At 65.5% G+C, this 115035-nt stretch carries 106 protein-coding genes and 2 tRNA genes (1 of these 108 only partly in view); 59 read left to right on the forward strand and 49 right to left on the reverse strand.

All coding sequences use genetic code 11. The features are described 5' to 3' along the window. Positions 1-26: 26 nt before the first annotated feature. Positions 27-395: a hypothetical protein gene (locus D3I60_RS17610; RefSeq protein ID WP_262778029.1), complete on the reverse strand. Its 369-nt coding sequence runs from the start codon at positions 393-395 to the stop codon at positions 27-29. Between the two features lie 266 nt (positions 396-661). On the opposite strand from D3I60_RS17610, the gene D3I60_RS17615 reads away from it, so the two are divergent. Next, on the forward strand, positions 662-1219 hold the full coding sequence (locus D3I60_RS17615; RefSeq protein WP_262778031.1) for a recombinase family protein: 558 nt from the start codon (positions 662-664) through the stop codon (positions 1217-1219). Between the two features lie 478 nt (positions 1220-1697). Here the strand turns inward: D3I60_RS17615 and D3I60_RS17620 are convergent, their stop codons facing one another. Beyond that, on the reverse strand, positions 1698-2261 hold the full coding sequence (locus D3I60_RS17620) for a hypothetical protein (protein ID WP_262778032.1): 564 nt from the start codon (positions 2259-2261) through the stop codon (positions 1698-1700). A gap of 352 nt (positions 2262-2613) precedes the next feature. On the opposite strand from D3I60_RS17620, the gene D3I60_RS17625 reads away from it, so the two are divergent. From D3I60_RS17625 to D3I60_RS17640, 4 genes are all read left to right on the forward strand, one after another. Continuing rightward, positions 2614-3096 carry a CarD family transcriptional regulator gene (locus D3I60_RS17625; protein WP_025779034.1) on the forward strand — a complete coding sequence of 161 codons (483 nt, stop codon included), beginning with the start codon at positions 2614-2616 and terminating at the stop codon, positions 3094-3096. A gap of 14 nt (positions 3097-3110) precedes the next feature. Next, on the forward strand, positions 3111-4091 hold the full coding sequence (locus D3I60_RS17630) for an IspD/TarI family cytidylyltransferase (protein WP_262778493.1): 981 nt from the start codon (positions 3111-3113) through the stop codon (positions 4089-4091). Further along, entirely contained in the window at positions 4088-4573 is a 486-nt protein-coding gene (ispF, locus tag D3I60_RS17635) for a 2-C-methyl-D-erythritol 2,4-cyclodiphosphate synthase (RefSeq protein ID WP_262778036.1), read from the forward strand. The genes D3I60_RS17630 and ispF overlap by 4 nt, the downstream gene beginning before the upstream one ends. Positions 4574-4657: 84 nt before the next feature. Continuing rightward, positions 4658-5857 (forward strand): hypothetical protein, encoded by a 1200-nt coding sequence (locus D3I60_RS17640; protein WP_262778037.1) that lies wholly within the window; start codon positions 4658-4660, stop codon positions 5855-5857. 147 nt (positions 5858-6004) lie between these two features. Here the strand turns inward: D3I60_RS17640 and D3I60_RS17645 are convergent, their stop codons facing one another. From D3I60_RS17645 to D3I60_RS17665, 5 genes are all read right to left on the reverse strand, one after another. Continuing rightward, positions 6005-7324 carry an amino acid permease gene (locus D3I60_RS17645; RefSeq protein ID WP_276584737.1) on the reverse strand — a complete coding sequence of 440 codons (1320 nt, stop codon included), beginning with the start codon at positions 7322-7324 and terminating at the stop codon, positions 6005-6007. Positions 7325-7588: 264 nt separating this feature from the next. Beyond that, the gene (locus D3I60_RS17650) at positions 7589-8260 is read right to left on the reverse strand and encodes an MBL fold metallo-hydrolase (RefSeq protein WP_262778040.1); all 672 of its coding nucleotides are present in this window, start codon (positions 8258-8260) and stop codon (positions 7589-7591) included. Beyond that, entirely contained in the window at positions 8260-9351 is a 1092-nt protein-coding gene (locus D3I60_RS17655) for an S-(hydroxymethyl)mycothiol dehydrogenase (RefSeq protein WP_262778042.1), read from the reverse strand. Before D3I60_RS17655 ends, D3I60_RS17650 begins: the two co-directional genes overlap by 1 nt. 312 nt (positions 9352-9663) lie before the next feature. Continuing rightward, a complete protein-coding gene (locus D3I60_RS17660; RefSeq protein ID WP_152346846.1) occupies positions 9664-9777 on the reverse strand; it encodes a methionine/alanine import family NSS transporter small subunit in 114 nt (37 codons plus the stop codon). Position 9778: 1 nt separating this feature from the next. Continuing rightward, on the reverse strand, positions 9779-11338 hold the full coding sequence (locus D3I60_RS17665; protein ID WP_262778044.1) for a sodium-dependent transporter: 1560 nt from the start codon (positions 11336-11338) through the stop codon (positions 9779-9781). 247 nt (positions 11339-11585) lie between these two features. Here D3I60_RS17665 and cysS point away from each other — a divergent pair, with 247 nt between their 5' ends. After that, on the forward strand, positions 11586-13037 hold the full coding sequence (gene cysS, locus D3I60_RS17670; RefSeq protein ID WP_262778046.1) for a cysteine--tRNA ligase: 1452 nt from the start codon (positions 11586-11588) through the stop codon (positions 13035-13037). A 66-nt stretch (positions 13038-13103) separates the two neighbouring features. Next, entirely contained in the window at positions 13104-14042 is a 939-nt protein-coding gene (gene rlmB, locus D3I60_RS17675; protein WP_262778047.1) for a 23S rRNA (guanosine(2251)-2'-O)-methyltransferase RlmB, read from the forward strand. Positions 14043-14110: 68 nt separating this feature from the next. On the opposite strand, the gene D3I60_RS17680 is transcribed toward rlmB, so the two are convergent. Next, the gene (locus tag D3I60_RS17680; RefSeq protein WP_262778049.1) at positions 14111-15610 is read right to left on the reverse strand and encodes an amino acid permease; all 1500 of its coding nucleotides are present in this window, start codon (positions 15608-15610) and stop codon (positions 14111-14113) included. A gap of 20 nt (positions 15611-15630) precedes the next feature. On the opposite strand from D3I60_RS17680, the gene D3I60_RS17685 reads away from it, so the two are divergent. Next, a complete protein-coding gene (locus D3I60_RS17685) occupies positions 15631-15801 on the forward strand; it encodes a hypothetical protein (protein ID WP_262778051.1) in 171 nt (56 codons plus the stop codon). Here D3I60_RS17685 and D3I60_RS17690 read toward each other — a convergent pair. The 3 genes from D3I60_RS17690 to D3I60_RS17700 all read right to left on the reverse strand — a co-directional run bounded on the left by D3I60_RS17690 (position 15785) and on the right by D3I60_RS17700 (position 18887). Further along, entirely contained in the window at positions 15785-16648 is an 864-nt protein-coding gene (locus D3I60_RS17690) for an SDR family NAD(P)-dependent oxidoreductase (RefSeq protein ID WP_262778052.1), read from the reverse strand. The two genes, D3I60_RS17685 and D3I60_RS17690, sit on opposite strands and share 17 nt — an antisense overlap. 199 nt (positions 16649-16847) lie before the next feature. After that, on the reverse strand, positions 16848-18035 hold the full coding sequence (locus D3I60_RS17695) for a DUF4032 domain-containing protein (RefSeq protein WP_262778053.1): 1188 nt from the start codon (positions 18033-18035) through the stop codon (positions 16848-16850). 144 nt (positions 18036-18179) lie between these two features. Next, the gene (locus D3I60_RS17700) at positions 18180-18887 is read right to left on the reverse strand and encodes an ABC transporter ATP-binding protein (protein WP_262778055.1); all 708 of its coding nucleotides are present in this window, start codon (positions 18885-18887) and stop codon (positions 18180-18182) included. Positions 18888-19114: 227 nt separating this feature from the next. Between D3I60_RS17700 and D3I60_RS17705 the strand changes: the two genes are divergently transcribed. Beyond that, complete coding sequence (locus tag D3I60_RS17705) at positions 19115-20188, forward strand: LacI family DNA-binding transcriptional regulator (protein ID WP_262778057.1); 1074 nt, start codon at positions 19115-19117, stop codon at positions 20186-20188. Then, positions 20185-21270, forward strand: a complete 1086-nt coding sequence (locus D3I60_RS17710; protein WP_262778059.1) for a LacI family DNA-binding transcriptional regulator — start codon at positions 20185-20187, stop codon at positions 21268-21270. The genes D3I60_RS17705 and D3I60_RS17710 overlap by 4 nt, the downstream gene beginning before the upstream one ends. 44 nt (positions 21271-21314) lie before the next feature. Here D3I60_RS17710 and D3I60_RS17715 read toward each other — a convergent pair whose 3' ends face one another. Further along, positions 21315-22271 carry a trehalose-phosphatase gene (locus D3I60_RS17715; RefSeq protein WP_262778060.1) on the reverse strand — a complete coding sequence of 319 codons (957 nt, stop codon included), beginning with the start codon at positions 22269-22271 and terminating at the stop codon, positions 21315-21317. A 10-nt stretch (positions 22272-22281) separates the two neighbouring features. Then, positions 22282-23871, reverse strand: coding sequence for an alpha,alpha-trehalose-phosphate synthase (UDP-forming) (locus D3I60_RS17720; RefSeq protein ID WP_262778062.1), 1590 nt, complete (start codon positions 23869-23871; stop codon positions 22282-22284). 65 nt (positions 23872-23936) lie between these two features. On the opposite strand from D3I60_RS17720, the gene D3I60_RS17725 reads away from it, so the two are divergent. From D3I60_RS17725 to D3I60_RS17735, 3 genes are all read left to right on the forward strand, one after another. Then, positions 23937-25937, forward strand: coding sequence for a serine/threonine-protein kinase (locus D3I60_RS17725; RefSeq protein ID WP_262778495.1), 2001 nt, complete (start codon positions 23937-23939; stop codon positions 25935-25937). Positions 25938-26140: 203 nt separating this feature from the next. Further along, positions 26141-27001 carry a DsbA family protein gene (locus D3I60_RS17730; RefSeq protein ID WP_262778064.1) on the forward strand — a complete coding sequence of 287 codons (861 nt, stop codon included), beginning with the start codon at positions 26141-26143 and terminating at the stop codon, positions 26999-27001. Positions 27002-27269: 268 nt separating this feature from the next. Further along, positions 27270-27345 (forward strand) — tRNA-Thr (locus D3I60_RS17735). 165 nt (positions 27346-27510) lie between these two features. On the opposite strand, the gene D3I60_RS17740 is transcribed toward D3I60_RS17735, so the two are convergent. Then, complete coding sequence (locus tag D3I60_RS17740) at positions 27511-27720, reverse strand: hypothetical protein (protein ID WP_262778066.1); 210 nt, start codon at positions 27718-27720, stop codon at positions 27511-27513. On the opposite strand from D3I60_RS17740, the gene D3I60_RS17745 reads away from it, so the two are divergent. Then, positions 27698-27991, forward strand: coding sequence for a hypothetical protein (locus D3I60_RS17745; protein ID WP_262778068.1), 294 nt, complete (start codon positions 27698-27700; stop codon positions 27989-27991). The two genes, D3I60_RS17740 and D3I60_RS17745, sit on opposite strands and share 23 nt — an antisense overlap. A 25-nt stretch (positions 27992-28016) precedes the next feature. Here the strand turns inward: D3I60_RS17745 and D3I60_RS17750 are convergent, their stop codons facing one another. Beyond that, positions 28017-29342 carry an MFS transporter gene (locus tag D3I60_RS17750; protein WP_262778070.1) on the reverse strand — a complete coding sequence of 442 codons (1326 nt, stop codon included), beginning with the start codon at positions 29340-29342 and terminating at the stop codon, positions 28017-28019. 162 nt (positions 29343-29504) lie between these two features. Here D3I60_RS17750 and D3I60_RS17755 point away from each other — a divergent pair, with 162 nt between their 5' ends. Then, positions 29505-30707, forward strand: coding sequence for a low temperature requirement protein A (locus D3I60_RS17755; RefSeq protein WP_262778071.1), 1203 nt, complete (start codon positions 29505-29507; stop codon positions 30705-30707). 93 nt (positions 30708-30800) lie between these two features. On the opposite strand, the gene D3I60_RS17760 is transcribed toward D3I60_RS17755, so the two are convergent. Both D3I60_RS17760 and D3I60_RS17765 read right to left on the reverse strand, forming a co-directional pair. After that, positions 30801-31112 (reverse strand): hypothetical protein, encoded by a 312-nt coding sequence (locus D3I60_RS17760; RefSeq protein ID WP_262778073.1) that lies wholly within the window; start codon positions 31110-31112, stop codon positions 30801-30803. Further along, the gene (locus D3I60_RS17765; RefSeq protein ID WP_262778075.1) at positions 31109-31750 is read right to left on the reverse strand and encodes an ArsR/SmtB family transcription factor; all 642 of its coding nucleotides are present in this window, start codon (positions 31748-31750) and stop codon (positions 31109-31111) included. The genes D3I60_RS17760 and D3I60_RS17765 overlap by 4 nt, the downstream gene beginning before the upstream one ends. Positions 31751-31970: 220 nt before the next feature. On the opposite strand from D3I60_RS17765, the gene D3I60_RS17770 reads away from it, so the two are divergent. Genes D3I60_RS17770 through D3I60_RS17780 form a run of 3 tightly spaced genes read left to right on the forward strand, consistent with a single transcriptional unit; the run spans position 31971 to position 34374 of the window. Further along, positions 31971-33095, forward strand: coding sequence for a M4 family metallopeptidase (locus D3I60_RS17770; protein WP_262778077.1), 1125 nt, complete (start codon positions 31971-31973; stop codon positions 33093-33095). Further along, positions 33092-33436: a protealysin inhibitor emfourin gene (locus tag D3I60_RS17775; protein WP_262778078.1), complete on the forward strand. Its 345-nt coding sequence runs from the start codon at positions 33092-33094 to the stop codon at positions 33434-33436. The genes D3I60_RS17770 and D3I60_RS17775 overlap by 4 nt, the downstream gene beginning before the upstream one ends. Positions 33437-33453: 17 nt before the next feature. Beyond that, entirely contained in the window at positions 33454-34374 is a 921-nt protein-coding gene (locus D3I60_RS17780; RefSeq protein ID WP_262778079.1) for a tryptophan 2,3-dioxygenase, read from the forward strand. Positions 34375-34522: 148 nt separating this feature from the next. Here D3I60_RS17780 and D3I60_RS17785 read toward each other — a convergent pair whose 3' ends face one another. After that, on the reverse strand, positions 34523-35287 hold the full coding sequence (locus D3I60_RS17785) for an alpha/beta hydrolase (RefSeq protein ID WP_262778081.1): 765 nt from the start codon (positions 35285-35287) through the stop codon (positions 34523-34525). Then, complete coding sequence (locus D3I60_RS17790) at positions 35284-36222, reverse strand: SGNH/GDSL hydrolase family protein (RefSeq protein WP_262778082.1); 939 nt, start codon at positions 36220-36222, stop codon at positions 35284-35286. Before D3I60_RS17790 ends, D3I60_RS17785 begins: the two co-directional genes overlap by 4 nt. A 282-nt stretch (positions 36223-36504) precedes the next feature. Here D3I60_RS17790 and D3I60_RS17795 point away from each other — a divergent pair, with 282 nt between their 5' ends. Together D3I60_RS17795 and D3I60_RS17800 are read left to right on the forward strand one after the other, a co-directional pair. Beyond that, positions 36505-37785 (forward strand): amidohydrolase, encoded by a 1281-nt coding sequence (locus D3I60_RS17795; protein ID WP_262778084.1) that lies wholly within the window; start codon positions 36505-36507, stop codon positions 37783-37785. Beyond that, entirely contained in the window at positions 37782-39689 is a 1908-nt protein-coding gene (locus D3I60_RS17800) for a threonine/serine ThrE exporter family protein (RefSeq protein WP_262778085.1), read from the forward strand. The genes D3I60_RS17795 and D3I60_RS17800 overlap by 4 nt, the downstream gene beginning before the upstream one ends. A 75-nt stretch (positions 39690-39764) precedes the next feature. Here D3I60_RS17800 and D3I60_RS17805 read toward each other — a convergent pair whose 3' ends face one another. Continuing rightward, positions 39765-40466, reverse strand: a complete 702-nt coding sequence (locus tag D3I60_RS17805; RefSeq protein WP_262778087.1) for a uracil-DNA glycosylase — start codon at positions 40464-40466, stop codon at positions 39765-39767. 467 nt (positions 40467-40933) lie between these two features. Between D3I60_RS17805 and D3I60_RS17810 the strand changes: the two genes are divergently transcribed. From D3I60_RS17810 to D3I60_RS17835, 6 genes are all read left to right on the forward strand, one after another. Continuing rightward, positions 40934-42400 carry an aldehyde dehydrogenase family protein gene (locus tag D3I60_RS17810; protein WP_262778089.1) on the forward strand — a complete coding sequence of 489 codons (1467 nt, stop codon included), beginning with the start codon at positions 40934-40936 and terminating at the stop codon, positions 42398-42400. 296 nt (positions 42401-42696) lie between these two features. Continuing rightward, a complete protein-coding gene (locus D3I60_RS17815) occupies positions 42697-42963 on the forward strand; it encodes a DUF3263 domain-containing protein (protein WP_025780444.1) in 267 nt (88 codons plus the stop codon). Between the two features lie 2 nt (positions 42964-42965). Continuing rightward, positions 42966-43529 (forward strand): LytR C-terminal domain-containing protein, encoded by a 564-nt coding sequence (locus D3I60_RS17820; protein ID WP_262778092.1) that lies wholly within the window; start codon positions 42966-42968, stop codon positions 43527-43529. Between the two features lie 449 nt (positions 43530-43978). Continuing rightward, on the forward strand, positions 43979-44182 hold the full coding sequence (locus D3I60_RS17825; protein ID WP_025780447.1) for a cold-shock protein: 204 nt from the start codon (positions 43979-43981) through the stop codon (positions 44180-44182). A 740-nt stretch (positions 44183-44922) separates the two neighbouring features. Then, the gene (groL, locus tag D3I60_RS17830) at positions 44923-46566 is read left to right on the forward strand and encodes a chaperonin GroEL (protein WP_062862400.1); all 1644 of its coding nucleotides are present in this window, start codon (positions 44923-44925) and stop codon (positions 46564-46566) included. Positions 46567-46768: 202 nt separating this feature from the next. Beyond that, positions 46769-47158, forward strand: coding sequence for a DUF4440 domain-containing protein (locus tag D3I60_RS17835; protein ID WP_262778095.1), 390 nt, complete (start codon positions 46769-46771; stop codon positions 47156-47158). Positions 47159-47245: 87 nt separating this feature from the next. Here D3I60_RS17835 and D3I60_RS17840 read toward each other — a convergent pair whose 3' ends face one another. Further along, positions 47246-48007, reverse strand: a complete 762-nt coding sequence (locus D3I60_RS17840; protein ID WP_262778097.1) for a DUF1707 SHOCT-like domain-containing protein — start codon at positions 48005-48007, stop codon at positions 47246-47248. 76 nt (positions 48008-48083) lie between these two features. Between D3I60_RS17840 and D3I60_RS17845 the strand changes: the two genes are divergently transcribed. The 3 genes from D3I60_RS17845 to D3I60_RS17855 all read left to right on the forward strand — a co-directional run bounded on the left by D3I60_RS17845 (position 48084) and on the right by D3I60_RS17855 (position 50030). Beyond that, positions 48084-48833: a sulfite exporter TauE/SafE family protein gene (locus tag D3I60_RS17845; RefSeq protein WP_262778099.1), complete on the forward strand. Its 750-nt coding sequence runs from the start codon at positions 48084-48086 to the stop codon at positions 48831-48833. A 157-nt stretch (positions 48834-48990) separates the two neighbouring features. Continuing rightward, positions 48991-49812, forward strand: a complete 822-nt coding sequence (locus D3I60_RS17850; protein ID WP_262778100.1) for a hypothetical protein — start codon at positions 48991-48993, stop codon at positions 49810-49812. Next, positions 49812-50030: an RNA-binding S4 domain-containing protein gene (locus tag D3I60_RS17855; protein WP_025780455.1), complete on the forward strand. Its 219-nt coding sequence runs from the start codon at positions 49812-49814 to the stop codon at positions 50028-50030. Before D3I60_RS17850 ends, D3I60_RS17855 begins: the two co-directional genes overlap by 1 nt. An 89-nt stretch (positions 50031-50119) precedes the next feature. Here D3I60_RS17855 and pspAB read toward each other — a convergent pair whose 3' ends face one another. The 10 genes from pspAB to D3I60_RS17905 form a co-directional block, all read right to left on the reverse strand. Then, entirely contained in the window at positions 50120-50719 is a 600-nt protein-coding gene (gene pspAB, locus D3I60_RS17860) for a PspA-associated protein PspAB (protein ID WP_262778103.1), read from the reverse strand. A 47-nt stretch (positions 50720-50766) separates the two neighbouring features. Beyond that, positions 50767-51678, reverse strand: a complete 912-nt coding sequence (htpX, locus tag D3I60_RS17865) for a zinc metalloprotease HtpX (protein WP_101543644.1) — start codon at positions 51676-51678, stop codon at positions 50767-50769. A gap of 79 nt (positions 51679-51757) precedes the next feature. After that, on the reverse strand, positions 51758-52042 hold the full coding sequence (gene pspAA, locus D3I60_RS17870) for a PspA-associated protein PspAA (protein ID WP_262778105.1): 285 nt from the start codon (positions 52040-52042) through the stop codon (positions 51758-51760). Then, entirely contained in the window at positions 52039-52788 is a 750-nt protein-coding gene (locus tag D3I60_RS17875) for a PspA/IM30 family protein (RefSeq protein ID WP_262778106.1), read from the reverse strand. Before D3I60_RS17875 ends, pspAA begins: the two co-directional genes overlap by 4 nt. Before the next feature lie 339 nt (positions 52789-53127). Next, the gene (locus D3I60_RS17880; RefSeq protein ID WP_035321190.1) at positions 53128-53415 is read right to left on the reverse strand and encodes a WXG100 family type VII secretion target; all 288 of its coding nucleotides are present in this window, start codon (positions 53413-53415) and stop codon (positions 53128-53130) included. A gap of 228 nt (positions 53416-53643) precedes the next feature. Continuing rightward, positions 53644-55722: a S1C family serine protease gene (locus D3I60_RS17885; RefSeq protein WP_262778109.1), complete on the reverse strand. Its 2079-nt coding sequence runs from the start codon at positions 55720-55722 to the stop codon at positions 53644-53646. Next, the gene (locus D3I60_RS17890; protein WP_262778111.1) at positions 55719-57794 is read right to left on the reverse strand and encodes a HAMP domain-containing sensor histidine kinase; all 2076 of its coding nucleotides are present in this window, start codon (positions 57792-57794) and stop codon (positions 55719-55721) included. Before D3I60_RS17890 ends, D3I60_RS17885 begins: the two co-directional genes overlap by 4 nt. Positions 57795-57824: 30 nt before the next feature. Beyond that, positions 57825-58583: a response regulator transcription factor gene (locus tag D3I60_RS17895; RefSeq protein ID WP_039208507.1), complete on the reverse strand. Its 759-nt coding sequence runs from the start codon at positions 58581-58583 to the stop codon at positions 57825-57827. 173 nt (positions 58584-58756) lie between these two features. Beyond that, positions 58757-59479, reverse strand: coding sequence for a hypothetical protein (locus D3I60_RS17900; RefSeq protein WP_262778112.1), 723 nt, complete (start codon positions 59477-59479; stop codon positions 58757-58759). Positions 59480-59493: 14 nt separating this feature from the next. Beyond that, positions 59494-60105 carry a CGNR zinc finger domain-containing protein gene (locus D3I60_RS17905; protein WP_262778114.1) on the reverse strand — a complete coding sequence of 204 codons (612 nt, stop codon included), beginning with the start codon at positions 60103-60105 and terminating at the stop codon, positions 59494-59496. A gap of 296 nt (positions 60106-60401) precedes the next feature. Here D3I60_RS17905 and D3I60_RS17910 point away from each other — a divergent pair, with 296 nt between their 5' ends. After that, on the forward strand, positions 60402-61364 hold the full coding sequence (locus D3I60_RS17910; RefSeq protein ID WP_262778116.1) for an EamA family transporter: 963 nt from the start codon (positions 60402-60404) through the stop codon (positions 61362-61364). 74 nt (positions 61365-61438) lie between these two features. Here the strand turns inward: D3I60_RS17910 and D3I60_RS17915 are convergent, their stop codons facing one another. Further along, positions 61439-63073, reverse strand: a complete 1635-nt coding sequence (locus D3I60_RS17915; protein WP_262778118.1) for a DNA repair helicase XPB — start codon at positions 63071-63073, stop codon at positions 61439-61441. Between the two features lie 136 nt (positions 63074-63209). Continuing rightward, complete coding sequence (locus D3I60_RS17920) at positions 63210-65330, reverse strand: helicase-associated domain-containing protein (RefSeq protein ID WP_262778119.1); 2121 nt, start codon at positions 65328-65330, stop codon at positions 63210-63212. A 79-nt stretch (positions 65331-65409) separates the two neighbouring features. On the opposite strand from D3I60_RS17920, the gene D3I60_RS17925 reads away from it, so the two are divergent. The 5 genes from D3I60_RS17925 (at position 65410) to D3I60_RS17945 (ending at position 69313) form a co-directional block, all read left to right on the forward strand. Next, on the forward strand, positions 65410-65640 hold the full coding sequence (locus D3I60_RS17925; protein WP_101543627.1) for a hypothetical protein: 231 nt from the start codon (positions 65410-65412) through the stop codon (positions 65638-65640). Between the two features lie 406 nt (positions 65641-66046). Next, positions 66047-66427: a cold-shock protein gene (locus D3I60_RS17930; protein WP_262778121.1), complete on the forward strand. Its 381-nt coding sequence runs from the start codon at positions 66047-66049 to the stop codon at positions 66425-66427. Continuing rightward, positions 66427-67386: a DUF3027 domain-containing protein gene (locus D3I60_RS17935; RefSeq protein ID WP_262778123.1), complete on the forward strand. Its 960-nt coding sequence runs from the start codon at positions 66427-66429 to the stop codon at positions 67384-67386. Before D3I60_RS17930 ends, D3I60_RS17935 begins: the two co-directional genes overlap by 1 nt. An 8-nt stretch (positions 67387-67394) precedes the next feature. After that, a complete protein-coding gene (locus D3I60_RS17940) occupies positions 67395-68672 on the forward strand; it encodes an MFS transporter (protein ID WP_172170337.1) in 1278 nt (425 codons plus the stop codon). A 143-nt stretch (positions 68673-68815) separates the two neighbouring features. Continuing rightward, positions 68816-69313, forward strand: a complete 498-nt coding sequence (locus tag D3I60_RS17945; protein WP_262778127.1) for a DUF456 domain-containing protein — start codon at positions 68816-68818, stop codon at positions 69311-69313. Between the two features lie 273 nt (positions 69314-69586). Here D3I60_RS17945 and serC read toward each other — a convergent pair whose 3' ends face one another. Beyond that, on the reverse strand, positions 69587-70768 hold the full coding sequence (gene serC / locus D3I60_RS17950) for a phosphoserine transaminase (RefSeq protein ID WP_262778128.1): 1182 nt from the start codon (positions 70766-70768) through the stop codon (positions 69587-69589). A 146-nt stretch (positions 70769-70914) separates the two neighbouring features. Here serC and pdxH point away from each other — a divergent pair, with 146 nt between their 5' ends. The 6 genes from pdxH to D3I60_RS17980 all read left to right on the forward strand — a co-directional run bounded on the left by pdxH (position 70915) and on the right by D3I60_RS17980 (position 77538). Then, positions 70915-71586 (forward strand): pyridoxamine 5'-phosphate oxidase, encoded by a 672-nt coding sequence (gene pdxH, locus D3I60_RS17955; RefSeq protein ID WP_262778130.1) that lies wholly within the window; start codon positions 70915-70917, stop codon positions 71584-71586. A 124-nt stretch (positions 71587-71710) separates the two neighbouring features. Beyond that, positions 71711-73183 (forward strand): aldehyde dehydrogenase family protein, encoded by a 1473-nt coding sequence (locus D3I60_RS17960; protein ID WP_262778132.1) that lies wholly within the window; start codon positions 71711-71713, stop codon positions 73181-73183. Between the two features lie 263 nt (positions 73184-73446). After that, positions 73447-74133, forward strand: coding sequence for a metal-dependent transcriptional regulator (locus D3I60_RS17965; protein ID WP_139908932.1), 687 nt, complete (start codon positions 73447-73449; stop codon positions 74131-74133). Positions 74134-74592: 459 nt separating this feature from the next. Next, positions 74593-75411: a C40 family peptidase gene (locus D3I60_RS17970; RefSeq protein WP_262778135.1), complete on the forward strand. Its 819-nt coding sequence runs from the start codon at positions 74593-74595 to the stop codon at positions 75409-75411. A 416-nt stretch (positions 75412-75827) separates the two neighbouring features. Next, the gene (locus D3I60_RS17975) at positions 75828-76328 is read left to right on the forward strand and encodes an HNH endonuclease (RefSeq protein WP_025780345.1); all 501 of its coding nucleotides are present in this window, start codon (positions 75828-75830) and stop codon (positions 76326-76328) included. 145 nt (positions 76329-76473) lie between these two features. Further along, positions 76474-77538, forward strand: coding sequence for a universal stress protein (locus tag D3I60_RS17980; protein WP_262778139.1), 1065 nt, complete (start codon positions 76474-76476; stop codon positions 77536-77538). 152 nt (positions 77539-77690) lie between these two features. Here D3I60_RS17980 and D3I60_RS17985 read toward each other — a convergent pair. Then, positions 77691-77766, reverse strand: a tRNA-Arg gene (locus D3I60_RS17985). A 107-nt stretch (positions 77767-77873) separates the two neighbouring features. Between D3I60_RS17985 and D3I60_RS17990 the strand changes: the two genes are divergently transcribed. Continuing rightward, positions 77874-82829 (forward strand): DUF4011 domain-containing protein, encoded by a 4956-nt coding sequence (locus D3I60_RS17990; RefSeq protein WP_262778141.1) that lies wholly within the window; start codon positions 77874-77876, stop codon positions 82827-82829. Beyond that, positions 82822-83142: a hypothetical protein gene (locus tag D3I60_RS17995; RefSeq protein ID WP_262778143.1), complete on the forward strand. Its 321-nt coding sequence runs from the start codon at positions 82822-82824 to the stop codon at positions 83140-83142. The genes D3I60_RS17990 and D3I60_RS17995 overlap by 8 nt, the downstream gene beginning before the upstream one ends. A gap of 159 nt (positions 83143-83301) precedes the next feature. Here D3I60_RS17995 and mscL read toward each other — a convergent pair whose 3' ends face one another. From mscL to D3I60_RS18015, 4 genes are all read right to left on the reverse strand, one after another. After that, entirely contained in the window at positions 83302-83763 is a 462-nt protein-coding gene (mscL, locus tag D3I60_RS18000) for a large conductance mechanosensitive channel protein MscL (RefSeq protein ID WP_262778146.1), read from the reverse strand. A gap of 250 nt (positions 83764-84013) precedes the next feature. After that, entirely contained in the window at positions 84014-84643 is a 630-nt protein-coding gene (locus tag D3I60_RS18005; protein ID WP_262778148.1) for an SAF domain-containing protein, read from the reverse strand. Positions 84644-84848: 205 nt separating this feature from the next. Continuing rightward, complete coding sequence (locus D3I60_RS18010; protein ID WP_262778150.1) at positions 84849-85166, reverse strand: FmdB family zinc ribbon protein; 318 nt, start codon at positions 85164-85166, stop codon at positions 84849-84851. Positions 85167-85289: 123 nt separating this feature from the next. Beyond that, on the reverse strand, positions 85290-86015 hold the full coding sequence (locus D3I60_RS18015) for a 5-formyltetrahydrofolate cyclo-ligase (RefSeq protein ID WP_262778151.1): 726 nt from the start codon (positions 86013-86015) through the stop codon (positions 85290-85292). A gap of 45 nt (positions 86016-86060) precedes the next feature. On the opposite strand from D3I60_RS18015, the gene galU reads away from it, so the two are divergent. From galU to D3I60_RS18030, 3 genes are all read left to right on the forward strand, one after another. Further along, the gene (gene galU, locus D3I60_RS18020) at positions 86061-86963 is read left to right on the forward strand and encodes a UTP--glucose-1-phosphate uridylyltransferase GalU (protein WP_262778153.1); all 903 of its coding nucleotides are present in this window, start codon (positions 86061-86063) and stop codon (positions 86961-86963) included. A gap of 83 nt (positions 86964-87046) precedes the next feature. Next, positions 87047-87643 carry a GNAT family N-acetyltransferase gene (locus D3I60_RS18025; protein ID WP_262778155.1) on the forward strand — a complete coding sequence of 199 codons (597 nt, stop codon included), beginning with the start codon at positions 87047-87049 and terminating at the stop codon, positions 87641-87643. A 116-nt stretch (positions 87644-87759) separates the two neighbouring features. Further along, positions 87760-89928: a hypothetical protein gene (locus D3I60_RS18030; protein ID WP_262778157.1), complete on the forward strand. Its 2169-nt coding sequence runs from the start codon at positions 87760-87762 to the stop codon at positions 89926-89928. 206 nt (positions 89929-90134) lie between these two features. Here D3I60_RS18030 and D3I60_RS18035 read toward each other — a convergent pair whose 3' ends face one another. Next, entirely contained in the window at positions 90135-90644 is a 510-nt protein-coding gene (locus D3I60_RS18035; protein WP_262778158.1) for a putative immunity protein, read from the reverse strand. Positions 90645-90687: 43 nt separating this feature from the next. Beyond that, positions 90688-91485 carry an IclR family transcriptional regulator domain-containing protein gene (locus tag D3I60_RS18040; RefSeq protein ID WP_262778160.1) on the reverse strand — a complete coding sequence of 266 codons (798 nt, stop codon included), beginning with the start codon at positions 91483-91485 and terminating at the stop codon, positions 90688-90690. A gap of 156 nt (positions 91486-91641) precedes the next feature. Between D3I60_RS18040 and shiA the strand changes: the two genes are divergently transcribed. Further along, entirely contained in the window at positions 91642-93006 is a 1365-nt protein-coding gene (gene shiA / locus D3I60_RS18045) for a shikimate transporter (RefSeq protein ID WP_262778162.1), read from the forward strand. Next, positions 93006-94073, forward strand: coding sequence for a zinc-dependent alcohol dehydrogenase (locus tag D3I60_RS18050; RefSeq protein ID WP_262778164.1), 1068 nt, complete (start codon positions 93006-93008; stop codon positions 94071-94073). The genes shiA and D3I60_RS18050 overlap by 1 nt, the downstream gene beginning before the upstream one ends. 72 nt (positions 94074-94145) lie before the next feature. On the opposite strand, the gene D3I60_RS18055 is transcribed toward D3I60_RS18050, so the two are convergent. Both D3I60_RS18055 and D3I60_RS18060 read right to left on the reverse strand, forming a co-directional pair. Beyond that, the gene (locus D3I60_RS18055) at positions 94146-95603 is read right to left on the reverse strand and encodes an NAD-dependent succinate-semialdehyde dehydrogenase (protein ID WP_262778166.1); all 1458 of its coding nucleotides are present in this window, start codon (positions 95601-95603) and stop codon (positions 94146-94148) included. Between the two features lie 142 nt (positions 95604-95745). After that, the gene (locus tag D3I60_RS18060; protein ID WP_262778168.1) at positions 95746-96492 is read right to left on the reverse strand and encodes a MerR family transcriptional regulator; all 747 of its coding nucleotides are present in this window, start codon (positions 96490-96492) and stop codon (positions 95746-95748) included. A 108-nt stretch (positions 96493-96600) separates the two neighbouring features. On the opposite strand from D3I60_RS18060, the gene D3I60_RS18065 reads away from it, so the two are divergent. Further along, the gene (locus D3I60_RS18065; protein ID WP_262778170.1) at positions 96601-97173 is read left to right on the forward strand and encodes a DUF2306 domain-containing protein; all 573 of its coding nucleotides are present in this window, start codon (positions 96601-96603) and stop codon (positions 97171-97173) included. 63 nt (positions 97174-97236) lie between these two features. Here the strand turns inward: D3I60_RS18065 and D3I60_RS18070 are convergent, their stop codons facing one another. Further along, positions 97237-97563, reverse strand: coding sequence for a GNAT family N-acetyltransferase (locus tag D3I60_RS18070; RefSeq protein WP_262778172.1), 327 nt, complete (start codon positions 97561-97563; stop codon positions 97237-97239). Between the two features lie 164 nt (positions 97564-97727). Between D3I60_RS18070 and D3I60_RS18075 the strand changes: the two genes are divergently transcribed. After that, a complete protein-coding gene (locus tag D3I60_RS18075) occupies positions 97728-98315 on the forward strand; it encodes a GNAT family N-acetyltransferase (RefSeq protein ID WP_262778174.1) in 588 nt (195 codons plus the stop codon). Between the two features lie 145 nt (positions 98316-98460). On the opposite strand, the gene D3I60_RS18080 is transcribed toward D3I60_RS18075, so the two are convergent. Continuing rightward, a complete protein-coding gene (locus D3I60_RS18080; RefSeq protein WP_262778176.1) occupies positions 98461-99834 on the reverse strand; it encodes an SLC13 family permease in 1374 nt (457 codons plus the stop codon). Between the two features lie 209 nt (positions 99835-100043). Continuing rightward, positions 100044-101180 carry a YeiH family protein gene (locus tag D3I60_RS18085; RefSeq protein WP_262778177.1) on the reverse strand — a complete coding sequence of 379 codons (1137 nt, stop codon included), beginning with the start codon at positions 101178-101180 and terminating at the stop codon, positions 100044-100046. Between the two features lie 86 nt (positions 101181-101266). Here D3I60_RS18085 and D3I60_RS18090 point away from each other — a divergent pair, with 86 nt between their 5' ends. The 5 genes from D3I60_RS18090 (at position 101267) to D3I60_RS18110 (ending at position 107071) form a co-directional block, all read left to right on the forward strand. Beyond that, positions 101267-102184: a LysR family transcriptional regulator gene (locus tag D3I60_RS18090; protein WP_262778178.1), complete on the forward strand. Its 918-nt coding sequence runs from the start codon at positions 101267-101269 to the stop codon at positions 102182-102184. Positions 102185-102377: 193 nt separating this feature from the next. After that, positions 102378-103637 carry a trans-sulfuration enzyme family protein gene (locus D3I60_RS18095; protein ID WP_262778180.1) on the forward strand — a complete coding sequence of 420 codons (1260 nt, stop codon included), beginning with the start codon at positions 102378-102380 and terminating at the stop codon, positions 103635-103637. Next, entirely contained in the window at positions 103637-104209 is a 573-nt protein-coding gene (locus tag D3I60_RS18100; RefSeq protein ID WP_262778181.1) for a GNAT family N-acetyltransferase, read from the forward strand. Before D3I60_RS18095 ends, D3I60_RS18100 begins: the two co-directional genes overlap by 1 nt. A gap of 231 nt (positions 104210-104440) precedes the next feature. Continuing rightward, positions 104441-105202, forward strand: coding sequence for an enoyl-CoA hydratase (locus D3I60_RS18105; RefSeq protein ID WP_262778182.1), 762 nt, complete (start codon positions 104441-104443; stop codon positions 105200-105202). Between the two features lie 237 nt (positions 105203-105439). Beyond that, positions 105440-107071, forward strand: coding sequence for a long-chain-fatty-acid--CoA ligase (locus D3I60_RS18110; RefSeq protein ID WP_262778184.1), 1632 nt, complete (start codon positions 105440-105442; stop codon positions 107069-107071). 49 nt (positions 107072-107120) lie between these two features. Here the strand turns inward: D3I60_RS18110 and chrA are convergent, their stop codons facing one another. Both chrA and D3I60_RS18120 read right to left on the reverse strand, forming a co-directional pair. Then, positions 107121-108455 carry a chromate efflux transporter gene (gene chrA / locus D3I60_RS18115; protein ID WP_262778186.1) on the reverse strand — a complete coding sequence of 445 codons (1335 nt, stop codon included), beginning with the start codon at positions 108453-108455 and terminating at the stop codon, positions 107121-107123. Between the two features lie 127 nt (positions 108456-108582). Next, positions 108583-109446, reverse strand: coding sequence for a hypothetical protein (locus D3I60_RS18120; RefSeq protein ID WP_262778188.1), 864 nt, complete (start codon positions 109444-109446; stop codon positions 108583-108585). A gap of 164 nt (positions 109447-109610) precedes the next feature. On the opposite strand from D3I60_RS18120, the gene D3I60_RS18125 reads away from it, so the two are divergent. Next, complete coding sequence (locus D3I60_RS18125) at positions 109611-110531, forward strand: 3-hydroxyacyl-CoA dehydrogenase NAD-binding domain-containing protein (protein ID WP_262778190.1); 921 nt, start codon at positions 109611-109613, stop codon at positions 110529-110531. A gap of 89 nt (positions 110532-110620) precedes the next feature. On the opposite strand, the gene D3I60_RS18130 is transcribed toward D3I60_RS18125, so the two are convergent. Further along, complete coding sequence (locus D3I60_RS18130; RefSeq protein ID WP_262778191.1) at positions 110621-110974, reverse strand: nuclear transport factor 2 family protein; 354 nt, start codon at positions 110972-110974, stop codon at positions 110621-110623. Positions 110975-111148: 174 nt separating this feature from the next. Here D3I60_RS18130 and aztD point away from each other — a divergent pair, with 174 nt between their 5' ends. The 3 genes from aztD to D3I60_RS18145 form a co-directional block, all read left to right on the forward strand. Then, positions 111149-112414, forward strand: coding sequence for a zinc metallochaperone AztD (gene aztD / locus D3I60_RS18135; protein WP_262778192.1), 1266 nt, complete (start codon positions 111149-111151; stop codon positions 112412-112414). Positions 112415-112566: 152 nt separating this feature from the next. Then, a complete protein-coding gene (locus D3I60_RS18140) occupies positions 112567-113946 on the forward strand; it encodes an NAD-dependent succinate-semialdehyde dehydrogenase (protein WP_262778194.1) in 1380 nt (459 codons plus the stop codon). Between the two features lie 150 nt (positions 113947-114096). Next, positions 114097-115035, forward strand: partial view of a short-chain fatty acid transporter gene (locus D3I60_RS18145; RefSeq protein ID WP_262778196.1) — the 5' portion only. It continues 441 nt past the right edge of the window; only the first 939 of its 1380 coding nucleotides appear in the window; its start codon is at positions 114097-114099; the stop codon falls past the right edge of the window.

Raw genomic sequence — 115035 nt, forward strand, 5'->3', positions numbered from 1 at the left:
CACCTGCACGCGCCTCTATGCGGCGCTCACGGCGCGATGCTGTCCCACGTGTCCCACCGACCCAACCACAAGGCAAGCGCCTCGCCGTAGGTCTCGGCGTCCAACAGCCTCGACGGCTCCACCAATGCCAGTCGGCTTAGCTGATCGAGCAGGCATTCGACAACGGTCTGATCCATATCTACGGTGCGCAGCTCACCGCCGAGCAAGACGCGCGTGTCCGGGTCCAGCCCGGCCAGCACCTCGACGGCATGGCCTAGCGTCGTCCCACCGTCGCCTATGATCGCCAGCTGCTCAACACCCTCAGGTGTGAGTAGCAAGCCTGCTGGCATAGAACACCCGCATTCCTCGGCGTGATGTTCGGTAAAGACGAAGAACCCATCGTCATCCACAGTCATTCACCTCTCGGTCATTCGGGCACCCGCGTGCCCGATGACTCGGAGCTTGCCACACTAGTGCCATCCTGTACACAAGTCACTAGTACTGGTCCGTCAAACTAAGGTGTACTCAAGATGGACACCTCGCCGGAATCGTCAGCCCAGTAATCACCCGTCCAACTAAGGTCGATAATCGCCGATTTGACAATGTCCATCCAAGGCCTAAGATGTTAGCTATACAGGATCACCGGCAGGGCGATCCGCCTAGACCATCGGAGTGAGAAACCATGACTGTATACGGGTATGCAAGAGTCAGCAGCCAGGACCAGAACCTCGACCGCCAGCGCGAAGCACTGGCAGACGTGGACATCCTCAGAGAAGAGAAGATGTCAGGCCGAAGCGTCGAGAACCGGCCCGTGTGGCAGAACCTCCTTGAGTTCGTCCAGGCCGGAGATACGATCCGGGTGAAGTCACCCGACAGGCTCGCCCGTAACACGGTCGACCTGCTGAGCATTGCGCAAGACCTATCCGACAAAGGTGTCTCACTTGAATTCGTGGACAGTCCCGAGATGAACGTCAGCACAGCACAAGGCGAGTTCATGCTAACCATCATGGCGGCATTCGCCCAATTCGAACGCGACATCTCCAAGGCCCGTCAACGCGAGGGGATCGCCGCCGCCAAAGAACGCGGCGTGTACTCCAAGCCCAGACCTAAGGCCAGGGCACTTACTGAGCAGCAGATCGCAGAAGCTCAGGAGCGGCGTGATGCAGGCGAGTCCGTCGCCGACCTCGCCAAAGCATACGGAGTTTCGCGACAGACGATGTACAACGTCACTCATAGCTGAGCGGACAGGCGGGGACCGAGGTGTCCCCGTCCCCGAGGCACCGGCTGCGCCGTTGCCGTGTGCACCACGAACAGCCCCGGCCACAGCGCCGGGGCTTTCGTTGTACCCGAGGCCGTGAGGACGGCCCGAACCGATAATTACAATTCGGTTGCGATACTGATTTGACAAGTCGTGGTATGGGGATTGCCGAGTGTGGTATAAGCCGACCGGCTATCAAATGTCTCCGGCGTAGGACACCTGCGCCGCCCGCCGCGTCGGTACGCGGCCACGGCGAACAGCCCCGGCAGGGCCTCGAGAACTTCCGCGCCAGCCCTTGACGTGACAGCGGGGGATCACATGGGGGATCGCGCCGGAACCCCCGGTGCGGCATAGATGCAGGTCAGAGGCGGTGCAAGGCAAGAAAAAACCGCTCACATGATGTGAGCGGCTCCTTCTGTGCTCCCGCGCGGGACTGGTCCCGGTGCTTGAGGAAGACGGATCAGCCGTTGGCCGTTGCGGTTCCTTCCGCGGAACCTGCATCCTCGGTCGGCATGTCCGACGGGGACTCGGACGGTGATTCCGACGGCACGTACTCGTTGTAGTACGGCAGGGTGTCGGTGAGGAGCTGGGTTTCGATGACCTTCTCTTCGCTGCCGTTCTTGACTGTGACGTTGACGAGGTCGCCGGGCTTCGCCTTGAGGCTGTCGACGGTGACGACATCCTTGGACGAGGTCTCGGGGCTCTTCGGGTCCTGGACGAAGGTGTCGCCGGCCTTGATCGATTCGCTCACCGTGGTGCCGGCGACCTCGATGGACACTTTGGCGGTGGAGTCACCCTTGTTGATGAGGGTGAAGAACAGCTGAGCCGGACCGGAGCTCTCCTGATCCGTGATGAGCATGAGCCCGCGGACCTCGATGTCGCCGACGGCTCCCGAGGCTCCATCGCCGCCGTTGTAGTGGTATTCGGCAGTCTGATGGGGAGACAGCAGGCTTGCACATCCGCTGACGGGGATAACGAGAGCGAGTGCGGCAACGGCGAGAGCCGCGCATTTGTGCCGTTTCATTATGCTCCTTGAAGTGGCAATACAAGATCAGTCTGTATACTACCCGGTTTTTGACCTGCTGTAGAACCGGGAGGTCGGAGCGGTCGAGGTTCTGCGACGCTCGGGCGCGTCGCGGTTGAAGTTTCGGTGAAGAGGCAGCGAAGTTCGGCCTGCATCGCGGTCGGTCGAGGTTCACTGCCGAGCTTCTCGGCAACGCGCCCTCTCTCGATGTACACGCTGGCAGAGGCGGCTGCCGGGCCGATCACGGCGAGTGGCAGGAGCGGAGCCTAGCATGAAGATTCGCTGCCCTGAACGATTTCTGTGGCGAGCCTCATGGTAAACTGGTATTCCGCGAAAGGGGTTTGAAGAGAATATGAGTTTCCAGGTCGGCGACACTGTTGTCTATCCACATCACGGTGCAGCGACAATCCAAGAAATCAAGAAACGTGCCATCAAAGGTGAGGAGAAGCTGTATCTCAAGCTCCAGGTCGCCCATGGCGATCTCGTGATCGAAGTTCCGGCAGAGAATTGCGATCTGGTCGGTGTGCGAGATGTCGTCGGTGAAGAAGGCGTTGAGAAGGTCTTCAACGTCCTGCGTGCCGAATTCGTCGAAGAGCCCGCGAACTGGTCCCGTCGGTACAAGGCCAATGTCGAGAAGCTGCAGTCCGGTGACGTGATCAAGGTAGCCGAGGTCGTCCGTGACCTCTGGCGCCGCGAGCAGGACCGCGGCCTGTCGACCGGCGAGAAGCGCATGCTCTCGAAGGCTCGCCAGATCCTCGTCTCCGAACTCGCACTGGCCGAGAAGAAGGAAGAGTCCGAAGCAGAAGCTCTGCTGGACGAAGTGCTCGCATCCTGAGCACCTGTGTCATCATCCCGGCCGCAGGGTCGGGATCCCGTCTGGGTTGCAATGAGCCGAAGGCTTTCGTCCGTGTGAACGGACGGACCCTTCTGGCCCGCAGCCTCGAGACGATCATCTCCTCGGGAGTCGCCTCCGCAATCGTGGTGGCCGCTCCCGAGGATTTTCTTTTGCAGGCGAAAGAAGAAATCGCCGAAGCGGCCACGCGGATGAACTGCGAAATTTCAATTACAGCCGTAGCAGGTGGCAGTAATCGCAATTCTTCGGTGCAAACAGCCTTGAAACTTAAGCAGGATGCGGAGTACGTTCTCGTTCATGATGCGGCGCGGTGTCTGACCCCGCCCGATGTGTTCACCCGAGTGGTCGCCGCGCTGCAATCCGGCGCCGAGGCGGTCGTTCCGGTTCTGCCGATGATCGATACCGTGCGGAGGGTCGTTCCGCACGGGGCCGTCGGTGCGGAACCGAGCGCAGGTGCAGGCACGGGCGCGGAGGGCGCTTCCGACGGAATTGTCGGGTCGATCCACGGTGTTTCTGGCGCTGAGATCACCGCGGATCGACCAGAAAATCCAGATTCAGCTGTGGCTGGGGGCTCTGGCGAGCGTGCAGTGGTGCGGGGCGACCTCGACCGGGCCGAGTTGCGACGGGTCCAGACGCCTCAAGGATTCCGTACCGAGGTGCTCCGGCGGGCCCACCACGAGTTCGCAGCCGACGGGGCTGGCTTGGCCGACGGCACTGTCGCGACCGAGAACGCTTGCCCAACCGATGGTGCGGGCTCGACGCCCTGGGCCGACCGGCTGGGCAGAGCGCTGCCGACGGACGACGCGGGGCTGGTCGAACGCCTCGGCGTCCACGTTGTCGCCGTCGACGGTGATGAGGAGGCGCTGAAGATCACTTATCCGCTCGACCTCGTCCTTGCGGAACAGCTCGCCCGAATGCGTGACCGAGCTGAAGTCCACGGAGCAGATGCGTTGGATTCGGCGAAGGAGCCACGATGAATCAGGTCATTCCCCGTATCGGTACCGGTGTCGATGTCCATGCTTTCGCCGTCGATCCCGCGCGCGAGTTGTGGATTGCGGGACTGCTGTGGCCGGGCGAACGAGGGCTCGAAGGACACTCGGACTCCGATGTGGCCGCCCATGCCTGCTGCGACGCGCTGTTCTCCGCCGCGGGGCTCGGCGACCTCGGTGAGCACTTCGGGGTCGATCGTCCGGAATTCGCCGGTGTTTCGGGTTCGGTGCTGCTCGCCGAGGCGGCTCGCATCGTGCGCGCGGCGGGTTTCGAGATCGGAAACATCTCCGTCCAGGTGATCGGCAATCGACCGAAGATCGGCACGCGCCGTGCTGAGGCCCAACAGGTGCTGTCGGCTGCTGCCGGCGCACCTGTGTCGGTCTCGGGCACCACCTCTGACGGACTCGGACTGACCGGGCGAGGCGAAGGAATCGCCGCCATCGCCACCGCGCTGATTCATCCGACCTGATTCAACAGCTCTGAACCACAAGTATCGAGTCAAACGCACTTCTCTGTTCGGACCGAGTCAGGTGCGCCGAGGAAGGAACAAGCAGTGAGAGTCCTCTTCCAAGGAGCCGGCGCCATCGGCATCGCCGGGGCCGCGCTCTTCACCCATGCCCATGAGGTCGCCGTCGTCTCCCGCACGGCTGGTCCCAATGGGCGGACGGCCTTTCCGCGGCGAGTGAGCACCTTCGACCCGACGTATTCGGGCCGGGTGGGAGTTGGACACGGCGGATGCAGGGAAGGAAGCGGGCGAGACGGAGGCAACAACGGGGGAGAAACCGAGGGAGAAAACGGGGGCGAAACCGGGCGAGAAACCGAGGGAGCTGAAGGCAGACAAGCGAGCGCGGGCAATGGTTGGTCGGTGACTAGCGTGGCCGCGACTCGACGGGTGACGATCACAGACTGGGCTGCTGCTGCCGCTGATGGCAGATGGGACCTCATCGTGCTCACGACTCGGCCGGATGATCTCGACGCAGAGGTGGTCTCGGCGATTCGGGACATCTCGCCCGCGTTCATTGCGACGACAAGCCAGGTCGAGGGAGACCTCGAGCGAGCACAAGCAGTTTTCCCCGGCACTCAAGCGGTCATATTCGGACCCGCGTTCCTGTCCGAGCGACTGGACCCAGGCGCGCCGGCTGAGGTTGTGCGTGCTGAGGGTAACCGTGCCAGGGAGACCGACAGAGGTATGAGTACAGAGGGTACCCGGGCCGAGGAGGCCGACGGAGGTGTGCTCACAACCGGCGGTCTCGACGGAGTGGTCGTCAGAAAGGCCGAACCCGGGCATGAAGTGACGTTCTGGGCACCTGCAGGTGCGCCCCGGTTCTTCGTCGCAGGCCCGTCGACCGCGGTGCGTGCGCTTGTCGGCAGGCTGGGGCGACTCGTACTGCCGGTGCCGATGAAGGCCGTGCTTCTGCCGCCGACGGTGTTCATTCCCTTCGTCGCCGAACTCAGCGTCCGCAACGGCAGCTGGGTCGCACTGAAATCACACCTTGACCGCCCTGCGAAGGCTGCGAGCGAGGCCGTGCGGACCCGCCTCGGGGTGCGGGTTCCCGTGTTCGGTTCCGCCGCGCACGTCGTGCTGGAAGCAGTCGAGAGGATCGTGCCGATCGACGTGACGAACTATGCGGGCAGGCACTTCGCCCGGCACGTGGGCCAGACGCGGGACATGCTCGCCGGCTGGGCGGAATCGGCAGATTCAGCCCACGCCCTGCGGGAACTCGTTGCGGCATTGGACGCACTTGTCGATTGAGGCTCGACGAGCTCAGATGCCTGCATCGGACGAAGGCTGCGACCGAACAACCGGCCGCGAGGGAGATCGCCGCAGTCCGGCGGCGGGGGACTGCCGCGGTCCGGGCACGGATGCCGACAGCCGCCTCGGTGGCGGTGAACGGCGGGCTCAGACCTTCGCGTTCGGGTGACGCTTCGTGACGATGAGGCCGATGAGGTAGAGCGCGACGACGAAGATGAGTGTGCCGACGATCTGGAAGCGCACGGATTCGACGGTCAGGCCGAGTCCGATGATCACAGCGATTCCGGCCAGGGTGACATACGACAGCCAGGGGTAGCCCCACATGCGCAGCGGCAGGGACTGGCCGGCCGCCTCGGCGCGACGACGCAGAACGATCTGCGATACGAGGGTGGCGACCCAGGTGACGATGAGCGTGGAACCGACGATGTTGAGCAGGACCCCGAGGACCTCGGCGGCCCAGAAATAGTTGAGTGCGACGGCGACGAAGCCGAACGCCGAGGTGGCCAGCACCGCAGCCACTGGCACACCGCGGCGATTGGTGCGGCCGAGCCCGCGCGGCAACATGGACCGCTGCGACATCGAGAAAGACATCCGGGACGCACCATAGATGTTCGCGTTCATCGACGACAGCAGCGCGATGACGATGACCGCGGCCAGCAGAGAAGCGATGAACGGCAGACCTGCGGTCTCGAGGACGGCTACGAACGGGGACTCGGCCAGGCGCTCGTCCGTCCACGGCAGGACGAGGACGATGATCGCCACGGACCCGATGTAGAGGAACAGGATGCGCCACACGATCGTCTTGATCGCCTGGGAGACGCTGCGTTCGGGGTTCGCAGTCTCGGCCGCGGCGACTGCCACGATCTCGATGCCGCCGAAGGCGAAGGCGACGACGAGCAGACCGGCGGCGATGCCGGAGATGCCGGTGGGCATGAATCCGTCAGCGAAGATCTGCGCGGGAGGTTCCGCCGGTGTCCACCCGAACAGGTAGGCGACGCCGAGGACGACGAAGAGGACGACGAAGGCGACCTTGATGAGCGAGAACCAGAACTCGAACTCACCGAAGCTGCCCGAAGTGGTGAGGTTGATGGCCGTGAAGACGAGCATGATCGCCAAGGCGATGACCCACTGGGGGACAGCCGGAATATAGGAGGCCGCGATCTGTGCGGCGGCAGTGGCCTCAGCGGCGACGACGAGGCACAGCTGGACCCACCACAGAGCACCGACGGCGAAGGCCGCGGCCGGGCCCATGGCCTTGCCCGCATAGTGCGAGAACGCACCCGGATTCGGATCGGCGGCGACGAGTTCGCCGAGAGCCCGCATGACGAAGATGACGATGAGACCCGCGACGACATAGGAGATGAGCACGGCGGGACCGGCCGCCTGCACTCCGGCACCGGAGCCGACGAAGAGACCGGCGCCGATCGCCGAGCCGAGGCTCATCATCACCAAGTGGCGGGGCTTCATCCCCACCTTGAGGCCATTGGACGTGGCGGCAGAAGAGCCGGCGGCCGAGGCAGACGCTGACTCGGCGGGCTGTGAAGACTGTGATTCAGGCACCCGACGAGTCTATCCGCCAGGGGCGGAATGCGCAGACGCGGGTCGCGGACCCCTGTGGGTCGCGACCCGCGTCTGCGAGTTGCGCTGGTCGGTCAGAGCCTGACCGTAGGCAGGTCGGCTATGCGATCTGCGTCTTCGCCGGCGAGCGGTCTGAGCCTGGCCTGCGGCGGCTCAGTGGCCGCGTTTGATCCAGTCCTCGAGGGCCGGGCTCTCCGCGCCGATCGACGTGGAATCGCCGTGCCCGGTGAGCACGACGGTTGCCTCGGGCAGTGGGAAGAGCACGTCGCGGATCGATTCGATGATCGTCTCGAAGCTCGAATAGGACCGTCCCGTGGCTCCGGGGCCGCCGTTGAACAGTGTGTCTCCGGAGAACAGCACCGGACCGACAGCCCGTCCCGCACCGGCCGATGCCGGAGCCGGCAGGCCGGTCTCGACGAAGAAGCACGTCGAACCGGGGGAATGGCCGGGAGTGTGCAGGGCCTTGAGTTCGATTCCGCCGACGGTCCAGGTGTCGCCGTGGGCGATCTGACCGTCGGGACGGTAGTTCTCAAAGGTCATATCCCACAGCACATAGTCATCGGGATTGAGGTACACGGTGGGGTTGCCCACTCGCTGTGCGAAGTCGCGGACGACGCGCACATGATCGTCGTGACCGTGCGTGAGCAGGATGGCCTTGACGTCTCTGGATCCGACCGCCTCGGCGATCGCATCGACATCATGGGCCGGGTCGATGACGATGACCTCGGAATCATCGCCGATGATCCACACGTTGTTGTCGACGTCGTGCGTCTCTCCATCCAGGGAGAACGTGCCTGACGTGACGAGATGTTCAATAGCAGTCATTACAGTTCCACCACCGATCGCAGGACTTCGCCCTTGGCCATCTTCTCGAATGCTGATTCGACATCGCCGATGCCGATGCGTTCGGACACGAACTTCTCGAGCGGGAAGCGCCCCTGCTGATAGAGGTCGACGAGCATCGGGAAATCGCGGTCGGGCAGGCAGTCGCCGTACCAGGAGGACTTGAGCTTGCCGCCGCGGCCGAATACGTCGAGCAGCGGAACCGTGAGCTCCATCTCCGGGGTCGGCACACCGACGAGGACGACGGTGCCGGCGAGGTCACGACCGTAGAAGGCCTGCCTCCATGTAGCGGGGAGTCCGACGGCGTCGATGACGACATCGGCACCGAAGCCTCCAGTGCGCTCCTGGATCGCTGCGACGACCTCGTCCTCGCTCATGCCCTTCGTCGACACCGTGTGCGTGGCACCGAAGTCGCTGGCCCAGGACAGCTTCTTCTCATCGATGTCGAGAGCGATGATCGTGTTCGCCCCGGCCAGAGCCGAACCGGCGATCGCCGCGCAGCCGACACCGCCGGCACCGATCACGGCCACGGACTTGCCGCGGGTGACCTCACCGGTGTTGATGGCGGCGCCGATTCCGGCCATCATTCCGCAGCCGAGCAGACCCACGACTGCCGGGTCAGCCTCGGGGACCTTCGTGCACTGGCCAGCGGCGACGAGCGTCTTCTCGGCGAACGATCCGATGCCCAGAGCGGCCTCGAGCTCGGTGCCGTCGGGCAGCGTCATCTTCTGCGAAGCATTGTGGGTGTCGAAGCAGTACCAGGGCTCGCCGCGCTTGCAAGCACGGCAGTCGCCGCAGATGGCGCGCCAGTTGAGGATGACGAAATCCCCGACCTCGACCTCGGTGACCCCGTCACCGACCTCGGAGACGACACCGGCGGACTCGTGGCCGAGCAGGAACGGGTAGTCGTCGCTGATTCCGCCTTCGCGGTAATGGAAGTCCGTGTGGCAGACGCCGCACGACTTCACATCGACGATGACCTCGCCCGGACCCGGGTCCGGGATGACGATGTCGGTGAGTTCGACTGGGGCTCCCTTGCTGCGGGAGATGACGCCCTTGACTGTCTGTGGCATTGCGTCTCCTAAATGTCTTCGGCGACGGGGTCCGACTGGTGGGAGCACCCGACGTGGACTGAGCGCACCCCCAAACGGGGTGCTCACAGCCCCCACCCTAGCCAAGCACGCTGGGCTCGACCAGTGGCGGAACCGGTGGTGAGACGATGCGCTCTACATGGGCGGGACGAAGGCGTCACGACGAAGGCGGCCCGATGCGTGGGATGCATCGGACCGCCTCGGCGAGGGTGAGCCGATCCACGTCGCCTAGGCGGCGCTGCGGATTCGACTCGACCGGACGCGATCAGGGGGGTGGGGTTCACCCCGGCATGATCAGTCGGCGACGTCCTCGTCGGGGTGCTTGCGCAGGTGCAGCATGGCTGCGATCAGGCCGCCCCAGACGGTGACCATTGCGATGACCATCATGACGATTGCTGAAGTGCCCATGTCAGGCTCCCTTGTTCTCGGTGCGGAGGTTCTCTTCTGCGACGGAATCGGCGATCGCCGCTTCCATCTCATCAATGGTCTCTTTGGGCCATCTGATGAGGGTGAGGATGATCGAGCCGACGACGAGCAGCCCGATCATGCCCCAGCCGTAGATGCCGGTGATGAGCGGCGGGTAGCCCTCGTAGCCGTCGGAGACGAATGTGATGATCTGCGTGATGAGCATGTAGACGAGCACCACGCCGGTGATCGAGATGAGCGTCATCCAGATCGGACCGAGCCTGAAGCTCGAGACCGCGTTGAGGTGACGACTGAAGACTGGAAGCTTCCGCAAGGCCCACCCGACGACGACGATCGACAGGATCGCCGAACCGACGATGCCGACGTTGTTCGCGAACGCATCCATCGTGTCCAGTGCATACAGGCCGGTGATGGTGGGCATGAGCAGAATGGAGACGACGGCCATGGCGCCGACGATCCATGCTGTTGAGGCCCTGTTGCCGACACGGAACTTGTCGCGCAGCGCCTGGATGGGCACCTGGATGATCGAGATCAGCGAAGTGAGTCCCGCGAAGACGAGGCAGGCGAAGAAGACGAATCCGAAGATCCCGCCGCCTGGCATCTCGGAGATCAGCGTCGGGAAGCCGACGAAGGCCAGGCCGATGCCCGAGGAGGCCACATCGGCGACCTCGACGCCCTGTGCCGTGGCCATGAAGCCCAGTGCAGCGAAGATGCCGATACCGGCGAGGATCTCGAATGCGGAGTTCGAGAAGCCGACGACGAGGCCCGAACCGGTGAGGTTCGTCTTCTTCTTCAGGTACGAGGCGTAGGTGATCATGATGCCGAACGCGATCGACAGTGAGAAGAAGATCTGCCCGTAGGCCGCGATCCATACGGCCGGATCGGTCAGCGCTTTGAAGTCCGGAGTGAAGAGCGCATTGAGTCCCTCGGCGGCACCGGGCAGGAACAGCGACCGGACGACGAGAGCGAGGAAGAGGATGATGAGCAGCGGGATGAAGATCTTCGAGAAGTTCGCGATGCCGTTCTGCACACCCATCAGAAGGATGGCGAGGACGACGACCCAGACGATGATGATCGGGATGAGCACGCCGGGTACGAACTCGAGCGATATTCCCGGGTCACCCATCTTGAGGTATTCGCCGAAGAAGAAGCCTTCCGAATCGTCACCCCAGGCCTCGGTGAGTGAGAAGAACATATAGGAGCCGGCCCAGGCGATGATCGCGGCGTAGTAGATGCCGATGACGATCGCGACACCGGTGGCGAACCAGCCGATGGGCTCGGCGCCCTTGTGTGCCATTCTGTGGGCCAGCGGTGCCGATCCGCGCGAACGGTGCCCCATCGCGTAGTAGAAGAACAGCAGCGGGATGCCTGCCGTCAGCAGTGCGACGAGGTAGGGGATGATGAACGCGCCGCCGCCGTTTTCATAGGTGACATAGGGGAAGCGCCAGATGTTGCCGAGGCCGACCGCCGAACCGATGGCCGCGAAGATGAACGCGCCGCGGGAGACGAAGACCTCCCTCTGGGGTGATGACTTGGGTGACATGATGTCCTTTCTTGACCGGTCGCGGATCGTCGCGACCGAGTGTGGCCACCGAAGTTTCGTCTGTGAGAGCGGTGGCCCGGTATGAAGTCCGAATGGCGAGAAGGACTCTCGAGTCGAGCTTCATTGCTTGATCCCATTTTACTGGGAATTCACTGTGCGATGTGCCGCGCATCACGTGAGCCGCATAACAGTCTAGTATCGAATTCTCAGAAACAGCGAACGCTCCCCGGCCCGGTAGACTTGGGGCGTGACTATTTCGCTCTATAACACCGCCAGCCGCACGACCGAAGAACTGCGCCCCGTCAACGACGGTCAGGTCGGTATCTATGTCTGTGGTGCCACGGTGCAGGGCGAACCCCATATCGGCCACCTGCGGTCGGCCTCGGTGTTCGACACTCTGCGCCGGTGGCTGCTCTACAGCGGCTACCGGGTGACCATGATCCGCAACGTCACCGACATCGACGACAAGATCCTGTCGAAGTCAGTCGAGGAGGGACGGGAATGGTTCGCTCACGCGTATAAGTACGAACGCGCCTTCACCGCCGCCTACGATGCGCTCGATGTGCTGCCGCCGAGCAGCGAACCGCGCGCGACGGGGCACATCACCGAGATGATCGAACTCATCTCCCGCCTCATCGAGGCCGGGCATGCCTACCCCGCGCTCGACGGCAGCGCCGATGTCTACTTCGACGCCGCCTCGTGGAGCGAATACGGGGCATTGACGAACCAGAAGCTCGAGGACATGGAGCTGTCCGAGGGCGCCGAGCTGCGCGGGAAGAGGGACGCCCGGGACTTCGCGTTGTGGAAGGCACACAAGGACATCGAGCCGGCCACCGCCTCATGGCCCTCGCCGTGGGGACGGGGCAGGCCGGGCTGGCATATCGAATGCTCGGCCATGTCGACGAAGTACCTCGGGCCGAACTTCGACATCCACGGCGGCGGACTCGATCTGCGCTTCCCGCACCACGAGAACGAGCTGGCGCAGTCCCGTGCCGCCGGGGATCGGTTTGCGAACATCTGGATGCATTCCGGCCTGCTCAACGTGGGCGGGGACAAGATGTCGAAGTCCCTGGGCAACTCGGTCTTCGCCTCCGACCTGTTCGACACGTTCAGCCCGCTGGCGGTGCGCTACTTCCTCACCGGAGCCGGCTACCGGTCGATCCTCGACTTCTCGAACGAAGCGATGGAACGCTCGGCGGCCTCACTCGAACGACTCCAGAACTTCCTCCAGCGCGCTCGTCAGACACTCGGAGCGGACGCACCGGCACTGCCGGACGTCAGCGACGCCTACGCCGGACGCAGCGTCGACGTCCCCGCCGAGTTCGCCGCCGCCCTCGACGACGACCTCGGCGTGCCGCGTGCGCTGTCCGTGGTCTTCGCCTCCGTGAGTGAAGGGGCGAAGCTCCTCGACTCCGGTGCTGATAGGGCGGGGCTGGCGCGGATCGTCGCCGAGGTGGAGCTCATGCTCGACATCCTCGGTGTCAATCCCAGCGCTGCGGTCTGGGCCGGATCGGCGGCCGACGCCAAGGCGGAATCTGCGCTCGACTCCCTCGTGGCCGCCATGGCCGAGCGTCGGGCCGAGGCGAAGGCGGAGAAGGACTTCGCCACCGCGGATGCCCTGCGGGACGAACTGGCCGCGGCCGGCGTCGTCATCGAGGATACGGCCGACGGATACCGCTACCACCTCGGCGAGGGCTGAGGGCGACGATTTTCGGCCACGGCCACGGGCACGAGCTCGCGGCTCCAACGTATTTGAAGGAATCAGATGGCTTCCAATCCCCGCTCCGGCGGTTCGAAGAAGGGCCCGACCAAGGGGTCGGGCGGTAAGAACAAGCGCGGCCTGCGCGGCAAGGGACCGACGCCGAAGGCCGAGGACCGCGTCTACCACAAGGCACACAAGGCCGCCCAGCAGCGCAAGACCTCGAACGCCTCGGCTCAGGCGAAGCGGAAGAAGAAGGAGCTCGGACCGAATATGGTCGCCGGGCGCAATTCGGTCCTCGAAGCTCTGCGCGAGGGCGTTCCGGCCACCGCGATGTACGTCTCCGGACGCATCGACTCCGACGATCGGGTCCGCGAATCCATCACTCTCGCGACTCAGCGCGGCATCTCGATGCTCGAAGCGAGCAAGCCCGACCTCGACCGGCTCACCGATGACGCGATCCACCAGGGCATCGCCCTGCAGGTCCCGCCCTACGACTACGCCGATCCCTCCGATCTGCTCGAATTCGCGGCCGACCGTGCCGAGACGCCGCTGCTCGTGGCCCTCGACGGGATCACGGATCCGCGCAACCTCGGTGCCATCGTCCGGTCGACGGCGGCCTTCGGCGGTCACGGAGTGATCATCCCCGAACGTCGCGCCGCCTCGATGACGGCCGCTGCGTGGAAGACCTCGGCCGGCGCCGCATCGCGAATCCGCGTGGCACAGGTGGTCAACCTGGCCAGGGCGATCGACGAGCTGAAGAAGCAGAACGTCTTCGTCGTCGGCCTTGACATGGACGGCGACGTCGAGCTGCCCGAGCTGACCTTCACCCGCGACCCGCTGTGCATCGTCGTCGGCTCCGAAGGCAAAGGGCTGTCGCGGCTCATCGCGGAGAAGTGCGACCAGATCGTGTCGATCCCGATCGCCGCGACCACAGAGTCCCTCAATGCGGGCATCGCCGCTGCCGTGTCCCTCTACGAGGTGGCCAGAGCCCGCCGCCCCTGACCCCTCTTACTACCTGACGGCGGCCCAGCAACCTCGCGCGAGGTTGCTGGGCCGCCGTCAGGTAGCAATTAGAGGGTGGTGCGGTAGGCGTGTTCGCTGAGGTGGCCGACGACCGAGTGGCGGCGGCTGTAGGTGAAGTAGACGATGGCGCCGACGGCCATCCACGCACCGAAGACGATCCAGGTCCGCCCGCCGAGGTTGACCATGAGGAACGCGCACGCCACGGCTCCCAGCGCGGGCACGACCGGCCCGAACGGAACCTTGAATGAGCGCTCGAGGTCCGGTCGCTTGAACCGCAGGTAGATGACGGCGATGTTGACCAGGCAGAACGCGAACAGGGTGCCGATGCTCGTGGCGTCGGCGAGTTCGCCGAGCGGAATGAACGCCGCCGTGATGGCTACGAGGCCGCCGACGATGAGCGTGCCGACCAACGGGGTACCGGTGTGCTGGGAGACGCGGCCGAAGATCTTCGGCACCATTCCGTCCCTGGCCATCGTCAGCAGGATCCGCGACTGACCGTAGAGCACGGTGATGACGACGGAGAAGATCGCGAGCACCGCGGCCACAGCGAAGAGCAGCACCGCGATATTCGACCCGGTGATCTCCTCGACGATCTGCACCAGCGGAGCGTGAGCGCCGTCGAACCACTGCCACTGCCGTGCCCCGATCGCTGTGACGGCGACGAGGACGTACATCGAGGTGACGATGAGCATCGAGAAGATGATCGCCCGCGGCAGATCCCGGCGCGGATTCTTCGCTTCCTCACCGGCCGTGGACGCGGCATCGAAGCCGATATAGGAGAAGAACACGCTGGACGCGGCCGCCGTGACACCGGCAGCTCCCATCGGCAGCATCGGCGCGAAGTTGCCGGCCTTGAACGCGGTGAACGCGACGATGGCGAAGAAGACGAGGATGCCGATCTTGACGAAGACGAGAATGGTGTTGACGACACCGGATTCGCGGGCACCACGCATGAGCAGCACGGTCGCCAACGCCACGACGACAAGGGCCGAGACGTTGATGATCCCGTCCGGATTATCCGCCAGGCCCGGCCCTGTGGTCAGGGACGCGGGCAGTTCGAGGCCGAAGACGCGCAGGGTCTCGTTGACGTAGTCGGCGGCGCCGACGGCAACCGCCGCGACCGAGACCGCGTATTCGAGGACGAGGCACCAGCCGCAGACCCAGGCGACGCCCTCACCCAGGGTGGCGTAGGAATACGAGTAGCTCGACCCGGACACCGGCACCATTCCGGCCATCTCGGCGTAGCTGACCGCTGACAGCAACGCGGTGATTCCGGCGAGAACGAAGGCAAGCCACACGGCGGGTCCGGCCACAGGCACGGCCTCGCCGAGGATGACGAGGATTCCCGTGCCCAAGGTGGCGCCGACGCTGATCATCGTCAGCTGGAAGACGCCGAAGGTCCGCCGCAGCCCACCCTGCTGCGCGGACTGCGCATCGGTGTGGGCCTCGGCGGTCATGGCGCTGATCGACTTGCGTCGCCCCAGCTGCCGCAGGACTCCTATGGGAGCGTGCGTCGGCGGGGTGGACGGTGTCTGCGAAACGGTCATCTGAATATTCTTGCATAGCAATGAATATTGTCTCGCCGAGCTTCCGCATGATCACGGGCGAGACCGCCGGACAGCGTCGCGGATCTCACACGGCGACGGCGGAGATCCGCCGCCACGGGCTGCGATGTCAGGGACGACGAGCCGCTGCAACCGACGGCCCGAAGGCCGCCGTGCTCACACGTCGGGGGTGAACCGGCCGTCCTGCGCCATCCACCCGCCGTCGACGAGCTGCGAGTGCCCGGTGACATAACTCGAGGCGTCCGAGGCGAGGAACAGAACGGGACCGGCGATCTCGTGCAGGCGGCCCCAGCGGCCCAGGGCGGTCTTGTCCGCATACGCGTCCCACCACTTCCCGTCGGCCTTGATCTGCTGTGTCAGGGGAGTGTCGAAGGGGCCGGGCAGGATCGCATTGACGCGCACGCCCTTGCCCCCGAGCTCGCTGGCCATCGTCTTCGTCAGCTGTACGACCCCGGCTTTAGCGGCCGCATAGATTCCCTGGCCGGGTTCGATGGCCAGCGCCCGGAATGAGGCGTAGGTGACGATCGACCCGCGACCGCGTTCACCCATCTCCCGGCCGAAACCGCGCATCAGCCGGTACGTGCCCTTGAGGTTGATGTCGATGACCCGATCGAATTCGTCATCGGTGGTGTCGACGAGGCGTTTGCGCACGTTCGCTCCCGGTGTGATGACGAGGATCTCGGCATCGGCCCAGGCGTCCACGAGTGCATCGACGGAGGCCGTGTCCGTGATGTCGACGGCCACCGCCGTGGCGGTCCCGGCGTCGGATCCGCCGTCGTCGGCTCCGTGGGCAGCGGATCCGGAACGGCGAGCGGCGATGAGGGCGGCGGTCTCCTCGGCGCCGGTGAGGTTGAGATCGGCGACGACGACGTGCGCCCCCGCATCGGCGAGCCCGATCGCGCTGGCCTGCCCCAGTCCGGAACCGGCCCCGACGACGACTGCTGTGCGGCCGCTCAAGTCGAACAGGGACGGGACCGACGGGTTGTTCTCGTTCGTGGGCATCGGCTCATTCGTCGACATCGGGAATCCTTCCGGACGGGGTTCGGTGCCGGAGCGACATCGGTGTCGACTCCGTGGACTTCAAAGGTATGCCCGCCGAGGCGGTCCCGCCGTTCCCGTTTCACCTTGTGGAACATCCGTCGAGGTGGGCGCGCGCCGAGGCGGTTCCCCGAGGTGGCTGCGGACGACCGGTGCGGTCAGGGCCGCCTCGGGGAGGGTGTCAGAACTTCTCGCTGTCGACGTAGCGGATCTCGTCGGGGAGGTTCGCCAGGTAGTCGACGATGAAGTAGGCGATGGCCTCCATTGTGGGGATGTCGCGTTGGCGGGCGCGCGCCATGGTGCGGCGGTGCTCGGCGAATTCGTAGAAGATCTGCCCGGGCTCGAGTTTGCGGGTGAGATTCTCCGGGATCGCCTGGATGAGGGGTTTGTACACCTCTTCGAGCCAGCGGCGGGCGGCCTGCGATTCGTCGAGTTCGTCGAATTCGGCGATCTCGGGAGCCGAGCGGAACGAATCGAGGTCGTTGAGCATCGCCCTGGCCTGGTTCTCGTTCGCGCCGATCCCGGTCAGGCGCAGCAGGCGCCTCGAATGATGATTGGGTTCGACGACTTTCGGGGACACGAGGAGGCTGAGGCCGTCGAGATCGGTCGTCACGGTCAGCTCGCCGAGGTCGAAGCCCAAATCGTTGAGGCGGCGGATGCGCTCGTCGATGCGCCAGCGTTCGTTGGCGCTGAATTCCTCGACCCGGGTCAGCTCCGCCCAGAGGGCGTCGTAGGATTCGCAGAGTCGCTCACCGGCCGCCAGCGGATCGGTCTCGGGAGCGACGAGACCGGCGGCCTGCAGGTCGAGGAAGTCTCCGGCGATATTCATCCGCGCGATCCGCAGGTCCATGTTCCGCTGCCCGTCGGAGAGCTGGTCGTGCAGCTCTCCGGTCTCGGCATCGACGACGTAGGCGGCGTAGGCATCGGCATCGCGACGGAAGAGCGTGTTCGACAGGGATACGTCGCCCCAGTAGAAGCCGACGAGGTGGAGGCGGACGAGCAGCACGGCCAGAGCGTCGACGAGGCGGCCGCCGGTGTCCTCGGCCAGGTCGCGTGAGAACAGGGCGCGGTAGGGCAGGGAGAACTCGAGATAGGCGGTGATGAGCGCGCCCTTGAGCGCCTCGCCCGATTCGGTCCGGCGGCGCCCCACGACGGCGCGGGGTTCGACGAGGGGGACGTCGAGGTTGCCGAGGGCACCGAGGATGTCGAACTCACGCAGGGCCTGCGCGTCGTCGGTCTCCTTGATCGCGAGCACTTCGTCACCGATCTCGACATAGCGCACGACGTGGCGGGAGATGCCGCGGGGCAGACCGCCGAGCAGCGTCTCCGGCCACTCGGCCAGGGGCAGGTGCCAGGGGAGTGCGGCCACGGCCGCATGATCGGCGTTGCGGACCGTGTGGATCTCCGGTGAGGGAGCGGCCGCGCCGACCGATGCGGCTGCGCTATTCGGCGTCGTCGCCGACGGTGAAGCCTGTTCTGACGGGTCCGGCGGGGGCAGGGTTCCCGGCACGGCTCAGGAGTCCGTGTCGGAGACCGAGGCCACCAGCGCCTCGGCGAGGTCGGGTGTCTCCACGCCGATGAGCCGTCCGCGATCGAGGAAGGCGATCCGATCGCCGAGGACCTTCGCATCCTCGAGATCGGAAGTGGCGTAGATCGTCGTCAGCCCGAATTCCTGCTGCAGCTGCTTGATGAGCGCTAGGGTCTCCGCCTGCTGCTCGGGGACGAGATTGACCACGGGCTCGTCCATGATGAGCACCTTGGGTCGGCGCACCACGGCACGCGCCAGGGCCACGGTCTGGCGCTGCAGTTGGGTGAGGTCGCCGGGAACCGAATCGAGGATGTCGCTCAGCCCGATCTTGTCCATCACGGATTCGACGCGTTCCTGAATCTCGTCGGCGGGCAGGCCGTCGACGCGCAGCGCAAAGCCGAGATTGTCGCGCACGCTCAGATGCGGGTAGAGCGCGTAGCTCTCCAGGGCCAGGGTGACATCGCGGTCGTTGACGGCGGCGTGGGTGATATCCGCGCCGTCGATGAGGATCGTGCCGGACTTCGGGGTCTCAAGTCCGTGCAGCATCCGCAGGATCGTCGACTTGCCCGACCCGCTGGGTCCGTAGAGGACGAGGAACTCTCCGTCATCGACGAAGAGATTGAACGGGTGGACGGATTCGGACGTCGTGTTCTCGTAGACATGACTGAGGCCATTCAACGACACCGTTGACATAAGTCCTCCTAAAACTTCTGAATAACTCCGTGAGCAGCTGGTCGTCGGTGACCCGGCAGGGATGCTCAGTCACTCTCATCCTAAGGGGTGGATGGTTGGGGCGCTCTGTGAATTCGACAAAGCGTAGAGTGATTCTCAGCACGATGGCTGTGCGCCGACGCATACCGCGGCGTACACCCTGCCGGATGCGCCGACGCATACCGCGGCGCGAAAGTAGACTGACTCGTATGAAGGTCACGTTGGACGAGGTCGCCGCCAAGGCCGGAGTCTCTCTGGCCACGGTCTCCCGGGTGCTCGGTCGCCGCGGTGCCGTCGCCGAGTCGACCCGGGCGAAGGTGCTGGAGGCGATGAGCGAGCTCGGCTATTCGCGCTCGACCCTGCTCCATGATGCGCCGAGGCGGCTCGTGGCAGTCAGCGCTCCCGGCAATCCCGAACATTGGCAGGTCCAGGTCTGCACTCGCGTGGCCAAGGCCCTGCAGGATCATGATCTCCTCGTCACTCGCCCGCTCGTCGAAACTGACCCGGAACCGCTGCAGACCGCAATCGACGCGGGCGCAGTGGCCCTGGTGACCACGACTATGACGAGTCTGAATACGGAGATCCCCTGTATCCGCGTCGCCGAACAGTCCGCCACCGAGGAGGCCGACAGGCCCGGGACGGGTGTGGCCGTGACAGCGGCGGCAGGGGCGCATGGGGCCGGGGCAGCGCCGACAGCGTCCGGTGTGACCGGGACCGGGCCCGGCAACGCCGATGTCATCGCCGCGCGCCTCGACCTCGGCGGTGGGATGACCACGGCCTTCGAACATCTGCGGGCGATCGGCCATCGGAGGATCGGGCTGATCTGCAACGACAGCGGTGAACTGGCCGTCCAACTCATCCGCCGCTTCCTCGCCGAACATCCGGCCAGAAACCTCGGGCTCAACCTCGAGGACTGGATCTCACGGGTGCCGAAGTCGTTCTCCGGCGGATCGCGTGCGGTGCTCGAACTCAAGGATGCGACCTGCACAGCGGTGATCGTCCAGTCCGCGCTGCAGCTGCACGGTGCCCTCCACGGACTGCGGAATCGGCATCTGCAGGTGCCGCGGGACATGTCGGTCGTCGGGTTCGGCGATTCCCCGACGATGAAGTTCACGGGCCCGCCGGCCACGGTGCTCGGCCTCGACGTCGAGGGGCTGTCGAATGCCCTCATCGATGCGACGCTGCAGACCCTGCGGATCTCGACGACGGGTCTGCCTTCGGTGCCTCCGGTGTTCCGTCCTCGACTCGTCGCCCGAACCTCGACGACGGCGGCTCGCCAATGAGCGAACACCTGCCCGAGCACCGGCACGTCCGTCTCGCCGAGATCGCCGGCACCGCCGGGGTTTCGAAAGCCACCGCCTCACGAGCTCTGCGTGATCCCGAATCGGTGTCGGTCGCCTCGCTGGCGAAGGTGCGGCAGGCCCTGGCGATCCTCGGCGCTGCCGGGCAGACCCTGTACGCCGAATCCGGCACACGGGAAGGATCCGTTGCTGGGTCCGGTACAGGATCCGCCTCGTCGCTCATCGCGCTCATCAAACCCGCGGTGTCAGCAGGCAACGTGGACCCGTATTCGCGGCTAGCGGAGATCCTGACGAACCGGATGTTCGGGCTCGGCATCGCCGTCGTCCACATCGAGGCCATCGCCGAACGCAATGAGGCCCTCCTCGAGACGATCCTCGGCAGCGAACACGGCGGGCCCACGATCTCCGGAGCCATCGTCGTCGGCGGCGGTGCCGCCGGTGTGCTTGCGGGGATGCTCGCCGAACGCGGGCTGCCGCTCATCCGCATTTCTAATGCCCGCCACGACGACGGGATCTCGCGCATCTACCTCGACGCGACCGGCGGAATCGAGACCGCCGTGGCCCACCTGGTCCACCTCGGTCACAAACGCATCGGGCTCGCCGTGCTGCGCGATTCGGCTGCCCCGGCCCGCATCGCCGGCTTCCGCAGATCAATGGCAGGGATCCTCCACATTCCCGCCACCCGAGATCAGGCCCCCGTCGTCGAGGCTGCCGGCGGAGCCATGGCCGGAGTCGCTGCCGCCGAGGAGCTGCTCGATCTGCGGTGCACCGCTGTCATCGCCTGCGCCCCGTCCCTGTCCTTCGGCATGCTCGAGGCCGCCCAGCGGCTGCGACTCGACGTTCCCAGGGACCTGTCCCTGCTCACGGTCGGCGACGTCCCCGACGCCGATGTCGTCCAACCGCCCCTGTCGCAGGTCGTCTACGATTGGGCGACCGTGGCGCAGTCGGCGATCGACGAGATCCGCGCGATGATCGCCGCCGGTGATGCGCGCGTGCATGTCGACTACACGGTCGACCCGGACCTCGTCCTCCGGGCCAGCGCCGTGCCCCCGCAGCGCCGCTGATCTCGGGCCTCGATCGCGATCATCCTCGCCGAGGCGGCTCGACCTCAGCCGTGGACGGTGCGGAGGAATTCCGTGCGTTCGGCAACGAGGCGGCCGAGCAGTTCGGCCACGGCCGCAGGATCGGCGATCCGCCATGAAGCGCGAGTCGGGGCGGACCCGACCTTGACGGTGAGACCAGCGTTCAGAGCGCGGGAGTCCGTGAGTTCGTCGAGGGCCGCGAAGGCATCCTCATCGGTGACGTCGTCGCCGAGGTAGCCCATTGCCGTCGGTTCGCCGGCACGGGCGAGCAGCCGGATGCCATCACCTTTCGTCGCCTGTTTGACGGCGAGTTCGGTGATGTCGTGGCCTTCGATGACACGGATGTCCGGGAACTCCTCGGTTACCTCGGTGGCGTGTTCATGGAGGGCCGCAGCGGCCTCGGGGGCGAGTCCGCGAGTGTGGACCGTCCGCGAATAGGGTTTGCGCTCGATGAGGAAATCAGAGGCGACGTCGCCGCCCGAGTCGTTCGCGCCAATCGTTGCGGCCGAACCCAACGTGGCCGCGGCCGAACCGGGGCGTTCATCAGCGCCCGGAAGAGTGTGTTCGAACGCGTCGAGGTGTGTGTCGATGGCGGCGAGCATCTCCGCCTCGGCCGAAGTGAGCTCGGGGGACCGGCCCACTGCGGCGTCGGGATCGCGATCAGCGTCGGTGCCGAGCTCGGCCTCCGCGCCGTGCGAACCGATCAGCCACGCTGAGTCCGGCGCCTCGGACAGGCGTCGCAGGGTGGCGATATCGCGTCCGGACACCAGCGCCACCCGAGTGCGCGGCACACCGGCAAGTGCCGCGATGGCCGAGGCCGATTCGGGGACCATCCGGGACGTCGACGGATCGTCCTGAAGAGGCGCGAGCACCCCATCGAAATCCAAGGCCAGCAGCAGCGAATCGGCGGTGGCGAGATCACGCAGGGCCACCTCGGCGGTGGCGGAGGGGGCAGGACCGAGCTCGGTCGGCTTCGATGTCACTGTTCTTCTCCTAGCGGGCGGTGGAGATATCGTCTGTCCACTCGGCATCATCGGGTCTGTCGGCGCGATCTGACGGGGCCGCCGGCACATCCGGCGGCGGTGCGGTCCGGTTCTTCTGCACCACGGGCCGTTCCGGGACGATGACCTCGGGATTGTCCTTGATGTGCTCGAGTTCGGCTAGGAAGTTCTTCGACCACCTGCTCACGGTATCCGTGGCGACCCTCTTGCGCATCTGCTTCATCCGACGTGTGCGAGTCCTCTCGTCCATCTGCACGGCTTCGAGGATGCCCGCCTTGAGGTCGGCGATGTCGTGGGGGTTGACCATCACCGCGCCCTTGAGCTGTTCGGCAGCCCCAGTGAATTCGGAGAGCACGAGGGCTCCGTCGTCTCGCCTTCGGCACGCCACATATTCCTTGGCAACGAGGTTCATTCCGTCCCGCAGAGCGGTCACAAGCATGACATCAGCGGCGAGGAAGAATGCTGTCATCTCGTCGCGCGGATAGGAATGGTGGAGGTAGCGCACGGGAATCGATCCGACATCGACCTGCTCACCGTTGATCCGCCCGACGGCCAGTTCGACGTCGTGGCGGATGATCTTGTACTGCTCGAGGCGTTCCCGCGATGGTGTCGCGATCTGAATGAGCACGACATCCTCGACATCGAGTCGGCCCTCGGCGAGCAGCTCCCCGAACGCCTTGAGCCGGTGGCGGATGCCCTTCGTATAGTCCATCCGATCGACGCCGAGCATGACCACCCGAGGATTGCCGACCTCCTCGCGGATCTGCTTCGCCCGCTCGAGGATCTTCGGATCGCGGGCGAGCTCCTCGAGATAAGGGGTGTCGATCGAGATCGGGAACGGCTCGGCACGGACGAGGTGGGCCGGGAGGAAGTCACCCGGCGGGACCGAGACGGTCGACCCCTTCGTCGCGTATCCCAGACGTCCGCGGACGGCACGGCGGAAGTTCGCTGCGTCCGCCGGCCGTTGGAACCCGATGAGATCGGCGCCGAGGAGCCCGCGGAGGATCTCGTCGCGCCACGGAAGCTGGGCGAAGAGCTCGTAGGGCGGGAAGGGAATGTGGTTGAAGAACCCGATCGCGAGGTCCGGGCGCAGGCGTCGGACCATCTGCGGAACCAACTGGAGCTGATAATCGTGGATCCACACGGTCGCGGACTCCGCAGCCACCTCGGCGACCTTGGCCGCGAAGCGCTCGTTGACCCGCACATACGCATCCCACCAGGTGCGGTGGTACTCGGGCGGGACGATGACATCGTGATAGAGCGGCCACAGTGTGGCGTTGGAAAACCCTTCGTAGTACCTGAGGACATCCTCACTTGTCAGAGTCACCGGGGTCAGGTGCATGCCGTCGATGGTGAAGGGTTCGAAGTCCTCGTCGGCGACGCCCGTCCACCCGATCCAGGCGCCCTCCTGGGCCTTCATCACGGGAGCCACTGCAGTGACCAAACCCCCAGGTGAGGTGCGCCATCCGTGGTTCTCGTCGGTCGGATCGCGGTCGACGGGAAGTCGGTTGGCCACGACAACGAAATCGCTGTCGCCGCAGGGGTTGTCGGTGCTCGGCTCTGCAGAGTCGACGGTGCTCATCTGCGCCTCCTCCTGTGTCGGTCCTTGGAACGAACTGTACCCGCTCGACTAGGCTTGGCCAGGTGATGGATCAGGAACTGGGAGGCTACCGCCTCATCGAGGAGCTCGGCTCGGGCGGCATGGGCGTCGTCTACCTCGGTGTCGACGGCGGAAACAACCCGGTCGCGGTCAAGGTCCTCCATCCGCACATCGCCAATGACGAGACCGCCAGGAAGCGTCTGGCCCGCGAAACCCGCACCCTGCGTCGGATCCGCCACCCTCGCATCGCCGAGGTCCTCGACGCCGAACTCGATTCCGCGCAGCCGTTCATCATCACCGAATTCGTCGACGGGCAGACCTTGTCCGATGACGTCCGCGACAACGGCCCCTTCGCCGAAGATGAGCTCGTCCACTTCGGCCACGCACTCCTCGACGCCCTCAACGCCGTCCACGACGCCGGCGTCATCCACCGCGACCTCAAGCCTGCGAACGTCATGATCATGGACGGTGAGCCGATGGTCATCGACTTCGGAATCGCCCAGGTCGCCGACGAAGTGCGCGTGACTGCCACGGGGCTGGTCATGGGCACCCCCGGCTACCTGTCGCCGGAGATCGCCGACGGCAGAGCCTCGAGCGAGAAGACCGACTGGTGGGGGTGGGCCGCGACCATGGCGTTCGCCGCCACCGGCCGCAACCCCTATGGCTCCGGACCTCTGGAAGCCGTGCTCGGTCGTGTGGCCATGGGCAAGTTCGACCTTGACGGGGCGCCGAAGAACTTCGCTCCGCTCATCTCCGCCTGCCTCGACCCGAAACCCGAACGGAGACCGTCGGGGCAGATGATCCTCGACGCTCTCGTCGACATCGAGTCCGGGCGGATGCCGCAGCTCGGTTCCGGTCCCAGCAGCGGGGCCGGCTCGGGTGGTCCGCAGCGGACATCGAGCGGCACTGCGGTCATGCCTGCCGTCGACGACAGTGGCAGCGGTCTCGGCGGTTCAGGTCACGGTGGTGCCGGAGCCGCTGGTGCAGCGCTCGGGGGTGCGGCTTTGGCTGCGGGCACGGGGTACCCGGGAGCCGGCCCTTCCGGCAGCGGGCAGCCGCAGTACCCCGGATCCAGCCGACCGACCAATCATGCAGGGTCCGGTCATGGTGTCGGGCCCAACCAGGGAGCGGGCTACGCTCCCGGGCAGATTCACGGGCAGCCGCCGCAGCAGGCGACTGCGCCGCCGATCAGCAACCCCAACGGCGGCATCCAAGCAGGCCCGGGCTCCCCGATGGCCGGTGCCGGCCTCGGTCGTTCCGGCTTCGTCCAACCCGGTCATGGGCAGAACCTCGTCGGACCGAACGGTCCCGGCGGACAGCATGGCCAGGTTGCCCAGGGACAGTGGGGCGACCAGTCCGGTCCCGGCGGCCAGCGCATGGGGCCCGGCGGCCAGCCGCTGCAGCAGGGCGGTCAGCAGATGCAGCCCGGCGGTCAGCCGTGGACGCCGATGGGGTACCGACGAGTGCAGTCGGGCGGCTGGGTCGTCTTCGGACTCGTCGCCTTGGCCGTCGCCGTGATGCCGCTCGGCCCGCTGGTCGTCAGCGTCGTCGCATTGATCTGGTCGGTGCTCGCCCGCACCGGCACACGTCTGGACCGGAAGGTCCAGCGGTACCGGTTCGACCGCGGAACGGATTCGGGCGGATTCTTCCGGGCGCTCGCCTCGGCGCCGGGAGCTGTGCTGGCCTCGATCCTGACCTCGGTGGCCTCGCTCATCCTGCCGGCGATCGCGGCCGCCGCCGCGCTCGTGCTCACCCGGCTCGACATCGCCGGGATCGTGCCCAGCGGGTCGTCCGAACAATGGTCGGTGTGGGCGGCCGGCGCCGCGGGTTCGCTGGTGCTGTGGGTCGGGCCGGGAGCCTCGAGCCTGCGCTTCGGCTCACGTCTGCTCGTCTCTGGAGCCACTCGAAATCAGCTCGGCCGCCTCATCGCCTTGGCGGTGATCGCCCTGCTGGTCATCCTCGCCGTCATGGTCATCCAGTCGGGGGCGGCCATGTCCTGGTGGCCGCTGACGATCAACCCCTTCGACTATCTGCCCGGACCGGTGTGAGCAGTCAGGTGAGTCTGCAGCAGCCGCCCGGAACTCGTCGCTGCTGTTCCGAAGTGGTTGAATATTGTAGTTGAACCTTGAATGTTTCTGGGAGTCGGGGCAGCACCTGTTTCGGTACAGTGGTGCCGTCGGGTCGCGGAAGCCGTCCCGCACCGTTCGGGCCTCAGGCCGCACCGATGTCAGACGATCCAACGTGAGGAACAATGGCGAAGAACAACTCCGCGGACGACAAGCGGAACCGCGCACGCGAGAACGCCCGTCAGATCGCGGCGAATCAGGCGAAGAAGGAGAAGACGGCGAAGACGATCCTGTACACCGGGATCGCAGTGGTCGTCGTCGCCGTGCTCGCTGTGGTCGGTGTGCTCGTGTTCCAGCAGAGCAAACCCGCTGTCAGCCCCTCGAACTATGTCTCCGAGGGAATCACCGTGGGCAAGGACAACACGCTAGTGCAGCCGCTGAAGATGCCGGAAGGTGAGGAATCGGATCTGCCGGCTCCGACCGAGGAGGGTGCGAAGAAGGGCGCCGCCACGGTCACCGTCTACCTCGACTTCCAGTGCCCCGGCTGCAAGGCCTTCGAGGAAGGCAACGCGAGCATGCTGCGCAAGCTCGCCAATGAGGGCTCGATCGTCGTCAACTACAAGCCGGTGTCGTTCCTCGACCGCATGTCCAGCGGAAACGAGTACTCGACCCGCGCGGCCAACTTCGCCGCCTGTGTCGTCGACAGCCAGCCGGACAAGGCCATCGACCTCTTCGACGCGCTCTACGCTCAGCAGCCCGAGGAAGGCGCCGACGGTCGCACCGACGAGGAGCTGCTCAAGGTGGCTGAAGAAGCAGGCGTCGACACCTCGAAGAAGCTCAAGGCCGATCCCGAGCAGACCGTGAAATCCTGCGTTACGGACCGCACCTTCGACAAGTTCGTCGAACAGTCGAGCCAGACCGCTCTGGACGACGGTGTCGAAGCCACCCCGTGGGTGCTCATCAACGGCAAGCACACCGACAAGACCAGCGACTCGCAGGCTCTGGCCACCGAGATCCTCAAGGCCACCGGAGAGTTCAAGGGCTGAGTCCGGTTCCTGTCCGAGGCTGGACCGGACATCGTCCGGGGCAGCGCTCGGCCCGGCAGTGCACGAGTGGAGGCCGGACCCCGCCGAGGTGGGGCCCGGCCTTCGTCGTCCCCGCAGGATGGGAGGTGCCTATCGGAAGGGGATTGCCTACGGTAAGGTCGGGGCCGCCTCGGCGACGGTGTCCTGCCGGACTCGTTCCCCGCGGTTTTGTGGCCGGGCCCGGCCATGGACTACTATCGTGTAGGCGCGCACGCTCGGTGCGCACCACGCCTCCTTAGCTCAGTTGGTAGAGCACCGCTCTTGTAAAGCGAAGGTCGTCAGTTCGAGTCTGACAGGGGGCTCCACTCGGGAAAGCCCCGCGCATCGCTGGAAACAGTGAGCGCGGGGCTTCTTCTGTGCGTGCTTGAGGACTGAATCCAGGTCACTATCGGACACTGGCCGCCGAGTCCAGGTCGCTATCGGACATTTCTACTGGCGAAAAGTATCCGATACTGACCTGAAGTCAGCCGCTAGGCCCTTGCGAGCTCGGATGCTGCGCCGTGGCGGTGAAGGGGCGACGGCTGGATCTGGCCGTCGCGGCGGAACTCGAGCATGAGGGAGCGCATGCTCAGCACGAAGCCGCCGAAGAGCAGCACGCAGCCGAAGAACGAGTACAGGTGGATGTCCTGCGTCAGTTGCAGGCCTTCGTCGCTGGTGATGAGTATGATCGCTCCCGCCACGGCGGTCCCGGCGAGAGGGGAACGCCGCTTCGAGCATGACGAGGGCACCGACGTCGAGGGCGAAGATCCGCCCGAGGGCGAGCACCATGAACAGTACCGCCACGCCGGGCGAAACGCCGAGCCCGGAGTCGTTCCGCCCGGTGCCTGCCCGGTAGAGATACTGGACGGTCACGGCGACGACGGCGCTCATGGCGAGGCCGACGGCGAGCGTGCGCGGCCAGCCGGTGGGCACCCCGACGACGCGACGGACCACGGCGGCGGCGAACCATGACTGGAGGAAGAGGAAGACGAGCGCATCAGTCCATGGACGGCGGGTCGAGCCGGCGCCTCCGCCTTCCGGGCAGACCCACCTGACGGGCCCAGATGAGGATCCACACCGCACCGAGGAAGGCGAGCAGTCCCGGGAAGAGCACCCCGAACCGCAGGGTGGTCACGGTGATGATGAGGGACAGCAGCGTCGGCCCGCCGAGCTTGCCGCCGTTGTTGAAGATCGCCCAGATGCCGAGGAACCGCGGCCTCCCGACCGCGGGAGAGAGGTCCGCGCCGATCGTCATATTCACGCCCGCGCCGAGGCCATTGCCGAAGGCCATGACCGCGGCGGCGATGACCATCCCGGCGAGGTCCGGCTTTGCCACCATGATGACGAACCCGGTGCCGAAGATGGACAGGCACGCGACGAGGGTTGCGACCCGACCGAGGTGATCCTTGATGTACGCGCCGAGGAACATGACGATGAGTTCGAGTCCGGCGCCGAAGGCGATGATGAGCGAGATCGAGGACTTGTGCAGACCGATCTCGACGCCCCACAGCTGAACGACGACCGGCTGGGCGGCGCGGGCCGCTGCCAGTGCGATGATCGTGACGCCGGTGAGGATGACCGATTTCCACCGCACGTCCAGCGGCGGCCGGCGATCCTTCTTCCCCCGCCGAGGAGGGGCGACGTCACCGTGTGCCGGACCGTTCGCAGCGTCGGGGGCGGCCGCCTCGGTGGGGGAGGGATCGTCCGCACTGGAGGTCGGGGCGGCCGCGGCGCGGTGGGGATGGTCCTCGAAGCCGGGGATCTGCGCGATCGGCAGGGTCATGATCGCGATAGCGGCGACGGCGGTGAGGCCGGAGAAGACGAACACGGACCAGATCGGGAAGATGAGCATGAGGCCGGCGCCGATCATCGGCCCGACGAGGTTGCCGACCCGCTGCGTGCCGCCGAGTGCGGTCATCGCCTTCGCGAGGTCGGCCGGCGGCATCACCTCGGCGACGACGGCCTGTCTGGCCAGGCTCCACACATCGGAGACCGGGCCGAAGACCATGAGCGCGACCGTGTAGACGAGCAGCGAGTACGGCGAATCCCAGATGAAGGCGGCGACGATGGAGCCGAGCACGATGATCGCCGCGCACGTGGCCACGAACATGGCCCGGAAATCGCCGAGACGGTCGATGAGGATCCCGGCCGGCACCGTGGCCGTGAGCGATACAGCCCCCATGATGCCGACGATGGCGGCGGCGAACGCCTGTGTCGATCCCAGCGAGAGCGCCCCGAGCACGAGGATCGGCATGATCGCACCCAGGCCGACGGCGAAGAGGGCGAACGGCACGAGCACCGGCCACAGGATGGGTTTGAGCACATGGCAAGTTTAGTTGAGGCGGGGGCGAAGCCATTCCCGGAGTCCGAGGTGAGAGCGGCAGTGCGGTATGTTGTGCACCAGTGGGGCCAGCGCGGCGGGGTGTAGGTGTCGGCCAGTCGGCCATAGAATGTGCGAGCACTCATTCCGACCGTTGAGGATCCCATGACCGCACAGCACTCAGCCGCACCACGGTTCCGCCTCAGTCCGATGCGTCCGCGCGATCCGGGTGAAGAGGGGCGGGCGGCCAGCACGCTCGAACTCTTCTTCGACCTCGTCTTCGTCATCGCCGTCTCGATCGCGTCCTCACACCTGCATGACACGATCACTGCGGGCCGCCTCGGCGATGGGGTGGTCAACTACCTGGTCGTGTTCTTCGGGATCTGGTGGGCGTGGATGAACTTCACGTGGTTCGCGACCTCCTTCGACACCGACGACTGGCTCTACCGAGTGCTCACGATCGTGCAGATGGGCGGGGTGCTCATCCTCGCCGCCGGCATCGGCCCCGTCTTCGAGAACGAGGACTACCGGCTGCTCATCGGCGGCTACGTGCTCATGCGCATCATCATGATCTCCCAATGGCTGCGGGCCTCCCGCGGTGCCGGGGCCGCACGGTGGACGACGATCATCTACGCGGCCGGTATCGGTCTGGCCCAGATCCTGTGGGTGATGTGGCTGGCCATCGACGACCCCATGATCCGGTCCGTGGGTCTCGTCGTGCTCATCCTCGCCGAGGTGGCTGTGCCGGTCATCGCCGAAGCCCGCGGCAAGACTCCGTGGCATCCGCACCACATCACCGAGCGCTATGGCTGCTTCACGATCATCGTCCTCGGCGAGAGCCTCCTGGCCTCGGCGAACACCGTCTTCGAAGCGTTGGGCGAGGTCGACGACATCGTCCCGCTGATCTCGCTGGGCGTCCTCAGCCTCATCGTCACCGCCGCGATGTGGTGGATCTATTTCTGGCCGCCGCATCACCGGGCGATCGACAGCCTCGGCGGATCGCTCAAATACGGCTACGGCCACTATTTCATCTTCGCCGCCGCCGGTGCATTCTCGGCCGGGGTCGGAGTGGAAGCCGATTCGCAGCTCGGTGCCAGCGCTCTGAATCCGGTGCTGGCGACGTTCACGGTCTCGGTGCCGATCGCGGTGTTCGTCCTCGGGGTGTGGGTGCTCGCCATCCGCGCTAACGCCGACGCCGTCGTCAACACTGTTGTGCCGGCCTGCGCGCTGCTCGTCCTCCTTGACCCGATCATCCCGGTCCCGACGTTCCTCACGACGTTTTTCATGGTCATCATCGTCATCACACTCGTCCTGTTCCCTCCATTGAACGACGGTGGCAAGACCGGCACCGAGGCGGCAGTGCGGTGAGCCTGCCCCGCTGAGGGGCGCGCGCGGGCCGGGGGAGGAGTTCGCGCGACCACGTGCAACAGAACGGGAGTGCCGGTCCGTTCCGCGTCCTCGTCAGAACGGCAGACCGTGATAGCGGTCGATGTGCCTCTGTTTGGCCTGGTCGACCCGACGCGACATCTCCGCGGAGTCGACCTGCACGTGCAGGGCCCGGACGCGGCGACGCTCGATGAGCCACAGCGCCAGGCGCAGAACCAGACCATCGAGGCCGGATGCCCTGGCCTTGGTGTCCTCGCCGCTGTCGACGACGAATTCCCTGGTCACGGTGATGGTGCGTTCGACGATGCGGTGCTGTTGAGATGCCCCGCCGTCGGCAGTGCCGATGCCGTCCAGAGGAGGGCGGATGGGTGCGGTGAGCGTGCTCATGATGGGGTTTCCTCTCCATCGGTCAGGGGGAAGGCGTTGAACTGGATCTGCACCGGGCGGGAGCCCGGATCATTGCGGCCGCGGTACTTGTTGATGAAGGCCATAGTGGTCCTTTCGAACTCGGCGGCGATCTCAGCGAGTTGTTCCTTCGTCAGGCGCAGACTGCTCGTCTCGCTGACCGAGGCTGCGATCCACGACTTCGACATCCGCTGGCCGTCATAGGCCGCGTCGATGAAGTCTTCGAAATTGCGATGCTGATTGCGCACGAACTCTCGGTTGACATAGGACGAAGCCGTCCGTGCCGACGGGTCGAGGTCACGCTCGGGGCCCGGCACCTTCATGGCCCCGGGAATCCTCTCCCACCACTTCTCCCGACCGCTCCGCTCGCCCTCGACCTCGACCTCGCGGATGAGCTGGTGCCGAGCGAGCTGACGCAGGTGATAGCTCGTCGCACCGGAGGACTCGCCGAGGCGCTTGGCCAGGCTCGTCGCGGTCTGCGGGCCCTGGGTCGACAGCGCGTCGTAGATCGCCATCCGCAGGGGATGGGCCAGGCCCTTGAGGGCCGAGGTGCTGATCTCGCGGACGCCGTCGGGGTGGGTGATCTCGTGAGTGGCGTCGTGTCCGGTGTCCTCGCTCATAATGCAAAGATACAATTGCAAAGACGTCTTTGCAATACTTTCTTTGGATTGTGTTCAGGTCATCGGCTGAGGCCTCGACGCGGCCAGGTCATCGGCTGAGGCCTCGGCGCGGCCAGGTCGATCGGGCTGAACGCCGGAGCCCGGCGCGGATGTGCCGGAGTCCGCCGCGAATGCGCCGGGTTCCCTATCGGTTCGTCGCTGAAAGTGGCACGCTGGAGTCATGGTCTCTCAGAGCGTCGTCCCATTTCACAGTGTCGTCCCGCCCTACCTTCTCGATGCGATCGCCGAGCGCGGCACCGAGCGATTCCCGAAGGCCGCGGCCGCCGCGGCAAGCTGCCGGATGTCCGACGAGAGCTGTCGGAACCTGCGCCTGGCCGGACTGCGCTATACCCCTCCGGCCGATCTCGGCAGAGAAGAATCCGCGCTCGCCCCACCCGCTCCGGCGGGCCTGCAGCGCCTCGTCCACGATGCGCAGAACACCGAGGTGCTGCCCGGCGAACTCGTCCGCTCCGAGGGCGAAGAGCCCGTTGACGATGAGCCGGTCAACGAGGCCTATGACGGGCTCGGTGCTTCGTATTCGCTGTTCTCCGAGGTGTTCGGGCGCGATTCGCTCGATGGCGCGGGAATGCCGCTCATGGCCAGCGTCCACTACGGCAAGGACTACGACAACGCCTTCTTCGATGGCCGTCTCATGGTCTTCGGCGACGGCGACGACGAAGTGTTCACCGGGTTCACCGGTTCGCTGTCGATCATCGGCCACGAGCTCTCCCACGGCGTCATCAGCCACACCGCCGACCTCGAGTACTTCGGCCAGCCGGGAGCGCTCAACGAGCACTGCGCCGATGTCTTCGGCGCCCTGACCCAACAGCACGACGCGGGACAGAATGCCGAGGACGCCGACTGGCTCATCGGTGCCGGAATCTTCACCCCCGAGGTGACCGGCCGTGCCCTGCGCTCCATGATCGAACCCGGCTCGGCTTATGACGACGACGTCCTCGGCAAGGACCCGCAGCCGGCGCATATTGACGACTTCGTCACCACCGATTCCGACAACGGCGGGGTCCACCTGAACTCCGGGATCCCGAACCGGGCGTTCGCGCTCGCGGCTATCGCCGTGGGCGGCCCGGCCTGGGAAAGCGTCGGACAGGTCTGGTACTCCGTCCTCACAGGGGCTGAGATCACGCAGCGCACCGATTTCGCGGAGTTCGCAGAACTCACCATCGCCGAGGCGGCCGACCAGTTCGGAGCCGGATCCGACGTTCACGATGCGATCGTGTCCGGGTGGGAAACCGTGGGCATCTCCCACGCAGGTTCGGCCCGCGGAAACCAGGGGAGCAGCTGGTGAATGAGGAGCCTGCCGGTGGTTTCGGGCATCTGCTTGTCGAACGCTCCGGCGGCATCGGCGGGATGCTGCTCGTCTGGGAGGTCGACATCGACGCAAGCACCCGACGCGATGACTTGGGCCCGCGCATCGCCGAACTTCCCTGGTCCGACAGCGGGCAGAGCGATGGTGTGACGCACAGTGACGATGCCCCGCAGGCGGCGGGAGCCGACCGTTTCGCCTACCTCATCGAGAGCCGGTACGGGCGAGTCCGCTTCGGCGAGTCTCAGATGCCGCCGGAGTGGAAGCAGCTCGTCGATGACGTCCGGGAAGTCGCCGAACCGCAGAGGCGACAACCCGGCTGACCCCTATGCTGGAGATCATGACCGACACCAACTATGACCCGGGCAGAGACGCTCGGACGACGGCCGAGAAGAACGAACGCGACCTTGAGGCCGGAGTCCACACCGACCTCAAGGAATCGATGACGTATGGGTCGTATCTCGACCTCGACCGTCTCCTCGGCGCCCAGCATCCAGTCAGCAGTCCCGAACACCACGATGAGCTGCTCTTCATCATCCAGCACCAGACCACGGAGCTGTGGTTCCGGCTCGTCATCCACGAACTCCTCGACGCCCGGCGACTCATCGCCGCCGATGAGCTGCAGACCGCGCTCAAGCGCATCGCTCGCGTCAAACACATCCAGAAGACCCTGACCGAGCAGTGGTCCGTGCTCGCTACGCTGACGCCGAGTGAGTACGTCGGCTTCCGCGACCAGCTCGGCCGTGCTTCCGGCTTCCAGTCCTGGCAGTATCGGGCCGTGGAGTTTCTGCTCGGCAACAAGAATCGGGCCATGCTCCCGGTCTTCGACGGAGAGCCCGCGGCGCGTGCGGCCCTGGAGCAGTACCTCGAGGAACCGAGCATCTACGACGAGTTCCTCGCCTGCCTGGCCCGGCGTGGTCTTCCGGTGCCGCAGCGGCTCCTCGACCGAGACAAATCGGTCGCCCACACCTTCGATGAGGAACTGTGCGATGTCTTCCGCATCATCTACGAGAACCCGCAGAAGTACTGGCAGGAATACGAGAGCTGCGAAGAGCTCGTCGACCTCGAGGAGAACTTCCAGCTCTGGCGCTACCGGCACATGCGAACGGTGCTGCGGATCATCGGCATGAAACGCGGTACAGGCGGTTCGAGCGGAGTCGGATTCCTGCAGAAGGCGCTCGATCTCACGTTCTTTCCAGAACTCTTCGACATCCGCACCGGAATCGAGAACGGTCCCGGAATCAGCTCCGAAGGGATCTGAGGTGCCCGTTCGAGGGCAGGTGGAGCCGGTGGGGTCGGCGGAGCCTTCGGGCTTCACCGGTGCGGCTCTTCTGCTGTGGAGTCGGCCCTCGGTCGAGCGGCAGGCTCTTCAGCTGAGCGGCAGGCTCTTCGGCTGAGCGGCAGGTTCCTCAGCCGAGGAGCAGGTTCCTCACCTGCGGGAAGAACGGGGAGTCGGGGTCGATGACATCGGCATGGTTCGCACCTGGCAGCTCGGTCCGGGCGGCGGGGAAGACACGGGAGAATTCGACGTTGACGGTGGCATCGGCATCCCCGTGGATCGAATGCACGTCGACGCGTGCCGGGATGAGGGCGGCCCGAGATCGCGGATCGTGGCGCAGGTAGGCTTCCAGATCGTCGTCTGGCCGTACGCCCATATAGTCGAGGACAGCTCCATCGCCGAGGCTGCCCTCGACTTCCCGCAGCAGATCGGTCACCGGTGCCAGAGGACGCAGACGGATCCGCGGTCCCTCGTCGGGCAGGTGCGAAGCCCAGGCGAGGACGAGGCAGCCACCGGCCGAATGGCCCGAGACGATGAGATTGTCCCGCGCTCGTTCGCTCACACCCCAGCGCGGCAGTTCGGCGCACACCGATTCGATGGCCGCGGTGACATCGTCGAGCAGGAGCGGCTGCCCGCCGAGGCGTCGATACTCGACGGAGGCGACGAGCACTCCCGACTCGGCCAGCTCCCGAGCCAACGGTCGGGCATGGGACAGATCGGTGCGGGGTCGGAAGTAGCCTCCGTGGACGAAGACTACAGTCGCCGAGGCGGTCGCCGGGTCACCATAGACCTCGACGAACTGCTCGGGGGAGTCCCCGTAGGCGTGTCGGAAGGACGGAGCCATGGTGGTCCCGGCGGCGGAGAGTTCGGGAATGCGCACGGACTCGACGTTCATCCTTCGGAACCCCGAGGTGCGTTCACCCCACCGGCTTCACCTGCGTGAGCTTCGCCCGAGCCGGTCCGGTCCGCAGCGCCCGTTTCGCCGGCGGCGCCTGTCTGACCGTTCTCCCTGGCACGGTCGACCTCGCGCGAGCGTTCGACGAGGTCGCGGACGCGGGTGAGCTCCGCCAGCTTCGGGTCCAAGGTGTCACCGGAGGACTGCCCGCGCAGACGGCGACCGACCCACGGGGCCAGGTACTCCCGGGCCCAGCGCGACTCCTCGCTCATCACCTCGCGGATCGCCCGCGTCGGACGGGCGGGAACGCCGAAGCCCTTGACCGGCAGGGAGCGGCCGCTCTCCAAGGTCGCCAGAGCCTGCTCGGCGACGAGATGGTGGCCCTTCGTCGACAGGTGGATGCGATCGTCGGCCCACATCTCCGCGGCGTAGAGCGAACGCAGCCCCCACAGGTCGACCATGTGGCAGCCGTGCCGCTGCGCGATCGACCACAGATGGGCGTTGTAGATTCCCACTCGAGGACGGACCGCGCGGATGAGCGGGGTGCTGAACTCGGTATCGAAGCCATTGCACATGAGCACCTCGATGCCGGCCTCACGCATGGCGATGACAGCTCGTTCGAACTTCGCGGCCAGGGCATCGATATCGGCCTTCGGGCGCAGGCAGTCATTGCCTCCGGCGCACAGGCTCACGAGGTCCGGCTTCATCTCGATCACCTGCGGTACTTGGTCGTCGACGATGCGGTCGAGCAGCCGACCTCGGATGGCCAGATTGGCATAGGACAGGTCCGGGCTGCCCACCGACGACTCGGTGAGCATGAGCGCGAGCCGGTCCGTCCAGCCGCGGTACCGATCCTCGACCCGTGGGTCGAGATCCATCAGACCCTCACTGAACGAGTCTCCGATTGCGACGTATGAGGTGATCGGCTCAAGCATCAGGGATCCTTCTCTCTTCGTGCGATTCATCCAGACTATACGCCGGACCCGACGCGGACCCATCCGCCCCCAGAACTACCTGACGACGGCTCAGCAACCTCGCGCGAGGTTGCTGAGCCGCCGTCAGGTAGCAATTGGGAGGGAAGAGGGCGGGAACTCGCCCCGGCCGCGGCCGTGAGCCAACGCGGCGAACGGCCCCGAGGTCACCGAGTGGAATCATCGAGTGGCGTAGACTCGACACCGCAGCCAGACGTCGTCGCCGACCCCCTCGCTAGGAGCAGAATGTATCGGTCAGTCCCGGTCCCCGCAGCCACAGATTTCGTCATCACGAACGCGCGGATCGTGCCCGTGGCCGATGCGTCCGGGAACCGTGCCGAGCCGATCGAATCCGGCACACTGACGGTCAGAGACGGCCGCATCACCGAGGTGGCCCCCGGTTCCGTCGACACCTCATCCCTCCCAGCGGACACCGAGGTCATCGATGCCGGTGGACGCTGGGTCCTGCCCGGTTTCATCGAAGCCCACGGCCACCTCGGCGTGCATGAGGACGGTGAAGGCTGGTCCGGTGACGATACGAACGAGATGACCGATCCCAACGGTGCGGGCCTGCGCGCGCTCGACAGCATCGACCCCACCGATCTCGGATTCAAGGATGCCCTGCGTGGGGGTGTCACCTCGGCGCTCATCAAACCCGGTTCCGGCAATCCCATCGGCGGTCGCACCGCCTTCCTGAAAACCTGGGGTCGAATCGTCGACGAGATGCTCGTGACACAGGAACTGTCCGTGAAGTCCGCACTCGGCGAGAACCCGAAACGTGTCTACGGGGAGAAGAAGGTCACCCCATCGACGAGGATGGGCACCGTCAAGATCATCCGCGACGCCTTCGTCGAAGCGCGGAACTACCAGGCCAAACGTGCGCAAGCCGAAGCCGACGGCACCCCGTTTGACCGCGACCTGGTCAAGGAGACCCTGGCCGACGTCCTCGACGGGAAACTCGCATGGGACCAGCACTGCCACCGCGCCGACGATATCGCCACCGCCATCCGCCTGTCCGAGGAATTCGGCTACCGCCTCGTCATCAACCACGGGACCGAAGGCCATAAGATCGCCGACTTCATCGCCGCCAAGGGCATCGACGTCATCCTCGGCCCCCTGATGACCTCCCGGTCGAAGGTCGAACTGCGCGACCGCACCCTGGCCACCGCGGCCTCCCTCGCCGAGGCAGGAGTGCGCATCGCGCTGACCACCGACCATCCGGTCATCCCGATCAACTTCCTCGTCCATGAAGCCTCCCTGGCCGTGAAGGAAGGACTCGACCCGGTCGTCGCGATCGAAGCGCTGACGATCAACCCGGCCGCGATCTTCGGCCTCGACGACCGCCTCGGTTCCTTGGCCGTGGGCCGCGATGCCGATATCGTCATCTGGTCCGGCGATCCGCTCGATCTGAACTCCCGCGCCGAGACCGTCTTCGTCTCCGGCCGTCGCGTCTTCGACTATGACGCCGCATCAGGAACCGCGCACATCGCCGACCCGCTCGGCCCGACACTCATCAGCGAGCCGTGAGCGACAGAGAACTCGAAGACGCCACCACCTCCGAGGTTCGGGTCGAGGATCCGGCCGAGCCGGGCCCTGTCCGCGGTTCGTCCCCGGCACCGGTAGAAGGCGGCAACCCGGAGGCCGGCTCCCAGGCCCTGCGCGAACTGCTCGAGCGCACCCGCCTGCAGCGCTTGGCCGAACTGCGGGAATCCTCACCGGGGCCCCAGCCCGAAGACATCGCGAAGGCCGCGGCAGCGAAGGCAGCGAAACCCGGACGCAGCGGCGGTCGGTCGAAGCCTCGCACCGACCACCTCGGTGCGTCTCAGCGCATCGCGCAGAAGGTCGCCCGGCGCACCGTCGGCAAACTCGTCTCCGGTACGACGGAGAATACGCAGCCGGTGCCGATCGTCACCGCGCTCAAAGGCACTCCGTACCAGGCGCCGGTGCAGGCGACCGAGCCGAGCGAGGACGAGGCGAGGATGGTCCTCGACCTCGCCGCCGATATCGCGGCGATGATGATGCGTGCCGGTGCCGGCACCAGTGACGTCGAAGTCTCCGTCATCGCCGCGTGCACCGCCTGCGGTCTGGCCACCGTCGAGGTCGACCTGACCTCGAACACCCTCGTCGTCCACTATTCGACCTCCGACGGTCGTCTGATGACGGTGATGCGGGTCAACCGCAGCGAATCCACGCACTTCGCGAAGCTCGCCTCCGTACACAAACTCGTCAGCGATCTCGTCGACGGGCGCTTGGAGTTCCAGGAGGCACGCAGCCGTCTCGACGCGATACGCACGCAGCGGCGGCCGTTTCCCGAATGGTTCGTCATCGGCGCCTGGGGCTTCATGGTCGGTGCCCTCGTCCTGCTGCTCGGGGGCGGACCGGTTGCGATTCCCCTGGGCATCACGATGGCGATCGTCGTGTTCCAGTTCGGCAAGCTGCTCGGACGCACCCACCTGCCGTCGTTCTTCATCACGGCTCTGCAGGCGGCCTCGGCGACGCTCATCGCCACCATCGCCGGTGACATCGGCATCATCGCCTCACCGCAGTACCTCGTGGCTGCCGGAATCGTTCTGCTGCTGCCGACACAGTCGCTGTATTCGGCGGTTCAGGATGCGCTGACGAATTTCCCGCTGACCGCTGCCGGGCGGGTGGTCGGGGTGTTCATGACACTGGCCGGCATTGTGTCCGGAATCGCCTTGGGCATCGTGTGCGGGCAGGCGATCGGACTCAGTCATATTGAAGTGCTCGTCCCGAAGACGAGTCCGCATGTGGTCACAGCGATCCTGTCGATGGTTGCGGCGGCCGTGGTGTCGATGGCCGGTGCCGTGGCGATGTCGGCCAGGCGCCGGTTCATCCTGCCGGCTGCGCTGGTCGGACTGGCTTCGCACATCACGATGATGACGCTGACCCTGCTGCACGTCGACAATGTGCTCGCCAGCCTGTTGGCAGCCACGGTCACGGGATTCCTGTCGCGGCCCTTGGCGCTGCGGCTGGGCGCGCCGGCCATCGTGCTCATGATTCCCGGCATCTACACCCTGCTCCAGGGTCTGTCGATCTTCACCGCCGTCTATCAGATCGCCTCGGACTCGGAGAACGTGGCCTTCGCTGTGGGACTGTCCTCATTGTTCACAGCGATCCTTGCGAACGCGGCGCTCGCTGTCGGCGCTGTGCTCGGCAGCTATCTGGCGCTGCCGTTGAAGAACCTCAAGAGTCAGAGCTCGGCTGAGGAGAAGGTCGAAGAGGTGCGCAGCGGCGAGACCTCGACCTCTGTCATCGACTCGGTGCAGACCGGCGGTGCGAAGACCCAGTCGAGCGGGTCTGCAGGTTCGAAGACCCAGTCAGGCGAGGCCGGGGGAGAGAAGGCTCAGCCGAGTGGCGGCGGAGAAGCGGACGCCTCAGACGAGACCGAAACCGGTCCGATACAGATCTGATCCGGATTCAGATCGGACGCGGGCCCAGCTCTGATTCGGGCTCACCTTTGATCCGGGCTAAGCTCTGATTCGGGCTCAGACCTGATCCGGCAGTGCCCAATCGATCGGGTCGATGCCCTTCTGGGCGAGCAATTCATTCGTGCGCGAGAACGGTCGGGAACCGAAGAATCCCCGCCGTGCTGACAGAGGTGAGGGATGCGCGGATTCGATGATGGCCACCTCGGCGGTTCCTGATGTCAGCAAGGGAGCGAGGTTCCGGGCGTCGCGGCCCCAGAGGATCGCGACAAGCGGCTGATCGCGTTCGGTCAGCGCGGTGATCGCCCGTTCCGTGATCTCCTCCCAGCCTTTGCCGCGGTGGGATGCGGGTTCGCCGGGGGAGACGGTGAGGGCGCGGTTGAGCAGCATGACTCCCTGGCGTGACCAGGCGCGCAGGTCCCCGTGCGCGGCCGGCGGAATCCCGAGGTCGGACTCGAGCTCCTTATAGATGTTGCCCAGCGACCGCGGCAGGGGGCGGACATCGGGGTCGACTGCGAATGACAGGCCGATGGCGTGGCCGGGCGTGGGATAGGGGTCCTGGCCGACGATGAGGACCTTCACCGCAGACAGAGGCTCGGCGAAGGCGCGGAAGACGAAGTCCCCGGAGGGCAGGTACGCGCGGCCGGCGGCGTTCTCTTCACGGAGGAAGTCGCCCATCGAGTGGATGCGCTCCTCGACTCCGGCCAGGGCGTTCGCCCAATCGGGGGACATGATCTCGGTCAGCGGAGGCGTCGACGTCATGGGCACGAGTGTAGCGATGACCAGCTGCCGTAGTCGTCTAGGGACGGTGGTGTCAGCTGCCAAGTAATGGGCGGAGCAGAAACGGCGGTGCTGTCGCCAGCGGAGGGGATGCGGGGGCGGGAAGCCACCACGGACATGATTGTTGGATCGATCCACAGTGGTTTGGGCGATATCACCGTGGATCGACCCAATAATCCGCCATCCACCGCGCAGACGAGGGAAGGACGAGCGTTGCGAACCTCGGCACCACCTCGGCGACGGAGGACGATAACGTCGGCACCACTTCGAGGGAGATGTGAGCGATGTGAATCCGGGCACCGCCTCGGCGAGGGTGGGAATCGACCTGCGTGCATGTGCACGGAGCGCAGATCGGGTGTGCGCGATCGCCTATCGAACCGGTGTATTGCCGTTCAGCGCCACGCGTTATGCTCGGCCTAAGGAGTTCATCGTTGAACGAAAGGACCGAAATGTCGGAATTCCCAGAGGCTAAGAACTGGAAGATGCTCATCGGCGGAGAATGGGTCGATGCCGCTGACGGCGACACCACCGATGTCATCACCCCGATCGACCGCAACGTCGTCATCGCCAAGGTGCCCAATGGCAAAAAGGCCGATGCCGACCGCGCCGTCCAGGCCGCACGGAAGGCCTTCCCGGAATGGGCGGCCCTGCCGTTCAAGGAACGCCAGAAGAAGCTTCTGGCCTGCGCCGATGCGCTCGAAGCCGCTTCGGAAGAGCTCGCTCAGCTGACCGCGATCGACACCGGAAACGCGATCCGCACCCAGGCCCGCCCGGAGACGATCACGCTGGCCGACCTGTTCCGCTACATGGGCGGCGTCGCCGGTGAGGTCAAGGGCAACACCCTGCCCGCCGGAGACAAGCAGCTCCAGTACACCAAGCGCGTGCCCCTGGGTGTCGTCGCCGGCATCCTGCCGTGGAACTCGCCGCTGATGATCGCCGCCTTCAAGACCCCAGCTGCGATCGCCGCCGGCAACACGATCGTCCTCAAATGCGCCGAGGATGCACCGCTGACCATCCTCAAGATGGCCGAGATCATCGCCGACATCCTGCCAGCCGGTGTGCTCAACGTCGTCACCGGCAAGGGCTCGGTCATCGGTGAGGCCCTCAACGTCCACCCCGACGTCGACAAGGTCTCGTTCACCGGATCGACGAGCGTCGGCCGCCACGTCGCCGAGGTGGCCGGTGGCCGTCTCGCGCATTCGTCGATGGAGCTCGGCGGCAAGTCCCCGAACATCATCTTCCCGGACTCGAACGACGACGACACCCTCGAGCAGGTGCTGCTGTCGACCCGCTTCGCCCGCCAGGGCCAGTCGTGCACCATGGGGTCGCGTCTGTTCCTCCACGAGGATATCTACGACGATTTCCTGTCCAAGCTCGTCGATGCGGTGTCGAAGATGAAGGTCGGCGACCCCCGCGATGAGTCCACCGACATCGGCTGCATCATCAACCAGAAGCAGTACGACCAGGTCGCCAGCTACATCGAGCTCGGCAAGTCGATGGACGGTGTGGAGATCGCCTACGACGGCTCGGATTCTCTTGAAGTCGGCGAACCCGGCTTCTACCACGCGCCCGTGATCTTCTCGAAGGCGAAGAACGACTGGCAGACCAGCCGTGAAGAGATCTTCGGCCCCGTCCTCTCGGTCATCCCGTGGAAGGACATCGACGAGGTCATCGACATGGCCAACGACTCCGACTTCGGACTCGCGGCCTTCGTATTCACCAAGGACGTCGACGCGGCCCTGACCATGGCCAACCGGATCGAATCCGGCTGGGTCCAGGTCAACCAGGGCGGCGGCCAGCTGGCCGGTCAGTCGTACGGCGGCATGAAGACCTCCGGCTTCGGTCGGGAGGCATCGTTGGAAGGCATGCTCGAAGGATTCACCCAGATCAAGCAGGTCAACATCCGCATCCGCTGATCCGATCCCGCCGAGGCGGGTCTGCCCGCGCGGTCGAATGTGGGGTCGATCCGATCCTCGTGATCGGGTCACCCGGTTCGCCGAGGCGGCCCCGCCTCGGCGAAGGTCGTTCCCTTCACCCCGTCGACACGGTCGCCGATCTGGTGCCGTGCGGCGGGGTGATGCGGTTGGCTGGGGACTGACCTGGGCCGTTCGGGGACCGACCTCACATCCGCGGCGGCGCGCCGGAAATTTCGGTACCGGCATTCGGGCGATAATATAGAAGCACAGACATCTCTCGAAGGAGCACAACCTCTATGCCGCCGAACGACGACACCTCAGAACTGAGCGAGCTCGAGGTGGCCGTTTTGGAGTTCGAGCGGCGGTGGTGGAAATACGGAGGCGCCAAGGACCACGCGATCCGTGAGCGCTTCGACATGTCAGCCACCAGCTACTTCCAGATCCTCAACTCGCTTCTCGACAACCCTGCAGCTCTGGCCAGCGACCCCATGCTGGTCAAGCGCCTTCGCCGAATCCGCAGCACGCGGCAGAGCGAACGCGCCCAAGCCCGCGTCTCGAGGTAGACATGACCGACGAATTCGACGAGATCGAGCCCGGCCGGCGCAGCGGTGCCCATCGACAGGAGTCCGCGGCGTCGTCGAACATCGGTGCCATCTCGCTGGTCATCATCCTCGCCCTGGTCGCCGTCCTGCTGGTCGTGGCCGCCATCAACATCATCTTCTCATCGATGGGCAACCCCGAATCGAAGATCGCCGATCCTCCGGCCTCCGAATCGGCGTCGGCCGAACCCTCACCGAGTGAGAGCGAAGTCAGCGTCGCAGACGATTCGATCACCGTCGACGTGCTCAACGGCTCCGGCGTCTCGGGTGCAGCGAAGAAGTTCTCCGAGGCGGTCGAAGAGAAGGGCTGGAAGCTCGGGCAGGTCGGCAACTACTCGACGAACCTCTCTGATTCGACCGTGTACTACAACGGCGAAGAGAACGCGTCTCAGGCCAAGCTCGTCGCCAAGTCGCTGGGAGTCTCCGCCACCGAGGCCTCGTCTGACTTCGAAGCCGACATCACCGTCGTCATCTGTTCGGACATCGCCGATCGCGGACCCGAGCCCAGCGAAGGCGGGGACTCGGAGTGATCCGAAGCGATTCGGCGGCGTGGCAGCGCGACTGAGTCGGCGGGATCGGTTGGGCCTCGGCCGCCTCGGCGATGAGGGCATGAGGCAGCGGGGTTCCTCCGTTGCGGTCGGGTCATGGGACGGTGGGCCGCCTCGGCGAATTTCTGACCGAACGGTCTGATTCCATTCGCCGCGATCCCGGCTGTGAACAGGCCAGAAACCCTTAGGTAACGAATCTATAACAGTGTTGAACCGATCTGGGTGGGATGCGCGCCTGCGGTAGAGTTGCAACAGCTAGGCAAGCACAGCACCTTGTGTTCTATTCGTGCTTCACCGAGGTTATTCTCTAGAGGTCAATGAGAGAAGTCGCGGGGTCAGTTGAGTTTTACTAGCTTCCGTATCTCGGGTGGGGTCATCTGATCGCGGCTGCGATGCGGGATTTCAATGGCACTGCACTGTATGGAGAAGTAATGGCACAAGGTACCGTCAAGTGGTTCAACGCTGAAAAGGGCTATGGATTCATCACCCTCGAAGGCGACAACCAGGACGTGTTCGTTCACTGGAGCGCAATCCAGATGGACGGCTACCGCTCTCTCGAAGAGGGCCAGCAGGTTCAGTTCGAAGTTGGAGAAGGACAAAAGGGTCCTCAGGCGGAGTCCGTCACCCTCCTCTGAGACTGGCTGCTGTCAGCACAGTTTTCTGATCCGCTGCGGCGGGGCGTCGGAACGGCTTTCGGCCGACCGGCACCAAGCGCACGGGGGAAGCGCCGAGCAGGCAACTGCTCGGCGCTTTTCAGTGTCTGCGGGCGGTAGGCTGCCCTCGAGCGGAAAGCCCTCAGAGGGAGTGTCTGCCGAGGGGTGTGCTCGCGCGGGAGTGCTCTCCGGAGCGTGGCCACTTGATGCCTGCGACTTGCTGGTCATGGATCAATCGACGTGATTGACCACCTTGTTCCGTAATGCTCACTTTCCTCGGTGTGTTTTTCAGAGAAGACAGTACCGAATGCCGAAAGTGCGGACGGGGAGGCCGCTGGAGTCGACCTGCGGGTCGCGGGCGGAGTCTGCTCGCAGGCTTGGGGCGCGAGTCGAGGGCCGGGTCTGAGGCCCGCACCACCCCGGGCCCGCCACCTGCGTCAACCGTTTCGCGCTGGGCCGAACTGCCCTCTGCGCCTCCATCGCGCGCCGACAACTCGCGGATCTGAACTGTCCTCGCCCATCTTGGCGGGTGACAAATATTTGCACTCGCATGGGGAGAGTGCTAAATCTAGTACTGGTGAAAACCGATGGGTTCCCATCAGTCGTCTCGAGAGCGTGGTCCATATGTGGAATGGAACATACGGACACACTCTCTGCCGTCGCGGGCGTTGATGACTGCTCTGGATTCCCACTCCACTCCATCAGGGAGGATCTAAGCCACCATGGCAAAGATGATTGCATTCGACGAAGAAGCTCGTCGAGGACTCGAAGCTGGCCTCAACCAGCTTGCGGACGCGGTCAAGGTGACCCTTGGGCCACGCGGTCGCAATGTCGTGCTCGAAAAGCAGTGGGGCGCACCGACCATCACCAACGATGGCGTCTCCATTGCCAAGGAGATCGAACTCGAGGACCCCTACGAGAAGATCGGCGCCGAGCTCGTCAAGGAAGTCGCCAAGAAGACTGACGACGTCGCAGGCGACGGAACCACCACCGCTACCGTGCTCGCACAGGCTCTCGTCCGCGAAGGCCTGCGCAACGTGGCAGCTGGTGCTGATCCGCTCAGCCTCAAGCGCGGCATCGAGAAGGCCGTTGAGGCCGTCACGAACGTCCTGCTGAACAACGCCATCGACATCGAGACCAAGGAACAGATCGCCGCCACCGCTGGCATCTCCGCCGGAGATCCTGCAATCGGTGAACTGATCGCGGAGGCCATCGACAAGGTCGGCAAGGAAGGCGTCGTCACCGTCGAGGAGTCCAACACCTTCGGACTCGAGCTCGAACTGACCGAGGGTATGCGCTTCGACAAGGGCTACATCTCCGGTTACTTCGTCACCGACACCGATCGCCAGGAAGCTGTCCTTGAGGATCCCTACATCCTCATCGTCAACTCCAAGATCTCGAACGTGAAGGACCTGCTGCCCGTCCTCGAGAAGGTCCAGCAGTCCAACAAGCCGCTGTTCATCATCGCTGAAGACGTCGAGGGCGAAGCCCTGGCCGTCCTGGTGCTGAACAAGCTCAAGGGCACCTTCAAGTCCGTGGCCGTCAAGGCTCCGGGCTTCGGCGACCGTCGCAAGGCTCAGCTCGCCGACATCGCCATCCTCACCGGTGGCCAGGTCGTGTCCGAGGAAGTCGGGCTCAAGCTCGACAGCGTGACCACCGATCTGCTGGGCACCGCCCGCAAGGTCGTCATCACCAAGGACGAGACCACCATCGTCGAGGGCGCCGGAGACGCCGAGGAGATCGCCGGACGGGTCGCTCAGATCCGCGCCGAGATCGAGAACTCGGACTCCGACTACGACCGTGAGAAGCTGCAGGAACGCCTGGCCAAGCTGGCCGGCGGTGTTGCAGTCATCAAGGCCGGAGCCGCCACCGAGGTTGAGCTCAAGGAAACCAAGCACCGCATCGAAGATGCCGTGCGCAACGCCAAGGCGGCTGTGGAAGAGGGAATCGTCGCCGGTGGCGGCGTCTCGCTCATCCAGGCTGGCAAGACCGCATTCGCCGACCTCGCACTCGAGGGAGACGAGGCCACCGGTGCCAACATCGTCAAGGTTGCCATCGAAGCCCCGCTGAAGCAGATCGCCACGAACGCCGGCCTCGAAGCCGGTGTGGTTGCCGACAAGGTCGCCAACCTCGAAGCCGGATTCGGTCTCAACGCCGCCACCGGTGAGTACGAGGACCTGCTGGCCGCCGGCATCAACGACCCGGTCAAGGTGACCCGCTCTGCTCTGCAGAACGCCGCCTCGATCGCCGGTCTGTTCCTCACCACCGAGTCGGTCGTCGCCGACAAGCCCGAAAAGGCCGCCGCAGGTGCAGACGCAGCTGCCGGTATGGACGGAATGGGTGGAATGGGCGGCATGGGCTTCTGATAGCCACCGCTTGTTCGATCGGCCGTGCCGGTGCCCGCAAGGGTGCCGGCACGGCCGTTTTCGTGCCCGGACTCTTGGGTCCCGGCCCGACGGTCAGATCGTTCACGCGGAAGTGTCCGCTCGTCGTGCGTCGGCGACCATCATCGCCGAGGCGGCCCGCCGACCCGTTGTTCCGCAGCCTCGTCCCACATAGGCTGGGTCCATGACCTTCACCGGCACCGATGCCTGCGGAAACAGTCCGAAGAACGTCTTCGTCGCGACGTTCGAGGAGAATCTCTTCAACGGCGACAGAGAAGCCCTCAACGAGATGATCGCCGACGACTGCGTGCTGCAGATCGTCCACCCTTCCGGCGTCGAAACCCACACGGGCCGGGAAGCCGTCGTCGAAGCGCTGTTGAAATTGTCCAGCCATTCTCACGAGGTCGGCCACCTCGAAGCAGCGATCACCCACGGCAAGGCCGCGGCCGCGTGGGGATACTGGCAGGCCGAGGCCGAGGCCGACGGCGACAACCTGCGGCACTTCTCGCACACCATGTGGTTCACCACGCACAAAGCACAGGAGTTCGGACAGATCCGGATCTTTCAGGTCTGAGACGGTTCCGGGCGCGCCCGGTCTGAGTAGGAAACGGAGTTTCCGGGCCTGAAGAGGCCCAGACCCCGCCAGACTCGGAGCGTAACCTCAGTCCCAGGGATTGTCGCGGTTATGGCGGCGATGCGACCGGCGCCGGTCCCGCTCTTCCCGCCGTGAGATCTGTCCGGGAGAGTACGGCGGATGAGACGGATGCGGCGGCTGCAGGCCCGTACCGAAGTCCGCTTCGTAATCTCGCTCGGGGGCTTCGCCCTCTTCGAGCTGTCGCTTGGCCTCGGCATCGCCGAGGTGTGCCCTGGCCCGCCGCGTGAGCTCCTTCTTCCGGTTGCGGATGATCTCATCCTTGTGTGCGATGCGCCCCAAGCCGCCGAACAGCATGGGGATGATGACGAAGATCGGCCAGAAGAAGATGAACTGGCCGGAGGCGATCGACGAGATCGCCCAGATCGCCAGCACGATGCCGACCGGGCCCGCCACGGCGCCGAGCAGCGACCGGCGCACCCGATCCCGGTAGTACTTCTGCGCCGCAGCATCGATCTGCTCAGGAGTGATCGGCACACGGTCGTCATTGAGACGAGCCAGAGCTCGCGCGCGTCCCGCATCATCGAGCGGGCCCGACTCGGCGGGATCGGCGAGGACGAGGTCCTCGATCAGCGCTGGGACCTCACCCAGCATTTTGATCTTCGCGGCTGCCTCGGTGCGTTCATCGAACTCCGTCACGTCGAGCTGACCGAGGGCATATCCCTCTGAGAGGACATCACTGACGACCGCGCGATCGGCATCAGAGGCCCGGACCTGTCCATAAGATCGCGGATCTGCGCTGAATCGCGACCAGACGGGACTGCCATTCATGGTGAATACTCTAACCCCGCGCTCGACGGCGAGACCGAGGACCAGCCGGGAATCGGGCTGGACTAGACTCGACCATGTGGAACCCGTCGTCGTGCTCATCCTCTTCGCAGTGTTCCTCGGTGCATTGTCCCAACGCGTCACCGGGATGGGATTCGGCCTGGTTAGCGGCCCATTCCTCGTCCTCCTCCTCGACCCGTTCAGCGGAGTCATCCTCGTCAACATCTGCGGAATCGTCGCGTCATTTTCCGTCTTCGTCCGCACCTTCGCCGAAGTTGAATGGCCGCCGTTCCGGCACCTTTCCTTGGGCGCGGTGATCGGCACGATCCCCGGCGCACTGCTCTCATCATCGATGCCCACCCCTCCGCTGCAGATCCTCATCGGCGCACTCATCGTCGTCTCCCTCATCAGCTCACTGACCTTGGGGAAGCTGGGTCGGTCGATCCCCGCGAACTTCGGCACACGGCTGACTGCCGGGCTCTTCTCCGGTGCGATGTCGGCCGCGGCCGGAGCCGGGGGACCGGCCGTGAGCGCCTATTCCGTCCTGACGAACTGGGAGCAGCGGTCGTTCGCTGCCACTCTCCAGCCGTTCCTCGTCGTCGGGACCGCCTCGGCGGTGGTGATGAAGGTGATCATCGACGGAGGAGCGTGGCCGCAGCTGGAGATCGGAGTATGGATCGGACTCGGCATCGTCCTCGTGAGCGGTCTGGTCGGCGGCGATTGGCTCGCGCGTCATATCGATGCGGCCATCGCGCGGATCGGGATGCTCGTGCTCGCATTCGGAGGCGGCATCGCGGCCTTGGCCAAGGGCCTCCTGGGGCTCGTCTGAGGCAGTCGGCCCCGGCCGAGTGACGGGTGTCGGATGGCCTGAGTGGACCGGTCATCGACGTCAGGGGACTGAGCGGTTGTGGGGCACAGGCTCAGACGCCTGTCAGTTTCATCGGGCATACTGGTCAAGGACAAAGCTAGCCTGGGAGGCATGGATCGTGACTGAAGTATTTCTGTTGCTGCTCGTAGTTCTCGGGGCCGTTTTCTTCATCGGTCACCGCAAGGAGAAGAAGCGGCAGCGGGAATTGCACGCCGCCGAACTTCAGCAGGTGAAGAAGACCGCTGAAGAAGATGTCACCTCTTTCGGCGAAGAAGTCGCCGAACTCGACGTCATCACCGCGGGAGTCGACCTCGACACCGGCGGGGCACAGGACTACAAGCAGGCGCTCGACTCGTACGACGTCGCCAAGGAGACACTCGAGAAGGTCTCCGAATCCGCTGACATCCGCCATGTCACCGAGGCACTCGAAGACGGCCGTTACGCCGCCAAATGCGTTCGCGCCCGGGTCGAGGGCAAACCCCTGCCTGTGCGTCGCCCGCCCTGCTTCTTCAACCCTCAGCATGGTCCTTCGGTCGAAGACATCGACTGGGCCCCGGCCGGCGGCCAGCTGCGTCCGGTGCCGGTATGTGCCGCCGACGCCGAACGCGTCGCTGTCGGTGCGGATCCGCTGGTGCGCAAGGTCGTCACCGGTGACGGACACACTCGCCGCGCCTATTGGGAGGCCGGACCGGCCTACGCCGAGTACAACCGCGGCTACTTCAACTCCTACGCAGGTTCCGGCCTGCTGCCCGGCGTCCTCATGGGTGCCATGATGTTCGGCGGAATGGGCGGCGGCTGGGACGGCGCCTACGGCGGCGACATGGGCGACGCCGGTGGCGATATGGGCGGAGACATGGGCGGCGGTGACGGCGGCGGTTTCTTCGGAGGCGACGGCGGTGACGGCGGCGGCCTGTTCGACGGATTCGGAGACATGTTCTGATGGACACGATCGAGATCCGCGGCGAGTCGATCAGACTCGGTCAGCTGCTCAAACTCCACGGAATCGCCGAACACGGCGCCATGGCCAAGGACATGATCGCCGACGGTGAGGTCAGCGTCAATGGCGAGGTCGAGACCCGCCGTGGAGCCACGATCCGTCCCGGCGACCGCATCGAAGCTCTCGGCGAAGTCATCGAGGTGGCTGCCGAGGAAGGCTGACAGCTTCAGATACGAGTGGAGGGCGTCCCCGCGGGGACGCCCTCCATCCGCATCTGCATGGACTTGACCAGCTGTCGGGCCGGATTCGCCTAGTGCAGCTCGGGAGCGCCCGGGGTGTCGTTCATGCCTGGGGCGTCCCACAGAGCCGACCAGTTCGACGTGTCCTCCTCGAACGGCAACTCGTTGGAGAGGATGCCTTTGACCTGGATCTCCAGGGGATTGTCTCGCTGTTTCGGACCCGACTGCACGAACGGATAGAAGGTTCCGCGCTTGTACTGGTAGACCAACGCCATCCGGCGTCCATCGGGATGGACGAAGTACACGGTTGTGCACAGCAGCATCGTGTCGAAGCCCTGATTGACCAGCGCCGAGTTCACGGCGTGGATGTTCGTGACGAGGTTGACCACCTCGGCGTTCCCATCGGCCACGACCTGCCACGTGAACCCGAACCCGTCGTTCTCCTGCCTCACCGAGGCGGCCGGGTCGGAGCCGATGAGGGCGACGCTTTCGGACTCGGCGGATTGGAACGCGGCTCCCTCGACCTGACGGAAGGCGACGGCCCCGACACCGGTGGGGGTGAAGCCGGTCGCGGCCTGCAGAGTCAGTGCCGCCGGCGGCAGGGCGAAGAGGTCGTCGAGGTTGGCCCGCTTCGGTTTGGACCGGCCGAGCAATGCGTCGAAGAATCCCATGGAGCTCCTATTTCGGTGGTGCGCGGTTCAAAGGGTGCGGTGGATGCTCACTCGGGGCGGGAGAGCTGGGCCGAGATCTGGGCCAGCTGCTCCAGTCGCTTCTCGAGTGAGGGGTGAGTGGAGAAGAGCTGGCCGAAGGCGGCCTTTCCGCTGATGGCGGGGATGAGAGCGAGGTGGTTCGCCGAGGCGGACGACCGCAGATCCTTCTCCGGGATCTTGGCCATGTCTCCGCTGAGCTTCGTCAGCGCCGACGCCAGTGTGGACGGTGCACCGGTGAGGATGGCTGCTGCGCGATCGGCGGCCAACTCGCGATATCGGGAGAGGGCGCGGATGAGGACGAACGAGAGCCCGTAGACGACGGCACCGACGAGGATGAAGAGCAGCTGGATCGGGATGCCGTTGTTATTGTTGTTCGACCGTCCGAAGCTCATGTAGTAGCCGGCGCGCATCATCAGTGCGGCGACGACACCGGTGACTCCGGCGACGGTCATCACCGTGACATCGCGGTGGGCGACGTGTGAGAGCTCATGGGCGAGCACGACCTCGACCTCATCACGGTCGAGCTTCTCGAGCAGACCACGGGTCACGCACACCACCGAGCGCTCAGGGGAGCGACCGGTGGCGAAGGCATTGGGGATCGGAGAGTTCGAGACGGCCACGCGGGGTTTCGTCGAATCGGCCAGCTGGCAGAGTCGGTCGACGATCGTATGCAGCTCCGGGGCCTCCTCGGGGGAGACCTCCCGTCCGCCCATGGCACGCATGGCGATCTTGTCGGAGAAGTACCACTGGAAGAAGAACGCGCCGGCGCTGATGAGGACGGCGATGATGACTCCGGGAATGTTCTGTCCGAAGATCCACCAGATCGCGAGGATGAGGACGACATAGATGAGGCCGTTGAGGAAGATCGTCCATCCCATCCGCATGGTCAGTCCGTTGTCTTTGACGAAGCGATTCTTCATCGGGGTTCCTCTCTGGCAGTGGCAGAACCGGCCCACTGTCGAAGACAATGGGCCGGGTGCATTTCGGTGCTCTGTGGTTTCAGGCCGGGTCCGGGATGAAACCCTCGCCGGTGAGCAGTTCGGCGATCTCGGCCAAGGTGGCGTCGACGAACGGGATGACGACATCGGAGGATCCGAGGTAGTCATCGGCGACGGGCTGCCCGTTGGCCGTGACGTAGTCGTGGAGGGCGCTCAGCGCGGTGCGGGCGGCTTCCTCGTTGCCGGCGTTGACGGCATCTTCGACCTGGTTGTCGTACTTCTGGAGCAGGTCCTGGTCGACGTTCTTGACGTCGAACTGTCCTTCGCCCATCATGCGGATGATCATTGCTGATCCTCACCTTCGAGCGACTTCTGGTCCTGGTTCTCGGACCCGGCAGGCAGGGAATCACGCATCCGCTGGAGTTCCATCTCGACATCGTTCTCGCTGGAGAGGGAGTCGAGCTGGGCGGTGATGTCGTCCTTCTGGGTTCCCGTGACGTCGTCGAGGGCACCCGAAGCGAGGAGCTCATCGACGGCACCGGCCCGCGCCTGCAGCGACGCGGTCTTGTCTTCGGCGCGCTGGACGGCGAGTCCGACGTCCCCGAGCTCTTCCGAGATGCCCGAGAACGCCTCGCCGATCTTGGTCTGTGCGTCGGCGGCATTGTACGTGGCCTTCAGCGTCTCCTTCTTCGTGCGGAAGGCATCGACCTTGGCCTGGAGACGCTGCGAGGCGAGAGTGAGCTTCTGCTCCTCGCCCTGCAGTCCTTCGTGCTGGGTCTGCAGGTCGGTGATCTGCTGAGTCAGACCGGACTTGCGGGTCAGTGCCTCGCGAGCGAGGTCTTCGCGACCGATCTGCATGGCTTTCTCGGCCTGACCGGAGAGCTTGTTCTGCTGCTGTTCGAGCTGGTTGATCTGCAGCTCGAGGCGCTTGCGGCTGGTGGCGACATCGGCAACACCACGACGGACCTTCTGCAGCAGCTCCAGCTGCTTCTGGTACGAATAATCAAGGGTTTCGTTGGGGTTTTCGGCCTTGTCCAGTGCTTTGTTGGCCTTGGCACCGAAGATCGTCGCGATCCGTTGGAAGATACTCATCCGTAGTCGACTCCTGCATTGGTTTGACCCGACGCTGCCAACCCGATCCACTCCGGTCCGGAGATTCTTGGCCAACACCGCCGCGAACTATCGCTCTCAAGTCTACTGAGAAAGGCTGATAGTTTGCCAGACGCCGACTACGAGAACGAACAGATCCCGGCCGCGGAAACTCGGGGATCCACGGCGGGGATCTGTGACGCTCGGCGAACGGGGCTCGACAGGGCGTGCAGCGCGAGCGAATCCGGTCGGGACGCCAGACCGAGCAGGGACTCGACGAGGCGGAACGGGAACTGCCCGTCACGAGCAGAAGCTCGATCGTGACGATGGAATCCGATCGGCTCAGGGGGCGAAGAGACGCGAGTTCGCCGCCTCGACTTCGGAATACTGCCGGGCCGCGGTGTGGAGCGCGCCGTGGACGGAGTTGAGCGATTCCATGAGCTGCTTCTGCGCACGCTCCCACTGGTTGACCACGGCTTGGAAATTCTGGGCCGCACTGCCGCGCCAGCATTCCTGGAGGGCGAGCAGATTGCGCATCATCGTGTCGGATTCGGACACGAGATTGCGGGAGGTGTTCGCGGCGGCTGTGGCAGCGGATTGGACGCGTTCGGCGTCGACTTCGAAACTCATCATCACTCCTCTTGGTCAGAGACGTTCCGCCGCAGTCGGGCGAGACGACATCAGTGTCGGCGAATGTGGCCGAAGGGAGGAAGAACACGGATAGAGGGTGTGGACAGCGTTCGACTGTCCACACCCTCCAGGTGGCTGAGTCACGACCGGATCCCCACGCGAGGACGCTTGAGTGGTGGAAGTTCGGGCGGCTGACCGCTGCAGCAGCGGACCGCCTCGGCGACGTGCCTACTGCAGCACGAGCGTGACGTCGAGCTTCTGTTCCTTCCCGCCGCGGACCACGGTGACCTCGACCGGGGTGTTCACCGGCTGGGCGCGGACGAGGGCGCGCAGGGCGATGGCGTTGTTCACCTTGGTTCCGGCCACCTCGACGATGTCGTCTCCGTCCTTGACTCCGGCCTTGGCCGCGGGGGATCCGCCGGCCACGGACTGCACCTTGGCGCTGCCTCGGCTGATCCCGCCGCTGTTGATGTGCCCGTCGGTGAGAGTGATGCCGAGGAACGGATGCTGGGCCTTGCCGGAGGAGATGAGCTGATCGGCGATCATCACGGCCTGGTTCGCAGGGATCGCGAACCCGATGCCGATCGACCCGGACTGACCTCCCTCGCCCTGGCTCAGCGATGCGGCCGCCGAGTTCACACCGATGAACTGGCCATCACCATTGACCAGCGGTCCACCTGAGTTGCCGGGGTTGATCGCAGCATCGGTCTGGATGGCGTTCGTGATCGTCATCTCCTTCTCCTGCGAGGAGGCATCGTCACCGATGTTCTCCGTCGACACCGGACGGTCGAGCGCGGAGACGATGCCGGTGGTCACGGTGTTGGCCAGGCCGAGCGGATTGCCCAGGGCCATCACGGGATCGCCCACGGTCAGCTTCTTCGAATCGCCGATGACGAGCGGTTTCACCCCATCGGGCACCTGCTCGAGCTTGATGACGGCAATATCGGTCGAGGGATCGCGGCCGACGATCTTCGCCTCCGTCGTCTCACCGTTCTTCATGGTCACGGCGATCTCGCCGTCGGGGGTGTCCGCCGGCGCGACGACGTGGTTGTTCGTGATGACGTGGCCCTGATCGTCATACAGCGCACCCGAGCCGAGCCCCTGGACCTGGCCTCGAGTGCCGACCTGGATCGACATCACACTGTCCGAGGTCTTCTCTGCGACCTGCGTCCAATCTGGGGTCTCGATCGTCTCCTCGGCGACCTTGCGCGGTTCGTCCTGCTGTAGCGCCGAGAGCGCATAGTTTCCGCCGAACGCGAGAGCCCCACCGAGGAGCGCGGCCACCAGGCCGATCGCGATCGTCGCACCCCAACCGGGTCCTTTCTTCTCTCGCCGAGGCGGCTGCTGAGCTCCGTACGGACCGAACCCGTCCGGTCCGACCGGACCACCGGGTACGTTGGGATTCCCCGGCCCGCCGGGTCCGGGCTGGGAGCCGACGGTCGAGAATTCCGAGGAATAGGGGACAGAGCCGGGTGCCGCCGAGTAGGCGTTGGAGCCGGTCGGCTGGCCGGGAGCGTTCTGTTGGTTCGAAGCGACCTGCTGACCGGAACCAGGCTGTTGGCCCGGAGAGTTAGGGTACCCGGGACCTTGCGAGTTCTGGGGGCCGTTCGGGTGGCCAGGAGCGGCTGGATAGCCGGCGGATCCTGTTCTCTGAGAGTTCGCCCCGGCATGATAGGCACCAGCGCCAGCAGCTGCTGCTCCGGCTCCTGCTGCTCCGGCTCGTGCGGGGGTTCCGGTGCCGGTGGTCGACGAGGCGGTGCTGTTCTGTCCGTTGGCGTTCTGCCCCGGATACGACTGCGGACCATTCTGCTGGTGCTGCCCGTACGGGGACGGGTGCTGCGTCTGATTCGGCTGGACGTTCTGCCTATCCGGCTGCGGCTGATTGCCGAAATCGCCCTGGGCACTCTGGTGTCCCGGATAGCCCTGCTGACCGCCCTGCCGTTGGCTGCCTGGCTGGTACGAAGAGTGCTGCTGCCCGTTCGGCCGATACGGCGACGGCTGCTGGGAGGGAGAGCCTCCTCGGTGAGGGGATCCGTCCACAGGGTTCTGTGCCTGAGTCGACGGAACGTCGGGGCGTCTTTCGGGCGGTGCGACCGGTGGACTGACGCGTGCAGGGCCGTTGGGTTGGGACAGGAAGGTGCGCGGAACCTCGGCTCCGGACCCGCGGTAGCCACCGGCCGATGGGCTGCGACGTCCCCCGCCGGCGGAACCGCTGCTCTGATTCCCCGACGGACGCGGTGTCTGATCATCCGATCGGGAGCTGCGGGACACCTCATCCGGGTTCTGAGGGTCGGTATTCTCGTTCATCGCTCATCCTTTCGCGTGTCCGCAGTGGCTTCGCCGTTGTCGGAGATGGGCAGGTCGATGCGGAACGTCGCACCGCCGCCCGGAGTTTCGTGGACGGAGATTGCGCCATGGTGGTTCTCCACGATCGCCTTGACGATCGACAGGCCGAGTCCGGATCCGCCGGTGTCCCTGGTCCGGGACACGTCGAGGCGGTAGAAGCGCTCGAAGATGCGCGGAACCACCTCAGGGTCGATACCATCACCGTGGTCCCTGACCTCGAAGCGGACCCTGCCGTTGGGGAATCCTCGCAGTGACTCATCGACCGTGATCGATCCGGCAGCCGTGACATCGGGGACTATGTTCGCCGGCTCGGGAACCTTGGACTGAGGTCCCGACTGGGGCCCGGCTGAAGATTCGGACTGCGACGCAGTGTGGGAATCGGCCGCTGCCCCATTCTGCGGTCCTGAATTCTGAGGGCCGGTAGGTTGCGCCGACTGCGATCCGGACGGTGTCCTGAGCTGCCCGTTGTGCTGCCCCTCTCCCTGCTCCGCATTCGCGGCGGGACTCTCGGGACCCACCTGACGGTCGGGCTTGGTCGGGGACTGTGCAGCGGTCCGGGGGGTCGGTTGGGTGTCGGTGTGGTCGTGTCCGGCGGAGTCGCCTCGGCGGAATATGCGGACCCCTCCGGTCACGAACCCGCGTTCACGGGGTTTGTCCTTCGCCCCGCTCTTCGCACCATTGCGACCGTTCTGACCGCGGGCGCCGCCCTCGCGGGTCTCGCCTGTGTCCGCGGAATCGGGGTCGACGGACTCGGGGAGACCGACGACGCCGACGGCGAATTCGATCGCCGCATGCTCGGGGGTGTGGCGTACAGCGTTGCCGGCAAGGTTGACGATGACCTGGCGGATCTTCGATTCGGAGCCGCGGATCATCGGCACGGGTTGGGCGTCCTCACCGTCGAGTCCGATGAAGCTGATATCGCGGTCCGGGGCCTGTGCCGCGGCATCGGCGGCGGCATCGCGGACGACCTTGTGCAGATCGACCGGGCCGATCTCGGCGGCACGCTGCTCGTCGAGCCTGGCCAGGACGACGAGATCGTCGACGAGGACGCCCATGCGCTTGGCCTCGGACTCCATCCGCTCCATCGCATTGGCGACGTCCTCGGACTTCGTGATCGCACCCTGGCGGTACAGCTCCGCATAACCGCGGATCGTGACCAGGGGCGTGCGCAGCTCGTGCGAGGCGTCGGAGACGAACTGGCGGATGCGCTTCTCCGAGCGGGTCTGCCCGTCGAAAGAGTCCTCGATGCGTCCGAGCATCGTATTCAGTGCCGCCGACAGCCGCCCGAGCTCGGTGTTGCGCGGATAGCTGGGCACACGTTGGGACAGGTCTCCGGCGGCGATGCGCGAGGCGGTCTTCTCGATGTCGCGCAGCGGACGGAACGTGTTGTTGATCGCCCAATAGCCGACTCCGGCGACCATCGCCAGGGCCAACAGGCCGATGCCGATCATCGTGTTCCGGGCCCGCTCGTTGATGTTGTCGACTTCCCGGTCGAAAGGCACCGCGATGGACACGAGCACGTCGGTGTTCTTCACCTTCATCGCCCGGGCTCGCCACTGCGAACTCGTTCCGGCGACGGTGAAGGGCTCGCCGCCGCGGGAATAGACTTCCTTCTCGTTGATCTTCGGCAGGATCGGATGGTTCTGCGGTTCCGGGGCGACGGGGTCGCGGATCGGATCCCCGTCCGTGTTGTAGAACTGCACATAGAATCCGCCCGGCAAGAGGCTTTTGAGCTGATCCCAGGAATTCGAATCGATCGTCGTCGACGACGGCGCATCCTCGGCGTCGTCCCCGGACTGGAGTTCGGCCTTCTGGAACACATCTTGGTAGGCCTGCTTCGCCAGGGTCTCGGAGGCGCTGATGAGTCGTTCATCGGTGCGCTGGACGAGGCTGTCGCGCAGGTTCTCCAACACCCAAGCGCTCGTCCCCGTGAGGACGAGCAGCATGAGCAGCATCATGATGGCCAGCAGCTTGGTGGTCAGAGACCATTCTTCCCAGAAGCCGGGACGGGAGGGACGGGATTCTATTGCCACGTATGTAATCTATCGTCCTTGCATGGACGACTACTTGGATTCCGGTGTGCGCAGCATGTAGCCGACCCCGCGCTTGGTCTGGATCATCGGTGTCCACTCCATCTCGACGGGGTGGCCGGCGGCATCCGTCTCCGGGGTGACATCGATCTTGCGGCGCAGGTAGGAGATGTAGGACTCCACGATTCCGGTGTCTCCGCCGAAGTCGTATTCCCACACGTGGTCGAGGATCTGCGACTTCGACAGGACGCGGTTCGTGTTGAGCATGAGGTAGCGCAGCAGCTTGAACTCGGTGGGGGAGAGGTCGATGAGGATGCCGGAGCGGCGGACCTCGTGGGTATCGTCGTCGAGTTCGAGGTCGCCCGCCACGATGACGGCGTTCTCCTCGTCTTCGAGATTGCGGGTGCGGCGGAGGACGGCGCGGATGCGGGCGACGACCTCTTCGAGGCTGAAGGGCTTCGTCACATAGTCGTCACCGCCGACGGTCAGACCGGTGATCTTGTCCGAGGTGTCATCACGGGCGGTGAGGAACACGACAGGGGCGTTCATGCCGATCTGGCGCAGACGGCGAGTGACGGTGAAGCCGTCCATGTCCGGGAGCATGACGTCGAGGACGAGGAGGTCGACGTCGGTCTGCTCGGCGAGGCGCAGCGCCTCGGCGCCGTTGGCGGCGGAGACGACGTCGAAGCCGGCGAAGCGGAGACTGGTGGACAGGAGTTCGCGGATATTGGGCTCATCATCGACAACGAGCAGGGTGGCTTCGATGTCGGTGTCGTTCTGTGCTGTAGTCATGGCTCCAGTCTGAGACCCATTTCTGGGAGTGCGCTGGAGGTTACCTGAATGCGAATGTGTCCTGCGTCACTGGGAAACTCTCAGGAAAGTCCTTTTGAGTCCTGGATCGGGTATTCGCTCTCAGGAACGACAGCCTGATTTCAGTGAAGAATGTGGTCGCGACCAGTTCGCGTTCAGAAATACTCGCCGAAATGTAGGTGGGGCGGGTGCCCGGCAGCGGGCGGGCGCCCGTTGGTGAAGCTCCGGATCCTGTCCGGTCGACGGCGTTCGTATTGCACCTGACCGATCGTGCCGAATGTCGTCGGACTCTGTCTGATGAGGTGGCGGGCGAATCTGGCCCGACCGGATTCGTCGGCGTAGCGGATCACGGCAAGGCTCGGTGCGGCGGAGCGGGGCATTGCTCCCGACCAATAGTCGACGACGACGCCTTCGGTTAGGCCGATGCCGGGGTTGGCCGGCGTTATCACCGGGCGGCGACGATCGCTGCGGAAGGCGAGCAGGGAGACGGCGACGAGTCCGAGGCCGGCGGAAATCGATATCACCCACCAGTGTGGGGCTGCGCCGAGCATTGCGGGGAGGAAGCCGAGGCCGAGCCCGCCCCCGACTCCGAGCGCTCCCAGCTGATAGCCGAAGAAGCGTATGAGGCTGCCTCCGGTTCGGAACCGGCCGAGGGCTGCGCGCGCGAGTAGCTGGCTGACGACGATGAAGGCGGCGGAGGTGATGAGCGCGAGAGTGAGGAAGACGAGCTTCGAGGTCAGCGGTTCACTTGGGCCGGTGGGGAGGAAGGCGAACGCTGCGACGCCCCAGCCGGCGACCATGCTCGTCGTCGTGAGGATTCCGGCGAGCCCGGCCGCGAACTTCGTCCCGCCGGTGATGTGCAGAGGTTCAAGTGACATGGTCGGCTCCGTGCTCAGCGGTCGGATTCGGGGTCGGAGTGGCGGGCGCGGAAGGCCGCGACGTGTGTGCGGGTTGCGCAGCTGCCGGTATCGCAGAAGCGCTTCGAGCGATTGCGGCTGAAGTCGGCGAGGTAGGCGCGGCAATCCTCGGCGGCGCAGCGCCCGAGCCGGTCGAGATCGCCGGAGCGGATGAGGTCGATGAGGACCAGAGCGACATCGGCGGCCACTCGGTCGGCCAGGCTGGCTTGAGCGCCGGTCGCGTGCAGGTGCCAGTCCCAGTGGTCGTGTTTGACCAATTGCGGCACTGACCCCGAGTCGCTCAGTGTGAGATTGATCTCATCGACGACCGCGATCGTCCCTGCTTCGACCTCGTCATCGGTCTCGGCGTCGATGCTCGCATCCAGTGCTGCGGCGAATCTGCGGCGCAGTTCCAGGGTCTCGTCGACGTCGCTTCTGGTGGCGGTCAAAGGTCCGGAGATGTCGTGCCGGGCCGCGAATTCGCGGAGTTTCGCGGTTGTCGTCAGTTCGTCACCGCCGTCAGTGATGTCGCTGGAGGTGTTGAGGAGGTCGACGAGCATCGTGAGGTTCGCGCGAATGTCGTAGATGAATGCCATGGTGAATGACATTCTGCCACAGGATGTAAGGACCAAAATGCACTTGACCCATTTCAATTTCAGGGCCGATACTGGAGCCGGACGATCCGCAGGGCTCGCCGAGGCCCTGCATAACCCGATGACGTGCAGACCTGGCAGAACGACGAAACGGTCGCGCCGATGTCGACGTCGGGCCGCCTCGGCGAGGGGATGATCCGCCACCGCACCATTCACTCAGCGTCGCTCCACCAACTCGACACTGCATCACCACCTCGGGGACGTCTGTCCTCGTACGCCACTCAACGTTTCACCACATCAGGAGGTCAGGAATGAATCGCACCGTCATCGCAGGGTTCCTGCTCACTCTTGCCTCCGCGTTCTTCTTCGCAGTGTCGGGGCCGATCGCGAAGACGATGTACGCGATCGGGTGGACGCCGGGCGCGGTGGTGCTCATCCGCTTGGCCGGCTCCGCGGTCCTGCTGCTCATCCCCACCCTCATCGCCCTGCGCGGACGCTGGGGCGAAGTGCTCACGCACTGGCGCACCGTCGTCACCTACGGCCTGGTCTCGATGGCCGGCGTCCAGGGGTTCTACTTCGTCGCCGTCGAACACCTCACCGTGGCCGTGGCACTGCTGCTGGAGATGACCGCGCCGATGCTCATCGTCTTCTGGATCTGGGCGCGGACGCGGACCCGGCCGGCGACCGTGACGTTCATCGGGGTCGTCGTCTCCATGATCGGGCTCCTGCTCGTGCTCAACCTGCGCGGATCGTCGATCAGCATCTTCGGCGTGGTCATGGCCATGGCCGCCGCGGTCTGCCTGGCCAGCTACTTTCTCGTCTCTGCGAAGGACACGATCACGATCCCGCCGGTCGCGCTGACAGGTCTGGGCATGGGCATCGGGGCGCTGGCGATGTCGGCCATCGTGCTCGCCGGCATCATGCCGTGGAACGCGGTGACGGCGGACGTCGACTTCGGCGGGGTGTCGATGTCGTGGGTCGTGCCGATGGCGATGATCGTCGTATTCACGGTCGGCGCCTACATCACCGGGATCCTCGGTCTGCGCTATGTCGGGGCGACGGTCGGATCGTTCGTCAACCTCGTCGAGGTCCCGTTCTCCGTCATCGTCGCCTGGCTGGTCCTCTTCGAGATGCCCGCCCCGATCCAGCTCTTCGGAGGAGTCTTCATCCTCGGCGGCGTCGGCTTCATCAAGTGGGGCGAGTCCCGCCTGGCCCGCCGCGTCGCCCGCCGCGAGGTGGTCGCCAAGTCCGAACCCTCCCTCATCACTACGTAATTACTACCCGACGGCGGCCCAGCAACCTGGCGCCAGGTTGCTGGGCCGCCGTCGGGTAGCAATTGAGGGGAGTGTCAGCGGACTTCGATGCTGTAGCTGTAGCCCTGTTCGGTGAGGAAGCGGCGGCGCTGAGCGGCGAAGTGCTCATCGACGGTATCGGCGGCGACGACCGTGTAGAACGTGGCCGAACCCTTATCTTCCTTCGGACGCAGAATCCGTCCGAGGCGCTGAGCTTCTTCCTGGCGGGATCCGAAAGCACCCGAGACCTGAATCGCCACCGAGGCGGCCGGCAGATCCACTGAAAAGTTCGCGACCTTCGAGACCACGAGCACGGGGATCACCCCGGACCGGAATTCGCGGAAGAGCTCCTGGCGCACCGATTCGGGCGTCTGCCCGGTAAGCACAGGCGCGCCGAGTTCGGCTCCGATCTCCTCGAGCTGGTCGAGATACTGACCGATGACGAGGATCTGCGCATCCGGATGATCGGCGACGAGCTCGGAGACGATCGGCAGCTTCGCATCCGATGTCGCAGCCAACCGGTACCGGTCCTCACCGTCGGCGCGGGCATACGCGGTTCGGGTTCCGCCGTCGAGGCGGACCCGCACCTCGTGACAGGCGGCAGATGCGATATAGCCGAGTCGTTCGAGTTCCTTCCACGGCACCTCGTACTGCTTGGGTCCGATGAGGGAGAACACTTCGTCCTCGCGTCCGTCCTCACGGACCAGGGTCGCGGTCAGACCGAGGCGACGACGAGCCTGCAGGCTCGCCGTGAGCCGGAAGATCGGCGCCGGCAGCAGGTGCACCTCGTCATAGATGACCAGGCCCCAGTCCTTGGCGTCGAGGAGCTCGAGGTGGAGATACGAGCCCTTCCTCCGGGTGGTGAGCACCTGGTAGGTGGCGATGGTGATCGGGCGGATCTCCTTCGTCGATCCCGAATATTCGCCGACCTCGTCTTCGGTCAGGGTGGTGCGGCGCAGGATCTCGTCCTTCCACTGCTTGGCTGAGACCGAGTTCGTCACGAGGATGAGCGTCGTCGTCTGCACCCGAGACATGGTGGCCACACCGACGACCGTCTTCCCCGCACCGCACGGCAGAACGACGACCCCGGACTCACCGGACAGCGACTGGTCGATGGCCTGTTTCTGGTAGTCGCGCAGATGCCACTGACCGCCATGAACATCATCGGACAGGGAGATCTCGTGGGCTTCGCCGTCGACGTAGCCGGCGTGGTCGGAGACCGGGTGGCCCAGTTGCAGCAGGGCGTGTTTGAGCTCGCCGCGCTCGGAGGGGTGGACGAGGACGGATTCGGCGTCGATGCGTTTGCCGAACTTGCCGACGAGGTCGGGCTGACCGACGAGCTCATCGAGCAGTCCCGTCTCCGTCGACGTCAGGGTCAGTCCGTGGATCGGATGGTCGATGAGGGTGAGCACACCGAACCGGTCCATGATGTCGACGATGTCGACGAGGAGCTCATGCGGGACCGGGTACTTCGCGAATTCGAGGAGCACGTCGACGACGGATTCGGCATCATGGCCGCTGGCGCGCGCGTTCCACAGCCCCAGCGGAGTGATCTCATAGGTGTGGATGTACTCCGGGGTCCGCGACAGCTGCGCAAACGGGGCGATCGCCACGGCCGCCTCGACGGCCAGCGGATGTCCCGATTCCAGCAGCACAGTCCGATCGGACTGCACTATCAACGGACCATTCATTCAATGCTTCCCTTCCCGAAGTGTGATGACACCAGAGGGCACAACACGTCCATCACCCCGATTGTTCCCGCTCCGAGCTACCTGACGGGGGTCCAGCTACCTCGCGCCAGGTTGCTGGGACGCCGTCAGGTAGCAATTAGGGGGAGGGGTCTACGGAGACGATGCGGGCGACGGACAGGGAGGCCTCGGCACCGGTGGTCGTCACCACTCCGCGGACGCGGCCGGCGTTGAGGGTGGCCGGCAGCATCTCGATCGTCCGTTCCTTGCCGTGGGAATCCGCGATCCGAATGAGCACGCGACGCTTCTCCTCCGCCGCTTCCCGCAGCCGATCCATATGCCCTAAAGGCTCATCCGTGCTCACCTGTGCGGCCGCCGCCGGTGCAGACCGCAGGATCCGAATATATTCGCCGAGGTGGCCGTCGCTGACGCGCGGACGTCGCCTCACGCTGACCTCGGGTTCCGATTCGGTGATCACCCGACGTTTGCGCACGGGTCCGGCCGCCGAATGCAGCAGAGCATGATGATCCCCGGCCTCGAGCAGGTGCATCGTCCGCTCCGGGCCCAGCTGAGCGATCGCCACGGTCGGAGCCAGACGTTCGAGACCGGCCGGCATCATGGCCTGATCGGAGAGGATGACATCGAGGTCGACCGGGTCGTCGACGATGAGCACCGCCCGGGCCCCTGCCACCCGCACCCGCCGCAGCTTCGACGCCGTGTTCTGCACGAGGAATTCCAAGGTCGACGGCAGCTCTTCGGCACTGATGCCCGCGAGCTCGGCCAAGGCGTCCTCCGGGGTGATCCCGGACTGCATGGTGTCTTCGATGGTCTCGCCGTCGATGCGATAGACGGTGCCCTGACCGCGTGCCTCGACGACGGCATACTTGCGCAGAATGTGGTGGACCCGCGGTTCGATCGGGCCGGTCGCCACCGCGGTGAGATCGGACTGGATGAGCACCGTGTCGACCTCGGCCCCGAGCCCCTCGGCGACCGCGGCGATGACATCGCCGGGCACGGTCAGGGCGTCGACGGACACGCGCAGGGGCAGGATCGAAGGGTCCTGTTTGGCATGCTCGGCCATCGCCCGGTCCAGTCCGGCGGCCAGACGGAGACCGAACCGGCTCGGGCCGAAATGATCCGGCTCCTGCAGCGGAGTCGTCGCCAGCCCGAAACTTACACAGGTATGGAGGACGGCTTCGGTCATCGCGAACTCGTGTGCCGGCAGCAGCGGATGCCGACGCAGCACCTCGGCGTGGATCCACCCGGCCGACCGTGCCGACCCCAGACCGATGTCATGGAGGACGGAGAGCACGGCGAAGCGCAGCAGCGGCATCGCCGGCACCGACAGCCCATAGCCCTTGAACAGGGACTTCTTCGGAGCTGCGAGCACGGTGAGGCGTTCGTTCTCGCTCGCCCCCGCCGCCAGCTGCGTGACGTCGAGCAGATCGCGCAGCCACGCCCCGACGAGCGCCGCCCACAGCTCGGCACGATCGCCGGCGAGGCCGGAATCGGCATCATCGCCGGCCGTCCACAGTGGATCGAGCGCATCGTCGAGGACCCCGATGAGGTGCAGGGACTTCGCCGCCTGCAGCAGGGTGATCGTCTGCTCGAGACCCAGTTCGAGTGTGCGGGCGAGTCGGGAGACATCCCGCTTGGAGATGCCGCCGCTGGTCAGCCGGGAGATCGGGGAGGCGGCGAGCTCATCGACGAGTCCGCGCAGGGACGAGATGACCTCGGCCACGGCTGCCCGTTCACTGTTGTGGATGAGCGGCTGGCCGATCGTGGCCGTGCTCGAATCGACCGACGAGGGGTTGATCTGCCACGGATATGCCCTGGCAGATTCGGCCGCCGATGTCGGCAGCAGGGTGATGGCCTCGGACTGGATCTTCCACACGCCCCCAACCGCAGACCCAGCAGATCCACCAGACCCACCCGCATCGGCATCCCCGCCGGCCGGCCATGCCAGGCCGAGGTCGCGCAGTCGGGGCAGGGCCGCCTCGGCGAGGGCGGGATCGATATGCGGATTGCCCGTGATCTTGATCTCCGGCGTCGTCCGGGCCGCCTTGGCCAAAGCGATGAAGACCTCGAGCGACTGCGCATCGAGAGCTTCGATGCCGCGGGAGACCCCGATACGCGAGGACGCGGCCGCGGCCAGGGCCGCCATCGTCGGGGACTCGGGTTGGAGGAGGTCGCGTCGGGTCCGGACGAAGGACTCGAAGTCGGCATCTGCACTGTGGGACAGCCACTGGCTGAAGGTCATTGACATCGCAGATCAGTCTATCGCGAGGGGTACAATGGAAGCGCAGAGAAGGATCAGAGATCGGACGGAAGGACGCGCATTGTCAGCCACTCGAGTCGACACGACCATCGTCGTCGCCGCGGTTGCCGCCGCAGCCATCGGGGCGCTCGGCCTCATCGGCGTCCTCGGCCAGGCCTGGATGGGACTGACGCCCAGTCCGCTGCTGACCTACCTGCCCATGATCCTCGTGCCCATCGCCGTCATCCTCGCCTGCGTGGCCATGATCCGAGCCGCCATCCGACGCAGACAGACCGGGGTGGGCCACCGCTGAAACCATCACTCATGCCTCACCTCGCAGGTTCGGGGACGCGCATGAGCCACACCCGCACAGTGTGATCCAGGCGGTGCGGATCCCCATCTCGCCGAGGCGGCGGACCACCCAATCGCGCACGCCCCCGTGATCTCCCGCCGCAGACAAGGTGCTCACCTCCACCCTGCACGTGACCTCCACGGATAGGTGAGAGCCAGGGATCACACCGCCGACGCGATGACCTCGGTCCCGCAGTCGGCATGGTCTGACCGATGGCGATGAGGGCACACGAGCACAGCGACCACACCACCCGACCAGCTTCCCGGCCGCGGAATCCGTCTCTGCAGCCGACCGACACACAGCCCGCACCTGCGGGCACCGTACGATCAGCCCGTTTCAGCGGGTACGAACAGACAGAAAGGAAATCATGCCCACCGGACGCGTGAAATGGTTCGATGCCGACAAGGGCTTCGGCTTCGTCATCGCCGAGGACGGCTCGCAGGCCTTCCTCCATTCCTCCGTGCTGCCAGAGGGAGTCGAAGTCACCAAGGGCACCCGGCTCGAATACGATGTCGTCGATTCCCGCCGCGGAGCGCAGGTGCTCAAGGCCCGCCCGATCACCACTCCCGGCAAAGTCGCCAAGGCCCGCCGACGTCCGGCCGTGGACATGGCAGTTATGGTTGAAGATGTCATCAAAGTTTTGGATGACCTCAACAACGGACTGCAGCACGGCCGTTACCCGGACCCCGCCCATGGGAACAAGGTCGCCAGCCTGCTGCGGGCGATTGCCGACGATTTGGAGTCCTGATGTCATCACTGTTCAGTGATTGGCTGGCCCGGCAGACCGCCGCGCCCGCCGAGAACGACGCCGAACAGACCACCGAGGCGGCCCCGGGCAGCGATGTGCCCGCCGCTGCGGGAGAATCGATCGCCGCTGGAAGTGCGGTCGCCGCGGATTCCGGCACGGCCGCCTCGGCGAAGGCATCGAAGACCGGTCGTCCGCGATCGGGCACGGAGAAGGTCGTCCTCGACACCCAGCTGGCCGCGGCGATCGACATCGCCCGCACCGCCATCACCGAGGTGGCCGGCACCGCCGTCGTCGGCGAACACCTGGGCACGGTGGCCGAGGCGACCCGTCTCGTCACCCACTACTTCGTGTGCACCGACCCGACCTACCGCGGTTGGCGGTGGGTGGCCGTGCTCGCCCGCGCTCCGCGCGCGAAGAAGGTCACGGTCTGCGAAACCGCGCTGCTGCCCGGCCCCGATGCCCTCGTAGCCCCCGAATGGGTGCCGTGGGAGGAACGACTCGAACCCGGCGACATGGGGCCGCGCGACACCCTGCCGAAGCTCGACCAGGACCCGAACCTGCAGCCGGGCTTCCAGCAGACCGAGGACAATTCGGCAGACAACATCGACCAGATCCAGAACTTCGAATTCGGTCTCGGTCGTGAACGCGTGCTCTCCTCCGACGGGCTGAGCGCGGCTGCAAGCCGATGGTCGGAATCTGATGCCGGACCCGACAGCGAGTTCGCCTCACGCGCGGCCGGACACTGCGGCAGCTGCGGCTACCTCATGCCGATCGCCGGATCGCTGCGTCAGAAGTTCGGGGTCTGCGCCAATGCGTGGTCGCCGTTCGACGGTCGCGTGGTCGGACTCGAATCCGGGTGCGGTGCGCATTCGGAGACCGATGTGAGACGGCCGAACAACGAGCCTGCTGAAGCCGTCGTCGACGACTACTCCGGCGAACTCGAGTTCCAGGAGGGCTGAACCACTCGATGTCCCAGATGTTCCGGTCACTGTCGGAGCCGAACTACCGGCACTGGTTCGCCGGTGCCCTGATCTCCAACACCGGGACATGGATGCAGCGCACGGCGCAGGACTGGATCGTCCTGACCATGCTCACGGACAACAACGCTTCGGCGCTCGGCCTCACCATGGCTCTGCAGCTGGGCCCGCAGCTGATCATGTTCCCGTTCGCGGGCAACCTCGTCGACAAGTTCGACAAACGGCGTCTGCTCATGGTCACTCAGGCGCTGCTGGGATTCATCGGACTCGTCCTCTTCGTCCTCACCATCACCGACGTCATCGTCCTCTGGCACGTCTACGTGCTCGCGTTCACGCTCGGGATGCTCACGACCCTGGACAACCCGGCCAGGCAGGCCTTCGTCTCCGAACTCGTCGGTGAGAAGCTGCTGCCGAACGCCGTCAGCCTCAACTCGGCGTCCTTCAACGGCGCCCGCATGATCGGTCCGGCCGTGGCCGGTGTGCTCACCGCCGTCATCGGACCCGGTCCCGTCTTCCTCATCAGTGGACTCGGCTTCGCGGCGACGCTCACGGTGCTCCTCCGGCTCGACAAGTCGAAACTGCACCCTTCCGGTCGGCGTGGCAAGGGAGGGGTCCTCGGCGGACTGAAGTATCTGCGCAGGCGCCCGGACATCACGGTCGTGCTCGTCGTGCTGTTCATCGTCGCGACCTTCGGATTCAACTTCAACATCTACACGGCGACGATGGCGAAGATCGAGTTCGGCAAGGATGCCAGCGGCTTCGGCCTGCTCAACTCCGTCATGGCCATTGGCTCCGTGACCGGGGCGCTCGCCTCGGCCAGGCGGGAGAAGCCCCGACTGCGATTCATCTTCGGCGCCGCCGGCGGATTCGGTGTGGCCGTCGGCGTGGCATCGCTGATGCCAAACTACTATCTCTTCGCCGCCTCGCTGATGTTCGTCGGCTTCGCATCGCTGACGATGATGACCTCGGCGAACGCCTATGTGCAGACGACCACCGCGCCGAACTACCGCGGCCGAGTCATGGCCATCTACGCGGCCGTCGTCATGGGCGGCACACCGATCGGGGCACCGCTGGCCGGCTGGGTCGCCGATGCCTTCGGACCGCGGATGGCGCTCGTCGTCGGAGCCGCCTCGGGGATCATCGCCTTCGCCGTGGGCCTGCTGTGGATGATCATGGCCAAGGACCTGCGCCTCCACCGGGATCCGAAGTCGCGGATCCGGTTGCACATGAGCTATCAGGGCAGGCCGCCCGGCGGCAGCGGACACTGACGGGTTCGAGCGGGCGGGTTGTTGCTCGTGGGGCGGCATCGGCAGGAGTCGGCATTCGGCGGGTCCGGAGGTTCGTGTCATAGAATTTCGATCGACCGCCTCGGCGAGGGATTCGAGGGTCGAGCGATGGAAACGGACGGACTGTGACAACTGACATCATCACCTCGGTGCTCGTCGGCCTGGCGATCCTCGTCGGCTGCCTGGGCATCATCGTGCCGGTGCTGCCCGGGTCGATCCTCATCGCCATCGCGGTTCTCATCTGGGCGATCATTATCGGCGGACCGACCGCGTGGATCATCTTCGCCATCGTCGCCGTGTTCGTCGCGGCCGGGATGAGTGCCTCGCTCGTGCTCACCGGCCGAAAACTCAAATCCATGCAGGTGCCGAACTCGTCGGTGCTGCTGGGCGGGGTGCTCGCCGTCATCGGCTTCTTCGTCATTCCGGTGCTGGGGCTGCCGATCGGCTTCGTCGCCGGCCTGTATCTCGCCGAGTGTTCCCGCCTCAAGGACGGAAAGACGGCGTGGAACTCCAGCTGGGAGTCGATCAAGGCGATCGGCCTCGGTGCGGGCATCGAGTTCATCCTCGCCATGCTGGCCGGAATCACCTTCGGCATCGGCGTGCTCATCCACTTCTTCGTCTGAGACTCAGCGCGGAGTACGATTCGCGTCGAGACGCCTGTGGGGCGTATTCACCCATCGCCGTACCGTGAGCATCTCTCACCATCAGTGGCAGCTTGCACTCGTAGCGGCTTCTCCTGCCACGGCCAACGCATCCGACACACTGAGTGCCATAACACCCCTTTGCAACGGGGCGTTATGGCACTGAGTGGAGGAGCTGCGCGGCCGAGGCGCTGGTAGCCGACACTGGGAACCTGCGTATGCGTCGCGTCCGCAGCAGCCGGCCGCGGCTCTGCGCTACTTGAGGGCGTCGACGACGAAGTCGATGCAGCTCAGCAGTGCCCGCACATCGTCGGGGTCGACGGAGACGAAGGTCGCGATGCGCAGCTGATTGCGGCCGAGCTTGCGGTAGGGCTCCACGTCGACGACGCCATTGGCCCGCAGCACCTTGGCCACGGCAGCAGCATCCACCGACTCATCGAAATCAATGGTGGCCACGACCGATGAACGGTCGCCCGGCTCAACCACATAGGGGTGGGTCGCTTCGGCGGATTCCGCCCAGTCGTAGACGAGCCCGGAGGACTCAGCGGTCCGCTCGGCCGCCCAGGACAGACCGCCGTTGCCGTTGATCCACTCGATCTGTTCGGCGAGCAGCAGCAGGGTCGCCACGGCCGGTGTGTTGTAGGTCTGGTCCTTCGCCGAGTTCTCGATCGCGGTGAGCAGGTCGAGCGAGGTCGGGATCCAGCGTCCGGAGTCCTTGATCTCCTGCGCGCGGGCGATCGCGCGCGGCGACATGATCGCCACCCACAGTCCGCCGTCGGAGCCCATGTTCTTCTGCGGGGCGAAGTAGTAGACATCGGTCTCTGCGATGTCGACATCCAGCCCGCCTGCGCCGGAAGTGGCGTCGATGACAACGAGGGCATCCTCGGCGATCCCGGTGGGGCGTGCGATCCGAGTGGCCACACCGGTCGAGGTCTCATTGTGGGGCCAGGCGAAGACGTCGGCGGCGTTCTCGCCGGTGGCCGCCTCGGCGGGGGAGTCCACGAGACCAGCGGCAGCCAGGGCCTCGGGCGTCGGGATCGCAGCGGTGCCGGGTTCGGCGCCCAGGATGAGGGAGGACTTCAGGTGCGGGGCGGTGTCGGTGGCCTTTGCGAACTTCTGTCCGAACTCGCCGAAGGTCGCGTGGGCGGCCCGTTCGCGGACGAGGCCGAAGGCCGCTACATCCCAGAACACGGTGGACCCGCCGTTGCCGAGCACCACTTCGTAGCCCTCGGGCAGGCTGAACAGCTCGGCCAGGCCGGAGCGGATGCGGCCGACGAGGTTCTTCACCGGCGCCTGGCGGTGGCTGGTGCCGAGCACCTTCGTCGCAGCAGCGTTGAGCGCCTCGATCTGAGCGGGGCGGATGCGGGCCGGGCCGGATCCGAAGCGTCCGTCGGCGGGCAGGAGGTTCTTCGGGATCTCAATATTCGTCGCAGTCACGCTCGACATTCTACGGCGGGCCCGCCCGGCGTCCGGGACCGGTCCGTCATGTGACGGACGTGCCGTCTCGACAATCCCAGCCTCAACAGCCCCGCCGAGGCGGGACCCGGCTGACTCGTGTCCGTGCCGCGTCGTAGAGTGAAGACATGAGTGAGCCCGTCGATCGCCTCCCGCAGACCCGGAAGTCCTATGACTCAGCCGTCTTCGAACACCCGGATACCGCACCCCTGGACCTGCTGCGTCGCTGGTACGACGAGGCGGCCGACCATGTCCGCGAACCGAATGCGATGACCGTCTCGACCCTCGACGAATGGGGCCCGAGCTCGCGCATCGTGCTGCTCAAAGGCCTCGACGAGCGCGGGCTCCTGTTCTTCACCGACTACGACTCCGCGAAGGGCCGGCAGCTGCAGGCCGACCCCCGCATCGCCGTGAACTTCCCGTGGCAGGACATGGAACGACAGGTCCGCATCCGCGGTCTCGCCGAGGTGGCCGCCCCCGAGGACTCGGACGCGTACTTCGTCGTGCGCCCCCGTGGCTCGCAGATCGGGGCGACCGTGTCCAAACAGTCCCAGCCGGTGACCAGCCGCGAGCAGATGCAGGCCGAATACGATGCAGCAGCGGCCGAGCTCGAGGGCCAGGACGTGCCGCGGCCCGATCATTGGGGCGGATTCCGCGTGCGCGTCTTCGAAATCGAATTCTGGCAGGGCCAGCAGAACCGGTTCCACGACCGCTGGGTCTTCCGCCGCGCCGACGGCAGCCACGAAACGGCCGACCTCGACGATGCCTCGGCCTGGGAGGTCGTCCGCCTCTACCCCTGAGGCTCTTCCTCAGGGCCCTGACCTTCCGTATTGCAGAACGAATCAGCACAGGGCGCCGGCCACCCAGCACAATGGTCACAACATGCGCACCGCAATCGCGCGCAGACGATGCAAAGGAGCACCCATGACACCCCCAGTACTCAGCACCCAGTACGGACCCGACACCGTCTTCGACAACTTCATCGGCGGAGCACGTGTGCCCAGCGACGACCGGTCGACGAATACGAACCCGTCCGACCCGTCCGATGTGATCGGCCGGTACGCCCGCGCGGATGACGCCACGGTCGCCTCGGCGATCGATGCCGCCCGCGCTGCCGCCCCCGCCTGGGCGGACCTCGGCTCACAGCAGCGATTCGCGATCCTCGACAAGGCCGGCAGCCTCATCGCTGAACGCGCCGATGAACTCGGCGATCTGCTCGCCCGGGAAGAGGGAAAACAGCTCGCCGAAGCCAAGGGCGAGGTGCTGCGCGCTTCCCAGATCTTCAAGTTCTTCGCCGGCGAGACGATCCGCAACACCGGTGAGGTCGTGGACTCGGTCCGCCCCGGACTCATCGCCGAGATGACGCACGAGCCCATCGGCGTCATCGGCATCATCACCCCGTGGAACTTCCCGATCGCCATCCCGGCCTGGAAGATCGCCCCGGCTCTGGCCTTCGGCAACACGATCGTGTTCAAACCTGCCGAGCTCGTCCCCGCCAGTGCGTACGCGCTGGTCGATATCCTCGCCGAGGCGGGTCTGCCCGATGGGGTCCTCAACCTCGTCATGGGGCCGGGCTCCGTGGTCGGGGACGCACTGACCACCTCGGCGAAGGTCGACGCCGTGACCTTCACCGGATCCGTCGCCGTCGGACGGTCCGTCATCGCGTCGGCTGCGGCCCATCAGATCAGAGTGCAGTGCGAAATGGGCGGGAAGAATCCGCTCGTCGTGCTCGGCGACGCCGACCTCGAAGCGGCCGCCGAGGCCGCGATCAACGGAGCCTTCTTCTCCACCGGCCAGCGCTGCACCGCGTCCTCCCGCCTCATCGTCACCTCCGATGTGCACGACGAATTCGTCGCGCTGCTCAAGGAGAAGATGGCGGCGCTGTCGGTCGGAGACGCCCGCGCCGAGGGCGTCGCCATCGGACCTGTGGTCTCCAAGACCCAGCTCGACCAGGACCTCGATTACATCGCCAAGGCCCGAGCCGAAGGCGGGGAGGTCACCGGCGGTGAGCTCATCGATTCGGACACGGCGGGGTACTTCCTCGCGCCCGCACTCGTCACGGGCACGAAGCCGAGCGACACAATCAACGTCGAAGAGGTCTTCGGTCCGGTCGCCTCGGTGATCGAGGTCGCCGACTACGACGCAGCGCTGGCCGTGGCCAACGACACCGAGTTCGGACTGTCCGCGGGCATCTTCACGACCTCCCTGAAATATTCGAGCCACTTCAAGCGTTACGCCGAAGCCGGGATGGTCATGGTCAATGCTCCGACGGCAGGAGTGGATTATCACGTGTCCTTCGGCGGACGGAAAGGGTCGAGCTATGGTCCCCGCGAACAGGCTCGGGCGGCACGCGAGTTCTTCACAGTGCACAAGACGACCTACACGAACGCGGGCTGAGCCGGTCGGCGCGAATTCTTCCCGAGCGGGCATATGCATACCCCGGTCGAGCCGTCAGGCGCCGACCGAGGTCGCCACCGGGACGTGACGAATCCTCGACTCACGGGAATTGCTGAACGCACGATAGGATTGGGGCAGATCGCAACGGCCGCGAACGGGTTCGCCTGTGCGGGGCGGGGCAGGGTCGGAATGACCCGAAATGGTGACAACGCCTGAAACGGTCGAAACGACCTGAAGACGAAGAGTGGAGTGGCTGGTCAGAAGTGAACGACCTCATTGATACAACCGAGATGTACCTCAAATCGATCATCGAGCTCGAGGAACAGTCGATCGTGCCATTGCGTGCCCGCATCGCCGAGCGCCTGGACCATTCCGGCCCCACCGTGTCACAGACCGTGGCGCGGATGGAGCGCGACGGACTGCTCCACGTCGGCAACGACCGCCATCTCGAGCTCACTCCGGAGGGCCGCCGGATCGCCACCGACGTCATGCGCAAGCACCGCCTGGCCGAGCGTCTCCTCTCCGACGTCGTCGGACTCGAATGGGAACTCGTCCACGACGAGGCCTGCCGCTGGGAGCACGTGATGAGCGAGCAGGTCGAGCGCAAGCTCGTGACGCTGCTCTCGGAGACCTCCACCGGGCCCTACGGCAACCCGATCCCCGGACTCGACGTCATCGGCGGCGAAGCCTCGAAGACCACCGACGTCATCGACCTCGCCACGGCAGTCGGCCGGGACGGTGCGAAGAAGCTGACGATCGCCTGGCTGGCCGAACCCCTGCAGGTCGATATCCACCTGCTTCAACAGTTCCAGGTCGCCGGCGTCCTGCCGGGCAGCGACGTCGAGATCTCTCGCAACGGCGAATACATCACCGTGCAGGTGCCCGGCGCGCAGGACGTACTCGACCTGCCGGTCGAGACCGCCTCGCACGTCTTCGCCTACCGCAGCTGAGACGCCTAGAGGCCTCCGCCCGATAGCGACGAGACTGAGTCTCGGTAACGGGCCGAGTCTGCGTCTCGGTGACGGCAGCGCTGTGTCTCGATAACGGCGATACCGAGCAACGGTAACGAAAGCGCGGTTGCCCGAACCCCGATTCGTTACAAATCACTGTGATCTCTGACCCAGGAAGTGGATTTTCCACCCCTGGGTCACGTCGTATAACGAGAAAATGTTACGAATATTTCAAGCCATTTTAAGCCTCTGACCTGCGAGTTTATGGAAAACATCACGGCTTCCCTCCGGCGGTTGTGACAAAAACGTGACAATCAGTCACCGATTGGTTACAGTTGTGGAGGTCGTTCACGCAATGACGACTTCACAGCGAGATCCGAGCGCCACGCTCGCCGTGAGATACCAAGGACCGATAGTGGCGGTTGGCTGAGAGAAGCCAATAGGGACGAGAGGGAAAACGTGGCAACTAAGCAGCATGGCCGCCGCGCCGCCGATGCCAAGGTCAAGACTCCACTGACCGAACTCACTGAACTTCTGAACGTCAACTCAGGCGTCTTCGGCCGTCGTGCAGCGGTTGTCGCTGCCAGCGGTGGTCTGCTGACCGCCGCAGTGATGCCGGCCGCCGGCCAGGGAGCCGACGACCAGAGCAAGGTCTCCGCAGAAGCCGAGACCACCCAGAAGGTCGACTTCGAGAACCAGACCGTCACCATCGGCGACGACTCGAACAGCAAGAAGGACGACGGGAAGTCCGATTCCTTCGGTGTCGAGAGCAAGGCCATCACCGCTGAGGCTGCTCCGAAGCCCAAGCCGAAGCCCAAGCCGGTCGAAACCTCCACTCCCTCCTCCGACGAATCCGCCGGAACCTCCGACGACACCGCCAACAGTGGATCGTCCGATTCGGGCGAGTCCGACTCCAAGGACTCGGGGTCCATCGACGGATCCAAGGCCGAGCAGGTCCTCGCCTGGGCCCAGAAGGGCGTCGGAACCCCCTACGTCATGGGCGGAACCAGCCAGAGCGGCTGGGACTGCTCCGGCTACACCTCGTGGGTCTACAGCCACGTCGGCGTGAACCTGCCCCGCACCTCCGGTGCACAGAAGGGCGCAGGCCAGATCGTCTCGCAGTCCGAAGCCAAGCCCGGTGACCTCATCTGGCACCCCGGCCACGTCGGTATCTACGCCGGTGGCGGACAGATGTACGATGCCGGTTCGCCGAGCTCGGGAACCTCGAAGCGCAGCTACAGCTGGATGGGCAACGTCACCTTCATCCGCGTTCTCTGATCTTCTTTCCGATTGCTCCCCGTACGACTCGACGGTCCTCGAGTCGGACGGGGAGCTTTCGTATGCCCGGAAACTTCGGGCGCACACTCGCACCTACCAGATTCGGTGAACGGAAACCGAAGTTTCCGTGACGCGAGCCGTATGAATTGGGTCACGGGCGCGCGCGGCGTTACTCTGGAGAAGATTGAGTTCCATAGATGGTGGGCACCAAGTGGTGTCAACCGCTGATGCGGAGGAAAGCAGATGGGGCATAGTCGAATAATTCGAATAGCCGCTCCAGTCTCTGGTGCGGAGTACATATCTGTCTCCGTGCCCTCTTCCCCAGGCGTCGTGCCCATGAGCACGGCGCCTTTTGTGTTCCCTGGGGCCGGGGCAGCCGGTTTCGGCCCAATAGAGAAGAAGATGAGGGGCGAGATATGAAGACTCTCGTGCTGAACGCCGGTTATGAACCGCTGTCGATCGTTCCGTTCACACGAGCCGTGGTGCTCGTGCTGACCGGAAAGGCGACGGTCCTGGCCGCAGAGGACATTCCGGTGAGATCCGAGCACATGAGTCTCGATCAGCCCTCCGTCATCCTGCTCACCCGCTATGTGCGACCACCGAGCAACCGCCGCGTCTCGCTCTCCCGTCGCGGAGTCCTGCGTCGGGACGGCCACCGCTGCGCCTACTGCTCGAAACCGGCGTACACCGTCGACCACGTCGTCCCACGGTCCCGCGGAGGAGCGAACACCTGGGAGAACCTCGTCGCGTGCTGCCGCGAATGCAACAATCGCAAGGGCAATCGCACTCTCGGCGAGATCGGCTGGAAGCTTAGCTTCCTGCCGCAGGAACCCCGCCTGGGTCAGCTGTGGATGCGTGGGATCGACAAGCCCGTCGAGAAGTGGCGACCATTCCTCGAGTACTCCAGCGCCGCCTGAATGCGGGGCATCGTCCCAGATAGGGGACCGTGTTGTCCATATGTTGGCGCAATTCGGATAACGATGTGACATAGGTGAAGTTCTCACCGTCAATGTGCTCTAGGGTGGACGAAACAGAAGTTCGCTTCGACCCAAGGAGCTTGCGATGAGTGAGCAGGATCGCCCACAGAACCCCGACCCGGCCCCGGCCGGTGAACCCGAAGCCGTCATCGTCGGAATCGACGGTTCGCCGCCGAGCCGCAACGCCCTGGCCTGGGCGATCCAAGAGGCACGCTCCCTTGACCGTCCGATCCGCCTCGTCGGCGCCTATACGATCCCGAGCGTGGCCGCGGCCGCGATCGATGTGTCCTATGTGCCCATCGACGACAGCTCGATCCGTGCGGCCGTGACGAACACGCTCAAGGAGGCCGCCGCCGAGGTGAAGGCCGCCGGTGTTCCCGTCGAGGCGGTCATCGAGATCGGAGACGCCGCCGGTGTGCTCATCGACGAATCGAAGACCGGCTGCCTCACCGTCGTCGGCTCCCGTGGTCGCGGCGGCTTCGCCGGTCGTCTCCTCGGCACGGTCTCGAGCGCTCTGCCGGCGCACTCCGCGTGCCCGACGGTCGTCGTCCCCTCCTGTTGGGACAACCAGGCCGAACGCCCCGCGCACCCGACCTCGTCGCGGCCGATCCGACAAGACGGCGTCGAGGTCGAAACCCACGACCCCAATGCCGAGTCGATCGAAGGTCTGCGTTTCGACGGGAAGGTCGTCGTCGGCGTCGACTCTCTCGGCGCCGAATCCCCGGCGCTGTGGAAGGCAGCTCGACTGGCTGTGCGCCGTGGCTCACCGCTGCATATCGTCGCCGTGATCACCACAACGGTCATCGGTCCCGAGTGGCTGCCGAGCACCGCCGACCTCGAACGCCTCGTCAACGAGGGCGCGGACAAACTCGTCGTCGCCAAACAGCGCCTGGCCGAAGAGTTCCCTGATCTCGACGTCACGTGGACACTCTTCGACGGCCAGCCCGCCGAGGTGCTCGTCCGAGCCTCTGACACCGCCGAGGTGCTCGTCATCGGATCGCGTGGCCGCGGCGGATTCGCCGGCCTCCTGCTCGGTTCGACCTCGCAGTCGGTGCTGCCGTACTCGCAGTGCCCGACGATGGTCGTCCGCGTCGCCCGCGATCACGGTCGCCGCAAGAGCAACGATGCCCCGGCAGAGCCTGGCCTCTAGACCCCGCCTGAGTCCGTGAATCCCGATCACGAGGATCGGATCCTTCAGGCCGGAAGACAATCACCGAGGCGGCCGATCGATACGATCGGCCGCCTCGGTGATGGTGGGTCACAACGACATCGGCAAGTGGATCTTGCTCGGACAGGTGGTTCTGGCGCCCCCGGGCAGATTCGAACTGCCGACACCCGCTTTAGGAGAGCGGTGCTCTATCCCCTGAGCTACGGGGGCCAGGTGGTCATCCTCAACCACGATCACCCAGTGTAGCGTAGAAGAAACCTCACTGTTCCACGGTGTGCCAGCACCTATTGTGGACAGATTCTCGTTAGGGTCGAATTGTGTCGGATTCCGTTAGAGACGAACAGTTCCCAGAACTCGGAGATGTCTTCGCCGAGTGGAAGAAGCAGGCTGCCCATCTGGGCGGTCGCGACACCATGCTTCATTTCCGGGACTCCCGTGACGGCAGCATCGACCTCTCCGGCGCCCACCCCTCCGGCCTGGCACAGCTGCTGGCCGGTCGCGCCACCCGACTCTCCAGCCTCATTCGCGACCACGACATCCTCACGGACGCGCGTCGGCGTGCGAAATCCATCCGGTCGAAGGCAGAGCAGCTCGACAACGAACGCGGCATCCGCACCGCCCATCTGGCGCTCGGATTCGCTTCGTGGACGGAGAAGGACGCGAAGTTCAAGTTCAACGCCCCCGTCGTCATGCGCCACATCACGCTGGTGCCTCGTGGATCCCGAGTCGAGGACTACGAGATCGTGCTCGACAACGAGATCACGATCAACCCCGCTCTCGTCCAGCATCTGCGCGAGGAATACGACCTCGACGTGCCCGTCGACGAATGGGTCGACGCGACCGGCGGACCGCACGGCTTCGACCCGGGCCCGGCTCTCGACCGACTGCGCGATCTGGGGCAGAATGTGCCCGGTCTGCGGATCAACCACCGCCTGATCATCTCGACGTTCGCGAACATCGCGAACCCGTTCTCCACTGACTACCTGCCTACCCAGCATCCCGTCCTGCGGGCGCTCGCCGGCGACGAGGACGTGCGTGCCTCCCTCGGCGGGCCTTCGTATGTGCCGCAGCCGGGTGTCCTCCCGGACGAGAAGATCGCCGCCGCCGAGAAGGCCGAAGCCGAGCAGAAGCGAGCCGAAGCGAAGAGAATCGCCGGTGTCGCCGCTGCCGCCGAGTCCGAAGACGAAGACATCGAACCCGCAGGAGACGAGAAGTCAGCGCCGGATGCGACCTCCGCGGACGCAGCGAAGTCCGGAGCTGAGACGAAGACTGCGGAAACGGCAGAAGGCGACCCCGCCGAGGATGCTGCTGAGTCCGCTGGTGAGTCGGCGACCGTCGGCGAGAAGACCGGTGAGAAGGCTGCGTCCGAGAAGCCTGCGGCCGAGAATGCTTCGTCCGAGGCCGTTGCCGGTGCCACTGATGCAGCGGATGCCGATGAGGACTACGGTCAGCCGACAGTGCCGATCACCGACGAGCCACTCGATGCCGCAGAGCCGGTCACCGCCGCCGAGTCCGCCGTCGACACGACCACCGACGACGAGAAGACGTCGACCGGTGCCGAAGCCGTATCGGCGACCAAGTCTGAGAAGACAGCACCCGCGGCTGAAGCCGACAGTGAGGACGTCGTACCCGCTGCGCTTCAGGAGCCGATCACCCCGCTTCCCGACCGGAAGCCGCAGGAGGAATTCCTCGTCATCGACGTCGACGGTGACCAGCAGGCCGTCGTCGACGCTGCCGTGTCCGGTCGCTCCGTCGTCGTCGACACCCCGCCCGGAACCGGTGCCACCCAGGTTGCCGTCGCCGTGGCCACCACACTGGCACACACCGGCAAGAGCGTCCTCTTCCTCGCGCAGACCTCCGATGCGCTCGACGATTTCTCCGCCCGCCTCGGCGAGGTCGGACTCTCCGACTTCGCGGTCGACACCCGCGCCGGTTCGGAAGACATCCGCAAACAGCTCATCGGTCTCATCGCCTCGGCAGAGAAGTCCGAACGCCCGGACCTGTCCCAGCTGCTGACAGAACTCAACGAACAGCGGGCGACCCTGGCCGACCATGTCTCATCTCTGCACCGCAGGCGCAAGCCGTGGGACGTCTCCGTCTACGAAACCATGCAGCACCTCGCCGAACTGACCTCCGGTGATGACTCCCCGCAGACACCGGTGCGCTTCGACGACGATATCCTCGGCGCCAGCGACGACCACCGGAACATCCTGCGCGGCAAACTCGGTGAACTCGCCGGACTGGGTGCTTTCACCCTCGATGTCGAAGACACCGTCTGGTTCGGAGCCGATCTCAAATCCGTCGAAGAAGCCGAAGCCGCACGCACCGTGGCCGAACGCATCGGTCGGATGATCCCCGACCTCGTCGCTGCCACCGAACCGGTGCTGCAGAAGGCGAAACTCAATCCGCGCCGCAATGTCGACGACTGGTCCCGCGCCATCCGTGTGCTCCTGCGCGTGCGCAAGACGCTCGACAACTTCGCACCCGACATCTACGACCACCGCCTCGATGATCTCATCGCCGCCACCGGCACACCGGAATACCGGGCCGATGTCGGCGTCGAGATGGGCATGATGCAGCGCCGTCGACTGAAGAAGTCGGCCGCGGAGTTCCTCCGGCCCGGCGCCGAGGTGGCTGACCTCCACGAGGCACTCATCGACGTCCGCGCCCAGCGGGTCATCCTTTCGGACCTCGCCGGACATGACGGCCGCCCGCAGATCCCGCGCGGTGTCCTCGAAGCCGACGAGATCCTCCAGAGCGTCGAAGCCGATATGGCCAAGCTCGCCCCGATCCTCGAGACGACCCCGGACGGCGGGGACCTCGGATCGATGCTCATCGAGGAACTTCAGGCACGTGCCGAAGCGATGGGCAGCGACTCGGAGAACCTCGCCGATCTGCCCGAACGGTCCCGTCTGCAGCGTGAACTCGACGGCGAGGGCCTCGGCGATCTCATGGCCGATCTGCGCAGGCGCAAGGTCGACGAGTCACTCGTCGGCCCCGAATTCGACCTCGCATATTGGGCCTCCGTGCTGCAGACCATGGCCGGTGAAGATCCTGCGATCGGCCGCCACGACGGTGCCGCTCTCCACCAGGTCGCCGAAGGGTTCCGCGAGAACGACCGCGCCTTCGTCGCCGCCGGTGCCTCCCGACTGCGCTTCAACCATGCGCAGGCATGGAAGCGCGGAATCGAATCCGATCCGATCGCCGCCGGAGTCATCAAACAGGAGCTGCTGTCGAAGCACACCTCGACGAAGCGGATCTCCACCCAGGCACCCGAACTGCTGACGACCCTGGCCCCGGTGTGGATGGGCAGCCCGTACACGGTGCCCGAACTCTTCTCCGCTCTGCCTCTCTTCGATGCGGTCGTCATCGCCGATGCCGGACGGCTCTCGGTCGCCGATGTCGTCCCCGGAATCACCCGAGCCCGCCAAGTCATCTCCCTCGGCGACTCCCGCCTGCTCGGACCGCGCCCGTTCTCGATCGCGGTCGATCGATTCGGCATGGACGACGGGAAACATCCCCGCTCGGTGCAGGATCGCCTCGGCGAGTTCCTGCCGCGGATGCGGCTGTCGAACTCCTACCGCTTGTCCCCGGTCGGGCTCATCGACCTGGCCAACCGGCACTTCTACGATTCGACGATTTCGACGCTGCCGACCGCGCATACCGGTGAGGGCAGCGGCCTCGAGTTCTCCTATGTCGCCGACGGCAGGGGCCCCACGGACATCGGGACCGGTCGGGTCGAGAGCCCCGATGCCGAGGTCAAACGCGTTGTCGATCTGGTGCTCAAGCACGCGCGGAATCGGTCGCGGGAGTCACTGGCCGTCGTCGCGCTCACCCCGCATCATGCGCAGCGAGTGGCTACGGCGATCTCGCGGGCGATGAAGGACCTGCCGTATGTGGCGGCGTTCTTCAACGACTCATCGAAGGAGCCGTTCGTCGTCACCGACGCCGAACGCGTCCAGGGCATGTCGCGCGATGCCGTGATCTTCACCCTCGGCTATGGCCGTACCGTCCACGGTCGCGTCATCCACGACTTCGGTCCGCTGTCCGGGCCGGATGGCCGTCGCATCCTCGCGGCCACGATGACGCGGGCCAGGAAGCGCCTGACCCTGGTCTCGAGCATCGAGGCCGAGGACTTCGATCGCAGCAAACTCAATGGGGGAGCGGTTATGCTCCCACAGCTGCTCGAGGAGGTCGCGACCGGCGGCGTCCACCAGCCCGGACCGCACGGCGAGATCTACGATCCGCTGTTCAACGACATCGCCGACCGGCTGCTGCAGCTCGGCGTCGTCGCTCACGAGCACTACAACGGCATCGACCTGGCCGTGGCGAACTCCACCGAGGACGAGCACGGAATGATCATCGCCGTCGCCGGTGACGGACCCGAATACGCGTCGATGCGCAGCCTGCGCCAGCGGGATCGGGTGCTGCCCGAACAGCTGAGCCGCCGAGGCTGGAAGTTCATGCGCGTGTGGTCGACCGATGCGTTCGTCGACCCGCAGACCGAGACCGAGAAGATCTTCGAGACCTGGCGTGCCACCGTGGAGACGATGAGCCCGCAGGCCGTACTCAACGCGGCCCGTGCCGCCTCGGTGGTCGTCGGCCGCACCGGCAGCCGACCGAAGCTCGTGCCCGGTCTGCCGATGCACAAGTACTCCGCCGAAGGCCTCGACCAGATGATCGACTGGATCCAGTCGGATGCGGTCGTGCGCGGCGACGGTGAGATCAAGGATCTGCTGCGCACCGCCCTGGCGCAGAAGGGCAACTCGAGCCGCGGCGATTCCCAGCTGCAGGCCGCCGTGGACCGCTACCGCGAACGCCATGCGCAGGCGAAGAAAGTCACGGGCGCCGAGGTGTTCATCCCACGGTCCAACTCGGCCGGCCCCGTCGAAAACGACATCCTGCCGACCTTCGACACCGGTAAGATCCGTGCCGATGAGCTCCGCTCCGCCGGCCTCGTACAGACCGCAAGCAATGACCAGGTCCCCGAGGCGGCCGACGAGCCCGCCCACGCTGATTCGGTTGATGCGAGGTCCGACAGCGCCGGTGACGACAGTGCACGTTCGTCCGCAGAGGCAACTGCAACGCACGACGCTGAGGCCGCCAGTTCAACTGGGGCCGAGTCTGCAGACTCGGATTCCGCCGACGAGGATTCGACCGCCGCTGACTTCGGCGGGTCGGATTCGGCCGAGGCGGAGTCGGGGGAGTCGGCTGAATCCGGGACGGACGGGACCACCTCGGCGAAGTCGGGGTCGAAGAACGACGATGCCTGACCGGCCCACCGGCGCCGAGGATGCTGATCGCGACCGAGAAACGGGCGGCAGCGACCGAGAAACGGCCGATCCCAGCGTCAGCGGGTCGAACACTGAACTGGACGAGCCATCACATGGCGGCGGCGAACCCGGCGCTGAGCCGGCACAGCCATCACATGGCGACGGCGATGCCGAAACTGATGAGTCTCGGAGGGCCCGGATCGAAGCGGCGAAGCGCCGATACCGAGCGACTCTGCGCAATGAAGCCGATTCCGGTGGCGGCGGCTTCAGCGAGGACTACTACCGTTCGCAGAAGCCCCCGCACTGGTCATAGTTCCTGTCCCGTCTAATGGCTTCGATCTGTCCGGACGTCGAACCCGCCCTATCCGGTCGATCATCACGCCCGATAGGTCACAGATCGGCCGATAGGCTTCAGGCACGAAGAAGGCCCGCTCTCGGATGAGAGCGGGCCTTCTTCGCGATCGGCCGGTGATCAGTGCCGCGGAGGCTGGTTCGGATCGATCGGACCGTCGGTAGCGGGACCCTCGGCAGGTCCGGCAGGCGAGGCAACCTGGTTGCGCAGGATCTCGCGGATGTCGCCGAGCAGATCCTCGGTGGTCGGAGGAACTTCTTCTTCGGGAGCTCCGCGCTTGCGCAGCTCGTTGAGCTTGTTCATCGGCACGATGATGATGAAGTAGACGATGGCGGCAACGATGAGGAAGTTGATGGCCGCAGTGATGACCGCACCGATATCGATGGTCGTCTCAGGCACGTTCGGCTTGATCTGGAAAGACAGGGCCGGTCCCTCAGCACCTCCGACAGCGGCGATGAGCGGGTTGATGATCTTGTCGGAGAAGGCGGTGACGATGGCGGTGAAAGCGCCGCCGATGATGACCGCAGTTGCGAGTTCGACGACATTCCCCTGGAGAATGAAGTCTCTGAATCCCTTAAGCATTAGAGAAACCCTTTCGGTGTAAGTTCACTGAAATGCTGCTATCGAATAGCTCAATTACGTTCCAATAATACACATGGGTAACTCGTTGTCAGCCGATATGTTCTGCGAGTCTGATCATCGTATTGACGCTCCGGGTAAACGTTGTGATGCTCCGGGTAATCGGTTTGCAGTGATGAGCGTCGGTCGGGTGAACGCAGTCGTCTCCGACCACCGCAGATCAGCAGGGCGGACGGCCCTGCGATGACATGATTCAGCGGGGGAGGATCGCAAAGCTGATGGGGAGTCCGGCGAACTCGGCGACACGCCCGGCATCATCGGCGGAGAGGATCACGGAAACAAGTTGTCCTGACTCCGCGGCTATTCCTTCGGGTTTATCGACGAGGCGGGCGATCGTCACCTTTTCGACGACGACTTCCGACCCTCCGTCGGGCAGGGACGAGAAGAGACGGATCTTCTGCCCCGGTTGAAGCAGCGCCGCCGAGGCGTCATCGGCCAACCGGATCGGCATGAGCAGATCACGACTGCCCTTCGGCAGCGCCTGCTGATCGAGAACGATCGACGAGGTCAGAGGTGACCCCTTCGACAACCCCGCCGAGGTGGCCCGTCCCTTCACTTCATCAACCGACCTGAATGCCTTGTCGGGAACGAGGTCGGAAGGGAACTGAGTGAGAGTGAGGTCCTGGGCCTTGAGCTCGGTCCCGGGTGCCAGGTCCGACTTCGCGACGACGATCGCCGTTCCGGCGCTGCTCGGTGTGAGCATCCAGACGGCAAGAGCACAGGCGCCTGCGAGGCAGACGGCGGCGAGTATGCGCTGCGGCCGAATGCGAGACGGCCGTGACCAGCCAGAAGACGTGGACCGGATGCGGTGGAAGAAGCCCATGCATCGAGCCTGCGGCGCTGCGCGGCCTGCGGCAAGGGTCTGGAACTCGCCTGTGGACAGTTCGTGCCGTCCACAGGCGATCGGTGTCTGAGTGACGAGAGCCGGTTCGGCGCGGTTTCCGGTCGGCTGGCGGCTGAGGCAAATCGCCTCGTGGGTAAAGGTGGTCAGACGGCGGCTGGGAAGGTGCGCCGGCGACCGGCGTTGCTCAGCTGGCGGCCGGGGTGTTCGCGGTCGCGGAGCTGCTCGCTGACGAAGCCGACGAGCTGGAGGATTCCTTCGACGAGGAGCTCGAGGATTCCTTCGACGAGGAGTCAGAACTCGAGGAGCTGACGGTGCTCGACTTGCTCGAGCGGGAGTCGGTGGCGTAGAAGCCGGACCCCTTGAAGCTGATGCCCACGGCGCCGAAGACCTTCTTCAGGCGGCCCTGGCATTCCGGGCAGACGGTGAGCGAGTCATCGCTGAAGTCCTGATGAATATCAAAGGCGTGACCACAGCTCTTGCAGGCGTAGGAGTAGACGGGCATTCGAGACCTTTCTTCGACGACAAGATTATAGTGCACGTCGGAACCTCCCCGGAGCACCGGTCCGCGATATGCACAAGGTTATCCACATATCAACACGCGCGAGTGGGTGCTGATTCCCGACGATCAGGCCGTGAAGATGCGAGCTCCGTCGTCGGTGACGGCCTCCGGGATGCGCAGGTCCCAGTCTTCTGCGGCGAGGCCCTTGAGGTTGAGCTCGTCGGCGAAGCACACCCCGACGACGCGGGGACCCGAACCAGGAGCTGCCGAACCATTGCGTCCCGAACCACGGGACTCGGAACCAGAGGACTCTGAAGCAGAGGACTCGGAACCAGGAAGTCCAGATCCGAGAACGCCCGAATCGAGAGGCTCCGCCCCCTGCGGGCCGAAGGTCCTGTCATAGAAGCCGCCCCCATTGCCCAGCCGGGCACCATCGGCTCCGAAGCCCAGGGCGGGGACGAAGACGAGGTCGAGGCCGATCGTGGGGGAGAGCAGCTGAGCGGCGGTGAGCAGCTCACCATCCCGGGCCGGTTCTCGGATTCCCCATCGGCCCTGCGGTCTCAGGCTGGCCATCGAACCAGTGACCTTCCCGAACATCAAAGGTTCGCCCGCCTTGGTGACGACAGGCAGGTAGACGGTGCCGCCGGATGCGAGAAACTGATCGAGCGCCGGGTCGAGGTCCGGCTCTCCGGGCAGCGACGCATAGGCAAGAAGGGAACGAACCGGCGTTTCTCGGATGAGGTCCCACGCGACGGCCGCAACGGTCCCCGGAGCCGCCTCGGTGATGGAGCGGTCTGCGCGAGCGGCGCGGATGCGGGACCGCAGCTGCGCCTTCGAAGTTTGTGGGTCCACGCAATTCAGACTAACCGGGGTGGGCGGATTCGTTAAGATGACTTCATGAGTGATGAAGCGCAGCGCACCGTTCGCAAGGCCGTGATCCCCGTCGCCGGTCTCGGAACTCGGTTCCTCCCCGCCACGAAAGCCACCCCCAAAGAGATGCTCCCCGTCGTCGACAAGCCGGCGATCCAGTACGTCATCGAGGAAGCCGTTGATGCCGGTCTGCAGGACGTTCTCATGATCACCGGCCGGAACAAGCGGCCGCTGGAGGATCATTTCGACCGGGTTGACGGTCTTGAGGCGGCGCTTGCTCAGAAGGGCGATGACAAGAAGCTCGCCGCTGTGCGCCATCCATCGGAACTCGCTGATATCCACTATGTGCGCCAGGGCGATCCCAAGGGACTCGGACATGCCGTGCTCAAAGGGCGTCAGCATGTGGGCAACGAGCCGTTCGCGGTCCTCCTCGGTGATGACCTCATCGATGAGCGCAGTCCGATCCTGCCGAAGATGATCGAGGTCGCGGAGAAGACCGGCGGCAGCGTCGTCGCGCTCATGGAGGTTCCGCCCGAGGCGATCCACCTCTACGGCTGTGCCGCCGTCGAGTCCACTGCGGACGACGAGGTCGTCAAGGTCACCGACCTCGTCGAGAAGCCCGCCGCCGAGGATGCTCCGTCGAACCTCGCCATCATCGGCCGCTACGTGCTGGCGTCGGAGATCTTCGACGTCCTCGAGACGACGAAGCCGGGACGCGGCAACGAGATCCAGTTGACCGATGCCCTGCAGGAGCTCGCCGGAGACGACGAGGGCCATGGCGTCTACGGAGTCGTGTTCAAGGGCGCCCGCTACGACACGGGGGACAAGCTCGACTACCTCAAGGCCGTTGTGCAGATCGCGTGCGACCGGGAGGACCTCGGCGACGATCTCAAAGCCTGGCTGCGCGAGTTCGTGCCGACGCTGGACTGAGCGCCGATACAGGACCGAGCCGACCGTCCTGGTTCAGCCCGTCCGGGCAGACCGACCTTGATCCCGAGAGCGAGGGCAGCCGCGTGTGGCCTGTCATCCTGACTGATCGACAGTCCGATATCGTGCTGCGACCGCTGCGCCGCCGCGACGAAGAGGCCTGGCGAGAGGTCCGCCGATTCAACCGCGACTGGCTGCGCCCGTGGGACGCGACCCTGCCTGCGCCGGGCCAGGAGCTGCCGGGGTTCCGAACGATGGTACGGATGCAGGACAGGCAGGCCAAACGCGGGCAGACCGTGCCGTTCGCCATCGAGGTCGACGGGAACTTCCGCGGACAGATCACCGTATCGGGACTGAGCTGGGGTTCGATCCTGTCCGGGCAGATCGGTTACTGGATCGACTCGCGCGTGGCCGGGCGCGGAATCACCCCGGTCGCCGTGGCGATGGCCGCCGACCACTGCTTCTTCGCCCTCGGACTCCACCGCATCGAGATCAACATCCGCCCGGAGAACACCGCGAGCCTGCGCGTGGTCGAGAAGCTGGGCCTGCGCGACGAGGGGCTGCGCGAGAAGTACATGCACATCGATGGGCAGTGGTGCGACCACCGCACATTCGCCCTCCTCGCCGAGGAGGTCCCGCAGGGTCTGCTGGCCGCATACCGGCACGGCACCGGCGGCTGGTAGGAGCGAACCGGGGACGTCCAGCCGCCACCTGGGAATTCGGTGAACTTCGGCCCAGTTTGACCGACACACCTCGCGTCTTCACGACTTCCCTGATGCCTGCAACTTAGGGTGGCATTGTGGACACCAGCATCATCGTCGTCATCGCCATCGTCGTGGTCTTCGCCGTTGCTGTGCCCGCAATGATTCGGAAGTCCGCGACGGATCTCTCGCGCGTCGAAATCGACACGGTTCCGGACAATGCGGCCGTCGTATCCGCCGAGACAGCCATCCCCGGGCACGACCATTCGGAGCGCATCCAGGTCTTCCACGACAAACCTCGGAAGGTGCCGTCGGTTCCGACCCCGGACGTCTCACAGGAAGTCGAGGCCCCGAAGCTGAGTCTCTCGGCCTCCACTCCCGAGTTCGCCATCATCGACGGTCACGCCGAAGCACACACCATCACCGAGGCAGCCGAGCAAGCCCAGCTCAACGTCCTTCCCGTTGCGGTCGGTGAAACCTACTCCTCTCTGACCGCCGACCATGCGGCTGTCGGTCGCGGTGTTGTCGGTTCCAGCGTAGGCGTCGGCACTGACACAGGGGTTCGTGCAGGCGCTGCCACTGACAATGTGCGACTGCTTCATCCGGCGGTCCACGCGGTATTCAACGACAGCGGCCGCTCCGTCGGGCAGTCGGACAGACAGGGTCGTTCGCCACAGGCCCGTCCGCCGCACCCGACCGGCGCCGGCCATACGGCGTCGATGGGCCGGACGGCTCCGGGCGGCGCCGGTCCGGCACCTCAAGGCGGCGGACCACGTGAAGGCCGGTCCCGGACGGGACGCGGCGGCCGCCTCGGCGAGAGGACGGCCGGCACAGATGGACAGGGCCGACAGATTTCCAATCCGACCATCGGAACCGATGAGGAACATGCGATGACCGAGCAAGCCACGACCCTGCGGGAGTCACTGAAATCGCTGAACACCATGGTCAGGGGCTTCTCCCTGGTCTTCCTCGCCTCGGTTCTCGGCATCCTTGTGTCGAGTGTGCTCGCGGCCTTCTCGGTCGTGCACATCGCCCTGGCCGGTGTCTTCCTCGGTCTCGCGGTCGTCACTCTCTTCCTCGTGCGCACGCTCAATCTGCGCAAGCGCGAGACGAAGAAGAAGCTGCGACGTCTGCAGGAGACCGCACGGTCACGGCCAGCGGCCCAGCCGAAGCGTGACACTGCGCCGGAGCGCGTCGCCAAGGTCGAGCGTGCCTCCGAGCCGAAGACGGCCGAACCGTCGACTGCCACGGCACGACAGACTGCCACGGCCAGGACGACGACTGATGCTCAGCCTGCAACTGGATCGCAGACAGCAGCTCGTACGGGCGCGAAGTCCGCGAAGTCGCAGACCGTTCCGGTCAAGCAGCAGCCTCGCACAGCCCCTGCATCGACCTCGAGCGGAACTGCTGCCCGGATTGCCGCGGCCGCCCAGGGCACGAGCGCGGCGGCGAAGGCCGTGCAGGCTCGCGCTGCGATGAACCGCTCCGCCGAGGCGAAGAAGTCCCGCGAAGAGGCCGACACCGGAGAGATCCCGCTCGTGCGCATCCGCAAGGAAGCCGCCGAGGGCCACACCACGCGCCAGGTCCTCCTCACCGGACCGATCCCGGTCGTGAAGGAGAACTCCACCGCAGACGGTGACGCGACTTCCGCCGAGGCGGCCGCCGACGCAGAGGACGCCTCGACGTCGGGCACCGTCGCCACCGCACCATCAACGTCGACGGCAGAGCCGAAGGCGGAAGCGACGGATTCCACGGTCGACCGCACGAACGATGCCGACGCTGCCTCGGCGACATCTGCAGAGGAGGCCCGGAACGAACCCGCCAAGGCCCCGGTCGCGCTCGGAGCCGACCTCCTCGCTGAGACCGAAACCGTCTCAGATACGGCCGGTCGAAAGGAAGTCGAATCGGATGTGCACGCTGCACTTGATGCGGCGGCACCGAAGGTCGATGACCCGTTCATGCAGCGCCTGAAATCGCGCGACGGCTGGTCGCCGACCCCGCTGCCGGTGCCCAGCTACGTCGACGCACCCGAAGCCGAGCATCCGGTGCCCTCGGCATCGGCGGCCGATGCCAGCTCGTACGAAACCGAGGCCCGCAGTCGTGAAGATATCGCGGCTCAGTTCGCCGAAGAGCTCGGTTACCGTCCGGAACTCAGCGACTCCGCCCGCGAGGAAGGACCCCTCGGCCACGGGCGCAAGGCGATCCGGACGACGAAGGCCGCCGACCTCGGCGCAGTCAACGACGTTCTCGCTCGCCGGCGCGCGTGAAGCCCCGAAGTCGCTGAAGCGAGGTCCGCACGGATTTCGCGACGCTGACGCAGAAGCCCCGCACAGCCCGTGCGGGGCTTCTGCGTGCCAGGGTTACGGTGTCCACGAGTCTGAGTTGCTGGCAGCCCGCTTCACGACAGATAGCACCACAGCAGATAGCACCCGTTTGAAAGCGTGCTAACTGTTTTGGAGCGTGCCGCCAGCGATCAGGCGCTGAAGACCGACCAGCAGATCGCATCGCGTCGTGCCTGATCTTCCAGCACGAGTTCGCGGACTTCATTCGGCAGCCGGTCGCGCTGCCAATCGCGTTCGACACGACCGGCCGCAAGGTCCTTCCCCGATGTCCCTCGGGCCGCTTTGATCGCGTAAGCCGCCGCCCCGAGGTCGTGTTCGGCGACGTGTCCGACACAGGCCGCCTGCCCCGCTGCATAGGCGGCGAACCGGGCTGGCCCACGCAGGGGTCGCGCCGCACCCATGGCATGACCGCCGAGGGCGCGAGCCTCCATCATCGGCATCGCACCGGCTGACCACGCCCGGGCGGCGGCAATGGCTTCGCGAGGTCGTTCATCCTCGGGGCAGACGGATTCGAAGACCGGCAGGGCGTGTTCGGCGCAGTCGGCGGCCCACAGCGCGAGAAGGCGGTGGTCGACATCGGTGAGGGAGCCGCCTCGGCGATTCGTGATCATCCGGGGATCGCGGATCTCCGGCAGGATCATGAATGAACCCGGAGAATTACCCTTGCGGTGGGGCAGCTGTTCGTCATTGGGAGCGCCCGCCGAAGTCCTCAGCGATCGACGCCGCGACGGCCTGTAGGCGTGGGACGACGTCGTCCTCGATTGAGAGCCCACGCAGATGGGACGTGTGCAATGAGACATTGAGCGCGGCCAAGGTGGTATCGCCGCGGCGGACGGGCACGGCCAATCCTCGCAGCCCCTCGTCGAGCTCCTGAGATACGAGGCACCATCCCTGTTCGCGGATGCGCTCGAGTTCCCTGCCGAGCTCCTCCCTGGAAGACACTGTCCTGTCGGTGAATGTGGAGATCTCGGTGCGGTCGAGGAAAGCCTGCCGATCCGTCGACGGCAGCTCGGAGACGAGGATCCGGCCCATCGACGTCGCCCAGGCGGGCAGTCGATTGCCGAGATTGACGGTGACGGTGTGCAGCCGAGGGGCAGTGGCGCGGGCGATGTAGACGATATCGTCCTCATCGAGGATGCTCAGCGTCGCGGATTCGTCGAGATCGTTCGCGAGCCGGTTGAGATGGGGCTGAGCGACCTTCGGAAGGTCGAGCCCGGCGAGGAACCCTGCACCGATGTCGAGCACGCGCGGGGTGAGCGAGAACTGGGTGCCGTCACTGCTGAGATACCCGAGATCGACGAGCGTGAGAAGGAACCTGCGGGCAGCAGCCCGAGTCAGACTCGTCGCCTCGGCAACCTGAGTGACCGTCAGTCGCGGATCGTCAGAAGTGAACGCCAACAGCACCGACAGCGTCTTTTCGGCAGACTTCACGTAATGGTCGCCGGTCGACGCATCTGCTCCTGAATTCTTCTCTGACTTCACCGTCCCAGGGTATCGGCAAGGTCCGACCCATTCTACATTGTGCGCTATGTGCACACATGTACGTTTACCGCACATTGTGATACTGTGATCTGCGACAAGCACGAGCACGCCCTCATCGCGGAGGAACCGCGAGGCCATCATTCGAAGGGGAATGTCATGTCAGCACCGGACAGCACGCACGCGGGAGCTTCCGCGGAACTCAAACGGGCCAGGCGCGCCGCCGCCGGGTCGTTCATCGGCGCAGTCGTCGAATGGTACGACTTCCTCCTCTACGGAATCGTCGCCGCGCTGGTCTTCGGGGAGCTCTTCTTCCCCGACTACAGCTCCCATGCTGGAACGCTCGCCGCATTCGCGACCTTCGGCGTCGGTTTCATCTTCCGCCCGCTCGGCGGCATCATCTTCGGCCACTTCGGCGACCGCCTCGGGCGCAAGTCCATGCTCGTGTGGACGATGACGATCATGGGCGTTGCCACTGCTCTCATCGGATTCCTGCCGACCTACCAATCCGTCGGCTGGCTCGCTCCTGCCTTGCTGGTGCTGCTGCGTTGCATCCAGGGGATCGCCGTCGGCGGGGAATGGGGCGGTGCGGCGCTCATGGCCGTCGAAAGCGCACCGTCGAAGCTGCGGGCATTCTTCTCCAGTGGAGTGCAGATCGGTTATTCTTTCGGTCTGCTGCTGGCCACCGGGCTCGTGGCTCTGCTCAGCAGCAATTTCTCCGCTGAGGCATTCCTCGCCTGGGGTTGGCGCATTCCGTTCTTCTTCAGCGCCGTCCTCGTCCTCGTCGGGCTGTGGATCCGTGCAGGCGTCGAGGAATCCGAGGAGTACGTCGAGCGTGTGAAGAATGCGAAGACCGACAAGACCGCGAAGCTGCCGATCTTAGGGGCCTTCAAACGCTATCCGGCACAGATCTTCCAAATCGTCGGGCTGCGCTTCATCGAACTGCTGACCATGTACATCGTCACGACCTTCGCTCTGTCGTATTCGACCGAGCAGCTCGGACTCGACCGACAGATCATGCTCAACATCACCCTCCTCGTCGGTGGTCTCGGCATCGTCACGATCCCCGCCTTCGCCTACCTCTCCGACCGCTACGGGCGCCTGCGGGTCTACCTCACCGGCGGTGTCATCGGCCTTGTCAGCACCGTCCCGTTCTTCCTCTTCCTCGAGGCCGGCAACATCGTGGGCATCGTCATCTTCGCCGTGCTGCTCATCAACATCGCCCACGATGCCGTCGTCAGCGTCCAGCAGCCACTGTTCGCCGAGATGTTCAGTCCCGAGTTCCGCTACAGCGGAGCCGGCGTCGGATACCAGCTCGCCAGCGCCATCGCCGGCGGCTTCACCCCCTTCATCGCGACATTCCTCGTCGGACTCGGCAACGGGACCTGGTACCTCGTGGCGGCCTACCTCGGGGGCGGCTGCCTCGTCTCGATCTCGATCGCCATGCACCTCGTGCGCAAATGGCAGATCGGCCGCCGCGCCGAACGCTCCACTGTCGAATCCACTCAGGTCGTGTGCGCCTGATGGTTCGCTGCCCCTCTTTCGCCGCCGCCCTGCCGACCGCTGAGAAGCGCGTCGAAGCGAAGTCTGGCTCGAGCGGATCGATCCGGTCTGTCGAGATCACCGCGCCCGGCCGGGTCGAGGTCCTCACCCGACCGGGGCCACCGGGGCGCCCTGCCTCCGGGCATGTGAGGGTGCGGATGCTCGCGGTGGGAATCTGCGGCACCGACCTCAGCCTGGCCTCCGGTTCGCGGACACCTCCCGAGCTGCCGTGGCGACTCGGACACGAAGGTATCGGAGAGATCATCGAGGTGGGGTGCGGGGCCGAGGAACGGGCGATCGGCGACAGAGTCGCGCTCGAACCCAACATCACCTGTGGGCGGTGCGAGTACTGTCTTCGGGGCGTGACCTCGGCATGTGTCTCCCGGCTGAGCGCCGGCGTGCTCACTCAGCCGGGATTCCTCGCCGAGGTGGTCGACCATCCCAGCGGATTCTGCCACCGCGTGCCGGCTGGGATACCTGTGGAGCGCGCCGTATGCGCCGAACCGCTGACGGTAGCGGCATCGGCGATCCGCCGCATCGAACTGCAAGGAGGGGAAGACGTCCTCATCATCGGTGCCGGAGCTCAAGGACTGTTGGCAATACTCGTTCTCGTGGATCTCGGCTATCGTCCCTGGGTGAGCGAACCGGACGAGACCCGGCTCCGATTTGCGATCGAGCTCGGAGCCCGGGCATTCGTCCCCGGCGCCGGCCCGGCACCTCAGGTCGTCATCGATGCGGCCGGAGTCTCAGAGGGACTCGCCGCAGTCGTCGACCAGCTCTCTCCTTTCGCAAAGGTCACAATCGTCGGAGAGGATCAGGACCGCCTCGGCGCGTCGAGTTTCGATATCGTCCAGCGGCAGCTGAGCATTCGTGGCTCTTTCATCTACGAACATCCGCAGGATATGGCGACCGCGGTCGCCATGCTCGAGACGCTGCCGACCGAGGCGATCGTCGGGCCGGCACTCTCGCTCGACGATGCACCCGATCTGCTCGGTATCGATGCCGGCCGTCGGCCCGGGGTCAAACAGTGGGTGGACCTGCGCGGCTGACTGTCCCGGGGAGCGCCGAGGGAGTCAGCCGCAGTCGAGGATCGCGGACAGCAGCGAGTTTCCGGGACTGGGTCAGCTGCGGGGCATGGCCACGTACTTGACCTCGAGGAACTCGTCGATGCCCACACGGCCGCCCTCCCGGCCGAGGCCGGACATCTTCACTCCGCCGAACGGCGCCGCCGGATTCGAAACCAGTCCGGTGTTGAGTCCGACCATGCCGACCTCCATCTTGTCGGCAAGGCCGAGGGCACGTTCGACGTTCTCGCTGAACAGGTAGCCGACGAGCCCGAACTCCGTCTCATTGGCCAAGGCGATGCCCTCTTCGTCCGAGTCGAAAGTGACGATCGGTGCCACGCGGCCGAAGATCTCCGTGGTGCGGATCTCGGCGTCATCGGGAATGTCGGTCATCACCGTCGGGGTATAGAAGAACCCATTGCCGTCGATTCGGGACCCTCCGGTGAGGACCTTTGCTCCCTTGGCCACGGCCTCATCGACGAGGCCGGCGACCTTGTCGAGCGAATCCTGATCGACGAGCGTGCCCATCTCGGTGTCCTCGTCGAGGCCGTTGCCGACCTTCATCGCGCCGATGCGTTCGGCCAGCCGCGAGGAGAATTCCTCTGCCAGCGAGGAATGGACGAACATGCGGTTCGCCGCGGTGCAGGCCTCGCCGCCGTTGCGCATCTTCGCGACCACCGCGCCTTCGACCGCCTTTTCGATGTCGGCATCGGCGAAGACGACGAACGGAGCGTTGCCCCCGAGCTCCATCGAGGTCTTCATGACAGTGTCGGCAGCCTGCTTGAGCAGCCCCACCCCGACCTCGGTGGACCCGGTGAATGTGACCTTGCGGGCGATGCCTGACTCCATCCAGGGAGTGACGACACGGCGCGCAGACTCGGAAGTGACGAGGTTGAGCACCCCGGCGGGGAGGCCGGCTTCGACGAGGACGTCGACGAGCATGAGCGACGTCAGCGGGGTCAGCTTCGCAGGTTTGAACACCATGGTGCAGCCGGCGGCGATGGCGGGCCCGATCTTGCGAGCGCCCATGGCAAGGGGGAAGTTCCACGGGGTGATGAGAATGCAGGGACCGACGGGTTCGCGGGAGATGAGCATGCGGTTCTTGCCGTCCGGCGACTGCGAGTAGTCGCCTTCGACGCGCACCGCCTCTTCGGAGAACCAGCGGAAGAATTCGGCGCCGTAGGTGACCTCGCCTTTGGACTCGGCGAAGGGCTTGCCCATCTCGGCGGTCATGACCGCGGCGATGTCGTCGGCACGATCGATGAGCAGTTCGAAGGTCCGCCGCAGGATCTCGGAGCGCTCTCGCGGCGAGGTGGCCGCCCAGCCTGACTGTGTGTCGCCGGCGACTTTGATGGCTTCTTCGGCATCGGCGGCGGAGCCGTCGGCGACGGTGGTGATGAGATCGCCGGTCGCGGGATTTCGAACCTCGATGGTCTTGCCGCCTTCGGCCTCTCGCCATCTGCCGCCGATGAAAAGTCCGGTGCCCAGCTTGTCGATGATCGGGGTGATGTCCACGACGCGTCCTCCTTGAGTGTCGTCAGTGCAGAACCGCGTGGTCGGCGTGAGAACGTCCCCGCCGCAGTATCGGAACGCGGCCGCTCCCAGTGTAGTCCTCGTCGGGTCACTGCGCCTTTGGGTATTTCGCTGCCGTCGCCTGTCAGGCGCCGGACCTGTCGGGCTCATCGCCTCCGGAACCGCCGTCGACCGCATCCGAAGCGCGGGCGATCATCGACAGCGAAGCATGGGTGAGTGCACTGATGGCGATGAGCTGACGATTGGACATCGTGATGCCGCGGATCACGCTCAGGCAGACCCTGTCGCGACTGTGCTCGACGCTGATCGGGCGGACATGAGACTGAGCGATAGGGGCCATGGCCCGGCACTGGGCGACGATCGAATCGACGGTGACCGGGTATCCACTCGCCTCGACCATCGCGACAACACGGGCCAGTGCATTCCTCGCCGCCGATTCCTCATCGGGCCAGCCGAGGCGATCGATCACCTCGGAGACCAGATCATCGAAGCGGTCAGGGACGGGGGAGGCTGCGGTCGGATGTGTTCCAGAGGCCCGCAGTGCGAACGGCGGGGAACCCGGTGCGCGCTGCGCCGAGGCGGGCAGTCCGGAATTCCCGCGCAAGGCGAGCTCCTGGCATACGCCCATCAGCTCGATCGTCGGCAGCGATTCGTCGTCGATGGCGCGGGTGAGTTCAGCGATGTCGGCGATTGGAGTGGCCAGTTCCTCGCGCAGCCAGCGGATGAGCGCCAGCCGGTGCAGGTGTGCTTCGTCGTAGACGGCCGTCGTCGCATTCTTCTTCTGTCCCGGCGGCAGAAGCCCCTCGTGGATGTAGTACTTGATACTCGCCGCCGAGACGCCGGCGGCGTCGGCCAATGCGCTGAGCTTCACTGTGCCCCTCCTTCTGCAGGTTTCATCCTCGACGACGGTGAATGGATAGTGGAAGCGGCGTTCACTATCCACGTTGCCAGCCTTAGTTAGTGGCACTATCTTAGTGACATGTTCTCACTCTTCATCGCCATCCATGCCATTGCCGCCACGGGTGTCGTCCTGCTGGGACCCATCCAGATCATCCGCCGCACCAAGGATCGCAAACACCGTTTCATCGGACGGTCCTGGGTCATTCTCATGTACTTCGTGTGCACCAGCGGAATGTTCATCTACTCGCTCACCGGTTCGTTCACGCTCTTCCACGCCCTGGCGATCTGGACCTTCATCTCCACCACTCTCGGCGTCATCGCGATCCGCCGTGGCAATGTCCGCCGCCACATCGGAATGATGGTCGGCTCCTACTTGGGTGCACTGATCGCAGGCATCTTTGCCGCTGCAGTCCCCGGACGAGAGATCCCACAGCTGGCAGTCAGTGACCCAGGACTGCTTTGGTCACTCGTCGCCGCGGTCATCGTGGCAGTCACCGCCTGGGCGATCTTCGTCCTGCGCTTCGTCTCCGGACACGACCGTCGGCAGGAGATCGTCGAGAGTGCGAACATCGTGGGCAATGTTGAAGAGGGCGCCAGCGGCGAACCGCTGACGCCCGCGAAACTGAGCGATGCAGGCCCGGTCACTGCGTAATGCCGACTCTGGGATGCGAGTTGACGTTTCCGGGCGGGGATCTGACGAGACCGAGCGTGATGCTCAGGCGACGAACTTGTCGAACTCGTCGTTCTTGGCCAGGAAATTCTGCACATAGGAGCACGTGGTCCGGAACTTCAGCCCCGCCTCGGCGCTGGTCTCCAGTGCATAGCGCACCAGCTTGGCCGCCAATCCGCGACCGCCCCACTCGGGCGACACCTCGGTGTGGGTGAAGATGCGCACCGGACCGTCGGCGGTGTCGTCGGCGCTCGTTTCACGGTCGATGTAATCGGCGAGACCGATGACCTTGCCCGAGTGGGAGACGGTGAAGCGTTTGGCCGCAGCATCCTCGGTGATGGTGAAGGTCTCTCCCGAGATGTCGATGTCCATGGTCATTCCTCCCGAAGTCCGTGCCGGCGGCACTGCGCGATGGTCGTCGGCGATCGATCGGCGTTCGTCGCCATCCTGACAATTGACACTATAGTTCTGTTTCTGAGGAAGCGACTAACCTGGTCAGACGCAGCCGACCAGACGATCTTGAAGGAGTCCCACCTATGACCTCACACCCCACGGCGACCCTGGTCGACGCGCACCGACAGAAGCTGCGCACAGCCGGATTCGAGGTCACCGAACTGTCGCCCGCCGACATCCCCGACTACGTCGAGCTCGTGTCCTCGGCCTACCGCGGCGAAGGATCGAAACAGGGATGGACCACCGAGGCGGACCTGCTCGGGGGACAGCGGCTCGACGGTCCCATGGCCGAGGACATGCTCGCCGAGGCGGACTCCCAGATCCTGCTCGCCCGAGATAAGCAGGGTCGCGCCGTGGCCAGCGTCTATGTACGGGAGCCCGAAGGCGGAGCCGCCTACCTCGGGGTGCTAGCCGTCTCTCCGCTGGGACAGGGCAAAGGGGTGGGGTCCTTGCTCATCGGCCTCGCCGAGGCGTGGGTGGCCGAACACTGGGGTGCAACGTCGATGCGGATGAGCGTGATCAACAAGCGCGACGAACTCATCGCCTACTACGAGCGCCGCGGCTACGTGCGCACCGGCGAAATCGAGCCCTTCCCCTACGGCGACGAACGCTTCGGTCTCCCGAAGGTCGACGACCTCGAATTCGTGCTCCTGGCCAAACCCTTGAGCTGAGGGGCGGCTGAAGCGCGCTGCAGTCGGAAAATAGGTCAGCATCGGACACTTCTGTTGGAGAAAAGTGTCCGATGCTGACCTATTCTTGGAGGCCGTGGGGCCCGGCCCGAGAGCCTGGCCCTGGAGCCCGGCCCGGAACCCAGACTCAGAACATCATGGCGGGCACGACGAGACCGCCGACGAGCGCGACAGGCCCGATGACGACCATCGACATGCCGAACTTCACGAGGATGCGGGTCAGGCGCGGCTTGTCCTCGACAGGGGCGGTCGCGACGACCGTGGCTCCCAGCGTCGAGAACGGTGAGACGTCGACGACCGCCGAGCACACGCCCAGAGCCGCGATGAGTGCCCAGCCGGGCACCCCGCCCGCGGCGATGAGCGGCAGAGCCAGCGGCACGAGCGCAGCGAGGATGCCCGTAGTCGACGCGAAGGCCGAGACCAAGCCGCCGACGATGCAGAGGACGAAAGCGGCGATGAGCGGCGAACCGATCGACTCGGCGCCCTCACCGAGCAGGTCGACGGCCCCCATGTTCTGCAGCACGCCGACGAAGGTGATGATGCCGCCGACGAGCAGAACGGTCGGCCAGTCGATCTTCGGGATCGCGGCCTTGCCCGTCTTCGGATCGACGAGTGCGAGGATCGCTCCGAACATGAAGCACAGCAGACCGATGTCCGGTTCCTGGCCGAGCGCCGCGAGCACGACCACGGTGCCGATGAGGCCGACCATGAAGATCACGGTGACGATCTGTACGAAGGTGAACGGCTTGGATTCTCCCGCCTCGTCGGTGGTGGAGGAATCGAAGAGCGCTTCGTCCTCATCGTCCTCACCGAAGGCGACGTTTGACGCCGAGGCGGAGCCGCGGGAGATCTTCGACTGGGCACTTCCGGTCGAAGCATACTCGGCGGCCGCTACGGTCGTCTTCGAGAACAGCGACCGCCCGTACATGAAGTAGGCGACGACGAGCATGACGAGGTAGACGGCCACGGCGATGCCGAAGAGCAGGAACGGGGAGAGGTCGATTCCGGCATCGTGGGCGGTCGAGTACGTGACGATTCCGTAGAGGCTGGTCGGGGCGAAGCCGCCGGCACCGATGGCGAAGCAGATCGCCAGTCCCATGAGCGCGTAGTCGACGCCGTACTTGCGGGCGACCTGCATGCCCACGGGCATCATCACCAGGCCCGCCAGGGGGGCACCCATGGCCGCAATGCAGCCCGTGATGACGAAGAACACCGCGGGCAGCAGCACCGCCGAGGATCCGACGCGTTCGAGGGCCCAGTCGATGATCTTGTCGACGGTCCCGTTCTCCTGCGCGATCGCGAAGAAATAGGTGACCCCGGCCAGCAGGATCATGATGTCCAGGGGGAACTCGGCGACGATGTCGTCGACGGCCATATCGGTGAAGAGGAGCCCGGTTCCGGCCGCGCCGACGAGCATGAGCACGCCGATCTGCACACCGCGGACCGCGCCGATGGCGAAGAGAGCGACGAAGATGAGCAGAGCAATGATCTGAGTGAGCATGATGTCCTTGCGAAGGCTGAAGCGACACTGAGCATCGCTGGCTGATTCGCTGAGAGACTACCAGTGTTACCGGCGGGTACCGATGAGGCGTGTCCGAACCGTCGGAAAGTCCCGATAGATGGAAAATCCTCCCCAATTGCTACCTGACGGCGGCCCAGCAACCTCGCGCGAGGTTGCTGGGCCGCCGTCAGGTAGCAATTGGGGAGGGGTTAGGTGAGGAGGATGGCTCCTCCGAGGGCGATGAGAGCGACGATGATCGTGACCAGGGTGGCCAGGGCGATCGGTCGGGCGCCGAGGTTCTTCAGTGATCGCCACTGCACGCCGCGGCCGAGGGCGAACATCGCCATCGCCAGGCACACGGTCTGGATCCAGCTGAGTCCGGTGACGGCGAACTCCGGCAGCAGGCCGAAGGTGCGCAGGGCCGCCATGATGAGGAAGCCGACGACGAAGAGCGGAACGATCGGCGGACGTTTGCCCTGAGCCGGAGTCTGCTTCGTCGCAGTCGACACCGGCCCACCAGTCGACCCCGGCACCGCGGCCGATGCACCCGACCCGTTGCTCTCTCCAGTCGACGCCACGGCTGCGGAGGTCTCGGCGGAACCGGCGGCCGCCTCGGTGCCGGTGTTCGTCAGTGCCTTGTCCTCGCTGCGGCGCACTGCGTAGCTGAACACGGCGACGGTGGGGGCGAGCATGATGACGCGGGCGAGTTTGACGAGGACGGCGATCTCGAGGGCCGCGGGGCCGATGATCCCGCCGATCGCCACGACCTGGGCGACCTCATGGGTGGCGGCACCGCCCCACATTCCGGCGGTCTCCGGGGACAGACCCAGGGCGGTCGAGAGTCCGGGCACGATCGCGATCATCAGGGTGCCGAAGAGGACGACGAGGCCGATCGCGGCGGCCACATCCTCCTTCTTCGACTTCAGGGTCGACTCGACTCCGGCGACGGCGGCTGCACCGCAGATGCCGAATCCGCTGCCGATGAGCACAGCCAAGGGTCGGTCGACCTTGAGCGGTCCGGCCAGGGCCAGGGCCGAGAGGATTCCGGCGGCGACGATGACGGCGGCGAGGACGAGAACGAGCCAGCCGAGGTCGAGGATGTCGCCGAGCACCACCTGCGCGCCGAGGGCGACGATGCCCAGGCGCAGCAGCGGTTTCGCGGCGAAGTTGAGTCCGGGCATGAACGCCTCGGGCAGGTTGGGCACGAGATTGCCAAGAAGGATGCCGAGCACGATCGCCACGAGCAGCGGTGAGAGCACGGGGGCGAGCATGGAGATCGGCCACGCGACGGCCGTGGCCACAGCGGCGACGGCGAGTCCGGGTAAGAGAGAGACGAAGCGGTTCATGACTTCAGTCTGTCAACGCCTGCACGGTCGCAGTAGACGGTGATTTCTTCGCAACTCATATGGATCTGATATGTCATGATGAGCATATGCACGATCTCGGGAATATGAAGAACTGGCCCGAGCTCCAGGCTCTGGGGCTGCTGGTGGCCCTCAGCGGCAACGCCAGGTCGATCGGTCAGGCCGCGGCGAAACTCGATCTCGCCCAGCCGAATGCCTCCCGCAGCCTGCGCAACCTCGAACGCGATCTCAAGGTGCCGCTGCTGCGGCGCTCTCCGCGAGGAACCGAACTCACCGTCGAGGGCCGCGCCGTCGCCGAATGGGCGTCGAAGGTCATCGAAGCCTACGACACGCTCTACGCCGGGGCCCGCGCGATCCAGGACGCCCGCGCCGGAACTGTCAAGGTCAGCGCCTCGCTGACGGTCGCCGAGTACCTCATGCCCCACCACCTCACGACCTTCCGCGCCGCGCACCCGAAGATCGACATCGGTCTGTCGGTGGAGAACTCCGCGACCGTCATCGATCGGGTGCGCCGGCAGACCAGCGACCTCGGGCTCATCGAATCCGTGTCCCTGCCGCAGGACCTCAACGCCGAGGTGGTCGGCCGTGACCGACTCATGATCGCCTGTGCCCCGGATTTCGCCCATGCGTGGACGAAGCCGATCACCGCCGAGGAGCTGGCGCAGGTGCCGCTGCTGGTGCGTGAGATCGGTTCGGGCACCAGGGAGGCCATCGACGCGGCATTGGTCCGAGCTGGGGGAGTGCGCGTGGCGGGGGAGTACGGATCGAACTCCGCCCTGCGCATCGCCGCCGCCACCTCCGTGGCCCCGGCCGTTCTGTCCGAACTCGCTCTGCGTGATGACTTCCGAGCCGGACGTCTGGTGCCGTTGCCGGTGGCCGACGACGTCGACCTCACCCGCGAACTCCATGCCGTATGGGCGCGTACCCGGCGGCAGTCACCCGGGGCACGTCAGCTGCTTGAGCACATGGTCGACAGCCTCGAGTGACGGAGCCCGCGTGACAGGGTCCGAGTGACGGAGCCCGCGTGACGGAGCCCGAGCAGCCCGAAGTCTCCCTGCAGCCCGAAGTCTCCGTTCAGTCCAAAGCAGCGGACACTGGGCGAACCCTTCAGAATTACGGAAACGTGTCCGAAATATCGCTGTCGATTCCGTGTGATGCGGTGAGGCATATATTGGGGACATGACACAGCCCGAGCCAGCCTCCTCACCCACCGCTCCTTCCGAGTTCGCCCCGGACACCATCGTCGTCGAGACCGGACGACCTCAGCGCGTCGACGGCGCCTCGGTGAACCCGCCGATCGATCTGTCCTCGACCTTCGTGAGCGCGGGCGACATCTCGAACTCGCCCTATGCCTATGCCCGCTTCGACACTCCCGCATGGACGCCCTTCGAAGAGGCGCTCGGTCAGCTCGAACATGCGAGCCTGCCCGGACTGGTCTTCGGCTCCGGCCTGGCGGCGATCTCGGCCGTTATCAGCCTCGTGCCTGCCGGAGGCACCCTGATCATCCCCACCCACAGCTACCAGGGAGCGCTCGCCTCAGCCGAGCAGATCGCTGGGCGGCAGAACTTCGACCTCGTCACCGTCGATATCGCCGACACCGAGGCGGTCATCGCCGCCCTCGACGAAGCGGGGCACGCGACGGCGGGCCAGGTCCCAGCGGAGGAGACGGCCGCCTCGGCGGGGGACGCTGACGGAAGGTCCGCCTCGGCGAGGGCGGGCGAAGCCGCGTCCCCGGGGATGCTGTGGATCGAATCGCCGACGAACCCGATGCTCGAGGTCGCCGACGTTCCCGCTCTGACTGCGGCGGCCAAGGACCGCGGATTCCTCGTCTCCGTCGACAACACCTTCGCCACCCCGCTGCTGCAGACTCCGCTCGACCTGGGCGCCGATATCGTCGTGCACTCGGTGACGAAATACCTCGCCGGGCACTCCGATGTCGTCCTCGGTGCGGTCGTGACCAGCAGCAATTCCCTGCGTGAAGAGCTGCACACGGAACGATCCATGCGGGGTGGAATCGCCGGTCCCTTCGAGGTCTGGCTGGCCCTGCGCGGACTGCGCACCCTGGCGGTGCGCCTCGACCGCGCGCAGGCCAACGCCCAGGTCATCGCCGAGCGCCTGGCCGCCCACCCGGCCGTCGTCGAAACCCGCTACCCGGGCCTGCCGAACGACCCCGGCCACGCCCGCGCGGCCGCGCAGATGAACGGATTCGGCGCCATCATCTCCTTCACGGTCGCGACCGCGGACAAGGCCACCGCCATCGCCGAGGCGGTCCGACTGTGGACGCCGGCGACCTCCCTGGGCGGGGTGGAATCCCTCATCGAACGGCGCCGCCGACACCCGTCGGAACCGGCAACCGTGCCCGAGGGACTCATCCGGCTGAGCGTGGGCATCGAGAACCTCGACGACCTCTGGGCCGACCTCGAGGCGGCCCTTGCCTGATGAGGCAGACGCCTGACTATGTGCTCGACCGGCCCAGCGTGGAAGACCTCGACCAATTCTTCTCCATCGACTCCGACCCGCGGGTCTGGACTCACCTGCCCAGTGGCCGTCTGACCGATGAGGAAGAGGCCGAGGCGATCCTCGTCCGACTGGCCTCGCAGTGGGAACTCGACGGAATCGGACCGTGGATGGTGCGGCAGATTTCGGGCGGGGACATCCTCGGCCATTGCGGCTGCTCACTGCGCGGAGTCTCCGGCCCCGGTGCCTCACACGGCACACCCGGAGCGTTCTGGAACCTCGGATACCGATTCCGGCCGGAAGCGCAGGGTCGTGGCCTGGCTACCGCGGTCTCGCGGGAGGCGATGGAGGCCGCGGCAGTCATCGACCCCGAACTGCCGGTCGTGGCGTATCTGCTCGAAGTCAATACCGCCTCGGCGGAGGTCGCCCGCAGGCTCGGCCTCGAACTCGTTCACCGCGCACCCGATGCCGGCAATCCCGACCCGACTGCCGTCCGCCTGGTCTTCGCCGACCGGGAACTCACCGCCGCCCAGCTCGACGCCACATTGGCCTGAGCGCGACGCATTCCGCCGAGAAACGGGCTGCGTGTCGAGGCGCGGGTGTGGGTGGGCGTTTCTCGACGCTTGTCCCGTTTTTCGGTGACGAGCGAAGCATTTCGGACGTGTGACGCAGATCAACTTAACGTACGTTAAAGTGACGGTAGATGCTTCCTCCCGCCCGAGAGCGGATGGAAGCAGAAGCCCCGGAAGCTACCCGGATCATCGGATTCGTACGAAGGAGTCGCATTGTCCACCAGTGTTCTCACCGAAGTCAGCGGCGATGTCACGACCGTGACCATCAACCGTCCGGAGAGCCTCAACGCGCTCAACGAGGAGACATTCCAGGCCATCGGCACGGCTGTCACCGAGGCGGCCGCGAAATCCCGTGCCATCATCCTCACCGGCAGCGAACGGTCCTTCAGCTCCGGAGCGGACCTGCAGGGAGGAGTGGCGAAGCGGGAAGGCATCGATCTCGCCGGGGCGAATAAGATCATCGCCGCGATCCTCGACCTGCCCATCCCCACGATCGCCGCAGTGTCCGGGCCGGCAGCCGGCATTGGATGCTCCCTCGCCCTGGCCTGCGACTATCTGGTGATGAGCGAGAAGTCCTATCTCATGCTGCCGTTCACGAAGATCGGGCTCATGCCCGACGGCGGCTCGACCGCCCTGGTCGCCGCCTCGGCCGGACGCCACCGGGCCCTGCGCCTGGCGCTGACCGGAGAGAAGCTGCAGGCCGCCGACGCCCTCGATTGGGGACTGGCCAGCGAGGTCGTTCCGGCTGGAAGCCACCTGGAACGTGCCGGAGAAGTCGCCGCGGTCTTCTCACAGGGCCCGACCCGTGCCCTGGCAGCTTCGAAGCGAGCGATCAACCGGGCCAGCCTGGCCGAACTCGACGCGTCCTTCGTCCGCGAGGTCGAAGGACAGGATGCGCTGCGCGCAAGCAACGACTTCGCCGAGGGGGTCGCCGCCTTCCTCGACAAGAGGGCACCCGGCTTCACCGGGGAATGATTCTGAGGAGGCGCGGACGAACCGGTTCATGACTGCCGGACCGCACACTGATCCATAACGGCCAGACCGCGGACCGGTTCATAACTGTTTGACCACGAATCAAGGCATCCGCATCCGCGCCGCCTCCACAGCTGATGTGATGGTGACGACCGCCCACCACGAAACCGGCGATCACGATTCTTCTCCCGTCGCGGCCACAGCGACGAGGAGGAACCGGAGCACGAACGAAGGAGTCTCATGCTGACAGGAATTCCGTCCACCCTGGGCGACAGCTACCAGCTCAACACCACCAGCCTCATCCGCCATGCAGCCACCGTCTTCGGCGATGTCGAGGTCGTCTACCGCCGTTCGGACGGATCCTGGGGCCGGTCGAACTACGCCGACGAGTTCAAGCGCATGGCGCAGCTCGCCCACGGCCTCGCCGACCTCGGCGTCGGTGCCGGCTCCATGGTCGGAGTCCTCGACTGGAACTCGCGCCGCCACCTCGAGCTCTACTTCGCAGTCCCCGGTGTGGCCGCGACCATGCTCCAGCTCAACCTGCGCCTGGCGCCCGAGGACCTCGCCTACGTCGTCAGCCACTCGAAGTCGGACTGGATCTTCGTCGACGAATCGCTGCTGGCCGTCGCCGAATCGCTGGCCCCGAAGCTCGATGTCAAGGGCTGGGTCGTCATGACCGACAAGCCGATCGCCGAGATCGAGACGAGCCTGACCAACATCGTGTCCTACGAAGATCTCATCGCAGAGAAATCCGCGACCTACGACTGGCCCGTCGTCGATGAGAAGACCGCCGCCTACGCCGGATATACCACCGGCACCACCGGCCGCCCCAAGGGTGTGTACTACTCGCACCGGTCGATCTACCTGCACACGATGGGCGGTCTGGCCGCACTCCACGCGAACTTCGATGACTGCGTCATGCCCATCACCCCGATGTTCCATGTTCTGTCGTGGGGCTTCCCGCAGAACGCGGTGGCCGCCGGCGCCAAGCTCGTCCTGCCGGGCAAATTCGCCGCCGAAGAGTTCGGTGCCATCGCGCAGGCCTTCGTCGAGGAGAAGGTCACCCTGGCCAACGGCGCACCCGCCATCTTCGGGCCGATGCTGCAGATGATGAAGAAGATGCCGCAGGCCCCGGACCTCAGCGGTGTCCGTCTCGTCTCCGGATCGTCAGAGCCGCCGCTGTCGATGATGCGCGGGTTCAAGGAGGTCACCGGGGCCGACGTCATCCACGGCTACGGTGCCACCGAAACCACCCCGCTGGCGTCGACGAACTGGAAGATCCGTCCCGGTCTCGACCTCGACGAGGAAGAGAAGTGGGACCTCAAGCGCTCGCAGGGCCTGCCGATCATCGGCGTCGAGATGAAGACCGTCGACCCCGCAGGCAATGAGCTGCCACGCGACGGAAAGTCCATGGGCGAGCTCCTCATGCGCGGACCCTGGATCACCGAGTCCTACTACCAGCTGCCCGACAACGCCGACCGGTTCCTCGACGGATGGTGGCGTTCGGGCGACGTCGGCACCATCGACCAGTACGGCTATCTGAAGATCACCGACCGTCTCAAGGACGTCATCAAGTCCGGAGGCGAGTGGATCTCGTCGATCGACATGGAGAACGCGATCCTCGACAACCCCGACGTCAGCGAGGCCGCCGTCATCGGCGTCCCCGACGAGAAGTGGGATGAGCGTCCCGTCGCCTACGTTGTGGCCAACCCCGGCGCCGAGGTGACCCGGGACTCGATCGTCGAAACGCTGAGTGCTCGTTTCGCCAAGTGGCAGATGCCCGACGAGGTCAGGGTCGTCGAGGAGATGCCGCGCACCTCGGTGGGCAAACTCGACAAGAAGCTGCTGCGCAAGGACTGGGAACAGTCCTGATCGCAAGGCTGACCCGGGCAGGAATCGGCCGGGCCCCGGGCCTGAGCGATCACAGCAGCAGCCAGCCGAGCACCCCGGCGCCGATCACCGTCGCCCACGCCGGGACCTTCCACATGGTCCCGGCGACAAAGGCGGCGACGGCCAGCGCCAGGGTCGCAGGCGAGGTGATCCCCTCGACGAACACGGGATCGTAGAGCGCGGCCCCCAGCAGCCCCACGACGGCGGCATTGACTCCGGTCAGTGCCGCCGTCGCCGGTTCCCAGGCACGCAGCCGTTCCCAGAACGGCAGGATCCCGACGACCAGCAGACCCGCCGGAATGAAGATCGACAGCAGGGCGATACCGGCACCGAGGATGCCGGTCGGTCCCGTCGTCATCGACGCTCCGAGAAACGCCGCGAAGGTGAACAGCGGACCGGGGACTGCCTGTGCTGCACCGTAGCCGGCGAGGAACGTGTCGTGGTCGACCAGCCCGGTGGGCACGAGTTCGGCCTCGAGCAGGGGCAGGACGACATGACCGCCGCCGAAGACCAGGGCCCCTGCCCGGTAGAAGATATCGATGAGGCGAATGGTCGCATCCCCGGTCACCGCGGTGAGCGCAGGCAGTCCGAGGAGCAGAGCGGCGAAGGCGACGAGGGAGGCGATGCCCAACCGACTGGCGCCGCGGGAGGCGATGCGGCTCTCGGGGGAGTGGGATCCGACCGCGGCAGCTGCCGATTCGGAGGCGGAAACTGAATCGGGATCGACCGCTGTGTCGGTTGCGGCCGCCTCGGCGGGGGATTCCTTCTCTTTCCCGCCTTTGTCGGGCCGTTTCAGCCAGACGAGGCCGAGAACTCCGCCGAGGACGATCGCAGCGATCTGGACGAGCGCCGTCGGCACCATCGAATCCGGGATGACGAGCATGAGGATGAGGGCGGCAGCGGCGATGCTCGCACGACGAGCATCCGGGGTCAGCGTTTTCGCCATCGACTGCACGGCACCGGCGACGACGGCCACCGCGGCGGCCTTGAGCCCGAGCAGCCACCCGGCATCCCCGAGGTCACCGAAGGCCGAGAGCCCCAACGCGAAGAGGGTGAGCAGAATCGCCGACGGCAGAGTGAAGCCCACCCACGCGGCCGCGAGCCCGGGCAGGCCCGCACGGCGCAGCCCGAGTCCCATACCGACCTGGCTCGACGCGGGGCCGGGCAGCATCTGGCACAGGGCGACGAGGTCGGCGTATTCGCGGTCGTCAAGCCAGGAACGGCGGCCGACGAAGGTCTCGCGGAAGTACCCGAGGTGGGCGACGGGACCGCCGAACGACGTCAGGCCCAGGCGCAGGAACGTTCCGGCCACCTCGGCGAGGGGTGCCGGACCAGGCTGACGTGTGGCCGCCGTATCACTGTTCATCGGTCCTCCGCTTCGCTCAGGTGAACACCTCAGTGAACACGTATCAGGTGACGCCGAGGTGAACGGGACAGCTGCCGGCAGCGCGAACAGGCCCGCCGCTCCGGGTGAACGGGCAGCGAATGAACGCTCAGGGGTGGTGGAGGAGGTAGGTGCCGCCCTTGAGACAGGTGTCGACGACCCAGCCGTCGCCGACGAGACCGGTCAGCGCCGTGCGCAGCGCCAGTCGCCAGCGGCTGGCGAGATCGGCATCCTGGCCGCGCAGATCCTCGATATCGGAGGGGAAGTCGAGCGAGACGAACTCGGTCTCCTTCGGCACTTCGCTCAGCAGCGGCTCCCCGTCGTCATCGGCGCGCAGGCAGGGGAACGCCGATCCGGGGTCGATGACCGAGGCCCGTGCCGGACGGTCGAGCGGCCAGGACACCATCATCCGGTCGCTGGCCTGGCCGGAGTTCACCCCATCGCGCATCTGCCCGTAGAAGTCCTCGAGGTATTCGACCATGCCGACACCCAGACGCTGGAAGTTGAAGTACGCATTTCGGGCGATGAGCGGGTCGAAAGTCCAGGTCATCTCGGTGATGCCGAGGTTGAGGCACCACAGACGCTGGTGCAGCTTCATCGCGGATCCGGCACCGCGGCCGATGATCTGATGGCGGACTCCGGCGATATGCGAATGCATGACCGAACCCAGAGGCTGGCCGAAGAAGCCGATGGTCACACCGATCATCTCGTCGGGTTCGTCCACGCTGTACGCAGCGGAGACATAGTTGCCGGCGTGGGCGAAGGCGATGATGAGGCTGGGTTCGAACACGTTCGTGCCGGTCTCGTCGACGTTCCAGACTTCGTCGAGCAGCAGTGAGGCGTTGGCTGCCTCGTCGGCGGTGTGGATCTCGCGCACCTCGATGCGCGCGGTCTCGGCCGCGGCAGCGTATTCGTCCTCCGCCAGGGCGATGATCTCCGAGTCCACTGTTCTCAGTTCTGGGTTCGCACTCATGGTGACATTGTGCCACCAGGACGCGACCTCGGCGGGAGGCGCACGGCAACGATTCGACTACGGCGAACGGGCCGGTGTCTGCCGGCGCATGCTTGAGTGAATGCCCTCGCACGCCCCAGTGAACTCAGCCGCGCGAGCAGGTGGGGCGGGTATAGCCTGGTCGCATGAGCTCAACAGTCGCCGTCATCGGCGCCGGAACCATCGGCCGGTCGTTCGCCTTCCTCTTCGCCCGCAGCGGGTACACGGTGCGGGTCTTCGACCCGCGTCTTGACCTCGCCGAGGTGGTCGCGGGACTGCAGGCGGACGTCACCGCTGATGCCTCCGCCAGAGATGAGTTGGCCTCTGACGTCGGCACCGTTGAACTCGCCGAATCCCTCGAGGCCGCGGTGACAGGTGTCATCTTCGTTCAGGAATCCGGTCCCGAGGATCCAGATTCGAAGCCCGTGCTGTTCTCCCAGATCGCCGAGGCGGCTCCGGCCGGGGCCGTGTTCGCCACGTCATCGTCGACGATCCCGGCCTCAACGATCGCGGCGGCACTGCCCGAGTCCGCGGCCTCCCGCGTCGTCGTCGGCCACCCGTTCAATCCGCCGCAACTCATGCCGCTCGTCGAAGTCGTGCCGTCGCCGCAGACCTCCCAGGAGACCGTGGACGCCGCGGTCGAGTTCTACCGCACCTGCGGGCGCGAACCGGTGGTGCTGGGGCGCGAGATCCGCGGATTCGTCGGCAACCGGCTGCAGAATGCCCTGATGAAAGAGGCGATCTCGCTCGTGCAGAACGGGGTTGTCACTGCCGAGGGACTCGACACGGTGATGAAGAATTCGCTGGGTCTGCGCTGGTCGGCCATCGGCCAGTTCGAAGGCATGCACTTCGGCGGGGGAGAGGCCGGGATCCGCGGTTTCATGGACCATATCGGACAGGCCTTCGCCACCATCGAGGATCTGCCCGTCGATGTCGATCCCGCAGCCATGGAGGACGTCTTCGAGCAGGTCGAAGAAGCCTACGGGCCGCGACCGACCCCACAGGCCGCCGCCGTCCGCGACCGGATCCAGAAGGCGGTGCTCGAGGCCCGCGGTCAGCGGCGCTGAGGCGCATTCCGCCCAAATAGAGGTCACTATCGGACATTTTCCGGGCTCAGAAGTATCCGATAGTGACCTATGTTCGGGGCGGCCGCGGCTCAGACCGCGGCTTGGTAGAAGTACGTGGTGCGTTCGGCGATGAGACCCTCGGTGTCGAAGAGGAAGAAGTCCGCGAACCCCACCGAGGTCTCCGAACCATCCTTGAGGCGACCGCTGAAGACGCCGCGACTGGACGCGCGGTCGCCGTCGACGAGGATCTCCTGCAGCGAATGCGCACCGGATTCGATGACGCGTTCGCCATGGTAGAAGTCGGTGATCTGCTGGCCGACCATCGTCGGATAGCCTGGCCGATCATAGCTGGCGTCGGCGGCGAACAGCGCCGAGGTGGCGTCCGCATCCCCGGCGTCGACGGTGGTGTAGTAGCGCTTCACGAGTTCAGTCACACTGGCCATAGGACTACCGTAACAGTGACTCATGCCATAGTCGGGGCCGGCCATCGGCCCCACACCGGCGTACCGAGCCTTCTTTCGGCGTCGACGGCGAGCTCATTTCGCATATCTGTCATGTGTCGGGTTAGTATCGACTTGCTAATGATAACGAGTCTCACTAACTAGAGAGTGCGAACAATGAAACGACACCACACGATGCTCGGATCGGCCGTGGTCGCCTCGGCGCTGCTGCTCACCGGCTGCCAGGCCGGCGACGACACCACCGACTTCGATGCGGGCGGCAAAGACGAGAAGACCGCCGACGCCGCAGACGGCGAGGACGAGAAGGGGCACGCCCAGGAGCTCGCCGCCGCGCAGCCGCGGATCGTGACCACCTACGACGGAGGGATCCTCACCCTCGACGCGACGACTCTCGAGGTCGTCGATGATACGAAGCTCGAGGGTTTCAACCGTCTCAACCCCGTCGGCGACGGCCGCCACCTCATGGTCTCCGTCGCCGCAGGCTTCCGCCTCTTCGACGCCGGAGTCTGGACCCAGCCTCATGGCGACCACACCCACAGCTACGCCGCCGACCCGCAGCTGACCGACTCCGTCTTCGATACAGAGCTGCCCGGGCACGTCGTCCACCACGGCGAGTCCACCGTGCTCTTCGGCGACGGTGACGGCAAGATCCAGACCTTCGACACCGATGACTTCTCCGAAGGTGATCCGAAACCCCATGTCGCCGAGGTCGATGAACCCCATCACGGCGTCGCCGTGAAACTTTCCGATGGTTCGATGCTGCACACGGTCGGCACCGAGGACGAACGCTCGGGTGCGAAAGTCGTCGACGGTTCGGGCAAGGAGATCGCCCACAGCGACGACTGTCCCGGAGTCCACGGCGAAGCCGCTGCGAAGGGCGACGTCATCGCGCTCGGCTGCGAGGACGGAATCCTGCTGTACAAGGACGGAGGATTCGAGAAGATCGACGCCCCCGACTCCTTCGGCCGCATCGGCAATCAGTCCGGAAGCGACGATTCGCAGTACATCCTCGGCGACTACAAGGTCGACGAGGACGCCGAACTCGAACGTCCCGAACGCGTGAGCGTCACCGATACGAAGTCGGGCACCCTCTCGCTCGTCGACCTCGGCGCCTCCTACAGCTTCCGGTCCCTGGGCCGCGGACCCGACGGCGAAGGCGTCGTCCTCACCACGGACGGGACGCTGAAGATCATCGATCCCGCCACCGCCTCGGTGACGGAGGAGTACCCGGTCATCGACGAATGGGAAGAGCCCGTCGAATGGCAGAAGGCCCGCCCGACGCTCTTCGTGCAGGACGAAGTCGCCTATGTCAGCGATCCGGCGAAGAAGACGATCCACATCGTCGACCTCGAATCCGGTGAAGTGATGGCCGAGGAGACGCTGCCGTACGCACCGAACGAACTCACCGGCGTCACTGGCTGAGGTACGAGGCCCGAATCCGGCGGCGGCTGGGAATCCGCCCAGGAGGTGAGACCGCCGTTGCCGCCGCCGGGTTTCGGCCATAGCGTGGGGGATGGACCTGCGATCACACCACCGGTGACCGCATCACCCCGTCGAAGTGAAAGAGGACAGCCATGACCACCATGTATCGAGTGACCGACCCGGCCACCGGCCAAGTCGCCGAAGAATTCCCCACCGCCACCGATGCCGAGATCCTCGCCGCCCTCGACCGCTCGGCGACGACCTTCGATGAGTGGAGCCGAACCACGGTGGCCGAACGTGCCGCGCTGCTGACCCGTGTGTCCGAGATCTATGCCGAACGTGCCGAGGAGCTCGCCGAGGTCATCCGGCTCGAAATGGGCAAGTCCGTACCCGAGGGCAAGGGCGAGGTCCAGCTGAGCTCGATGATCTACAAGTACTTCGCCGACAACGCCGAAGCTTTCATGGCCGACGAACCCCTGCGCGGACCCAAGGACGCCACCGCCATGATCCGCCGCAAGCCCGTCGGTTCGCTGCTGGGCATCATGCCCTGGAACTTCCCCTACTACCAGGTCGCCCGCTTCGCCGCCCCGAACCTCGCCCTGGGCAATACGATCCTGCTCAAGCACGCCCCGCAGTGTCCTCGTTCGGCGCAGATCATGGAAGAGATCTTCATCGAGGCAGGTGTGTCTGCGGGCGCGTACATCAACATCTACGCCAGCAATGAGCAGGTCGCCGACATCATCCTGCCTGACCCGCGCAATCACGGTGTGTCCCTGACCGGGTCAGAGCGTGCCGGTGCCGCCGTCGCGGCCGAGGCCGGAAAGAACCTCAAGAAGGTCGTGCTCGAACTCGGTGGATCCGACCCCTATATCCTGCTCGACACCGACGATGTCCAGAAGTCCGCGAAGACCTTCTTCAACACCCGCATGGGCAACACCGGCCAGGCGTGCAACTCGCCCAAGCGGATGATCGTCATGGATGACATCTACGACGACTTCGTCTCCTCCATCACCGAGGCGGCTAAGAAGAACACCCCCGCCGTTCCCGGCGAGGAAGGCTCCCGCCTGTCCCCGCTGTCGTCGATAGCCGCCGCCGATCGTTTCGTCGAACAGGTCCAGGACACCGTCAGCGAGGGAGCGACCCTGCTGGCCGGCGGTAAGAAGTACGACGGAGGCGGCGCCTATGTCGAGCCCGTTGTCCTCACCGACGTGCAGAAGGGCATGCGCGGCTACTACGAAGAGCTCTTCGGCCCCGCCGTCATCGTCTACAAGGTCAGCAGCGAAGAGGAAGCCGTCGAGCTCGCCAACGACACTCCCTTCGGCCTCGGCGCAGCCGTGTTCTCCACCGATATCGCCCGTGCCGAACGCGTCGGAGACCAGATCGATTCCGGCATGGTCTTCCTCAACGCTCCGGAAGGCAGCCGCGAATACCTGCCGTTCGGCGGAGTCAAGCGCTCCGGCGTCGGCCGGGAGCTCGGGCCGCTGGCAATGGACGAATTCGTCAACAAGCAGCTCGTGTACAAACAGAACTGATCGGAGTACTCGGGGCCCGAGAGTTCGGGTTCCGATCGTGATCGGGTTGCGATCGCGCTCAGGGCGCTGTCTCTTACAGGGACAGCGCCTTGATTGTATGCTGAGACCACGCACAGACAATTCTCATAATTCTCAGCGGGAGGTCTTCCCATGTCGGCACCGAAGCCGTCAACCCAGGTCAACGCCGCAGCTTCAAAAGGGATCATGCGGCCGGTCAACCGGTTCCTCGAACAGTGGATTCCCTCGGCCCTGACCTTCGCCATCGTTCTCACCCTCATCGTCGCCGTCCTCGCGTTCATCTTCACCGACGCCGGACCGACGGACGTCGTCACCGGCTGGGGTGAGGGATTGGCCGGTCTGCTCGAGTTCATGACGCAGATGTGTCTGATCCTCCTGCTCGGGCACATCCTCGCCAACACCGGACCGGTGCGGAAGCTGCTGGCCTGGCTCGCTCGAGTTCCCGGAAACGCCACCTTCGCCTATGTCTTCGTCTTCGTCGTCGCCGCGCTCGCCAGCCTCATCACCTGGGGACTCGGCCTCGTCGTCGGCGCCCTGCTCGCCCGTGAGATCGCAGTGCAGTCACGCGAACGCGGCATCAAGGTCCACTTCCCGCTGCTCGTCGCAGCCGGCTACTCCGGATTCGTCGTCTGGCATATGGGGTATTCGGGATCGGGCCCGCTGACCGCGGCCACTCCGGACTCCTTCCTCTCCGAATCCCTCGGCGGACAGACGGTCCCGGTGTCAGAGACGATCTTCGCCGGCTGGAACCTGCTGGCCATCGCCGGCATCATCATCGTCTGCGGGCTTCTCCTCTTCCTCGTCGCGCCGAAGGCCGGCTCCACCGTCTACGAACTCCCCGCCTCGGTGAGTTCGGAGTCGCAGTCGCAGGTCGACGAGGAGGTCGTCACTCCGGCCGACCGGATCGACGCCTCACGAGTGCTCACCCTCATCGTCGGCCTGGCGCTCGTCGCCTACCTCATCATCCACTTCGCCCAAGGCGGCGGACTCACCCTCGACATCGTCAACTGGTCGTTCCTCGCACTCATCCTCCTGCTCGTGCGCAACCCGTTCGAACTCATCCACCTGACG

The sequence above is a fragment of the Brevibacterium permense genome, assembly GCF_025506275.1.
Taxonomy (GTDB): domain Bacteria; phylum Actinomycetota; class Actinomycetes; order Actinomycetales; family Brevibacteriaceae; genus Brevibacterium; species Brevibacterium permense_A.

Coding starts and splice junctions, on each gene's coding strand:
- D3I60_RS17730 (WP_262778064.1), top strand. CDS start 26,141: ATGGCGAAGAACAACTCCGCGGACGACAAGCGGAACCGCGCACGCGAG.
- D3I60_RS17815 (WP_025780444.1), top strand. CDS start 42,697: ATGCCGCCGAACGACGACACCTCAGAACTGAGCGAGCTCGAGGTGGCC.
- D3I60_RS17650 (WP_262778040.1), bottom strand. CDS start 8,260: ATGACTGCTATTGAACATCTCGTCACGTCAGGCACGTTCTCCCTGGAT.
- D3I60_RS17645 (WP_276584737.1), bottom strand. CDS start 7,324: ATGAAGCCCCGCCACTTGGTGATGATGAGCCTCGGCTCGGCGATCGGC.
- D3I60_RS18110 (WP_262778184.1), top strand. CDS start 105,440: ATGCTGACAGGAATTCCGTCCACCCTGGGCGACAGCTACCAGCTCAAC.
- D3I60_RS17975 (WP_025780345.1), top strand. CDS start 75,828: ATGAAGACTCTCGTGCTGAACGCCGGTTATGAACCGCTGTCGATCGTT.
- D3I60_RS17915 (WP_262778118.1), bottom strand. CDS start 63,073: ATGAATGGTCCGTTGATAGTGCAGTCCGATCGGACTGTGCTGCTGGAA.
- D3I60_RS17620 (WP_262778032.1), bottom strand. CDS start 2,261: ATGAAACGGCACAAATGCGCGGCTCTCGCCGTTGCCGCACTCGCTCTC.
- D3I60_RS17610 (WP_262778029.1), bottom strand. CDS start 395: ATGACTGTGGATGACGATGGGTTCTTCGTCTTTACCGAACATCACGCC.
- D3I60_RS18070 (WP_262778172.1), bottom strand. CDS start 97,563: ATGGACATCGACATCTCGGGAGAGACCTTCACCATCACCGAGGATGCT.
- chrA (WP_262778186.1), bottom strand. CDS start 108,455: ATGAACAGTGATACGGCGGCCACACGTCAGCCTGGTCCGGCACCCCTC.
- D3I60_RS17960 (WP_262778132.1), top strand. CDS start 71,711: ATGACACCCCCAGTACTCAGCACCCAGTACGGACCCGACACCGTCTTC.
- D3I60_RS18035 (WP_262778158.1), bottom strand. CDS start 90,644: ATGATCCTGCCGGAGATCCGCGATCCCCGGATGATCACGAATCGCCGA.
- D3I60_RS17900 (WP_262778112.1), bottom strand. CDS start 59,479: ATGTCACTTGAACCTCTGCACATCACCGGCGGGACGAAGTTCGCGGCC.
- D3I60_RS17940 (WP_172170337.1), top strand. CDS start 67,395: ATGTCCCAGATGTTCCGGTCACTGTCGGAGCCGAACTACCGGCACTGG.
- D3I60_RS17820 (WP_262778092.1), top strand. CDS start 42,966: ATGACCGACGAATTCGACGAGATCGAGCCCGGCCGGCGCAGCGGTGCC.
- D3I60_RS17835 (WP_262778095.1), top strand. CDS start 46,769: ATGACCTTCACCGGCACCGATGCCTGCGGAAACAGTCCGAAGAACGTC.
- D3I60_RS17680 (WP_262778049.1), bottom strand. CDS start 15,610: ATGACCGTTTCGCAGACACCGTCCACCCCGCCGACGCACGCTCCCATA.
- D3I60_RS17655 (WP_262778042.1), bottom strand. CDS start 9,351: ATGCCACAGACAGTCAAGGGCGTCATCTCCCGCAGCAAGGGAGCCCCA.
- D3I60_RS17685 (WP_262778051.1), top strand. CDS start 15,631: ATGAATATTGTCTCGCCGAGCTTCCGCATGATCACGGGCGAGACCGCC.
- D3I60_RS17825 (WP_025780447.1), top strand. CDS start 43,979: ATGGCACAAGGTACCGTCAAGTGGTTCAACGCTGAAAAGGGCTATGGA.
- groL (WP_062862400.1), top strand. CDS start 44,923: ATGGCAAAGATGATTGCATTCGACGAAGAAGCTCGTCGAGGACTCGAA.
- D3I60_RS17765 (WP_262778075.1), bottom strand. CDS start 31,750: ATGAGCGAGGACACCGGACACGACGCCACTCACGAGATCACCCACCCC.
- D3I60_RS18075 (WP_262778174.1), top strand. CDS start 97,728: ATGACCTCACACCCCACGGCGACCCTGGTCGACGCGCACCGACAGAAG.
- D3I60_RS17855 (WP_025780455.1), top strand. CDS start 49,812: ATGGACACGATCGAGATCCGCGGCGAGTCGATCAGACTCGGTCAGCTG.
- htpX (WP_101543644.1), bottom strand. CDS start 51,678: ATGAAGAATCGCTTCGTCAAAGACAACGGACTGACCATGCGGATGGGA.
- D3I60_RS17665 (WP_262778044.1), bottom strand. CDS start 11,338: ATGTCACCCAAGTCATCACCCCAGAGGGAGGTCTTCGTCTCCCGCGGC.
- D3I60_RS18010 (WP_262778150.1), bottom strand. CDS start 85,166: ATGCCCGTCTACTCCTACGCCTGCAAGAGCTGTGGTCACGCCTTTGAT.
- D3I60_RS18095 (WP_262778180.1), top strand. CDS start 102,378: ATGACACAGCCCGAGCCAGCCTCCTCACCCACCGCTCCTTCCGAGTTC.
- D3I60_RS17625 (WP_025779034.1), top strand. CDS start 2,614: ATGAGTTTCCAGGTCGGCGACACTGTTGTCTATCCACATCACGGTGCA.
- aztD (WP_262778192.1), top strand. CDS start 111,149: ATGAAACGACACCACACGATGCTCGGATCGGCCGTGGTCGCCTCGGCG.
- D3I60_RS17755 (WP_262778071.1), top strand. CDS start 29,505: ATGACCGCACAGCACTCAGCCGCACCACGGTTCCGCCTCAGTCCGATG.
- pdxH (WP_262778130.1), top strand. CDS start 70,915: ATGAGTGAGCCCGTCGATCGCCTCCCGCAGACCCGGAAGTCCTATGAC.
- rlmB (WP_262778047.1), top strand. CDS start 13,104: ATGGCTTCCAATCCCCGCTCCGGCGGTTCGAAGAAGGGCCCGACCAAG.
- D3I60_RS17930 (WP_262778121.1), top strand. CDS start 66,047: ATGCCCACCGGACGCGTGAAATGGTTCGATGCCGACAAGGGCTTCGGC.
- D3I60_RS17780 (WP_262778079.1), top strand. CDS start 33,454: ATGACCGACACCAACTATGACCCGGGCAGAGACGCTCGGACGACGGCC.
- D3I60_RS17745 (WP_262778068.1), top strand. CDS start 27,698: ATGAGTATGATCGCTCCCGCCACGGCGGTCCCGGCGAGAGGGGAACGC.
- D3I60_RS17785 (WP_262778081.1), bottom strand. CDS start 35,287: ATGAACGTCGAGTCCGTGCGCATTCCCGAACTCTCCGCCGCCGGGACC.
- D3I60_RS18130 (WP_262778191.1), bottom strand. CDS start 110,974: ATGGCCAGTGTGACTGAACTCGTGAAGCGCTACTACACCACCGTCGAC.
- shiA (WP_262778162.1), top strand. CDS start 91,642: ATGTCAGCACCGGACAGCACGCACGCGGGAGCTTCCGCGGAACTCAAA.
- D3I60_RS18050 (WP_262778164.1), top strand. CDS start 93,006: ATGGTTCGCTGCCCCTCTTTCGCCGCCGCCCTGCCGACCGCTGAGAAG.
- D3I60_RS17920 (WP_262778119.1), bottom strand. CDS start 65,330: ATGACCTTCAGCCAGTGGCTGTCCCACAGTGCAGATGCCGACTTCGAG.
- D3I60_RS17705 (WP_262778057.1), top strand. CDS start 19,115: ATGAAGGTCACGTTGGACGAGGTCGCCGCCAAGGCCGGAGTCTCTCTG.
- D3I60_RS17875 (WP_262778106.1), bottom strand. CDS start 52,788: ATGAGTATCTTCCAACGGATCGCGACGATCTTCGGTGCCAAGGCCAAC.
- D3I60_RS17690 (WP_262778052.1), bottom strand. CDS start 16,648: ATGTCGACGAATGAGCCGATGCCCACGAACGAGAACAACCCGTCGGTC.
- D3I60_RS17615 (WP_262778031.1), top strand. CDS start 662: ATGACTGTATACGGGTATGCAAGAGTCAGCAGCCAGGACCAGAACCTC.
- ispF (WP_262778036.1), top strand. CDS start 4,088: ATGAATCAGGTCATTCCCCGTATCGGTACCGGTGTCGATGTCCATGCT.
- D3I60_RS18090 (WP_262778178.1), top strand. CDS start 101,267: ATGCACGATCTCGGGAATATGAAGAACTGGCCCGAGCTCCAGGCTCTG.
- D3I60_RS18125 (WP_262778190.1), top strand. CDS start 109,611: ATGAGCTCAACAGTCGCCGTCATCGGCGCCGGAACCATCGGCCGGTCG.
- D3I60_RS17885 (WP_262778109.1), bottom strand. CDS start 55,722: ATGAACGAGAATACCGACCCTCAGAACCCGGATGAGGTGTCCCGCAGC.
- D3I60_RS17980 (WP_262778139.1), top strand. CDS start 76,474: ATGAGTGAGCAGGATCGCCCACAGAACCCCGACCCGGCCCCGGCCGGT.
- D3I60_RS18140 (WP_262778194.1), top strand. CDS start 112,567: ATGACCACCATGTATCGAGTGACCGACCCGGCCACCGGCCAAGTCGCC.
- D3I60_RS17880 (WP_035321190.1), bottom strand. CDS start 53,415: ATGAGTTTCGAAGTCGACGCCGAACGCGTCCAATCCGCTGCCACAGCC.
- D3I60_RS17660 (WP_152346846.1), bottom strand. CDS start 9,777: ATGGGCACTTCAGCAATCGTCATGATGGTCATCGCAATGGTCACCGTC.
- D3I60_RS17910 (WP_262778116.1), top strand. CDS start 60,402: ATGAATCGCACCGTCATCGCAGGGTTCCTGCTCACTCTTGCCTCCGCG.
- D3I60_RS17790 (WP_262778082.1), bottom strand. CDS start 36,222: ATGCTTGAGCCGATCACCTCATACGTCGCAATCGGAGACTCGTTCAGT.
- D3I60_RS17935 (WP_262778123.1), top strand. CDS start 66,427: ATGTCATCACTGTTCAGTGATTGGCTGGCCCGGCAGACCGCCGCGCCC.
- D3I60_RS18100 (WP_262778181.1), top strand. CDS start 103,637: ATGAGGCAGACGCCTGACTATGTGCTCGACCGGCCCAGCGTGGAAGAC.
- D3I60_RS17700 (WP_262778055.1), bottom strand. CDS start 18,887: ATGTCAACGGTGTCGTTGAATGGCCTCAGTCATGTCTACGAGAACACG.
- galU (WP_262778153.1), top strand. CDS start 86,061: ATGAGTGATGAAGCGCAGCGCACCGTTCGCAAGGCCGTGATCCCCGTC.
- D3I60_RS17840 (WP_262778097.1), bottom strand. CDS start 48,007: ATGAATGGCAGTCCCGTCTGGTCGCGATTCAGCGCAGATCCGCGATCT.
- pspAB (WP_262778103.1), bottom strand. CDS start 50,719: ATGGGATTCTTCGACGCATTGCTCGGCCGGTCCAAACCGAAGCGGGCC.
- D3I60_RS17770 (WP_262778077.1), top strand. CDS start 31,971: ATGGTCTCTCAGAGCGTCGTCCCATTTCACAGTGTCGTCCCGCCCTAC.
- mscL (WP_262778146.1), bottom strand. CDS start 83,763: ATGCTTAAGGGATTCAGAGACTTCATTCTCCAGGGGAATGTCGTCGAA.
- D3I60_RS17810 (WP_262778089.1), top strand. CDS start 40,934: ATGTCGGAATTCCCAGAGGCTAAGAACTGGAAGATGCTCATCGGCGGA.
- D3I60_RS17725 (WP_262778495.1), top strand. CDS start 23,937: ATGGATCAGGAACTGGGAGGCTACCGCCTCATCGAGGAGCTCGGCTCG.
- pspAA (WP_262778105.1), bottom strand. CDS start 52,042: ATGATCATCCGCATGATGGGCGAAGGACAGTTCGACGTCAAGAACGTC.
- D3I60_RS18080 (WP_262778176.1), bottom strand. CDS start 99,834: ATGCTCACTCAGATCATTGCTCTGCTCATCTTCGTCGCTCTCTTCGCC.
- D3I60_RS17895 (WP_039208507.1), bottom strand. CDS start 58,583: ATGACTACAGCACAGAACGACACCGACATCGAAGCCACCCTGCTCGTT.
- D3I60_RS18005 (WP_262778148.1), bottom strand. CDS start 84,643: ATGGGCTTCTTCCACCGCATCCGGTCCACGTCTTCTGGCTGGTCACGG.
- D3I60_RS18065 (WP_262778170.1), top strand. CDS start 96,601: ATGTTCTCACTCTTCATCGCCATCCATGCCATTGCCGCCACGGGTGTC.
- D3I60_RS17795 (WP_262778084.1), top strand. CDS start 36,505: ATGTATCGGTCAGTCCCGGTCCCCGCAGCCACAGATTTCGTCATCACG.
- D3I60_RS17760 (WP_262778073.1), bottom strand. CDS start 31,112: ATGAGCACGCTCACCGCACCCATCCGCCCTCCTCTGGACGGCATCGGC.
- D3I60_RS18085 (WP_262778177.1), bottom strand. CDS start 101,180: ATGAACCGCTTCGTCTCTCTCTTACCCGGACTCGCCGTCGCCGCTGTG.
- D3I60_RS18120 (WP_262778188.1), bottom strand. CDS start 109,446: ATGAGTGCGAACCCAGAACTGAGAACAGTGGACTCGGAGATCATCGCC.
- D3I60_RS17805 (WP_262778087.1), bottom strand. CDS start 40,466: ATGACGTCGACGCCTCCGCTGACCGAGATCATGTCCCCCGATTGGGCG.
- D3I60_RS17710 (WP_262778059.1), top strand. CDS start 20,185: ATGAGCGAACACCTGCCCGAGCACCGGCACGTCCGTCTCGCCGAGATC.
- D3I60_RS17995 (WP_262778143.1), top strand. CDS start 82,822: ATGCCTGACCGGCCCACCGGCGCCGAGGATGCTGATCGCGACCGAGAA.
- D3I60_RS17720 (WP_262778062.1), bottom strand. CDS start 23,871: ATGAGCACCGTCGACTCTGCAGAGCCGAGCACCGACAACCCCTGCGGC.
- D3I60_RS17905 (WP_262778114.1), bottom strand. CDS start 60,105: ATGTCATTCACCATGGCATTCATCTACGACATTCGCGCGAACCTCACG.